The sequence below is a fragment of the Streptomyces inusitatus genome (assembly GCF_014651115.1).
Lineage (GTDB): Bacteria > Actinomycetota > Actinomycetes > Streptomycetales > Streptomycetaceae > Streptomyces > Streptomyces amakusaensis.
This window is the reverse complement of record NZ_BMWG01000017.1, coordinates 30019-145361: the sequence shown is the minus strand read 5'-3', so window position 1 is coordinate 145361 and position 115343 is coordinate 30019. Positions and strand designations below refer to the sequence as shown.

95 protein-coding genes and 2 pseudogenes (1 of these 97 running past the window's edge) are annotated in these 115343 nt (G+C 72.2%); 26 read left to right on the top strand and 71 right to left on the bottom strand.

Translation table 11 applies throughout. From position 1 onward, the window contains the following. From IE247_RS23650 to eccB, 5 genes are all read right to left on the bottom strand, one after another. A protein-coding gene (locus IE247_RS23650) for a S8 family serine peptidase (protein ID WP_190125258.1) crosses the window boundary here: on the bottom strand, window positions 1-615 show its beginning. It extends 651 nt beyond the left edge of the window; 615 of the gene's 1266 nt are visible here — the first part of the coding sequence; its start codon is at window positions 613-615; the stop codon falls past the left edge of the window. Between the two features lie 26 nt (window positions 616-641). Further along, window positions 642-2459: a hypothetical protein gene (locus tag IE247_RS23645; RefSeq protein ID WP_190125257.1), complete on the bottom strand. Its 1818-nt coding sequence runs from the start codon at window positions 2457-2459 to the stop codon at window positions 642-644. A gap of 5 nt (window positions 2460-2464) precedes the next feature. Beyond that, a complete protein-coding gene (locus IE247_RS23640; RefSeq protein WP_190125256.1) occupies window positions 2465-2956 on the bottom strand; it encodes a DUF2563 family protein in 492 nt (163 codons plus the stop codon). A 245-nt stretch (window positions 2957-3201) separates the two neighbouring features. Then, complete coding sequence (gene mycP, locus IE247_RS23635; protein WP_190125255.1) at window positions 3202-4464, bottom strand: type VII secretion-associated serine protease mycosin; 1263 nt, start codon at window positions 4462-4464, stop codon at window positions 3202-3204. After that, a complete protein-coding gene (eccB, locus tag IE247_RS23630) occupies window positions 4461-5990 on the bottom strand; it encodes a type VII secretion protein EccB (RefSeq protein ID WP_190125254.1) in 1530 nt (509 codons plus the stop codon). Before eccB ends, mycP begins: the two co-directional genes overlap by 4 nt. Window positions 5991-6170: 180 nt before the next feature. Here eccB and eccE point away from each other — a divergent pair, with 180 nt between their 5' ends. From eccE to IE247_RS23585, 9 genes are all read left to right on the top strand, one after another. Next, window positions 6171-7526 carry a type VII secretion protein EccE gene (gene eccE, locus IE247_RS23625; RefSeq protein WP_190125253.1) on the top strand — a complete coding sequence of 452 codons (1356 nt, stop codon included), beginning with the start codon at window positions 6171-6173 and terminating at the stop codon, window positions 7524-7526. Continuing rightward, on the top strand, window positions 7523-8230 hold the full coding sequence (locus tag IE247_RS23620; protein WP_190125252.1) for a hypothetical protein: 708 nt from the start codon (window positions 7523-7525) through the stop codon (window positions 8228-8230). The genes eccE and IE247_RS23620 overlap by 4 nt, the downstream gene beginning before the upstream one ends. Before the next feature lie 251 nt (window positions 8231-8481). Continuing rightward, complete coding sequence (locus IE247_RS23615; RefSeq protein WP_190125251.1) at window positions 8482-8715, top strand: DUF397 domain-containing protein; 234 nt, start codon at window positions 8482-8484, stop codon at window positions 8713-8715. A gap of 322 nt (window positions 8716-9037) precedes the next feature. Then, window positions 9038-12100, top strand: a complete 3063-nt coding sequence (locus tag IE247_RS23610; protein WP_190125250.1) for an SCO5717 family growth-regulating ATPase — start codon at window positions 9038-9040, stop codon at window positions 12098-12100. A 166-nt stretch (window positions 12101-12266) separates the two neighbouring features. Continuing rightward, window positions 12267-14084 carry an ABC transporter substrate-binding protein gene (locus IE247_RS23605; protein WP_190125249.1) on the top strand — a complete coding sequence of 606 codons (1818 nt, stop codon included), beginning with the start codon at window positions 12267-12269 and terminating at the stop codon, window positions 14082-14084. Window positions 14085-14087: 3 nt separating this feature from the next. Next, entirely contained in the window at window positions 14088-15074 is a 987-nt protein-coding gene (locus IE247_RS23600; protein ID WP_190125248.1) for an ABC transporter permease, read from the top strand. Beyond that, window positions 15071-15973 carry an ABC transporter permease gene (locus IE247_RS23595; RefSeq protein WP_190125247.1) on the top strand — a complete coding sequence of 301 codons (903 nt, stop codon included), beginning with the start codon at window positions 15071-15073 and terminating at the stop codon, window positions 15971-15973. Before IE247_RS23600 ends, IE247_RS23595 begins: the two co-directional genes overlap by 4 nt. Further along, complete coding sequence (locus IE247_RS23590; RefSeq protein ID WP_190125246.1) at window positions 15970-16962, top strand: ABC transporter ATP-binding protein; 993 nt, start codon at window positions 15970-15972, stop codon at window positions 16960-16962. Before IE247_RS23595 ends, IE247_RS23590 begins: the two co-directional genes overlap by 4 nt. Beyond that, window positions 16959-17918, top strand: coding sequence for an oligopeptide/dipeptide ABC transporter ATP-binding protein (locus IE247_RS23585; RefSeq protein ID WP_190125245.1), 960 nt, complete (start codon window positions 16959-16961; stop codon window positions 17916-17918). Before IE247_RS23590 ends, IE247_RS23585 begins: the two co-directional genes overlap by 4 nt. A gap of 79 nt (window positions 17919-17997) precedes the next feature. Here the strand turns inward: IE247_RS23585 and IE247_RS23580 are convergent, their stop codons facing one another. From IE247_RS23580 to rimP, 9 genes are all read right to left on the bottom strand, one after another. Beyond that, window positions 17998-18942, bottom strand: coding sequence for a bifunctional riboflavin kinase/FAD synthetase (locus tag IE247_RS23580; protein WP_190125244.1), 945 nt, complete (start codon window positions 18940-18942; stop codon window positions 17998-18000). Window positions 18943-18998: 56 nt separating this feature from the next. Beyond that, window positions 18999-22844 carry a serine protease gene (locus IE247_RS23575; protein ID WP_190125243.1) on the bottom strand — a complete coding sequence of 1282 codons (3846 nt, stop codon included), beginning with the start codon at window positions 22842-22844 and terminating at the stop codon, window positions 18999-19001. A gap of 242 nt (window positions 22845-23086) precedes the next feature. Next, entirely contained in the window at window positions 23087-23986 is a 900-nt protein-coding gene (gene truB / locus IE247_RS23570) for a tRNA pseudouridine(55) synthase TruB (protein ID WP_190125242.1), read from the bottom strand. Then, window positions 23983-24426, bottom strand: a complete 444-nt coding sequence (gene rbfA, locus IE247_RS23565) for a 30S ribosome-binding factor RbfA (protein ID WP_190125241.1) — start codon at window positions 24424-24426, stop codon at window positions 23983-23985. Before rbfA ends, truB begins: the two co-directional genes overlap by 4 nt. Window positions 24427-24460: 34 nt before the next feature. Then, on the bottom strand, window positions 24461-24754 hold the full coding sequence (locus tag IE247_RS23560; protein WP_190125240.1) for a DUF503 domain-containing protein: 294 nt from the start codon (window positions 24752-24754) through the stop codon (window positions 24461-24463). A gap of 93 nt (window positions 24755-24847) precedes the next feature. Beyond that, window positions 24848-27979 (bottom strand): translation initiation factor IF-2, encoded by a 3132-nt coding sequence (infB, locus tag IE247_RS23555; RefSeq protein WP_190125239.1) that lies wholly within the window; start codon window positions 27977-27979, stop codon window positions 24848-24850. Window positions 27980-28127: 148 nt separating this feature from the next. After that, entirely contained in the window at window positions 28128-28430 is a 303-nt protein-coding gene (locus IE247_RS23550) for a YlxR family protein (protein ID WP_190125238.1), read from the bottom strand. A 181-nt stretch (window positions 28431-28611) separates the two neighbouring features. Further along, window positions 28612-29622, bottom strand: a complete 1011-nt coding sequence (gene nusA, locus IE247_RS23545) for a transcription termination factor NusA (RefSeq protein ID WP_190125237.1) — start codon at window positions 29620-29622, stop codon at window positions 28612-28614. 2 nt (window positions 29623-29624) lie between these two features. Next, the gene (gene rimP / locus IE247_RS23540; protein WP_190125236.1) at window positions 29625-30122 is read right to left on the bottom strand and encodes a ribosome maturation factor RimP; all 498 of its coding nucleotides are present in this window, start codon (window positions 30120-30122) and stop codon (window positions 29625-29627) included. A gap of 175 nt (window positions 30123-30297) precedes the next feature. Here rimP and IE247_RS23535 point away from each other — a divergent pair, with 175 nt between their 5' ends. From IE247_RS23535 to IE247_RS23525, 3 genes are read left to right on the top strand one after another with little or no spacing between them, the layout of a single operon-like run. Next, on the top strand, window positions 30298-30786 hold the full coding sequence (locus IE247_RS23535) for a hypothetical protein (protein ID WP_190125235.1): 489 nt from the start codon (window positions 30298-30300) through the stop codon (window positions 30784-30786). Then, entirely contained in the window at window positions 30783-31223 is a 441-nt protein-coding gene (locus tag IE247_RS23530) for a ferritin-like domain-containing protein (protein WP_190125234.1), read from the top strand. The genes IE247_RS23535 and IE247_RS23530 overlap by 4 nt, the downstream gene beginning before the upstream one ends. A 48-nt stretch (window positions 31224-31271) precedes the next feature. Beyond that, entirely contained in the window at window positions 31272-32141 is an 870-nt protein-coding gene (locus tag IE247_RS23525) for an aminoglycoside phosphotransferase family protein (protein ID WP_190125233.1), read from the top strand. A gap of 162 nt (window positions 32142-32303) precedes the next feature. On the opposite strand, the gene IE247_RS23520 is transcribed toward IE247_RS23525, so the two are convergent. The 10 genes from IE247_RS23520 to IE247_RS23475 form a co-directional block, all read right to left on the bottom strand. Further along, a complete protein-coding gene (locus IE247_RS23520) occupies window positions 32304-34001 on the bottom strand; it encodes a proline--tRNA ligase (protein ID WP_190125232.1) in 1698 nt (565 codons plus the stop codon). A gap of 69 nt (window positions 34002-34070) precedes the next feature. After that, a complete protein-coding gene (locus IE247_RS23515) occupies window positions 34071-34619 on the bottom strand; it encodes a GNAT family N-acetyltransferase (protein ID WP_190125231.1) in 549 nt (182 codons plus the stop codon). 54 nt (window positions 34620-34673) lie between these two features. After that, window positions 34674-35516: a GNAT family N-acetyltransferase gene (locus IE247_RS23510; RefSeq protein ID WP_190125279.1), complete on the bottom strand. Its 843-nt coding sequence runs from the start codon at window positions 35514-35516 to the stop codon at window positions 34674-34676. A gap of 124 nt (window positions 35517-35640) precedes the next feature. Beyond that, window positions 35641-36795: a flavodoxin-dependent (E)-4-hydroxy-3-methylbut-2-enyl-diphosphate synthase gene (gene ispG, locus IE247_RS23505; protein WP_190125230.1), complete on the bottom strand. Its 1155-nt coding sequence runs from the start codon at window positions 36793-36795 to the stop codon at window positions 35641-35643. Between the two features lie 174 nt (window positions 36796-36969). Continuing rightward, window positions 36970-38271 carry a M50 family metallopeptidase gene (locus IE247_RS23500; RefSeq protein WP_190125229.1) on the bottom strand — a complete coding sequence of 434 codons (1302 nt, stop codon included), beginning with the start codon at window positions 38269-38271 and terminating at the stop codon, window positions 36970-36972. Beyond that, complete coding sequence (gene dxr / locus IE247_RS23495; RefSeq protein WP_190125228.1) at window positions 38268-39518, bottom strand: 1-deoxy-D-xylulose-5-phosphate reductoisomerase; 1251 nt, start codon at window positions 39516-39518, stop codon at window positions 38268-38270. The genes IE247_RS23500 and dxr overlap by 4 nt, the downstream gene beginning before the upstream one ends. A 152-nt stretch (window positions 39519-39670) precedes the next feature. Then, the gene (locus IE247_RS23490; RefSeq protein WP_190125227.1) at window positions 39671-41617 is read right to left on the bottom strand and encodes an acyl-CoA dehydrogenase family protein; all 1947 of its coding nucleotides are present in this window, start codon (window positions 41615-41617) and stop codon (window positions 39671-39673) included. Between the two features lie 256 nt (window positions 41618-41873). Further along, entirely contained in the window at window positions 41874-43319 is a 1446-nt protein-coding gene (locus IE247_RS23485) for an aldehyde dehydrogenase family protein (RefSeq protein ID WP_190125226.1), read from the bottom strand. 155 nt (window positions 43320-43474) lie between these two features. Then, window positions 43475-45031 (bottom strand): PucR family transcriptional regulator, encoded by a 1557-nt coding sequence (locus IE247_RS23480; protein WP_190125225.1) that lies wholly within the window; start codon window positions 45029-45031, stop codon window positions 43475-43477. 92 nt (window positions 45032-45123) lie between these two features. Further along, the gene (locus IE247_RS23475; RefSeq protein WP_190125224.1) at window positions 45124-47424 is read right to left on the bottom strand and encodes an ATP/GTP-binding protein; all 2301 of its coding nucleotides are present in this window, start codon (window positions 47422-47424) and stop codon (window positions 45124-45126) included. Window positions 47425-47676: 252 nt separating this feature from the next. On the opposite strand from IE247_RS23475, the gene gabT reads away from it, so the two are divergent. Both gabT and IE247_RS23465 read left to right on the top strand, forming a co-directional pair. Next, complete coding sequence (gabT, locus tag IE247_RS23470; RefSeq protein WP_190125223.1) at window positions 47677-49011, top strand: 4-aminobutyrate--2-oxoglutarate transaminase; 1335 nt, start codon at window positions 47677-47679, stop codon at window positions 49009-49011. 194 nt (window positions 49012-49205) lie between these two features. Next, window positions 49206-50057 carry a phosphatase PAP2 family protein gene (locus IE247_RS23465; RefSeq protein WP_190125222.1) on the top strand — a complete coding sequence of 284 codons (852 nt, stop codon included), beginning with the start codon at window positions 49206-49208 and terminating at the stop codon, window positions 50055-50057. Here IE247_RS23465 and IE247_RS23460 read toward each other — a convergent pair. The 7 genes from IE247_RS23460 to IE247_RS23430 form a co-directional block, all read right to left on the bottom strand. Further along, window positions 49993-51858, bottom strand: coding sequence for a chitinase (locus IE247_RS23460; protein WP_190125221.1), 1866 nt, complete (start codon window positions 51856-51858; stop codon window positions 49993-49995). The two genes, IE247_RS23465 and IE247_RS23460, sit on opposite strands and share 65 nt — an antisense overlap. A gap of 107 nt (window positions 51859-51965) precedes the next feature. After that, window positions 51966-52451 (bottom strand): bifunctional DNA primase/polymerase, encoded by a 486-nt coding sequence (locus tag IE247_RS23455; protein WP_190125220.1) that lies wholly within the window; start codon window positions 52449-52451, stop codon window positions 51966-51968. Between the two features lie 156 nt (window positions 52452-52607). Next, window positions 52608-54020 (bottom strand): NAD(P)/FAD-dependent oxidoreductase, encoded by a 1413-nt coding sequence (locus IE247_RS23450; RefSeq protein WP_190125219.1) that lies wholly within the window; start codon window positions 54018-54020, stop codon window positions 52608-52610. A gap of 77 nt (window positions 54021-54097) precedes the next feature. Further along, window positions 54098-54901: an ABC transporter permease gene (locus IE247_RS23445; protein ID WP_190125218.1), complete on the bottom strand. Its 804-nt coding sequence runs from the start codon at window positions 54899-54901 to the stop codon at window positions 54098-54100. Beyond that, window positions 54901-55848: an ABC transporter permease gene (locus IE247_RS23440; protein ID WP_190125217.1), complete on the bottom strand. Its 948-nt coding sequence runs from the start codon at window positions 55846-55848 to the stop codon at window positions 54901-54903. The genes IE247_RS23445 and IE247_RS23440 overlap by 1 nt, the downstream gene beginning before the upstream one ends. Next, window positions 55845-56999, bottom strand: coding sequence for an ABC transporter ATP-binding protein (locus IE247_RS23435; protein WP_190125216.1), 1155 nt, complete (start codon window positions 56997-56999; stop codon window positions 55845-55847). The genes IE247_RS23440 and IE247_RS23435 overlap by 4 nt, the downstream gene beginning before the upstream one ends. A gap of 59 nt (window positions 57000-57058) precedes the next feature. After that, window positions 57059-58306 (bottom strand): polyamine ABC transporter substrate-binding protein, encoded by a 1248-nt coding sequence (locus IE247_RS23430; RefSeq protein WP_190125215.1) that lies wholly within the window; start codon window positions 58304-58306, stop codon window positions 57059-57061. Window positions 58307-58576: 270 nt separating this feature from the next. Between IE247_RS23430 and ybiA the strand changes: the two genes are divergently transcribed. Then, window positions 58577-59164 carry a riboflavin biosynthesis intermediates N-glycosidase gene (ybiA, locus tag IE247_RS23425; RefSeq protein WP_190125214.1) on the top strand — a complete coding sequence of 196 codons (588 nt, stop codon included), beginning with the start codon at window positions 58577-58579 and terminating at the stop codon, window positions 59162-59164. A 29-nt stretch (window positions 59165-59193) separates the two neighbouring features. Here the strand turns inward: ybiA and IE247_RS23420 are convergent, their stop codons facing one another. Further along, the gene (locus IE247_RS23420) at window positions 59194-59934 is read right to left on the bottom strand and encodes a DUF4190 domain-containing protein (protein ID WP_190125213.1); all 741 of its coding nucleotides are present in this window, start codon (window positions 59932-59934) and stop codon (window positions 59194-59196) included. Window positions 59935-60052: 118 nt separating this feature from the next. On the opposite strand from IE247_RS23420, the gene IE247_RS23415 reads away from it, so the two are divergent. From IE247_RS23415 to IE247_RS23405, 3 genes and pseudogenes are all read left to right on the top strand, one after another. Further along, the gene (locus IE247_RS23415) at window positions 60053-61081 is read left to right on the top strand and encodes an adenosine deaminase (RefSeq protein WP_190125212.1); all 1029 of its coding nucleotides are present in this window, start codon (window positions 60053-60055) and stop codon (window positions 61079-61081) included. A gap of 86 nt (window positions 61082-61167) precedes the next feature. Then, window positions 61168-61875, top strand: a complete 708-nt coding sequence (locus IE247_RS23410; RefSeq protein ID WP_190125211.1) for a glycerophosphodiester phosphodiesterase — start codon at window positions 61168-61170, stop codon at window positions 61873-61875. Then, window positions 61872-62612: pseudogene (locus IE247_RS23405) on the top strand (SAM-dependent methyltransferase); the annotation flags it as partial. The gene IE247_RS23410 and the pseudogene IE247_RS23405, both read left to right, overlap by 4 nt. A 142-nt stretch (window positions 62613-62754) precedes the next feature. Here IE247_RS23405 and IE247_RS23400 read toward each other — a convergent pair. Beyond that, complete coding sequence (locus IE247_RS23400) at window positions 62755-64194, bottom strand: gamma-aminobutyraldehyde dehydrogenase (RefSeq protein WP_190125209.1); 1440 nt, start codon at window positions 64192-64194, stop codon at window positions 62755-62757. Window positions 64195-64416: 222 nt separating this feature from the next. Here IE247_RS23400 and IE247_RS23395 point away from each other — a divergent pair, with 222 nt between their 5' ends. The 5 genes from IE247_RS23395 to IE247_RS23375 all read left to right on the top strand — a co-directional run bounded on the left by IE247_RS23395 (window position 64417) and on the right by IE247_RS23375 (window position 68926). Then, complete coding sequence (locus tag IE247_RS23395) at window positions 64417-64908, top strand: Lrp/AsnC family transcriptional regulator (RefSeq protein WP_190125208.1); 492 nt, start codon at window positions 64417-64419, stop codon at window positions 64906-64908. Continuing rightward, complete coding sequence (locus tag IE247_RS23390) at window positions 64893-66272, top strand: aspartate aminotransferase family protein (protein WP_190125207.1); 1380 nt, start codon at window positions 64893-64895, stop codon at window positions 66270-66272. Before IE247_RS23395 ends, IE247_RS23390 begins: the two co-directional genes overlap by 16 nt. Window positions 66273-66478: 206 nt before the next feature. Beyond that, window positions 66479-67207 carry an ABC transporter ATP-binding protein gene (locus IE247_RS23385; RefSeq protein WP_190125206.1) on the top strand — a complete coding sequence of 243 codons (729 nt, stop codon included), beginning with the start codon at window positions 66479-66481 and terminating at the stop codon, window positions 67205-67207. Further along, window positions 67189-68352, top strand: coding sequence for a hypothetical protein (locus tag IE247_RS23380; protein WP_190125205.1), 1164 nt, complete (start codon window positions 67189-67191; stop codon window positions 68350-68352). The genes IE247_RS23385 and IE247_RS23380 overlap by 19 nt, the downstream gene beginning before the upstream one ends. A gap of 112 nt (window positions 68353-68464) precedes the next feature. After that, entirely contained in the window at window positions 68465-68926 is a 462-nt protein-coding gene (locus IE247_RS23375) for a nuclear transport factor 2 family protein (protein ID WP_190125204.1), read from the top strand. A gap of 27 nt (window positions 68927-68953) precedes the next feature. Here the strand turns inward: IE247_RS23375 and IE247_RS23370 are convergent, their stop codons facing one another. From IE247_RS23370 to nsdA, 32 genes and pseudogenes are all read right to left on the bottom strand, one after another. After that, window positions 68954-69979 carry an ABC transporter ATP-binding protein gene (locus IE247_RS23370; RefSeq protein ID WP_190125203.1) on the bottom strand — a complete coding sequence of 342 codons (1026 nt, stop codon included), beginning with the start codon at window positions 69977-69979 and terminating at the stop codon, window positions 68954-68956. After that, on the bottom strand, window positions 69979-71676 hold the full coding sequence (locus IE247_RS23365; protein ID WP_190125278.1) for an ABC transporter permease: 1698 nt from the start codon (window positions 71674-71676) through the stop codon (window positions 69979-69981). The genes IE247_RS23370 and IE247_RS23365 overlap by 1 nt, the downstream gene beginning before the upstream one ends. Next, on the bottom strand, window positions 71652-72752 hold the full coding sequence (locus IE247_RS23360; protein WP_190125202.1) for a thiamine ABC transporter substrate-binding protein: 1101 nt from the start codon (window positions 72750-72752) through the stop codon (window positions 71652-71654). The genes IE247_RS23365 and IE247_RS23360 overlap by 25 nt, the downstream gene beginning before the upstream one ends. A 336-nt stretch (window positions 72753-73088) precedes the next feature. Beyond that, window positions 73089-74195 carry a dual-specificity RNA methyltransferase RlmN gene (gene rlmN, locus IE247_RS23355; RefSeq protein WP_190125201.1) on the bottom strand — a complete coding sequence of 369 codons (1107 nt, stop codon included), beginning with the start codon at window positions 74193-74195 and terminating at the stop codon, window positions 73089-73091. A gap of 91 nt (window positions 74196-74286) precedes the next feature. Continuing rightward, entirely contained in the window at window positions 74287-75489 is a 1203-nt protein-coding gene (locus IE247_RS23350; RefSeq protein ID WP_190125200.1) for a phosphatidate cytidylyltransferase, read from the bottom strand. Beyond that, complete coding sequence (gene frr, locus IE247_RS23345) at window positions 75489-76046, bottom strand: ribosome recycling factor (protein WP_190125199.1); 558 nt, start codon at window positions 76044-76046, stop codon at window positions 75489-75491. The genes IE247_RS23350 and frr overlap by 1 nt, the downstream gene beginning before the upstream one ends. Window positions 76047-76218: 172 nt before the next feature. Further along, complete coding sequence (gene pyrH, locus IE247_RS23340) at window positions 76219-77019, bottom strand: UMP kinase (protein WP_190125198.1); 801 nt, start codon at window positions 77017-77019, stop codon at window positions 76219-76221. Window positions 77020-77216: 197 nt separating this feature from the next. Beyond that, entirely contained in the window at window positions 77217-78053 is an 837-nt protein-coding gene (gene tsf / locus IE247_RS23335) for a translation elongation factor Ts (RefSeq protein ID WP_190125197.1), read from the bottom strand. A 145-nt stretch (window positions 78054-78198) separates the two neighbouring features. Continuing rightward, window positions 78199-79122: a 30S ribosomal protein S2 gene (gene rpsB / locus IE247_RS23330; RefSeq protein WP_190125196.1), complete on the bottom strand. Its 924-nt coding sequence runs from the start codon at window positions 79120-79122 to the stop codon at window positions 78199-78201. 874 nt (window positions 79123-79996) lie between these two features. Further along, on the bottom strand, window positions 79997-80554 hold the full coding sequence (locus tag IE247_RS23325; protein WP_190125277.1) for a TetR/AcrR family transcriptional regulator: 558 nt from the start codon (window positions 80552-80554) through the stop codon (window positions 79997-79999). Between the two features lie 70 nt (window positions 80555-80624). After that, the gene (gene whiG / locus IE247_RS23320) at window positions 80625-81461 is read right to left on the bottom strand and encodes an RNA polymerase sigma factor WhiG (RefSeq protein ID WP_190125195.1); all 837 of its coding nucleotides are present in this window, start codon (window positions 81459-81461) and stop codon (window positions 80625-80627) included. A gap of 253 nt (window positions 81462-81714) precedes the next feature. Beyond that, window positions 81715-82887: a DNA-processing protein DprA gene (gene dprA, locus IE247_RS23315; RefSeq protein ID WP_190125194.1), complete on the bottom strand. Its 1173-nt coding sequence runs from the start codon at window positions 82885-82887 to the stop codon at window positions 81715-81717. Next, window positions 82884-84503 carry a YifB family Mg chelatase-like AAA ATPase gene (locus tag IE247_RS23310; RefSeq protein ID WP_190125193.1) on the bottom strand — a complete coding sequence of 540 codons (1620 nt, stop codon included), beginning with the start codon at window positions 84501-84503 and terminating at the stop codon, window positions 82884-82886. Before IE247_RS23310 ends, dprA begins: the two co-directional genes overlap by 4 nt. Beyond that, complete coding sequence (locus IE247_RS23305; protein WP_190125192.1) at window positions 84503-84865, bottom strand: YraN family protein; 363 nt, start codon at window positions 84863-84865, stop codon at window positions 84503-84505. Before IE247_RS23305 ends, IE247_RS23310 begins: the two co-directional genes overlap by 1 nt. 84 nt (window positions 84866-84949) lie before the next feature. After that, window positions 84950-85258 (bottom strand): DUF2469 domain-containing protein, encoded by a 309-nt coding sequence (locus tag IE247_RS23300; protein WP_003965949.1) that lies wholly within the window; start codon window positions 85256-85258, stop codon window positions 84950-84952. A gap of 55 nt (window positions 85259-85313) precedes the next feature. Then, a complete protein-coding gene (locus tag IE247_RS23295) occupies window positions 85314-85820 on the bottom strand; it encodes an NUDIX hydrolase (RefSeq protein WP_190125191.1) in 507 nt (168 codons plus the stop codon). Further along, the gene (gene lepB / locus IE247_RS23290) at window positions 85813-86604 is read right to left on the bottom strand and encodes a signal peptidase I (protein WP_190125190.1); all 792 of its coding nucleotides are present in this window, start codon (window positions 86602-86604) and stop codon (window positions 85813-85815) included. The genes IE247_RS23295 and lepB (IE247_RS23290) overlap by 8 nt, the downstream gene beginning before the upstream one ends. A 73-nt stretch (window positions 86605-86677) precedes the next feature. Further along, window positions 86678-87607 (bottom strand): signal peptidase I, encoded by a 930-nt coding sequence (lepB, locus tag IE247_RS23285; protein ID WP_373305602.1) that lies wholly within the window; start codon window positions 87605-87607, stop codon window positions 86678-86680. Further along, a pseudogene (lepB, locus tag IE247_RS23280) lies at window positions 87522-88654 on the bottom strand (signal peptidase I); the annotation flags it as partial. The pseudogene lepB (IE247_RS23280) and the gene lepB (IE247_RS23285), both read right to left, overlap by 86 nt. Then, entirely contained in the window at window positions 88647-89441 is a 795-nt protein-coding gene (gene lepB / locus IE247_RS23275; RefSeq protein WP_190125188.1) for a signal peptidase I, read from the bottom strand. The pseudogene lepB (IE247_RS23280) and the gene lepB (IE247_RS23275), both read right to left, overlap by 8 nt. A gap of 88 nt (window positions 89442-89529) precedes the next feature. Continuing rightward, entirely contained in the window at window positions 89530-89880 is a 351-nt protein-coding gene (rplS, locus tag IE247_RS23270; protein ID WP_190125187.1) for a 50S ribosomal protein L19, read from the bottom strand. A gap of 130 nt (window positions 89881-90010) precedes the next feature. After that, window positions 90011-90832: a tRNA (guanosine(37)-N1)-methyltransferase TrmD gene (gene trmD, locus IE247_RS23265; RefSeq protein ID WP_190125186.1), complete on the bottom strand. Its 822-nt coding sequence runs from the start codon at window positions 90830-90832 to the stop codon at window positions 90011-90013. After that, on the bottom strand, window positions 90832-91443 hold the full coding sequence (gene rimM, locus IE247_RS23260; protein ID WP_190125185.1) for a ribosome maturation factor RimM: 612 nt from the start codon (window positions 91441-91443) through the stop codon (window positions 90832-90834). Before rimM ends, trmD begins: the two co-directional genes overlap by 1 nt. Window positions 91444-91607: 164 nt before the next feature. Further along, window positions 91608-91847 (bottom strand): RNA-binding protein, encoded by a 240-nt coding sequence (locus IE247_RS23255; protein WP_031130168.1) that lies wholly within the window; start codon window positions 91845-91847, stop codon window positions 91608-91610. A 2-nt stretch (window positions 91848-91849) separates the two neighbouring features. Further along, window positions 91850-92296 carry a 30S ribosomal protein S16 gene (rpsP, locus tag IE247_RS23250; protein WP_190125184.1) on the bottom strand — a complete coding sequence of 149 codons (447 nt, stop codon included), beginning with the start codon at window positions 92294-92296 and terminating at the stop codon, window positions 91850-91852. A gap of 205 nt (window positions 92297-92501) precedes the next feature. Beyond that, window positions 92502-93095, bottom strand: a complete 594-nt coding sequence (locus tag IE247_RS23245) for a hypothetical protein (RefSeq protein WP_190125183.1) — start codon at window positions 93093-93095, stop codon at window positions 92502-92504. A gap of 422 nt (window positions 93096-93517) precedes the next feature. After that, window positions 93518-95353: an ATP-dependent zinc metalloprotease FtsH gene (gene ftsH, locus IE247_RS23240; RefSeq protein WP_190125182.1), complete on the bottom strand. Its 1836-nt coding sequence runs from the start codon at window positions 95351-95353 to the stop codon at window positions 93518-93520. A 222-nt stretch (window positions 95354-95575) separates the two neighbouring features. Next, window positions 95576-97123, bottom strand: coding sequence for a signal recognition particle protein (ffh, locus tag IE247_RS23235; RefSeq protein ID WP_190125181.1), 1548 nt, complete (start codon window positions 97121-97123; stop codon window positions 95576-95578). A 122-nt stretch (window positions 97124-97245) separates the two neighbouring features. After that, the gene (locus IE247_RS23230) at window positions 97246-99717 is read right to left on the bottom strand and encodes a [protein-PII] uridylyltransferase (protein WP_190125180.1); all 2472 of its coding nucleotides are present in this window, start codon (window positions 99715-99717) and stop codon (window positions 97246-97248) included. 95 nt (window positions 99718-99812) lie between these two features. Beyond that, window positions 99813-100151 carry a P-II family nitrogen regulator gene (locus IE247_RS23225; RefSeq protein WP_190125179.1) on the bottom strand — a complete coding sequence of 113 codons (339 nt, stop codon included), beginning with the start codon at window positions 100149-100151 and terminating at the stop codon, window positions 99813-99815. Beyond that, window positions 100148-101506 (bottom strand): ammonium transporter, encoded by a 1359-nt coding sequence (locus IE247_RS23220; RefSeq protein WP_190125178.1) that lies wholly within the window; start codon window positions 101504-101506, stop codon window positions 100148-100150. The genes IE247_RS23225 and IE247_RS23220 overlap by 4 nt, the downstream gene beginning before the upstream one ends. Before the next feature lie 196 nt (window positions 101507-101702). Then, window positions 101703-103166: a transcriptional repressor NsdA gene (nsdA, locus tag IE247_RS23215; RefSeq protein WP_190125177.1), complete on the bottom strand. Its 1464-nt coding sequence runs from the start codon at window positions 103164-103166 to the stop codon at window positions 101703-101705. A 469-nt stretch (window positions 103167-103635) separates the two neighbouring features. On the opposite strand from nsdA, the gene IE247_RS23210 reads away from it, so the two are divergent. Next, window positions 103636-104298: a bifunctional DNA primase/polymerase gene (locus tag IE247_RS23210; RefSeq protein ID WP_190125176.1), complete on the top strand. Its 663-nt coding sequence runs from the start codon at window positions 103636-103638 to the stop codon at window positions 104296-104298. A 77-nt stretch (window positions 104299-104375) separates the two neighbouring features. Here the strand turns inward: IE247_RS23210 and ftsY are convergent, their stop codons facing one another. Continuing rightward, window positions 104376-105602 carry a signal recognition particle-docking protein FtsY gene (ftsY, locus tag IE247_RS23205; protein ID WP_190125175.1) on the bottom strand — a complete coding sequence of 409 codons (1227 nt, stop codon included), beginning with the start codon at window positions 105600-105602 and terminating at the stop codon, window positions 104376-104378. Window positions 105603-105723: 121 nt separating this feature from the next. On the opposite strand from ftsY, the gene IE247_RS23200 reads away from it, so the two are divergent. Beyond that, window positions 105724-106962: a GNAT family N-acetyltransferase gene (locus tag IE247_RS23200; RefSeq protein ID WP_190125174.1), complete on the top strand. Its 1239-nt coding sequence runs from the start codon at window positions 105724-105726 to the stop codon at window positions 106960-106962. 53 nt (window positions 106963-107015) lie between these two features. Here IE247_RS23200 and IE247_RS23195 read toward each other — a convergent pair whose 3' ends face one another. From IE247_RS23195 to IE247_RS23180, 4 genes are all read right to left on the bottom strand, one after another. Further along, window positions 107016-108437: a sugar porter family MFS transporter gene (locus IE247_RS23195; RefSeq protein ID WP_190125173.1), complete on the bottom strand. Its 1422-nt coding sequence runs from the start codon at window positions 108435-108437 to the stop codon at window positions 107016-107018. 149 nt (window positions 108438-108586) lie between these two features. After that, the gene (gene smc / locus IE247_RS23190; protein ID WP_190125172.1) at window positions 108587-112144 is read right to left on the bottom strand and encodes a chromosome segregation protein SMC; all 3558 of its coding nucleotides are present in this window, start codon (window positions 112142-112144) and stop codon (window positions 108587-108589) included. A 160-nt stretch (window positions 112145-112304) separates the two neighbouring features. Further along, complete coding sequence (locus IE247_RS23185; protein ID WP_153486296.1) at window positions 112305-112523, bottom strand: hypothetical protein; 219 nt, start codon at window positions 112521-112523, stop codon at window positions 112305-112307. A gap of 394 nt (window positions 112524-112917) precedes the next feature. Beyond that, a complete protein-coding gene (locus IE247_RS23180) occupies window positions 112918-113199 on the bottom strand; it encodes an acylphosphatase (protein ID WP_190125171.1) in 282 nt (93 codons plus the stop codon). Window positions 113200-113399: 200 nt separating this feature from the next. Here IE247_RS23180 and IE247_RS23175 point away from each other — a divergent pair, with 200 nt between their 5' ends. After that, window positions 113400-114284 carry a CAP domain-containing protein gene (locus IE247_RS23175; protein ID WP_190125170.1) on the top strand — a complete coding sequence of 295 codons (885 nt, stop codon included), beginning with the start codon at window positions 113400-113402 and terminating at the stop codon, window positions 114282-114284. 52 nt (window positions 114285-114336) lie between these two features. On the opposite strand, the gene mutM is transcribed toward IE247_RS23175, so the two are convergent. Continuing rightward, on the bottom strand, window positions 114337-115206 hold the full coding sequence (mutM, locus tag IE247_RS23170; RefSeq protein WP_190125169.1) for a bifunctional DNA-formamidopyrimidine glycosylase/DNA-(apurinic or apyrimidinic site) lyase: 870 nt from the start codon (window positions 115204-115206) through the stop codon (window positions 114337-114339). Between the last annotated feature and the right edge of the window lie 137 nt (window positions 115207-115343).

The following is a 115343-nucleotide window of genomic DNA, read 5'->3' as shown; positions in this document are numbered from 1 at the left end:
CGCAGCAGCAAAGAGCAACTTCCCCTTGCTCTCGGCGTATTTGACCGCCTTCAGCTCTCCAGCTTCCAAGAACTCGCTACCGAAGGACATACTGATGATGTGAGCATCACTGTCCGCTGCGGCCCGAATGGCCGCAGCGCTGTCCTGTGGCTCTGTCTTGTACTTCTTCTCGAATTCCTCGAAGGCGATACGGAATGGAATGATCTTCGCCTTGGGGGCAAGTCCGTGCAGCCCGCCCCCCTGCCCAGTACCTGCGATCAGTTCAGCCATGGTCGTCCCGTGGCCGCTGTAGTCATCGGTCTCTTCACCGACCGCGCCTGTGGCGTCGAACCCCTTGAGCACCTGGCCCTTCAAGGAAGGCGTGGACGAGTTGACGCCTGAGTCAACGACGGCGATCTTGATGCCCTCGCCTGCGGCAGTCCTCCAGACCTTCTCGGCGTTCATGGCATCCAGGTACCACTGTTTCGACCGTACGTTCTCCGCCGCCGCGGCTGCTGGTGCAACACCTGCGACGCCTACTGCCCAGGCCCCAACCGCAGCCACAGCGCAGAGCACGCTACGCCGCAGGAGGTGCGCATCGCCGTACTTTCGGGCCTGGCTCATCCCTGCCGTCATCCTGGCTTCCGAACCTTCCGCCGTGCCTAGTCGATCACTGGTGGGACGGCCCGCCGCCGAACCGCCCATGTCTCTTCGTCTTCCGTCAGATAGTCCGGCCGGGCCGAGGCTGACCGCTCCTGCTCCTCCTCGGACTGCTGCCGACTCCGGCGGCCGACGAGACCGGCACCACCAGTGGTGAACCCACCACCGGCGGCCGACCGGGGTGCGGCACCACCGCTACGGGGAGTGCCGACGATTCCGTTGGCGCTCGGCGTACCACGACCGCCGGACTGGGCAGAGCCGTTCACAGGCCCCGCACCGATGACTCCCGACTGGCTCGGCCTCGCCGCAGAGGGACGACCGGCTGCCGTCGCCTCCCCGCCGATGACGGTTCCTCGGGGAATGCGCGGACCGGCGGAACCGCCGACGGCGCGCTGAGGGGTACCCCCCACAATGCCGTTCGCGCGTCCGGCTCCCATTCCGGCTGAGGGCCCCGCGCCGGCGCGTCCTGCCATGCCGGCCTGGCCCGCCGCGCCTGCCGCTCCGCCCGCCATCGGGGGCTGCGCTGCCCCTCCTGCGGCTCCGGCGCGTCCAGCAGCTGGCGAACCACCGGCGATGGGACTGGCGGCCCCTGCTCGACCGGCTGCGGTGCCTCCCCCAGCCGGTGTTGCCGTACCTGCTCCCATCACCCCGGGACGTGCGCCCTCGGCGTACCTGGCCGCTGGAGCACCTCCGACCGCTCCCGGCCGACCGCCGGCGGTGGCGCTCGGAGCGACACCCGGCTTGGGCGCTGCTGAAGCCCCCTTCGCCTGGGCGACCTTGCTCTGGACCGGGCTCGGCGCACCTGCGATCACTGGTGGCGTCTGCGTGGTGGCAGGGCCTCCGGGGACTCCCGGAGAAGTCGCAGGGGCAGTAGTGGTCGGCGCCGGGGGTGCCGTGACGCTGTCGATCTTCATCGATGTGTCCGGAGCCGGGGCGGAGGGTGACAGCGGCGAAGATGCCGAAGAAGGTGGCAGAGCTTGCGGCGACCAGGCAACGGGGTCCGCCGAAGAGACACGTGCCTCGTCAGGGGCCTGTGTTCCTCGCGCCAAGGCACGTGAGCCGGTGGCATCCGCTGCTTCGGCATTCGATGAACCGGTCGGCGGCCTCCTCCCCCCTTCGGGCCGTGGCACCGCCGCATCAAGCATCTTGGGCAGCCTCGGCGGCTCCTGCCCCGCCAGCGTCTGCTCCGAAACCGCGTAGAACGACGCCAGACGGTTCATCTGGTTGATCGCTTCCTGGCGGTCCTTCTCGGCCTTCACCGCAGCCTTGTACTCGGGGTTGTCGTCCTTGCGTTCGGACGGTGGGAAGGCGTCGGGCTTCTTCGGGTCGGCGCGGGCGTCGCGGGGGGGCTTGGAGTTGCGGACGGAGGTGAGGCCTTCGCTGGCGACCTTCATTTGGGTGCCGACGGTGTTGGCGAAGGTGCCGAGGTCGCCGGCGTAGCGGGCGAGTTCGCTGCCGAAGCGGCGGAATTCGTCGCCGGATTCGCCCTTCCAGTCGGTGGCCTTGACGAAGGAGTCGAGTTCCTTGGCGGCGCGGTTGAGGGCCTTGGTGGCGCTTTGGAGGGCGTGGCCGGCGTTTTCGAGGTCGGTGGGGTTGGCGGAGTCGAGGAGGTCGAGCATGGCGTTGAGGCGGGCGGACTCGAAGTCGGTCTTGCCGAAGAAGCCGCCGGGGCCGGAGCCGTTGCCGATGCCGAACTTTTCGAGGATGGCGGCGGCGCGCTCGGCGGCGTTGGTCGCGCCGTATCGGGTGTGGATCAGGGCGCTGTCGGCGGCCTGCTGCTGCTCGTGGGCAGGGGGCTGGTTGGTGTTGGCGTCGCTCATCGGCGTTACCCCAAGTCCGTCGGAAGGGCGGTGTCGTTGTCGCGTGCCGGTTCGCGCTCCGCGCTCTTCTCCGCAGGGGTGGTGGGCCGCTGTGCCTCGCGGACCGTGCGTTCCTGCTCCACGCTGGACTGGATCGCGTGGAAGCGGAGGCGCATGTCCTCCTCCACGTTGTCGAAGCCGACGTCGGCGGCGTGGACGCCGATGGTCAGCATCTCGATCTGGTCGCCGAGCGTTTTCGAAAGGGAGACCAGCTCCCGGTGGACGCGGTTGTACTGGGTGAAGAAGCCGTCCGCTTCGGCGAATGCCAATTGGGCGCCGCTGAAGGACCCTCGTGAGACGCGCTGTTCGGCGACCTTGGTGCTGCCGCCCTCGCCGCCCTCGAAATCCCTGAGAAGCGCGGTGACTTGACCGTGGAACTTCTTCAGCGCGTCAACACCGCGCTCCAGATCACTCCCGCCTCCGGAGCCTCCGACTCCGCCGCTCTCCGCATCGAGCACGATGCCCGTCCCTCCCCGTTTGCCACTGCTGTCCCTCGTTCGATCGCGGCGGAATTCGACCACCGGCGATCAACCGGGCCCCACTCTAGTCACTGCCTATGACAGCCCCAAGCGTCTTATCCGATGGGCGGCTTCCTTATGTGAAGAACCGTGGAGCATACGAGTCGTTGGCCGACCCGGTCGTGTGCGTTCCGTGTACGTGAGTGACGAGAACGACGTGAGTGACGAGAACGACGGCAGCGGCGTCAGCGTCCTGTGGCGCGGCCCGGACGTCTGCGGGCGTCTCTCAGGGCCACCGCGCTGCCTCCGATGGCGGCCACCAGCACGCCGCCGCCGACCACCACATAGGTGGCGAGCCGGGTGTCGCGCTCCTCGGGGGTCTCGCCGAGATGGACTTCGGGCGGGGTGGGGGGCTCGGCCCGGGTGAGGCCCTCGCGGGCGACGGGGCGCTCGATGGGTTTGTCGTCCTCGGTGAGGGCGCGTACGGGGTCGACCACTCCCCAGCCGACCAGGCGGTCGTGGTCCGAGGTGGACCGTTCGGCGGTCTGCTGGATCTGGGCGGTGATCTGCCGGGGGGTCCAGTTCTTGTGCTTGCTCTTGATGAGGGCGGCGACGGCGGCGACGTAGGGGGCGGAGAAGCTGGTGCCGTTGTCGGCGCAGTGGCCCCCGCCGGGGACCGTGGTGATGATGTCCACGCCCGGGGCGGCGACGTCGACGAAATCGCCGGACTGGGAGAACGCGGCGCGCTCGTTGTTGCGGTCGGAGGAGGCGACCGCCAGGACGCCCTCGTACGACGCGGGATAGGTCTTCTTGACGTTTCCGCCCTGACCGTCGTTGCCGGCGGAGGCGACGACGACGACGCCCTCGGCCAGCGCCCGGTCGACGGCCTGCTTCAGCAGGGGGGTGGGCTCGACGGCCTTCGCGGTGTCCTGGGAGATGTTGATGACTCCGGCGTCCCGCTCCACGGCCTCGTCGATGGCCTTGGCGAGGGAGACGGCGGTGCCGTTGCCCTCGGCGTCGTTCTGCTGGATGGGGATGATCGTGGCCTTGGGGGCGAGGCCGGAGAAGCCCGTGCCGTCCATGGGGCGGGCGGCGATGATGCCGGCGACCTTGGTGCCGTGGCCCACGGTGTCCGTGGTGCCGTTCTCCGCGCCGCGCTCGACCTTGTTCCCGTTGGCGTCCTTGAGGTTCTCGGGCATCAGATTCAGCCCGCTCTTGGCGTCCACCGCGCCTTTGAGCTGGGGGTTCTTGATGTCGACGCCCGTGTCGATGACCGCGACCCGGACGCCTTCGCCGGTGGACTGCTTCCACAGCTCGTCCAGCAGCACCCGTTGCAGCGCCCAGGGCCGCCCCTGGTACATCTCGCCGGGATAACCGCACTGGCCCGGTGTGTCGGCGACGGCGGACGGCACGGGCAGCCCGAGGCAGCCGACGGCGGTGGCGGCGGCCACCGCGAACAGCCGACGGGAGGGCGGGGCCGGGCGCAGGGGCCCGCACGGCGTCCTCATGAGCCCTGCGGCTGGCTCGCGGAGCCGGTCGAGAGCCGGGGGCCGGTCGGCAGGAACGCGGACCAGGCGGCGGGCACCGGCAGCGGGACGACGTCCTTGTAGCCGAGCTGGATCTGCGCCAGCTGGGCCTCCTGACGGCGGGCCTCCCTCTCTTCCTTCGTGCCGGAGGAGCCGATGCCGGAGGAGTCCGCGGCGCTGTCGCCGTTGGACTGCATCGCGTAGCGCAGCCCGGTGTCGGTGACCAGGAAGAGGAATCCGGTGTCCGTACGGGAGCCCGTGAACTGGCGGAACAGCTGGCCGGAGCCGGGAGTGACGTACGCGCTGCTCGACCCGACCGGCAGGGTGGCGGGGAAGTCCGCGCCCGCCCAGGTGCTGAGGGTCGTCGAGCCGCTGTCCGGGTCGACGCCGCGCAGGACGTTGCACACCGTGTTACGGCTGCCCTTGCCCTCGCTCGCGGAGTTGACGGGCTCGGGGAGCAGCTGCGGCCAGCGCTTCTCCTGGTTGAAGGGCTCGCCCGGCCGGAAGGCGCCGCCGCTGAGGCGCTCGGCCTTGCCGTCCTGGCCGAGGGGGACCAGTTTCTCGCTGTTGAGGAGGAGCTTCGCGGTGAAGTCCGAGACGGGGGCCACCCGGCCCGGGAGGACCACGTACTTCTGGTCCTTGGTCCCGGCGCTCGCCTCCAGGACCATGCCGACCTTGTTCAGGGCGGGTTCCAGGTCGCCGCTGGGGATGCCGGCGTCCGAGCCCGGGACGGCGCCGATCTCGGGGAAGTCGATGGTGTCGCCCTCGCGCAGGGTCGCCAGCCAGGCGGCGGAGACCCGCTGCGGCACCCGGCCCTGGTCGGCGATCTGGCGCAGCAGCCGTTCCCCGGGGGCCAGTGGATACGCCCTGCCCGCCGCGTCCACGACGTACCGGACCTTGTCCGGGCCCTCCACGAAGAGCAGTTCCCCGCCGCTCAGCCGGCCCGCGCCGTCGGTCTTGTCCCGCTCGCGCTCGGCGAGCACGAAGGCCGCCTTCTCGATGGACCGGCCGCCCGCTCCCGGGCGCTCGCACACGGCCCAGCGCTTGGCCGAGCCCGCCTCCTTGGCGGAGGGGAGGCGGTCGGGGGCGTAGGGAATTCCCAAGGTCGCGCCGTGCGGAATATCGCCCTTGTCGAGCACCGATTCATCTACATTGATGACTTTTCCTTTGTCGGCGTTGAGGAGGAGTTTTGCCGACGACATATTCAGAACGGGATGCAGCTGCACCTTGCCGTCCGTCTTCAACACCACATATCGCGTGGTGGATTTACTGGCGATGATGACGTTCTCACCGGGGTCGTTCCAGCCCTTGGGAGCCACCGGCTTGAACATCCCCCAGGCCGCGAACCCCGCGAGAATGACCACGCCGACGATCGCGCCGGGGACCACGGCGCGCAGGGGACGCGGCGCGCCCTCCTCCGAGCCGGTGGTGCTGGGCTGCAAGAACTGTGCGATCAGCCTCCGTTTGGCGAAGGTGTACGCGTTGAGTTCGTCCCGACGTGATGCCATCTGTCCGCTGTCCCTCTCCCCGCTGGGCTGCCAGGCTCAACCTCACCGAGAGGGGCCGGCGCTCGTACCGCCCTCCTACTATGCCTGCTGGGGCCGACGGCTTACTGCTCAGGTAGGGTGATCGCCCGGTCAACGCCCATAGGAATTTGGCAGTTACGGACACAAGGGGGCAACGCGGGGATGGGTACGGCGACGCGCGCGCGAAATGGGCGGACTTCCGATCGGCGTCGCGGCGCTCCCCGGAAACAGCGCGCGAGAGGCGGTGCGCAGGCACCGGCCGCGGAAGGGACCCCGTCGTCCGCGGGCGCGCCCGCGACCACCGCGCTGCGCCCCCTTTCCCACAGCGGCCGCATCGGCCCGCTGAGGCTGCACCAACTGGCGCTGGCGCAGATCGCGCTGGCGCTCGCCCTGGTCGGGCTGGTGCTGGAAGGTCTCTGGCTGATCCCCACGATGACGGCGGGCGGCGCGCTGCTGCTGCTCGCCTTCGTACGGCGGCGCGGGCACGCGGCCCAGGACTGGCTGTCGACCGCGCTGGCCCTGCGCTCCCGCAGGCGCGGCGCGCGGCCGTCCCCGGCGGACACCGACCCCTCACTGGCCCCGGTGGCGGAGGGCGTTCCCGGGTTCCGGCCGTTCGCCTACGTCGACCGCGACCGGCGGACCGTCGGCATGCTGGGCGACGGCGGCTTTCTGACGGCGGTGGTACGGGTCGAGGCGAGCGGCGACGCGCTGCGCCCGGCCTTCGGCGCGCGGTCGCTCCCGCTCTCCGCGCTGGGCGGCGCGCTGACGGTGGACGACATAGTGGTGGAGTCGGTGCAACTGGTGCAGCAGGTGCGGTCCGCGCCCGCCCCGCATCTGCCGCAGCAGTCGATGGCCCGGCTGTCGTACGCGCCGCTCCAGGAGCGGACGGGCGCGCCCGCGCTCAGGATGACCTGGGTGGCGGTGAAGCTGGATCCGGAGCTGTGCCGGGAGGCCGTGGAGGCGCGCGGCGGCGGTCTTGAGGGGGCGCAGCGCTGTCTGGTGCGGGTGGCGGACCATGTGGCCAGCCGGGTCACGGGGGCCGGTTTCCAGGCCGTCGTACTGGATCAGGAGGAGCTGAACTCCACGGTGGCGACGGCGGCGTGCGCGAGTCCGCGGCTGGCCGCGCGGGCGAGCCGGCCGGATGCCGCGCCGCAGCGCCGGACCTCCGAGACGGCGCGGGTGTGGCGGTGTGACGACCGCTGGCACACGACGTACGCGGTGGGCCGCTGGCCCGAGCTGGGGCGGGGGGCGGCTCCGCTGCCGAAGCTGGTGTCGCTGCTGACGGCGACGCCCGCGTACGCGACGACGTTCAGCCTCACGCTGCGGCGCGGGGCGCACCGGGGGGCGCTGGCGGTGTCGGGGCATGTGCGGGTCACCGGTGGCTCGGACACCGAGCTGATCGGGGTGCGCAGGGCGCTGGAGCAGTCGGTGCGCGCGGCGCGGATAGGGCTTGTACGGCTCGACCGGGAGCAGCTTCCCGGTGCGCTGGCGACGCTTCCGCTGGGCGGTGCCCGATGAGGGGGGCCGGGATGGCGCGCGGGCTGCGCGGTCCGAGGCATCCGGGGCACACCATGCCGATCGGCGATCTGGGCGCGCTGTCGCTGCCGGTCGGGGACGACGGTGTGGTGATCGGCGACGACGCGGAGGGGCGCCCGCTGATGGTGGGCTTCCACCGTTCCACGCCGTACGACGTGCTGTTGATCGGCGGTCTGTGGACGGCCCAGGTGGTCGCGCTCCGGGCGGCCGGGACGGGGGCGCGGGTGGCGGTGGAGACCGGGCGGGCCGGTGTGTGGTCCGGTCTGGCGCAGGCGGCGGGCGCCGGGCTCGACTGTGTGACGCTCCATGATGTGGGGCGGGTGCCGCCGATGGGCGCGACGGTGGGCAGTCCGGTCGTGGTGGTGCGCGACTGCGGTATGCGGCCGCCCCGGGGGCGGGTCGTGTCGTCGCCCTGGCAGTCGGTGCTGACGCTGCTGCCGTATCTGAGCCCGGTGGCCCCCCGGTTGCTGCGGGACTCCACGCTGGTGGGGGTGCAGCGGGTGTCGCCGCAGGAGGCGGAGCAGATCGGCCGGATCCTCGGGCTCTCGCGGGCGGAGAGCGACGCGCTGCCGACGCTGGCGGACGGGGTCACGCTGTGGTGCTCGGGGAGTGAGCGGAGCTGGGTGATGACCAGTGGTACGGACGCGGAGACCGGGCTGCTGGGCGCTGCCCGGCGGATGGACTGACGCGCGGTCGCGCCGCGCGACGGCGGGCGACGGGCGGCGGGCGACGGGCGGTCGGTCGGTCGGTAGGTAGGTAGGTAGGGGGTTCGTACGCTCGTACGTTCATACGCCCGGGGCTGTGGATTGTCTCGGATCACGGGGCGTGGTCGGCCTAGACTCCTGAGTGATGTGGACCGGCCGTCGGCCGCCCGGTGAGCACCGGCGCGTGGGGCGGGGCCGGTTGCCGAACCGTTTACCGAAAAGGAGCTTGATCCATGGGGAGCGCGCAGGAGAAGGACGAGCTGTACGCACTCGACATCTCGGGAGTCGAGTGGCTCAGTGCCCCCGGCACGAGCGAGGAGGAGGAGCGGGTCGAGATCGCTCATCTGCCGGGCGGTGCGGTCGCGATGCGGTCCTCGCTGGACCCCGACACCGTGCTGCGGTACACGGAGGCCGAGTGGCGGGCGTTCGTTCTGGGGGCGCGGGACGGGGAGTTCGATCTGAACTGATCCGTCCGCGCCGGTGGGGCGGGTGAGGAGGCCGGTGCGTCTGTCGGACCGTACCGATCGCCCGCTCGGCCCCTCACGCTCCGCCGTGCTCGGTTCACTTGGGGGCAGGGCGTGGGGCGGGGCGTGACGCACGGGACAGCGGACGTCGGGCATCGGGCCTGCCGGGCCGCCCTTGTTGACGATTAGGCTGGGACGGACAGCGGCAGAAGAACCTGCGGGGACGCCCATCGTGTTCCCGGGCGGAGAGCCGGGTCGATCGGAAGACAGAGCGGTCGCCCCCACCCACGACGCACAAGGGTGCTCGACCACACCAGGAGGCACAGTGAACAGCGATCGGGACGAGATCCGCGGGGGATGGACCCCTCCCGCCGACGAGTCCGACGCGGATCCCGCCGAGATGACGGGTGAGTTCACCATCGACTACACCCCGCCGGCCTGGTACACGCAGAACGCGTCGGGCGACGCTTCGGGGGCGGGCCGGATTCCGCCTCCGCCTCCGCCGCCGCCCGTCGGGGCTCCGGTGGCGACGCCGGGGCTGCCCGCGGGAAGCGGATTCGAGCCTCAGTGGACGCCGCCGCCCCTCGCGCCGGGGCAGTTCCAGGGACAGGAGCAGGGACAGGGACCGGGACAGGGGTTCGGCGGTGGGGCCGCCGGTGCGACTCCCTCTCTCCCGGCTCCTCATGTCCCGGCTCCTCATCTCCCTGCGCCCCCGGCGGCTGATCCAGCGGCACAGGTTCCGGTACCGCAGGCTCCGGCTCCGCGGCCGGCTGTGTCCGCGGCCGCGGATTCCGGTGAGTCCGACTCCGCGCCCGCCGCGCAGGCTTATGGGGGCGGCAGTGTGGAGAGCGGGGCGACCATGCGCTTCTCTCCCGCCGCGCTGAAGCGGGAGTTCGCCGCGCTCGACGCCGCCAAGGCGGCGGAGGCGGAGGAGCAGGCCAGGAAGGCGGCTTCGGGTGCGTCGGCCGAGAGCGCCGGAGGCCCCGGAGGCCCCGGAGGCCCCGGAGCAAGCGAGGCCCCCGCCGAGGCGCCCGGCTCCGAAGGCCGGGCCGACGGCTTCGGGGGCTCGGTGGCGGGTGGCCGCCGGGCTCGCTCGGCCACCGACGACTGGCCGGGCACCGCCTCCGGCACCGAGGCCGGGGCCGCGCCCACGGGCGAACCGGCGGGCACCGCCTCCGGCCCGGACGAGGTTCCCGGCGCGGACGCGGACGCCGCCGTGTCCGGCCCGGGCGGTGAGCGGGACGGCTCGGAGCCGGTGGCAGGCACGGAGACCGACACCGGGACAGGGCCGGACGAGGGTGCTCCGGAGGACAGCGGCGACGGTGGCGCACCGGCCGGGGCGGAGGGCCGACAGGCCCCGCCCGCACCGGCGCCCGCCTGGTCGCCGGGGCAGTCCGCGCCGGAGGCGGGGCTGCCGCCCCTGCCGCCCGCCTTCCAGCCGGCCGCCCCCGCGTCCGCCCCGCAGTGGCCCCTCCCTCCGCAGGCCCCCGGGCCGGGACAGCCCGCCATTCCCCCGGCTTCCCCGGCACAGACACCGCCGCAGGCTCCGGCGCACGGCGGTGCGCAGCCGATGCCCGCCGCCGCTCAGCCGGGGCTCTTCCCCCAGCACGGCGCGTATCCGCCCGCGCCCCCGGCCCCGCAGCCGGGTTATGGATTCCCGCACCCGAACGGGCCGCAGACCCCGCCCCCGGGCTACGGCTACCCGCAGCCGCCACAGCAGCAGCACCAGCCCGGCCCTCCGCAGCCGCCCGCGGCACCGCAGCCCGGTTACGGCCACCCCCGGCAGGGGCAGCCCGGCGGGCCCGGGCCCGGAGCCGGGGCGTCCGTGCCGCTGCCTCCGCAGCAGCAGCCTTCCGGCCAGCAGGCCGGTCCCCCCTCCGATCCGCGCGGTGGGGCCGCCTGGCCCACCCCGGTCACCCATGACCAGCGCGAGCGCTCGGTGCCGGGCGCGCCGCTGGGTTACACCGCGGCGGTGGAGCTCTCCTCCGACCGGCTGCTGCGCAACAACAAGCAGAAGGCCAGGTCCAGCCGGGGTCCGAGCAGCGCGTCCCGGTTCAAGCTGGGCGGCCGCAAGGAGGAGGCCGAGCGGCAGCGCCGGCTGGAGCTGATCCGTACGCCGGTGCTCTCCTGCTACCGGATCGCCGTGATCAGCCTCAAGGGCGGTGTCGGCAAGACCACCACGACCACCGCGCTGGGGTCGACCCTGGCGACCGAGCGGCAGGACAAGATCCTGGCGATCGATGCCAACCCCGACGCGGGCACGCTCGGCCGCCGGGTGCGCCGGGAGACCGGGGCCACCATCCGGGATCTGGTGCAGGCGATCCCGTATCTCCACTCGTACATGGACATCCGCCGCTTCACCTCGCAGGCCCCCTCCGGGCTGGAGATCATCGCCAATGACGTGGACCCGGCCGTCTCCACGTCGTTCAACGACGAGGACTACCGGCGGGCGATCGATGTACTGGGCCGTCAGTACCCGATCATCCTCACCGACTCCGGCACCGGGCTGCTCTACAGCGCGATGCGCGGGGTGCTGGATCTGGCCGACCAGCTGATCATCGTCTCGACACCGTCCGTGGACGGTGCGAGCAGCGCGTCGACGACGCTGGACTGGCTCTCCGCTCACGGGTACGCGGAGCTGGTGCAGCGTTCCGTCACGGTCATCTCCGGGGTGCGCGAGACCGGAAAGATGATCAAGGTGGATGACATCGTGGCGCACTTCCAGACGCGCTGCCGCGGTGTGGTCGTGGTGCCGTTCGACGAGCATCTCGCGGCGGGCGCGGAGGTCGATCTCGACATGATGCGGCCCAAGACCCGGGAGGCGTACTTCAGTCTGTCGGCGCTGATCGCCGAGGACTTCGTCCGGGCCCAGCAGCAGCAGGGGCTCTGGACCGCCGACGGGAATCCGCCGCCGACCATGCCTCCGCCGATGCCGGGGCAGCAGCAGGCCCAGGCCCCGATGCCGGGTCAGGTTCCCGGGCCGGGTCAGCCGCCGATGCCGGGGCCGCAGGGGTACCCGGGTCACCCCGGGCAGCAGGGTCCGCCCTCGCCGTACGGCCCGCCGCAGGTGCCCGGTCAGCAGCAGCCGCCGCAGCCGGGACAGGGGCCGGGGCAGCCTTCGCCGTACCCCCCGCAGCAGCAGTACCAGCAGCCCCCGCCGGGGCAGGGCGGGCCGTTCCCGCCTCCGCAGCAGCAGTACGGCGGCCCGTATCCGCCGCAGGGCCTTCCTCAGCAGCCGGGGCCGCCCGGGCAGCCGCCGCATCAGCAGCATCAGGGGCCTCCCCCGGCACAGGGCCGGCCGGGTGGTCCTGACCAGCCCGATCAGCAGGAGCAGCCGCCGCTCGCCGAGTGGCCGCCGAGGCAGCCGCCACAGCCGCCGAGGCAGTAGGAGGGCGGCGGGCGGCGGCCTCATGGGGTCCGTATCGCGACAGCGGTGCGGACCCCGCCGTCGTCGTGGCGGCCCACACGCCGGTCCCGCCGAGCGTTGACGCGGCCGGACCCCGCTGGTACACCTCGCATCACCGGCCCGTGAGTCACGAGGCGAGGTCGCCGCCATGGTCGCAGAACCCTCAGAGTCCCGTGCCCGGGCACGGCCCTGGATGTGCGCGGTCGCCGCGCTGCTGGTCCTCGCGCCCGCCGCGCCGTCGGCGGCACCCTCCGGCGGGGGCAGACAGGTGCTGACCGTCGCCGTCTCGCAGAGCGTGGACTCGCTCAGCCCCTTTCTGGCCAAGCGGCTGGTGTCGACGACCGTGCACCGGCTGGCCTACGAGTATCTGACGAACTACGACCCCGGGGACGGCCGGGTGATCCCGGGGCTGGCCACCGCGTGGAAGTCCTCGCCGTCCAAACTGACCTGGACCTACACCATCCGGGAGAACTCCCGGTGGTCCGACGGCAGACGGGCGACGGCCGACGACGCGGCCTGGACGTTCAACAGGATGATGTCCGACGAGAAGGCCGCCGCGGCCAACGGCAGCTTCACCGCGAACTTCCGTGAAGTCACCGCGCCCGACCCGCGAACGCTCGTCGTAGAGCTGAAGAAGCCCCAGGCCAATATGGTCGCGCTCGACATCCCGATCGTGCCCCGGCACGTATGGGAGCGGATCGGCGATCTCTCCGCCTTCAACAATGACCGCCATTTCCCCATCGTCGGCAACGGCCCGTTCGTCATCACCGGTTTCGAGGTCGACCAGTTCATCAGACTGGAACCCAACAAGGATTTCTGGCGCGGTGCTCCCGCGTTCGACGAATTGCTCCTCAAGTTCTACAAGGACGGCGACGCCGCCGTCGCCGCGCTGCGCAAGGGCGAGGTCTCCTTCGTCCAGGGCCTGGTCCCCGCCCAGGCCGCCGCCCTGCGCCGGACCGCGGACATCAGGGTCAATGACGCGCCCGGCCGCCGGTTCCTCGCCCTCGCGGTCAACCCCGGCGCGCGGGCCCGGAACGGCAGGGCGTTCGGCACCGGTCACCGGGCGCTGCGCGACCCCGCCGTACGCCGGGCCCTCTTCCACGCCGTCGACCGCCGGGAGATCGTGGAGGGGCTCTTCCAGGGCCATGCGACCGAGGGCGCGGGGTACATCCCGCCGCGCTTCGGCGCGTACTTCTGGCGGCCGGAGCCGCACCAGGAGATCGCCCACGACCCGGCGAGAGCGGCGGCACTGCTGGACGGGGCCGGCTATCGGCGAAAGGGCGACGGAGTCCGCACCGGGAAGAACGGCGAGCCCCTCGCGCTCCGGCTGCTGTGCCACGCCGCCGACCCGTACGACGCGCACATCGGCAGATATCTCCACGAGGTGTGGCGCGAGCTGGGCGTCGAGACCCGGATGGAGTGCCGTGACAATGTCTCCGACTCCTGGCTGAAGGGCGACTACGATCTCGCCTTCGACGGCTGGTCGGTCAATCCCGACCCGGATTTCGTCCTCTCGATCCACACCTGTGCCGCGCTTCCGGCGACCCCTTCGGGCAGTGGCTCCACCGACAATTTCATCTGCGACCGGCGATTCGACGAACTGTACGCACGGCAAATCGCCGAATACGACCCGGTCAAACGGGCTGAAGTGGTGAAACGCATGCAATCACGGCTGTACGACACGGGCTTGATGAATGTTCTCGCGTATCCGAACGCCGTGGAGGCGTACCGGACCGACCACATCGAGTCGATCACGACGATGCCCGAGGACGGCGGCAGCCTCTGGGGGCAGGACGGCTACTGGAGCTGGTGGTCGGCGAAGCCCGCGGACGGCCACGGCCGCTCCGGGGAGGCCGCGTCCGCGACCGAGGTGGTGGTCGGCATCGGCGCGCTGATCGCGGCGGCGGCGGTGCTCACCGGGCTGGTGGCGCTGCGCCGCCGGGCCACCGCCGACGACCGCGAGTAGCCGGTGGCCTCCCCGCGCGCCCATCTGCTCTACACGGCGGGCCGGCTGGGCGGCGCGGCGGTCTCCCTCCTCGCCGTGCTCGTCACCGGCTTCTTCCTCTTCCGGATCGTCCCCGGCGACCCGGTGCGGGCGCTGACCAGGGGCACCCCCACCACGGCGGGCCAGCTGGACGCGCTGCGCCATCAGTTCGGCCTCGACCTGCCGCTGTGGCGGCAGTTCACCGACTACTGCGCGAAGGCGCTGACGGGCGACCTCGGCGTCTCGTACCAGTTCCGGGCCCCGGTGGGCGAGCTGATCGCGCAGAAGGCCCCCGCGACCCTGCTGCTGACCGGGGTCGCCGTGGTGCTGTACTCGGCGATCGGGCTCTGGATCGGCGCACGTGCCGCCTGGCGGCACGGCGGCCCGGGCGACCGGGTGCACACCGGGGTCGCGCTGGCCCTGTGGTCGGTGCCGTCGTTCTGGCTCGGACTCCTGCTGATCACCGTCTTCGCGGTGGGCGCGGGGCCGGTGCCGGGGCTCTTCCCCACCGGGGGCATGTCGACGGGTACGGAGAGCGGCCTCGCGCACGCCGTCGATGTGACGCACCATCTGGTGCTGCCGGTCGTGACGCTCGTCGCGGTGGGATACGCGCAGACGCTGCTGGTGATGCGGTCCTCGCTGCTGGACGAGATGGGCGGCGACTATCTGACGACCGCGCGGGCGAAGGGGCTGCGGGACTCGGCCGTACGACGCCGTCACGCCGTGCCCAACGCGCTGCTGCCGACGGTGACGATGGTCTTCATCAATCTGGGGCATGTGGCGGCCGGATCGATCCTGGTGGAGACGGTGTTCTCCTGGCCGGGCCTCGGCGGGCTGTTCTACCAGGCGCTCAGCGTGCCCGATCTGCCGCTGGTCCAGGGGCTGTTCCTGGTCTTCGCCGGAGCGATGATCGTGATGAATCTCCTCGCCGACCTGCTCTGCCCCCTGCTCGACCCCCGGGTGGCCCGATGACGGAATCCGCGCTCCCCCGCTCCCCGGCCCCCGCCCGCCGCCCCGGCGCGGCCGTCCGGTTCTGGCACTCCTACCGCGCGCACCGGGCGGGCCTCCTCGGCCTCGGCGCGCTCACGCTGATCGCCGCCGTCGCGCTCCTCGCGCCGCTGCTGGCCGACGAGGACGTACGGAAGGTCACGGGCGCGCCGGGCGATCCGCTGGAGCCGCCGAGCGCCGCGTTCTGGCTGGGCACGGACCAGTTCGGCCGGCCGCTGCTCGGGCTGCTGGTGTGGGGGGCGCGGATCTCGCTCACCGTGGGGCTGCTGGCGGCGGGGATGTCGGTGGCGATCGGCGCTCTCGTGGGCATCGCCGCCGGGCACTACGGCGGCTGGTTCGCCACCGTGCTGATGCGGGTCACCGACTGGTTCCTCGTGATGCCGACGCTGGTGCTCGCGATCGTGCTGGCGACCGTGATGTCCCGGAGCGTCTGGACGGTGATCATCGCCATCGGGGTGACCAGCTGGCCGACGACCGCGCGGCTGGTGCGGGCGCAGACCGTCGCGGTCGAGTCCCGCCCGTACATCGAGCGCGCGAAGGCGCTCGGCGGCGGGCACCGGCACATCATGAGCCGTCATGTGCTGCCGAATGTGATGCCGCTGGTGCTGGCGCAGACCACGCTGGGGATCTCCGCCGCGATTCTGACCGAGGCGACGCTCGCCTTCCTCGGACTCGGCGATCCGATGGTCGTCTCCTGGGGCGGAATGCTCCAGGAGGCGCGCGAGGCGGGCGCGGTCTCCTCCGGCCACTGGTGGTGCCTCGCCCCGCCCGGGCTGGCGATCGCGGTGGTGGCGCTCGCGTTCACGCTCTGCGGGCGGACGATCGAGACGGTGCTCGACCCGAGGCGGGGGGTGGACCGGTGAGCCTGCTGGAGATCCGGGATCTGCGGGTGACGTACGGTACGGGCGCGGGCGCCGTGCCCGCCGTGCGGGGAGTCGATCTGAGCCTCGCCGCCGGGCGGACGCTGGGCCTCGCCGGAGAGTCGGGGTGCGGGAAGTCGACGCTCGCCCTCGCGCTGCTGCGGCTGCTGCCCGCCGGGACCCGGCTGAGCGGGGAGATCCTCCTCGACGGCGAGGACGTCCTCACCATGCGGTGGGGCAGACTGCGGGCGGTGCGCTGGGCGGGCGCCTCGCTGGTCTTCCAGGGGGCCATGCACGCGCTGAACCCGGTACGCCGGATCGGCGACCAGATCGCCGAGCCGATCCTGCTGCACCGGCGGGCGACGCCCCGGGCGGTCCGGCCGCGGGTGGCCGAGCTGCTCTCCCGGGTCGGTCTGCCCGAGCGGCACGCGGACGCCCGTCCGCACGAGCTGTCCGGCGGCCAGCGCCAGCGGGTGATGATCGCGATGGCGCTGGCCTGCGATCCCCGGCTGATCGTCGCCGACGAGCCGACGACCGCGCTGGATGTGATGGTCCAGGCGCAGATCCTGGGGCTGATCGGGCGGCTGGTCGCCGAGCAGGACATCGGACTGCTGATGATCAGCCACGATCTGGCGGTGCTGGCGGAGGTCTGCGACCGGCTGGCCGTGATGTACGCGGGGCGGGTGGTGGAGGAGGGACCGGCGAACGCCGTCTGGACCGCCGCGCGCCACCCCTACGGCCAGGCCCTGGCGGCGGCCTTCCCCCGGGTGGGCGACCCCGCCTCGCGCCACGCCCCGCGCGGGCTGCCGGGCGATCCGCCGGATCCGTCCGCGCTGCCGCCCGGGTGCGCCTTCCATCCGCGCTGCGCGGTGGCGCTGGCGGTCTGCGCCGAGCAGGAGCAGCGGCTGACGGGGGACGGGGAACACCGGGCCGCCTGTGTGCGGGCGTCCGCCGCCAAGGGGCCGGGCGGCCCGCTCGGGGAGCTGTCATGACCGCCGTACCGCTGCTGGCCGCCACCGGTCTTGAGGTCGTCTTCCCCGGGCGGCGCGGCGGGCCGGGCGCGCGGGCCGTGGACGGGGTGGACCTCGCGGTGGGGCGGGGCGAGATCGTGGCGCTGGTCGGCGAGTCCGGCTGCGGCAAGACCACGCTGGCGCGCGCCCTGCTGGGGCTGGTGCGGCCCACGGCCGGCCGGATCGACTTCGACGGCCGGCCCCTTCTGCACACCGCGCGCGCCCTGCGGGCGCACCGGAGGCGGGTTCAGCTGGTGCTCCAGGATCCGAGCGGCGCGCTCAACCCGCGCCATTCGGTGTACGAGGCGGTCGCGGAGGGGCTGCGGATCCACGGGTGCGCGGGGGACGGGGGCGCGGCGGTCGCGGGCGCGCTGGCCAGGGCCGGTCTGCGGCCGCCCGGGCGGTTCGTCTCCCGGTATCCGCACGAGCTGTCGGGCGGTCAGCGGCAGCGGGTGGTGATCGCGGGCGCGCTGGTCCTGGAGCCGGAGCTGATCGTCGCGGACGAGCCGGTGGCCTCGCTGGACGCCTCCGTACGCGGGGAGATCCTCGCGCTGCTGCTGCGGCTCCGCGCCGAACTGGGGCTGTCCGCGCTGGTGGTGACGCACGATCTGGGGCTGGCGTGGAACATCGCGGACCGGGTGGCGGTGATGTATCTGGGCCGGATCGTGGAGTGCGGTCCGGCCCAGGAGGTGCTGACGGCTCCCCGGCACCCCTACACCCGGGCGCTGCTGTCGGTACTGCCGGAGTCGGCGGTTCCGGCGGCTGTGCTGACCGGCGAGCCGCCCGACCCGGCCAAGATCCCCGGCGGCTGCCGCTTCCATGTCAGATGCCCGGTGCTGGCCTCGGGCGAGGCGGAGCGGGCGGGGGTGGCGGGGCGGTGCCGCTCGGAGGAGCCTGGGGTGGTGTCGGGGGCGGGTGTGGCCTGCCACTGGGCCTGACCGGGGCCGGCCCGGTGTCCGGGGCCGGTGCTCCGCCCCGGTCCTGGTCGGGCCCGGGGCGTACGGGACAGCGGCGGGATCAGCCCTCGGCCGTCAGCTCACGGCACTTCTTGACGTCCTCGGCCATCGCCACCAGCAGGGCGTCGACGGACTCGAACTTCCGCTGGCCGCGTACGTACGCCAGGAAGTCGACGGCCGCGTGCAGCCCGTACAGATCGAGGCCGACGCGGTCGATCGCGTACGCCTCCACCGTCCGCTCGACGCCCTCGAACTGCGGGTTCGTGCCCACCGAGATCGCCGCGGGCATCCGTTCGCCGGACACCGTCAGCCAGCCCGCGTACACGCCGTCCGCCGGGATCGCGGTGTGCGGCAGGGTCTCCACATTGGCGGTGGGGAAGCCGAGTTCACGGCCGCGCTGCGCGCCCCGGACGACGATCCCCTCGACGCGGTGCGGGCGGCCCAGGATCTCGCCCGCCCCCTCGACGTCGCCGTCGGCGACCAGCCGGCGGGTGAGGGTGGAGGAGAACGGCAGCCCGCCGCCCGCCTCGCCCGTCACGACGAGGTCGATGACCTCGACCTCGTAGTCGTAGGTCTCGCCCATCTCGGCGAGGAAGTCCACCTTGCCGGCCGCGCGGTGGCCGAAGCGGAAGTTCGGGCCCTCCACGACCAGCCGGGCGTGGAGCTTGTCCACCAGCACCTTGACGATGAAGTCCGCCGGGGAGAGCTGGGAGAACTCGGCGGTGAACGGCAGGATCAGCACCGCGTCGACGCCCAGTTCGGCCATCAGCTCCGCGCGCCGGTGGTGCGGCGCGAGCAGCGGCGGGTGGCTGCCGGGGCGCACCACCTCGCTGGGGTGCGGGTCGAAGGTCACGACGACCGACGGCACGGACAGCTCGCGGGCGCGCTCGACCGCGCGTCCGATGATCAGCTGGTGTCCGCGGTGCACCCCGTCGTAGGAGCCGATGGTGACGACGCTGCGTCCCCAGTCCTGGGGAATGTCCTCCAAGCCACGCCAGCGCTGCACTGTGACCGCTCCTCGCCTGAACCTGTGTACTGGTATGCCGATATAACGACAGCTGACTACGCAGGTCTAAGACTGCCATGCCCGGGGCCGTCGCTTCGCATCGGTGTCGGGGAGCCCAGTGAGCCGATCGTCCGGCGGGCCTCCGGGCCGATGGGCGCGGACCAGTCCTGAGGGGGTCCGGCCAGCCATCCGGCGAGGAGTTCCGCGAAGCCGGGGGCGGCCCGGGCCAGCCTCAGCAGCTGCCGTTCAAAGCGGACCGCACCCCCGGGGGCGGCGGTGAGCAGCAGCCCGGCGCGGCGCACCAGCTCGCGGGTGGCCGCCTCCGGCCGGGCCGCGCGGCCGAGCGCGGCGGCCTTCAGCAGGGCGGTGGCGGTCTCGTGCTCGTACGGCGGACAGGCCGCCAGCAGTACGTCGAGCAGCTCGGCCCGCAGCGGGCGCGAGAGGGCATTCCCTGGGGCGGCCAGTACGGGGGCGAGCGCCTGGCGCAGTCTGCCGGGGCCCTCCCGCAGTGCGGTGCTGACCAGCGGGAAGAGCAGGGATCGGGCCGCCGGGCCGTGATCGAGCCGGCGGTCGACGAAGACGGCGGCGTACGCCGCGCCGCCCGGGTGCAGTTCGAGGTACTCGGCCACCAGCGCGGCGGCGCGGCGGGCGAGGGCGGGCACGGTGGCCCCGGCGAGGGCCGTCAGCACCTCGCCCGCCCGGTCGTCCGCCCGCAGCCGGGAGCGGAAAGCGGCGAACACCGGTTCGGGGTGGGTGACGAGGGCGGTGGCGAGGGCGCTCGCCGAGAGCCCGGGGATCGCGGCGGCGTAGGACGCCAGCGCCCGCCGGAGCACCCGGGAGCGGGCGTGCGGATCCTGTACGAGCACGGCGAGGGCCGTTCCGTGCGACGCGGCGTCGTCGGGGCGGCCGAGGAGTTCGTGGGCGGCGTAGCGGAGCAGTCTCCGGTCCGCCTCGCTGGTGACGCGGGCGGCGACGGGCAGCGCGTACGCGGCGGCCGCGGCCCGCCGGCCGGGGCGCGGGTCGTGGGCCCAGCGGTCGACGGCCCGGCAGAGCGCGGAGGGCTCCTCGTCGGCGAGCGCGGCGAGCAGCTCGTCGGCGCGGGCGTGCCCGCTCTCGGCCAGCGCCTCCGCGAGATCGTCGAGGGCGAGCGCCCGTCGCGCGTACAGCAGCGCCTGGGCGACGGCCCCGGCGGTGGGGCGCATCCGGTCCCCGGGGTGGGTGGGGAGCGGGGTGTTGTCGGTGAACCAGCGGCAGAGCAGGGGCTGCACGGTCGCGGGGTCGGCCTCCAGCCGGGCGGCGACGGCGTCCAGATAGCGCTGGGAGGTCCCCGCCGGGGGTGGCTCCGGGTCGTAAGCGGAATCTTCCGGGGCGGCCCACGCGCGGCCCTCGGGGCCGGGGGGCTGCCCGTGGCCGGGCATCTCGGCCCAAGGGCGTACGGCCGTTGCGGGACATCGGCCGAGAGCGTCGGGCGGGCCTGCCTGCGGGAGCATGGACGCGCCCTGGGCGGTGCCGGGCGGCGAACCGGCGGGGCGGGAAGCGGAGGGGGATGCGGTGGCCGGGTCGGAGGGCGCGGGCACCGGCCCCGGCGTACCGGGAGACACGGAGGCCACGGCCGGAGGCGAGACCGGGGACGGGACCGGGACCGGCGTACCGGGAGGCACGGAGGCGGCAGGAGCCGTCGGCGGCGGGCCCAGGGGGCCGTCGGCGGGGAGGAGGAGGCGGAGGAGATCGAGGCGGGCGGGTTCGGGGAGACGGAGACGGAGCCAGAAGTCCGGGCCGAACTCCGCGGGCGGGCGGACACCGCGCCGGGCGGAACGGGCGAGACGGCGGGCGAGGAGCCGCAGCATGGGCAGCTGGGACTCGGGGGCGGGAAGCCTCAGCAGGGTCCCCGCCAGCAGCCTCGCCGCCCACCAGTACGCGTCGGCCCCGGCCTCGGGGCGGATCACCGCATCGATGAGGTCCTTGAGCCTGCGGGTCAGCGCGGCCGGGCCGTGGACGCGGTCCAGCCGCAGCAGGGAGTGGACGACCGGGCCGATCCGATGGCGCGGCACGGGCAGCGGCGGCGGGGGCCGGTGCCGGGCCGAGCCCGGCGGCGGCGGTACGTGCCCGGGGGTGAGCGTGCGGCCGGGCCGCGAGGGCAGCCGGGCCGGGGCGTGCGCGGGCGGCCGGTGGACGAGGGTGCGCAGGGCCTCGTCCGGGTCCAGCCGCGCGCCCTGGAGCCACTCCCCCACCTCCTCGTGCGCGAAGCGGTACCCCTCGCCCGCCGGTACGAGCAGCCCTTCCGTGAGGACCGCCGCCGCCCAGCCGGGCCGCCAGGGGAAGAGCTCCTCGAAGGACTCGCGGTCCAGCTCCCCGTGGCCCGGCCCCAGACAGCGCCGGGCGGCCTCGTGGACCCGCCCGGCGACCCGGGCGGCCAGCCGCCGCACGGCGGGGCCCCGGAGCGGCGGCCGGGCCGCGGCGGCCACGCGTACCGCGATCCGCAGACAGACCAGGTCCAGATGCGCGCCGAAGACCTCCTCGCGCCCGGGCCGCCCGGCGACGCCGAAGGGCAGGCCCCCCCGCACCTCCGCGAGGGCCCCCAGCGCCAGGGGATGGCCCTCGTGGGGGGGGGCGATCGGCCCGGCGGGCAGCCCGTGGCGCTCCGGGGCGGCCGCCGCCTCGGCCGGCGACAGCTCGGCGAGGCGGACCGTACGGGGCGGGGGCGGCCCGGCCGGATGGAGCGGCAGGGCGTACTCCCAGTGCTCGGGGCGGCAGCCGAGGGCCATCCGGGCCGACCGGGTGGCCAGCCAGTGGGCGGTCCCCGCCGTCCAGGACGGCAGCCTGCGGGCGAGCCCGGGCGGCATCTCCTCGGGGCCGTCCACCACCACCAGCAGGGGGCGGCCGGCCAGCCGGGCGAGGTGGGCGACGCGCTCGGGGGTGATCCCGGACAGCTCCCCGGACGCCCCGGACGCGGCCAGGACCCGCCCGGCCCGCCGCAGGGCGCGGGCCACCGCGTCGGCGACCGAGGCGTCCTCGCTGTGCAGATCGGCCCCGCGCAGCCACACCGTGGGCGCGGGCTCGGGGCCATGGGCGCGGTGGGCGGCGAGCGCGGCGAGCGCGGTCGTACGGCCCGTCCCCGGGTCGCCGACGAGCGCCAGCACCGGCGGTCCCGGGGCGGTGAGCCGCCGGAGGATCCCCGGTCCGGGAAAGGGCTGTCCGGGCCGGGCGCAAGGGCCGAGGGAGGTGGCGGTCAGCTCCAGCACGGTGGCGAGGTTGAGATCGTCGCCGTACCCGGGGACGGTGGCCGCGTTGTGCCGCAGCAGCGCGGCGAGCGGCCCTTCCGGCAGCCCGTGGACGCGCAGCGGCAGGGCGAACACGGCGGCGCGCCGCCCGGCCTGGAGCGCGGTGCCGAGCACGGCGAGGACCGCGCCGGTGGCGGCGTCGATCACCGGTCCACCGCTCGCCTCGCCGCCGAGGCGCAGGGCTTCGGCGGCCTGGGCCGGAACGGCGAGTTCCACGGCCTCGTCGATGAGATGGAAGCGGTCGGTGGCGGTATAGGTCACCTGGACCGCGCCGAGGGCCCGCGCATGGTGCCAGCCGTCGGCCGGCAGCCGCAGATCGGCGCCGGGGACGATCCGGCCGCGCGCGGTCACGGGGACGGGCCGCAGCCCGAGGCCCTCGGTGCGCACCAGGGCGAGTCCGGCCTCGGGCAGCGGGGTGATGGCCTCGGCCCCGGCGAGCCAGGTCCGCTCGCCGGGGGCGTGCAGGACCAGCCGGGTGAGCCCGTCGACACTCTCGTGGCTGGTGATGACCGTGCCCTGATGGTCGGCGGCGAATCCGACGCCGCGCGGGCGGCCCGCCAGATCGTGGACGCGCACCAGGTCGCAGCCGTGTGCGAGCGTCGCCGGGTCCGCGCGTCCCATGGTCTCGACGGTAGGCGGAGGCTGGGCGGGGGCGGAAGGACACCGGGCGAACGCGCCCCCGTACCGCTCCGGATTCGCTCCGAGCGCCGGGCCGGACGGGTGAACGGCGCTGTGTCCGTGCCCGCTGTCCGTGCCCCGGGAAACAGCGGCGCCGTGGAACCGGCGGCGGGGCCACCGGTTCCACGGCGTGCGCGTCAGTGCTCAGCGCTCAGCGCTCAGCGCTCAGCAGTCAGCGAAAGGCTTCAGCCGAAGACGGCGAGGCTCTTGGCCTTGCCGCGCTGCTCCTCGACCAGGGCGAGGAAGCGGTCCTCCGGTCCGAAGACGGCCACCGGCGACCGGTCGTGGGACGGTATGTCCAGCCGTACGCCGTTGAGCAGCAGCTTGGCGCGCCGGTCGTCCACGTCCCAGCGGGGGAACGCGGCCGCCGCGGCGTCCGCGATCGGCATCACGGTCAGCTCCTGCTGGAGCTGGTCGAGCGTCTTGGCCGCGTCCAGTCCGTAGGGGCCGACCCGGGTGCGGCGCAGGGCGGTGAGATGGCCGCCCACGCCGAGTCCGTCGCCGAGGTCACGGGCGAGGGCCCGGATGTAGGTGCCCGAGGAGCAGACGACCGAGACGACCAGGTCCATGACGGGGGTGCCGTCCTCCGCCTGCGCCTCCCGTACGTCGTAGACCACGAAGGAGGAGACGGTGACCGGACGGGCCGGGATCTCGAACTCCTCGCCGCCCCGGACCCGGGCGTAGGAGCGCTTGCCGTCGATCTTGATGGCGCTGACCTTGGACGGCACCTGCATGATCGCGCCGCTCAGGGCGGCGACACCGGCGTCGATGCCCTCCCGGGTGACCCCGGAGGCGTCCGTGGACGAGGTGATCTCGCCCTCGGCGTCGTCGGTGACGGTGCTCTGGCCGAGCCGGATCGTGCCCAGGTACTCCTTCTCGGTGAGCGCGAGGTGCCCGAGGAGTTTGGTCGCCCTCTCGACGCCCAGCACCAGTACTCCGGTGGCCATGGGGTCGAGCGTCCCCGCGTGTCCGACGCGCCGGGTCCTGGCGATCCCGCGCATCTTGGCGACGACGTCGTGCGAGGTGAAGCCCGACGGCTTGTCGACGATGACCAGGCCGTCGGGGGTGGTGGTCTGCTGTGTCATGCGGAGGCTTCGTCCTCGTCCTCCGGCTTGCGGTACGGGTCCGCCTCGCCGGCGTAGGTCGCGCCCGAGGACGCCTCCCGCACCCTGGCGTCCGAGCTCCGTGCCTTGTCCAGCAGGTTCTCGATCGACTTGGCGTTCTCGGGAAGCGCGTCCGCCACGAAGGTCAGCGTCGGCGTGAACTTGGTACCCGCCGCCGAGCCGACCGCCGAGCGGAGCACGCCCTTGGCGCTCTGGAAGCCCGCCGCGGCGCTCGCCCGGTCCTCGTCGTCCCCGTAGACCGTGTAGAAGACCGTGGCCTCCCGCAGATCGCCGGTGACACGGGTGTCCGTGATGGTCACATGAGTGCCGAGCCGCGGGTCCTTGATGCCACGCTGCAACTTCTCGGCGACCACTTCCCTGATGAGGTCCGCCAGTTTCTTCGCCCGCGCGTTGTCGGCCACTGGTCCTTCTCCTTCTTACCTGCTTGCCTTGCCATCAGTCTTCGTCGCTGTGGAGCCTGCGTCGAACCGAGAGCAGCTCCACCTCCGGCCGGCCGGCGACAAGGCGCTCACACCGGTCCAGCACTTCCGCGAGGTGCCCCGTGTCACCCGATACCACCGCCAGGCCGATTTCGGCCCTGCGGTGAAGATCCTGGTCCCCGGTCTCCGCCACGCTCACCGCGAATTTCCGCTGGAGCTCGGCGACGATCGGGCGGACCACGGAACGCTTCTCCTTCAGCGACCGTACGTCACCGAGAAGCAGATCAAAGGACAGTGTCCCCACATACATGGATGTATCCGGATGTCCCGCCGGTTCGGGGCCGATCGACGGGATTTCTCCCGCCGACCGGCCCCGGCCGACTGTTCCGCGTCAGCCGTACGGTCAGCCGCGCGGCTTCTCGCGCATCTCGTACGTCGCGATGACGTCGTCGACCTTGATGTCGTTGAAGTTTCCGAGGTTGATACCGCCCTCGAAGCCCTCGCGAATCTCGGTGACATCGTCCTTGAACCGGCGCAGACCCTCGATGTTGAGGCTCTCCGCGATGACCTTGCCATCGCGCAGCAGTCGCGCCTTGGTGTTCCGCTTGACCTCGCCCGAGCGGATGAGGACACCGGCGATGTTGCCCAGCTTGGACGAGCGGAAGACCTCGCGGATCTCCGCCGTACCCAGCTCGACCTCTTCGTACTCCGGCTTGAGGAGACCCTTCAGGGCCGCCTCGATCTCCTCGATGGCCTGGTAGATCACCGAGTAGTACCGAACGTCGACGCCTTCGCGCTCCGCCATCTGGGCGGCACGGCCGGCCGCACGGACGTTGAAGCCGATGACGATGGCGTCAGAGCCCATCGCCAGGTCGATGTCGGACTCGGTGACCGCACCCACACCACGGTGGAGGACGCGGATGTCGACCTCTTCGCCGACGTCGAGCTGGAGCAGCGAGGACTCAAGAGCCTCCACCGAACCGGACGCGTCACCCTTGATGATGATGTTGAGGTCCTGCACGAGGCCGGCCTTGAGCACCTTGTCCAGGTCCTCCAGGGAGACCCTGCGGACGCGCTTGGCGAAGGCCGCGTTGCGCTCACGGGCGGCGCGCTTCTCGGCGATCTGACGGGCCGTACGGTCCTCGTCCACCACCAGGAAGTTGTCGCCCGCGCCCGGGACGTTGGTGAGACCCAGGACGAGGACCGGGGTCGACGGACCCGCCTCTTCCAGGTTCTCGCCCTTGTCGTCGAGCATGGCGCGCACTCGGCCGTAGGCGTCGCCCGCGACCATCGTGTCGCCGACGCGCAGCGTGCCTCGCTGGACCAGGACGGTCGCGACGGCGCCGCGGCCGCGGTCGAGGTGGGCCTCGATCGCGATGCCCTGTGCGTCCTGCTCCGGGTTGGCGCGCAGGTCGAGGGAGGCGTCCGCGGTGAGGACCACGGCCTCCAGCAGGGAGTCGATGTGCAGACCCTGCTTGGCGGAGATGTCGACGAACATCGTGTCGCCGCCGTACTCCTCGGCGACCAGACCGAACTCGGTGAGCTGACCGCGCACCTTGACCGGGTCGGCGCCCTCGACGTCGATCTTGTTGACCGCGACCACGATCGGCACACCGGCCGCCTTGGCGTGGTTCAGCGCCTCGATCGTCTGCGGCATCACACCGTCGTTCGCCGCGACCACGAGGATCGCGATGTCGGTGGACTTCGCACCACGGGCACGCATGGCGGTGAACGCCTCGTGACCGGGGGTGTCGATGAAGGTGATCTTGCGGTGCTCGCCGTTGACCTCGGTGCCGACCTGGTAGGCGCCGATGTGCTGGGTGATGCCACCGGCCTCGCCCGCGACGACGTTCGTCTTGCGGATGGCGTCGAGCAGACGGGTCTTACCGTGGTCGACGTGACCCATGACGGTGACGACCGGGGGACGCGAGACGAGGAACTCCTCGCCGCCCTCGTCCTCGCCGAACTCGATGTCGAAGGACTCCAGGAGCTCGCGGTCCTCCTCCTCCGGGCTGACGATCTGAACCTGGTAGTTCATCTCCTGAGCCAGCATGACCAGCGTGTCGTCGGTCACGGACTGGGTCGCGGTGACCATCTCGCCGAGGTTCATCATCACCGCGACGAGCGACGCCGGGTTGGCGTTGATCTTCTCGGCGAAGTCGGTGAGGGACGCGCCGCGCGACAGGCGAATGGTCTCGCCGCCACCGCGGGGCAGCATCACGCCGCCGACCGACGGGGCCTGCATGGCCTCGTACTCCTGGCGCCTCTGACGCTTCGACTTGCGACCACGACGGGCGGGCCCGCCGGGACGGCCGAAGGCGCCCTGTGTGCCGCCACGGCCACCGGGGCCGCCGGGACGACCGGCGAAGCCGGGACGACCGCCGCCGAAGCCGCCGCCGCCACCGGGGCCACCGCCGCCGGGACGACCGGCGAAGCCACCGCCGCCGCCACCGGGACGACCGCCGCCGCCACCGCCGCCCGGACGGCCGGCGAAGCCGCCGCCGCCACCGGGACGACCGGCACCGGCACCGCCGCCGGGACGACCCGGACCGGCGCCGGGACCGCGACCGCCGCCACCGCCGGGACCCGGACGGGGACCGGCAGCGGGACGCTGCGGCATCATGCCCGGGTTCGGGCGGTTGCCGGCGGGGGCGCCGCCGGGACGCGGGGCCTGCGGACGAGGCATGCCACCGGGGGTCGGACGAGCGCCGCCCTGACCGCCCTGGGGACGCGGAGCGCCACCGGGGCCGCCCTGCGGACGCGGGGCGCCGGGAGCACCGCCGCCGCCGGGACGCGGAGCGCCGCCGCCGGGACGGGGCGCCTGCGGGCGCGCCATTCCGGTGGAGCCACCGGAGGTGAAGGGGTTGTTGCCCGGACGGGGACCGGCCGGACGGTTGCCGCCGGGGCGGGGGCCGCCCTGGCCGGGCGCGGAACGCGCGGGGCGCTCGGGACGGTCGCCGCCCCGGCCGCCGTCGCGCTGACCGCCGTCACGCTGACCGCCGTCACGCTGACCACCGGGAGCGGCCGGACGAGCCGGACGCGGGCCGGGGGTGGCGGCGGGACGGGAGGCCTGCGGGGCGGCGGGCTGGGCCGGGGCCGGGGCGGAGAACTCCGCCTGGGGCACCGGGGCCGCGGGGCGCGCGGGGGCGGGCTTGGGACCCGGACGCGGGCCGGACGCCGCCGGAGTGGTGGGCGCGCTGCTCACGGGAGCCTCGGCGACGGGCGGCTTGGGGGCCGGGGCGCCGGGCTTCGGGGCAGGCGGACGCGGCGCGGCCGGGGAGGGCGCGCCGGGGGTGGGACCGCCCGGACGGGGGGCGGGGGACGGCGCGGCCTTGCGGGGCGCGCCGGGCTTGGCAGCGGACTTGCCGGCGGAGCCGGGTCCCTGCAGTGCGTCAGTCAACTTGCGTACAACCGGCGCCTCGATCGTCGAGGACGCCGAACGGACGAATTCACCGAGTTCTTGGAGCTTGGCCATGACGACCTTGCTCTCTACGCCGAACTCCTTGGCGAGCTCGTATACCCGGACCTTAGCCACTTCGCTCCTTTTAGGTCCGGGTTACCGCCGGACCGTCGCTACTTCATGGGCGTACTCATCGCGTACTCATCGAGTGCTCATCGCAATCTCGACCTACTTCCAACTCGCGAGGTACCTGACCGCACGGGGCTCCGTGCCGCACTTCTTCTTACAAAACCTGCCGCTCTGCCTTCTCCATGTGCCCTCGCAGCGCGGCGGTGTCGAGCGGTCCCCCGCCCCGAAAGGCCCGGGGGAACGCGCGGCGCCGTACAGCAAGATCGAGACAGACCGTGGCGGGGTGGAGATACGCGCCCCGGCCGGGCAGCGTACCGCGATCGTCGGGGACGTATTCGTCTCCGGCGGCCACGATGCGCAGCAGATCGGTCTTGGCCGCTCGCTCCCGGCACCCCACACATGTCCGTTCAGGACATGTACGTTCAGGGCGTGGGCGGGCATGCGTCCGGCCAGACACGATTAAGTCTACCTCCCCGTAGCGACCTCACCCGCGTCGGGCAAGAATCGAACGATCGTTGTCTCGATCTCGGCGGGGCGTCGCACTCAGTGTCACCGAATGCGACGAATCCCGCGCCGGATTTATTCCCCGGGCTCCGCCGGGGGTATTCCCGGGCGTGCCCGGGGGGCCGCCGCGGCCGTCAGTCCCGGTCGTCCCTGTCGTCCCGGTCGGTCTGCTCGGTGTCGGGGCGGATGTCGATGCGCCAGCCGGTGAGACGGGCGGCGAGACGGGCGTTCTGCCCCTCCTTGCCGATCGCCAGCGAGAGCTGGTAGTCGGGGACGGTCACCCGGGCGGAGCGGGCGGCGAGGTCCACGATCTCGACCTTGCTGACCCGGGCCGGGGAGAGCGCGTTGGCGACCATGTCGGCCGGGTCGTCGGACCAGTCGACGATGTCGATCTTCTCGCCGTGCAGCTCGGCCATGACATTGCGGACACGTCCGCCCATGGGGCCGATGCACGCGCCCTTGGCGTTGAGCCCGGAGCGCATGGCGCGGACCGCGATCTTGGAGCGGTGGCCGGCCTCGCGGGCGATCGCCGCGATCTCGACGCTGCCGTCCGCGATCTCGGGGACCTCCAGCGCGAAGAGCTTCTTCACCAGGTTGGGGTGGGTGCGCGAGAGCGTGACGGACGGACCGCGCACACCCCTGGCGACCCGGACCACATAGGTGCGCAGCCGCAGACCGTGGGTGTACTCCTCGCCGGGGACCTGCTCCTGCACCGGCAGGATGGCCTCCAGCTTGTCGTCCAGCCGGACCAGGACGTTCTTCGGGTCCTTGCCCTGCTGCACCTGGCCGGAGACGACATCGCCCTCGCGGCGGGCGTACTCGCCGAAGGTGACGTCGTTCTCGGCGTCGCGCAGCCGCTGCTGGATGACCTGGCGGGCGGTGGTGGCGGCGATCCGGCCGAAGTCCGACGGGGTGTCGTCGAACTCCTTGGGCTCCTGGCCCTCCTCCAGATCGGCCGGGTCCTCCTTGGCCCACACGGTCACATGGCCGGTGTCACGGCTGAGCACCACGCGGGCGTGGCGGCTGCTGCCGTCGGTGCGGTGGTACGCGATGAGGAGGGCCGACTCGATCGCCTCGACCAGCAGGTCGAAGGGGATCTCCTTCTCTTGTGCCAAGCCCTTCAGGAGCTTTACGTCGATGTCCACGGCTACGCCTCCTCTTCCTTCTTGTCCTTGCGGTTGAACTCGATCTCCACGCGCGCCCGGTCGATCTCCCCGAAGGCGATCCGGCGGGCGGTGGGCTTGCGCCCCTTCACTCCGGGCACCTCGGTGTCGAGTCCCTCGTCGTCCACGGTGAGGATGCGGGCGACGACCTCCCCGCCCTCGTGGAGATGGAATCTGGCCAGCCGCCCGACGGCACGCGCGTAGTGGCGGTGCTCGGTCAGGGGGCGCTCGGCGCCGGGGGAACTCACTTCGAGGACGTACTCGCCGTCGCCCATGACGTCGGTCTCGTCCAGCTTGTCGGAGATGGCGCGGCTCAGCTCGGCGCAGGCGTCCAGGGTGGCTCCGTCGTCGGAGTCCACGATGATCCTCAGCTGGCTGCGGCGCCCGGCGCGGGAGACCTCGATCTCTTCCAGATCCAGGTCGGCGGCGCTGACGAGCGGTTCCAGCAACCCGCGCAGCCTCTCGCTCTGGGTGGTGCTCATCCGGGTGACTCCTCGGCCGCGTGTGCTGTTGTGGGATCGTCGCGTTTCGTCGCGTGGTGAATCAAAGGGTATCCGGTCCCGGAGGGTGTTGCCGTCCACCCGAGGGGCGCCCGCGGGTACGCTCGCCTGCGGCGATGATCACCATGAGGTCGGCACGAGGTCGAGGGAGACACGCGTGGGGCGCACCGGGACGACACGCAGACGTCTGTTCGTGGTGACGGGCGCGGTCACCGCCGGGGCGCTGACCGGCTGTTCGGGCGGCTCGTCCGGGGAATCGGCCGAGCGCCTCGCCGCCGACGCGGCGGCCGAGGAGGCCGCCGGGCGGCGGCGGCTGGCCGGCGCGAGCGGGGCGCTGCGCGACCGTTACGACGCCACGATCGCCCGCCATCCCGGGCTGGGAGCACGGCTCAGCGGGCTGCGGGCCTCCGTGTCCGAGCATGTCACCGCGCTCGGCGGGGCGACCCGGACGGCGGAGCCCGTCCGGGTGCCGTCCGACGAGCCGTCCGCGCTGGCCTCGCTGGCGGACGCGGAGCGCCGTACGTCCGACACCCACGGCGCGGCGCTCCAGAGCACCGGCGACCCGGAGTTCGCCCGGCTGCTGGCCTCGGTGGCGGCGGCCGGCGCCGCCCACGCATATCTTCTGACGAACGGGGATTCGCGATGAGCGAGGAGTCCGACCGGGCTCTCACCGCGGTACGGGCGGCGCTCGCCGCCGAGCACGCGGCGGTGTACGGGTACGGGGTCGTCGGCGCCCGTGTCGGCGAGGCCCGCGGGGCCGAGGCGGGCGCGGCGTACGGCGCGCACCGGGCCCGCCGGGACACGCTGGCGCGCACCGTGCGCGATCTGGGCGGCGAGCCGGAGCCCGCCGCCCCCGCCTACGCGCTGCCGTTCCCGGTGCCGGACGAGGAGGCCGCGGTGCGGCTCGCCGCCGTCCTGGAGGACCGGATCGCGGGCGTCTACTCCGACCTCGTACGGGCCGGGGGCGGTGCGCTGCGGCAGGAGGCCGCGGTGGCGCTGCGGGAGGCGGCGGTGCGGTCGGCGCGGTGGCGGGGCGGCGGCGTAGCCTTTCCTGGGCTCGCGGAGCGGGCCCAGGAGCAGTGAGGGCCGGCGGTGCGCCGGCCTGAATGAGGAAAAGGGAACTACGCGCGCATGGGTTTTGAAGCGCCCCAGCGTCTGGTGCGGGCGCTCGGAGAGAGCGACGCGTGGATCGGACGGCTGGCCGGGATCGCCGAGGAGGCGGTGGAGCGGCTCGGGCTCCGGGTCGAGCGGGTGCTCGCGCCCGGCGGCCGCAGCAGTCTGATCGTTCTCGTACGCCTCACCGACGACACTCCCGCAGCTCTCAAGCTCGCCCCTCCCTCGGCCTTCCCCGCGCTGGAGCGGGCGGCGCTGGAGCACTGGGACGGGTGGGGGGCGCTGCGGTCACTCCCGGTCTCGGGGGCGGGTGACGCGCTGCTGCTGGAGCGGCTGCACCCGGAGGTCTCGCTGCGGTCGCTGCCGGAGGCGAAGGCGCTGCTGGAGGCGGCCGGGATCGTACGGCGGCTGTGGGTCGAGCCCCCGCCGGGGCACGGCTTCGAGACGGTGGCGGAGCGTACGGCCCGGCAGGCGTCGGCGCTGCGGGAGATGGACGACCCGCTGGCGGCGGCGGCCCTGGAGGCCCGGGACCGGCTGGTGTCGGACTCCGCCGAGACCTTTCTGCTCCACGGCTCCTTCCGCCAGGGCAAGGTCCTCGCGGCGGACCGCACCCCCTGGCTCGCGGTGGGACCCGAGCCGGTGGTGGGCGAGCGCGCCTACGACCTCGGGCGGCTGGTCAGGGACCGGGCCGAGGATCTGATCGCCTCGGCCGCCGGGGCCTCGGCGGCCCGCCGCCGGGTGAACCGGCTCGCCAACTCGCTGGAGGTGGATCCGGAGCGGCTGCGGGGGTGGGGGCTGTTCCGGGCGGTGGAGTCGGGGATGCGGGCGATGGGGGCGGGGAGGGTGCGGGAGGGGGAGGCGACGCTGGAGTTCGCCTCTTGGCTGTGAGATGGGGGATTGACGCCCTGTGCTGTGCGGGTCGCCGTACTTGGGGGTCCGTCCTCAAACTCCCCCAGGCTCCGCCGGGGGACCCTCAGACGGGCTGACATCGACGCCCCGGGCGGGAGGGAGACACTCGGTCTCCCTCCCGCCCGGGGCGTTTTCGGGATGTCAGGCGCTCAGGCGGGCGATCGCCTCGGCGGCGGGGAGTTCTTCGCGCTCGCCGGTGCGGCGGTCCTTGAGTTCGAGGACGCCTTCGGCGGAGCGGCGGCCGGCGACGAGGATCTTGGGGACGCCGATCAGTTCGGCGTCGGTGAACTTGACGCCGGGGGAGACGCCGGGGCGCTCGTCGACGAGGACGCGGAGCCCGGCGGCGGCGAGCCGCTCGGCGACGTCGAGGGCCAGTTCGATCTGGACGGCCTTGCCGGCGGCCACGACGTGGACGTCGGCGGGGGCGATCTCGGCGGGCCAGCAGAGGCCCTTCTCGTCGGCGGTCTGCTCGGCCAGGGCGGCCACGGCGCGCGAGACGCCGACGCCGTAGGAGCCCATGGTCACCCGGGTGGGCTTGCCGTTCTGGCCGAGGACGTCGAGCTGGAAGGCGTCCGCGTACTTGCGGCCGAGCTGGAAGATGTGGCCGATCTCGATGGCGCGGTCGAGCTTCAGGCCCGTGCCGCAGCGGGGGCACGGGTCGCCGTCCTCGACGACGACGACGTCGGCGTACTCGTCGACGGTGAAGTCACGCCCGGCGACGACGTTCTTCGCGTGGACGCCGTCCTTGTTGGCGCCGGTGATCCACGCGGTGCCTGCGGCGACCCGGGGGTCGGCGAGGTAGCGGACCTTCTCCAGGCCCTGCGGGCCGACGTAGCCGCGCACCAGGTCGGGGCGGCCGGTGAAGTCCTCGGCGGTGACGAGCTCGACCTGGGCGGGCGCGAGGTGGTCGGAGAGCTTGCCGAGGTCGACCTCGCGGTGACCGGGGACGCCCACCGCGACGATCTCGCCGTCGACCTTGACCAGGAGGTTCTTCAGGGTGGCGGAGGCGGGCACGCCCAGGTGCTGGGCGAGGGTCTCGATGGTGGGCGTGTCGGGGGTGTCGATCTCCTCGGCCGCCGGGTGCTCGGCGGTCTCGGCCGCGGCGGCGGTGAAGGTCACGGCCTCCGTGTTGGCCGCGTACTCGCAGGAGGGACAGTCGGCGAAGGTGTCCTCGCCGGCCGCGGCCGGGGCCAGGAACTCCTCCGACGCGGAGCCGCCCATCGCGCCCGAGACGGCGGAGACGACACGGTGGTCGAGACCGAGCCGCTGGAAGATCTTGATGTACGCCCCGCGGTGGAGCGCGTACGACTCGGCCAGGCCCTCGTCCGTGGTGTCGAAGGAGTACGAGTCCTTCATCAGGAACTCGCGGCTGCGCAGGATGCCCGAGCGCGGGCGGGCCTCGTCGCGGTACTTCGTCTGGATCTGGTAGAGGGTGACCGGCAGGTCCTTGTAGGACGTGCACTGGTCCTTGACGAGGAGGGTGAAGATCTCTTCGTGGGTCGGGCCGAGCAGATACTCGGCGCCCTTGCGGTCCTTGAGCCGGAACAGCTCCGGGCCGTACTCCTCCCAGCGGCCGGACGCCTCGTAGGGCTCCTTCGGCAGCAGGGCGGGGAGCAGGACCTCCTGCCCGCCGATCGCGTCCATCTCCTCGCGCACCACGCGGGTGACGTTCTCCAGCACCTGCTTGCCGAGCGGCAGCCAGGACCAGATGCCGGCCGCGTTGCGCCGGACGTAGCCCGCGCGGACCAGCAGTTTGTGGCTGAGTGTCTCGGCGTCCGCGGGGTCGTCGCGCAGTGTCTTGACCATCAGACGGGACATGCGCTGGACCTGGGCTGCCATGGGGAACTCTCCTGCGTCAAGAAAGGGTGGTGTCCGAGAGGTTAGCCGGGCGGCGGGTGAGGGCGGAAATCAGTTGTCGCGCAGGAGGGGCAGCCGGGCCCCCATCACGGCGTACGGACTCGGCGCGCTGGGGAACAGGACACGGCGGGCGAGGTCCTCGTACCCCAGCCGGCGGTAGAGGCCGCGGGCCGGTGACTCGATGTCGATCGCGGAGAGGATCGAGCGGGGCTCGTCCGCCGCGTCGGTGATCGTGGTGATCAGGGTGCGGCCGATGCCGCGGGCCTGGAAGGCGGGGTGGACATGGAGTTCGGTGATCACGAAGGAGTCCGTGAGCCACTCCTCGTCGCCGGTGCGGCGCAGATAGGGCTCCACGATCGTGGACCACCAGTGCCTGCGGTCGTTCGGCATGCCGTAGACGAAGCCGACGAGCCGGCCGGTGGCGGTGAGCGCGCCGAGCGCGCGGGCCCCGGGCGTCAGGAGATGCCGGTGGACGATGTGGCGGCGCACCTCGATCTCGTCGGCGGTGAGCCCGAAGGCGAGGGCCTGCACCGCGAGGGCCTCGTCGATGCGGGCGCTGAGGTCGACCGGCTCGACCACGACATCGGGAAGGGCTGCCATGGGCGGAACCCTACTTGCCGCCGTCCCGGGCCGGGACGGCGCACTGGGGAACGGTCAGAACAGCACGCTCATGAAGGCGCCGGTCTCCTCGAAGCCGACACGGCGGTACGCGGCCCTCGCGGCGGTGTTGTAGTCGTTGACGTACAGGCTGACGACGGGTGCGACATCGGCGAGGGCGTAGCGCAGTACGGCGGCCATACCGGTCTCGGAGAGTCCGCGGCCCCGGAACTCGGGGTCCACCCAGACGCCCTGGATCTGGCAGGCCTGGGTGGTCGCGGCCCCGATCTCGGCCTTGAAGACGACCCGGCCGTCCTCGATGCGGGCGAAGGAGCGGCCCGCGCCGACCAGCTCGGCGACCCGGGCCTGGTAGAGGAGTCCGCCGTCCCCGGCCATCGGCGAGACGCCGACCTCCTCGGTGAACATGGCCACGCAGGCGGGCATGATCACGTCCATCTCGTCCTTGCGGATCCGGCGGACGTAGGGGTCGGGCCGGATGTCGGCGGGGAGCCGGTCGGTGACCATCAGGGGCTGTCTCGGGCGTACGTCCCTGGCGGGGCCCCAGCTGGGTTCGAGGAGCCGCCACAGGAGGGCGGTGGGTTCGGCGGGGCCGACGATGGAGGAGCAGCGGCGGCCGGCCCTGCGGGCTCGGTCGGCGAAGGCGCGGACGGCCTCGGGGGTGGCGCAGATGGGGACGAGGTTGGCGCCGGAGTAGCACAGGGAGCGGAGCCGTCCGTCGGCGTACCAGCCCCACATCTCACCGCCGAGCCGCCAGGGGTCGAGCCCGGCGACCTGGACGCGCGAGGTCACAAAGGCGTTCGCGACGGGCTCGCTCTCCAGGACGGCGAGCGCTGCGCCGAGGTCGCTGGGTTCGAGGACCCGGGTGGTGGTCTGCGTCAACACGAGGGGGCCTCACCTGCTGTCTGCCGATCTCCGCACTGTACCCGCCAGGTGGGCCGGGTGCCGAGCGCACAGCGGGGCCCCGCTCGCGCGACGGCGCGGGCGGGGCCCCGGTGGAAGGGTGTCAGCTGATGGAGACGGTGGGCTCCCCGGAGGGGATGCCGTCCTTCTCCATCTGCTCGGCGAGCTTCATCGCCTCTTCGATCAGGGTTTCGACGATCTTGGACTCGGGCACGGTCTTGATGACCTCGCCCTTCACGAAGATCTGTCCCTTGCCATTGCCGGAGGCCACTCCGAGGTCGGCCTCGCGGGCCTCGCCGGGCCCATTGACGACACAGCCCATGACGGCGACGCGGAGCGGCACCTCCATGCCCTCCAGGCCCGCGGTGACCTCGTCGGCGAGCTTGTAGACATCGACCTGGGCGCGGCCGCAGGACGGACAGGAGACGATCTCCAGCCGGCGCTGGCGGAGGTTGAGCGACTCCAGGATCTGGATGCCGACCTTGACCTCTTCGGCCGGGGGCGCGGAGAGGGAGACGCGGATGGTGTCGCCGATGCCCTCGCTGAGCAGCGCGCCGAAGGCGACGGCGGACTTGATGGTGCCCTGGAAGGCGGGGCCGGCCTCGGTGACGCCGAGGTGCAGCGGGTAGTCGCACTGGGCGGCGAGCTGGCGGTAGGCGTTGACCATCACGACCGGGTCGTTGTGCTTGACCGAGATCTTGATGTCCTGGAAGCCGTGCTCCTCGAAGAGGGAGGCCTCCCAGAGGGCGGACTCGACGAGCGCCTCGGGGGTGGCCTTGCCGTACTTCGCCAGCAGCCGCGCGTCGAGCGAGCCGGCGTTGACGCCGATGCGGATCGGGGTGCGGGAGGCGGAGGCCGCCGCGGCGATCTCCTTGACCTTGTCGTCGAACTGCTTGATGTTGCCGGGGTTCACCCGGACCGCGGCGCAGCCGGCGTCGATGGCGGCGAAGACGTACTTCGGCTGGAAGTGGATGTCGGCGATGACCGGGATCTGCGACTTGCGGGCGATCACGGAGAGCGCGTCGGCGTCGTCCTGGGTGGGGCAGGCGACCCGGACGATCTGGCAGCCGGAGGCGGTCAGCTCGGCGATCTGCTGGAGGGTGGCGCCGATGTCGGAGGTCCGTGTGGTCGTCATCGACTGCACGGAGACGGGGGCGTCGCCGCCGACGGCGACCGAGCCGACCTGAATCTTCCGGGTGACCCGCCGGTCGGCGAGTTTGGTCGGAACGGAAGGCATACCGAGAGAAATCGCGGTCATGTGCTGTGCAACCCCAAGGTGTGGATCGAGGTCCCGAATCGGCGGGCTCCAGGGTTCGAGATTACGGCACCTCGGTTACGACAAGCACATCGCGCGCGGAGAATCCGCCGGATTGATGAGCGGCCGGGCACCGGGAGCGCCGTGTGCCCGGCCGGGTGGGGACCCGTCGGCGGATCAGCTGATCTTGACCGGGTTGACGATGTCCGCGACGAGCACCAGCAGGGTGAAGCAGATGAAGATCCCCGCGACCACATAGGCGACCGGCATCAGCTTGGCGACGTCGAAGGGGCCGGGGTCGGGCCGCTTGAAGAGGCGGGCGACCTTGCGGCGGGCGGACTCCCAGAGGGCTCCCGCGATGTGTCCGCCGTCCAGCGGCAGCAGCGGCAGCATGTTGAAGAGGAAGAGCGAGAGGTTGAAGCCCGCGAGCAGCAGCATGAAGCTGGCCACGATGTTCTGGGTGGGGACGTCGAGGTTCATCACCTCGCCGCTGATGCGGGCCGCGCCGACGACGCCGACCGGGGAGTCGTCCTTGCGTTCGCCGTCGCCGAAGGCCGCGTTCCACAGGTCGGGGACCTTGGCGGGGAGCGCGATGATCGACTCCACCCCGTTCTCCAGCATGCCGCCCATGCGGTCGACGGAGTCGGGGAAGGAGAGCGGCATGATCTCGGTCCTGGCGGCGAAGCCGAGGTAGCCGGCCTCCACGAACTTGCCGGGGACGACCTCGCCGTCGGAGTCCTTCGCGACGACCTTGTTGGTGATCAGGTCGGCGCGCAGGGTCTGCCGCTCGCCGTCGCGCTCGATGGTGACTTCGGCGCTGCCGGTGGTGTCGCGGATCAGGCCGGAGAGTCCTGCCCAGTCGTTCACCGGCTTGCCGTCGAAGGCGACGATCTTGTCGCCGACCTTGAGTCCGGCCGCCTCGGCGGGGGACGCGGGGTCGCCGGGGGCGCACTTCGTACGGTCCTCGCTCTGCGCGATGACGCACTGGGGGACGCCCGCGACCTCGGTGGTCTGGGTGGCGAAGCCGAAGCCCATGGCGACGCCGAGGAAGATCGCGACGGCGAGGATCAGATTCATGAACGGCCCGGCGAACATGACGATCACGCGCTTCCACGGCTTGCGCGTGTAGAAGAGCCGCTTCTCGTCGCCCGGCTGGAGTTCCTCGTACGCGGCGGTCCTGGCGTCCTCGATCATGCCGCGCCAGGGCGAGGTGGAGCGGGCCTCGACCCGGCCGTCCGCGCCGGGCGGGAACATCCCGATCATGCGGATGTAGCCGCCCATGGGGATGGCCTTGACGCCGTACTCCGTCTCGCCCTTGGTGCGGGACCACAGGGTCGGGCCGAAGCCGACCATGTACTGGGGGACCCGGATGCCGAAGAGCTTGGCCGTCGAGAGATGGCCCAGCTCGTGGAAGGCGATGGAGAACAGCAGCCCCACGGCGAACAGCGCTATGCCGAGGACCGTCAACAGCAACGTCATGCGCGCGCCTCCGCTGTGGCTTTGCCTGCCAGTTCCCGGGCCCTGGCCCGGGCCCAGCTCTCCGCTTCCAGGACGTCCGACACCGTCAGCGGAGTTCCCCCGGTGGGCGCTCCGTGTTCGGCGACGACTTCGGTGACCGTATCCATGATTCCGTTGAACGGCAGCCGTCCGGCGAGAAACGCGTCCACGCACTCCTCGTTCGCGGCATTGAACACCGCCGGGGCGGTGCCGCCCAGCTCCCCCACCCGGCGGGCGAGTCCCACGGAGGGGAAGGCCTCGGTGTCGAGGGGGAGGAATTCCCAGGAGGAGGCCTTGGTCCAGTCGAAGGACGGGGCCGCGTCGGGGACCCGCTCGGGCCAGCCGATGCCGACCGCGATCGAGCCGGTCATGTCGGGCGGGGTGGCCTGGGCGATGGTGGAGCCGTCGGTGAACTCCACCATCGAGTGGACGTACGACTGGGGGTGGACGACGACCTCGATGCGGTCGAAGGGCACGTCGTAGAGGAGGTGCGCCTCGATGACCTCCAGGCCCTTGTTGACCAGGGTCGCGCTGTTGACCGTGATCACCGGGCCCATGGCCCAGGTGGGGTGGGCGAGGGCGGCGGCGGGGGTGACGTCGGCCAGCTCGGCCCGGGTGCGGCCGCGGAAGGGGCCGCCGGAGGCGGTGACGATCAGCTTGCGGACGTCGGCGCGGGTGCCGGCGGCCAGCGACTGGAAGATGGCGGTGTGCTCGGAGTCCACCGGGATGATCTGGCCGGGCGCCGCGACGGCCTTCACCAGCGGCCCGCCGACGATGAGCGACTCCTTGTTGGCGAGGGCCAGGGTGCGGCCCGCCGTGAGCGCGGCGAGGGTGGGCGCGAGGCCGATGGAGCCGGTGATGCCGTTGAGCACGGTGTGGCACTCGGAGGCCGCGAGTTCGGCGGCCGCCGTCGGCCCGGCGAGGATCTCGGGCAGCGGCTCGGAGCCGTACTCGGCCGCCAGCGCCTCGCGCAGCGCGGGGACGGCCTCCTCGCGGGCGACCGCGACCGTCTCGACCCGCAGCCGCCTGGCCTGCTCCGCGAGCAGCCCGACCCGTCCGCCGGCGGCGGAGAGCGCGGTGACGCGGAAGCGGTCGGGGTTGCGCAGGACGAGGTCGATGGCCTGGGTTCCGATGGAGCCGGTGGAGCCGAGGACGACGATGTCCCGGCGCCCTTCGGTCGGATCGAAGGCGAGGTGCGGGTCGGCGAGGGGAGATGGGCTGTCGCTCATCCCCCCATTGTGGCCGTAAAGACACCGCTCCAGGACAGCGGTGCCGGTACGGGGTGCCTTCGGGGGCCGGAGACGGTTCGGGGACGGGTCGGAGGCGGCCAGGGGACGGCCCGGGGACAGGGCGGAGACGGGGCGGGGACGGGTCGGGGCGGTCAGGGGATCGGGCGGTGGACGTTCTCCTCGGCGGAGGGGCCCGGGGTGGCGTCCGCGATCCAGGGGCCCTCGCCGCTGGGGTCGACGATGCCCTCCTCCAGCCAGGTGTACCGGCCCGAGAGCACCCCTTCCACGACCCGGTGGTCGATGTCGTCGGTGTTCGACCACAGCCGGGTGAACAGCTCCTCCACCCGGATCCGGGCCTGCCGGCAGAACACGTCGGCCAGCTGGTACGCCTCCCGTCCCGGCCCGTCCCCGCTCCGCAGCAGCTCCGCCCGCACACAGGCGGCGCTCATCGCGAAGAGTTCGGCCCCGATGTCGACGATCCTGCCGAGGAAGCCCTGTTTGGTCTCCATCCGGCCCTGCCAGCGGGACATCCCGTAGAACGTGGAGCGGGCGAGCTTGCGGGCCGAGCGTTCAACGTACCGCAGATGGACGGCGAGGTCCGGGTGGCCCTTCGGGTGGAATTCGCGGTACGAGCCCGGCAGCCCGCCGGGGCCCGCGACCAGCTGGGGGAGCCAGCGGGCGTAGAAGGCGGTGGCCCGGCCGCCCGCTCTGGCCCTGTCGCCGAGCGGGACATCGGGGTCGATGAGGTCGCCGGCCACCGAGAGATGGGCGTCGACCGCCTCGCGGGCGATCAGCAGATGCATGATCTCGGTGGAGCCCTCGAAGATCCGGTTGATGCGCAGATCGCGGAGCAGCTGCTCGGCCGGGACCGGGCGCTCGCCGCGGGCCGCGAGCGAGTCGGCGGTCTCGAAGCCCCGGCCGCCGCGGATCTGGACCAGTTCGTCGGCCATCAGCCAGGCCATCTCGGAGCCGTACAGCTTGGCGAGGGCCGCCTCGATCCGGATGTCGTTGCGGTCCTCGTCGGCCAGCTGGGAGGAGAGGTCGAGCACGGCTTCGAGGGCGAAGGTGGTGGCGGCGATGAAGGAGATCTTCGCGCCGACGGCCTCGTGCCGGGCGACCGGTCTCCCCCACTGCTCACGCTCCGCCGACCATTCACGGGCGATTTTCAGACACCACTTCCCCGCGCCCACACACATCGCGGGGAGGGAGAGACGCCCGGTGTTGAGGGTGGTGAGGGCGATCTTGAGACCCGCGCCCTCGGGGCCGATGCGCTGGGCGGCCGGGACCCGGACCCGGTGGAAGCGGGTGACGCCGTTCTCCAGGCCGCGCAGTCCCATGAAGGCGTTGCGGTGCTCGACGGTGATGCCCTCGGAGGCCGCCTCGACCACGAAGGCGGTGATGCCGCCCCGGTGGCCCTCGGACTCCGGGACCCGGGCCATCACCACCAGGAGGTCGGCGACGACCCCGTTGGTGGTCCACAGCTTCACGCCGTCCAGGACGTAGTCGTCGCCGTCGGGCACGGCCGTGGTGGCCAGCCGGGCGGGGTCGGAGCCCACATCGGGCTCGGTGAGGAGGAAGGCCGAGATGTCGTGACGGGCGAGGCGGGGCAGGAAGGCGGCCTTCTGCTCCTCGGTGCCGAAGGTCTTCAGCGGCTGTGGCACACCGATCGACTGATGGGCAGAGAGCAGCGCGCCGACGGCCGGGCTGGCCGAGCCGATCAGGGCGAGGGCCTTGTTGTAGTACACCTGGGTGAGACCGAGACCGCCGTACTTGATGTCGATCTTCATACCGAGCGCGCCCAGCTCCCTGAGCCCGTTGATCACCTCGTCGGGGATACGGGCCTCGCGCTCGATGAGCGCCCCGTCGATCCGGGTCTCGCAGAACTCCCGCAGCCGGGCGAGGAACTCCTCGCCGCGCCGGACGTCCTCGGCGGCCGGGAGGGGGTGCGGATGGATCAGATCGAGCCGGAAACGGCCGAGGAACAGCTCCTTGGCGAAGCTCGGTCTGCGCCAGTCCCGCTCCCGGGCGGCCTCGGCGACCTGCCGCGCCTCCTGCTCGGTGACCTTGGGGGGCCGGTTCTTCTCCAGTGGGGCGGTCATGGGGTTCACCTCGCCGCGAGTCGGGATTCCGGGCGTCGGCGGGCGGGGCCACAGGGCCTCCATCGGCCGGGTGCTACCCATCCGTACTATCCGATTCCGGGCGGGTCCACCAGCCCCCGGGGGCAGTCGGGCGAACGGGCGGGGAGTCCGGGGTACGGAACTGCGGAACGGAACAGGCCGGAGCCCCCGCACAGCGGGCTCCGGCCTGTTCCGTGACTCTCGTACCTCTTCGTGCCGCTCGTACCTCTTCGTACCGCTACAGCGCGAGGCCGGTGAGGACGAGCACCCGCTCGTACGTGTAGTCGGCCATCGCGGAGGCGACGCCCTCACGGCCGGTGCCGGACTGCTTGACCCCGCCGTAGGGCATCTGGTCGGCGCGGTAGGAGGGAACGTCGCCGATGATCACGCCGCCGACCTCCAGCGCCCGGTGGGCGCGGAACGCGGTCTGGAGGTCATGGGTGAAGACGCCCGCCTGGAGGCCGTACGGGGAGTCGTTGACCGCGGCGAACGCCTCGGCCTCGCCGTCCACCCGGGTGACCGTGAGGACCGGGCCGAAGATCTCCTCGTCGGCGATGGTGACGCCGGCCGGGACCTCGGCGAGGACGGTGGGCGCGTAGCTCGCCCGGTCGCGGACGCCGCCGGTGAGCAGCTTGGCGCCGGCCGAGACCGCCTCGTCCACCCAGGACTCGACGCGCCGGGCGGCGTCCTCGCTGACCAGCGGGCCGACATCGGTGGCGGAGTCGGACGGGTCGCCGGTGACCTGGGCCTCGACGGCCGCGACGATCTTCGGCAGCAGCCGGTCGTGGACGGCGGTGTCGACGATCACCCGCTGGACCGAGACACAGGACTGGCCGCCCTGGTAGTTGGAGAAGGTGGCGATGCGGCCGGCCGCCCAGTCGAGGTCGGCCTCGGACGCCCAGTCGCCGAGGACGACGGCCGCGCCGTTGCCGCCCAGCTCCAGGGTGCAGTGCTTGCGGGGCACCGAGTCCATGATCGAGTAGCCGACCGGTCCCGAGCCGGTGAAGGAGATCACCGGCAGGCGCTCGTCCTGGACCAGGGCGGGCATCCGCTCGTTGGGGACCGGCAGCACCGACCAGGAGCCCGCCGGCAGCTCGGTCTCGGCCAGCAGCTCGCCCAGGAGCAGCCCGGAGAGCGGGGTGGCCGGGGCGGGCTTCAGGATGATCGGCGCGCCCGCCGCGATGGCCGGGGCGACCTTGTGGGCGCTCAGGTTCAGCGGGAAGTTGAAGGGCGAGATGCCGAGGACGACACCCCGGGGGATACGGCGGGTGAGGGCGAGCCTGCCGACGCCGCCCGGGTCGGTGTCCAGGCGCTGGGCCTCGCCGCCGTTGAAGCGGCGCGCCTCCTCGGCGGCGAACCGGAAGACGGAGACGGCGCGGCCGACCTCGCCCCGGGCCCACTTGACGGGCTTGCCGTTCTCGGCGGAGATCAGCAGGGCGATCTCCTCGGTGCGCTCCGCGAGCCGCCGGGAGACATGGTCGAGCGCGGCGGCGCGGACATGGGCCGGGGTGGCGGCGAACTCGTCGCGGACGGCGTACGCGGCGGCGACGGCCTCCTCGACCTGCGCCTCGGTCGGGATGGAGACCTTGCCGACGAGACGTCCGTCCCACGAGTTGGTGACGTCGAAGGAGGTCTCGCCGGTGGCCTGGCGGCCGGCGAGCCAGAAGGCGTGGGTGGAGGTCATGTCCCGGCCCTTCCGAAGTAGATGGGGTGAGCGGATGCGGTGCGTCCGACCACGGTAGGACCGGAAGGGCGTTCCCGCGTTTGTCCGGGGTGGAGTGGTCGGCGGGCGCTTCCCTACGCTTTGGCGCGGACCGGGTACGAGGAGTCCGGGTCGGCCTACTCGCCCGGCCGCTCGGCGGCCGGGGCCGACGCGGTCTTCAGCGCCAGCCACAGTTCCATCCGTACGTCCGGGTCGTCCAGCGAGCGGCCGAGGATCTCCTCGACCCGGCGCATCCGGTGGCGCAGCGTGTGGCGGTGGACCCCCAGGTCGGCGGCTGCGGCGTCCCACTGCCCGTGGCGGGAGAGCCAGGCCCGCAGCGAGGCCGTCAGATCGCCCCGGCCCTTGGCGTCGTGCGCGCGCAGGGCGCTCAGCGTCCCGTCCGCGAAGGCGCGCACCGCCTCGTCGGCGAGGAGGGGCAGGAGCGGGCCCGACGCCAGCTCCTCGTGCGCGACCAGCGCCCGGCCGCGCCGGCGGGCGACCGCGAGGGCCGCTTCGGCCTGCCGGTACGCGGCGGCGGCCCCTTCCGGCCCGGCGGGGGCCGAGAGCCCGAGGACGGCGGCCCCCGCCGGACCGCCCGTCTCCCCCGCCCCGTACGCGGCGAGGCAGGCGGCGAGCACCGCGCCGCCGTCGGCGGCGAGCGCCACGAGGCGCTCCTCGCCCTCGGGGACGGTGAGGACGGTCTCGCCCGCGCGGGAGGCCGCCGAGTCGAGGAGCTCGGCGAGCGCGGGCGCGGGTGCGCCTTCGGCGATCAGCAGCCGGAAGGGGTGGTCCAGCAGGGTGCCGTACAGGTCCCCGGCGACGGCGCGGGCGTGCTCCGTGCCCTCCGAGAGCAGCATGCGCAGCACCGCCGCGCCGAGGCGCTGTTCGGCCCGCTGGAGGGAGCGGGAGCGTTCGGTGGCGAGGGTGAGCAGGGCGACGGCGGAGTGCACCGCGTACCGCTCGGCGGTGCCCAGCGGCGCTCCGGTGCCGACCGCGAGGGCCCCGCGCACCCGCCGGCCGGTGCCCAGGGACTGGAGTTCCACCCGGTCGTCGCCGGTGTCCGCGACGACCGCGCTGGCGGGCGCGGGGCGCTCGCGCAGCCGTGCCACGTCGTCGGTGAGCCGGGCGGCGCGGCGGCCGGCCCAGTCGGGGGCGGCGGCGAGGACGGCTCCGGAGGCGTCGTAGAGCGCGGCCCAGCCGTCGACATGGGCGGCGAGCCGGGCGACGACCGCGCCGGGGCCGTCGGCGAGGGCCGCCCGGGTCAGCTCGCGCTGGGCCTCGAACCCGGCGGTCACCGCGCGGTAGGTGTCGGCCGCGATCGCCGCCGAGACGGCTTTGCTGATGGCGAGGAAGGGGGTGCGGCGGGGGACGGCGAGGAGCGGGAAGCCCTCCTCCCGGGCGGCGGTCAGGAGCGCGTCCGGGATGTCCTCGTAGAAGACGCCGACGGCGAAGCCGAGCCCGACGACGCCCGCGCGGTCCAGTCGGCGGACGTAGCGGCGCATGGCGTCGGCGTCCTCGGCGTCCAGGGTCATCGCGGTGACGAGGAGGAGTTCGCCGCCCTCCAGATAAGGGACGGGGTCGGCCAGCTCGCTGACGTGCGCCCAGCGCACCGGGGTCGCCAGCCGGCTCTCCCCGGCGCGCGCGGTGAGCTTCAGCGACGGGTGCTGGAGCAGGGAGGCGAGGGTGGGCGGCATGGGACCTTCAGTGACCTGGGGGGTTTCCGGCGGGGCCGCCGTCCCGTATGAACGGCTTGCTTCGATTCTGCCAGCTCATAGGCGTCCGCCGGTTATGTCCTCAGGTCCACGAGCAGGGGCGGTGTGTGCTCTCCGCGTACGGTCGTCAGGGAGAGCACCGCGTGTCCCGCGGGCACCTGGTGCGCGAGGTCCGAGGCGGACCAGCGGGCGCGCTCGACCTCGCGGACGGTGACCGCCTCGGCGGTGACCGCCCGGCCGGTGACCAGGCGGCGCATCAGGTGCATCGCCTTGGTGAGGGGCTCGTCGGAGACGATCTGCCGGTTGGTGACGTCGCGGGTCTGCACCCACTCGGTGCCCCAGGCCTCGGCGAAGCGGTTGCCGTCCCAGGGGGCGAGCCCGGCGAACGCCATCCGGCAGCCGACCGCGCCGAGCAGCGGGCCGCGCAGCTGCTCGGGCACGTCCTCCAGGGTGCGCAGGGCGAGGAGGACTCCGGCGTTGGCGGAGCGGAGCCGCTGGATGGCGCGTACGGAGTCGGCGGTGACGGTGTGCGTGGCGTCGTCGAGGATCAGCGCGGCGAACAGCGAGCGGTCGGCGCGGCCCAGCACCGCCTCGGTGAACTGGGCGAGCACCAGCCGGGCGACGATCCGGGAGGCCTCGGCGTGGCCGCGCTCGGGGAGGTCGATCCGGACCCGCAGGGGGTGCTCGATGGCGCGCAGCGAGAACTGGCGGCCGCCGCCGTCGGTGCGGAAGGAGTGGGCGAAGGCCGGGCGGTCGAGGAAGGCGATCCGCTCGGCGAGCAGTACGCCGATGTCGTCGGCCCGGGCCGACTGGCGCTCCCTGGCGTCCAGTTCCCTCAGCTGCGCGGCGGCCGCCGGGCCGCCCTTCTCCTCCAGCGCGGCCCTGAGCCCCGCCGTCGCGGCGGGCGCGCCGCCGAGGAGTTCCCGCAGCTCGGGTACGGCGGGGAAGCGTCCGTGGACATACCGGTACGGCCCGATCAGCTGGGCCAGCGCGGTGGCGGCCCGTCCGCTGTCCCCCCCGGGCAGCGTGGCGGCGAGATCACCGACCAGCGCCTCTGCGATCGTCCGGGCCGCCTCGTCCGGGTCGTCGGCCCCCCCGTACAGATCGAGGTCGTGCGTTGACTCCGGCCGCCCCACCGAGATCACCAGATCGAACGCCCCGTCCCCCGCCGGCCCCCCGCCCCCCTGCCCGGCCACCATCACCACCGCCGCCCGGTTCGCCAGCGCCAGCAGACACATCGACTCCACCACCGGCCTCACCAACCTCACACTCTTCCCCGCCCCCGACGGCCCGACAGCCACCAGCGAGGTACCGAGCAACGAGGGGTCGAGGGCGAGGCCGGTGGTGCGGCGGGGGTAGGGGTTGCGGGGGTCGTCGGCGGCGGTGCCGATGCGGACCTGTCCGGAGGCGAGGTCGTGGACGGCGGTGCGGACGGGCAGATCGCGCAGGCCCGAGGGGTGGGCGCAGGCGCCCGCGCCGTGCCGGCGCACCGTCTCGGCGAAGGAGGCGAGCAGGTCCGGCCGTGCCTGGACGCCCTGCCAGGCTCGCCGGATCCGGGCGTAGTCGACATCGCCGAGCGCTCCGGCGCGGGTGGCTTCGGTGAGCTGGTGCGCGATGTCGGAGAGTCCTGCGGAGCGCAGCTCGGGCCACTCGCCGGGGTCCGCCTCCGGGGGCGGCGGAGCCTGCTCGGGGCCGCCGCGCGGGCGCTGGAGAACGGGCCAGGTGCCGACACGCCCCACGACCGCGACGATGGCGAGGGCGAACAGGACGTAGTAGACGCCCGAGGCCCACTGGAGCCACTCGGTGGTTCTCGGCTGGTCCCGCCAGACGCCTTGGATCAGGATGAAGAGGGGCCACAGCGGTACGCCGTAGCGTTTCCAGACGTCGGCCCAGTTCCCGGCCCGTCCCATGCCGACCGAGATGAGGCCGAGGAGAAGGCCGTAGTAAAGGTAGGTGAAGGCGGTGAAGAGTTCGAGACCTTCGGGGTTGTCCTGGTTCCTCCAGGAGTCGGGAAGGGCCCATCGGAGGGGCAGTGTCCACCAGTTGTCGATGAAGATCCACCACCCTTCGAGATAGCGGTGGGTCAGCAGCGACCAGAGCAGCCAGCCGGCGAGGAAGGCGATGAGAGCGCCGCTGAGCAGTTGGCGTCCGGGTACCTGGTCGGACTCTTCCTCGGGGCGGTCCCGGTGGCCCAGTCGCCAGATGCCGGGGGCGGCGGCGGGCCGGGGCATGCGGAGCCAGTCGGCGACGGACGGCCGGGCGGTGGGTGCGTGGCCGGGGACGGGCGGCGCTCCCGGAAGGTTCGGCGGCCCGGCGGGCCGTGGTACCGAACCGGGATGTGTGCCGCGTACGTCGAATGCGCCTTCGGATTCCATCTACTGCTGCCCCCTGACCAGCCAGGCCCGCTCTGTGCACCGTCAATCTAGTGCCCTGGCACGGGCGGTTCACCGATTCTCCCGGTGCGGGAGGGCCCGGGTTCCGGTGCGGGGGCCCGCCGGGGCCCTGTCCGGTGCGGACAAGGGGCCCGGTGGAACACTCCCGAACGGCGCGTGCCGGGGGTTGGGTCGCGGACCTAGCCTGCGGGGGAAGAGTCACAGTCGCGTCCCGAAGACACTCAGGAGCCCGTTATGACCGCGATCCCGCAGGAGCGCCGTGTGGTCACCGCCATTCCCGGACCGAAGTCGGTCGAGCTGCAGGCTCGGCGTGCCGCGGTGGTCGCGGCGGGGGTGGGGTCGGTGCTGCCCGTGTTCACGGCGCGGGCGGGGGGCGGGATCATTGAGGACGTGGATGGGAACCGGTTGATCGACTTCGGTTCCGGTATCGCGGTGACCAGTGTCGGCGCGAGTGCGGAGGCGGTGGTGCGCCGGGCGTCGGCGCAGCTGGCGGAGTTCACTCACACCTGTTTCATGGTGACGCCGTACGAGGGGTATGTGGAGGTCGCGGAGGCGCTGGCCGAGCTGACCCCGGGTGATCACGCGAAGAAGTCGGCGCTGTTCAACTCGGGCGCCGAGGCGGTCGAGAACGCGGTGAAGATCGCTCGTGCGCACACGAAGCGGCAGGCGGTCGTGGTCTTCGACCACGGTTACCACGGGCGTACGAATCTGACGATGGCGCTGACCGCCAAGAACATGCCGTACAAGCAGGGCTTCGGGCCGTTCGCGCCGGAGGTCTACCGGGTGCCGGTGGCGTACGGCTACCGCTGGCCGACGGGTGCCGAGAACGCCGGGGCGGAGGCGTCGGCGCAGGCCATCGATCAGATCAGCAAGCAGATCGGGGCGGAGAACGTCGCCGCGATCATCATTGAGCCGGTGCTCGGCGAGGGTGGTTTCATCGAGCCGGCGAAGGGCTTCCTGCCCGCGATCGCGCAGTTCGCCAAGGACAACGGGATCGTGTTCGTGGCGGACGAGATCCAGTCGGGCTTCTGCCGCACCGGCCAGTGGTTCGCCTGTGAGGACGAGGGCGTCGTCCCGGATCTGATCACCACCGCGAAGGGCATCGCGGGCGGTCTGCCGCTCGCCGCCGTCACCGGCCGCGCCGAGATCATGGACGCCGCGCACGCGGGCGGTCTGGGCGGTACGTACGGCGGCAACCCGGTGGCCTGCGCGGGTGCGCTGGGCGCGATCGAGACGATGCGGGAGCTGGACCTGAACGCGCGGGCCAGGCGTATCGAGGAGGTCATGAAGGGCCGGCTGACCGCGATGGCGGAGAAGTTCGACCTCATCGGCGACATCCGCGGCCGGGGTGCGATGATCGCGATCGAGCTGGTGGAGGACCGGGAGACGAAGAAGCCGGCCGCGGCGGCGACCGCCGCGCTGGCGAAGGCGTGCCATGCGGAGGGGCTGCTGGTCCTGACCTGTGGCACCTACGGCAATGTGCTGCGTTTCCTGCCGCCGCTGGTGATCGGCGAGGATCTCCTCAATGAGGGCCTGGACATCATCGAGCGGGCGTTCGAAGGTCTCTGACCGGCGACGGGACCGGCGACGGGACCGGCGACGGAACCAGCCCGGCCGGTTTCCGTACCCATATCCGAAAGGTCCGAACGTATGAACCGTGAACAGGCGGAACGGTCGCGACCTGTGAAGAAGGTGTGGGGGGCCGATGGCGGGATGGGAATCCGCCTGTCGGTCCTCCCACCCCTGCCGTACGGTTTCTGCAGATGAGAGAAACACCCCGCCCGCAGGAAACCGCGGGCGATTCCGGGTCGGGGCTTCCCCAGCACCGTCCCGGCCGTGCCTTCGCGCACACCACCGGAGCCTCAGGCTCCGGAACTCCTCACCGATCGGACGGCCGCTCGTCCCAAACCCCCCGGGGCGCGCGGCAGCCCGATCAGGCCGGCCGTCTCGGAACCACCCCCCCTGTTCCGAGGCCGCCGGCCTTCTTCACTGCCCTGTTCGGACCGGGTGGCCTGCTGCCGATCATGCTGTGCGCGGCGCTCTTCGCCCTGGTCACCCAGCAGGTCGCGACCGGCGGACCGCTCCGCTCCCTGGACGAGCGAGTCGGCCGGGCCCTCTTCGGCCGCGGCCCGGAGCCGCTCACCGAACTCCTCGCCGACCTCGGCTCCCTCCCGGTCGCGCTGCCGGTGCTCGCCGCGGCCCTCGCGTACACCCTGTGGCGGGACGGCGCGCGCGGACGGTACGAGGCGCTGGCGGCCGTGCTGGCGATGGCCGCCGTCCCCGCGCTCGTCGTACCGCTGAAGGCGCTGATCGCCCGCCCGGGCCCGCTGACCGACGCGACCGGCTATTACCCCTCCGGCCACACCGCGACCGCGATGGTGGCCTACGGCGGCGCGGCCCTGCTGCTCCTCGCGTACCCCCGGCTGGGATGGACGGCGCCCGCCGCCGGGGTGCTGACCCTGGCGACGGGCGTCGGACTGGTGCTGCGCGGCTATCACTGGCCGCTGGACGTGCTCGGAAGCTGGCTGCTGGGCGCGGTGATCCTGCTGGTCAGCTCCAGGTGTACGCGTCGAAGTTCCGCGAGAACTGCCACTGGTTGTAACGGTCCCAGTTGATCGACCAGGTCATCAGCCCGCGCAGCGCGGGCCAGGTGCCATGGGTCTGGTAGGAGCCGCAGTTGGTCTTCTTCGTCAGACAGTCGAGCGCCTTGTTGACCTCGGCCGGCGAGGTGTGACCGCCCGCCGCCTGGGTGGAGGCCGGCAGACCGATGGCGACCTGGTCGGCGCGGAGCGGCGGGAAGATCCGTGACTGGTTGCCCGCGACGGGGAAGCCGGTGAGCATCATGTCGGCCATCGCGATGTGGAAGTCCGCGCTGCCCATGGTGTGGTACTGGTTGTCCAGACCCATGATCGGGCCGGAGTTGTAGTGCTGGACATGGAGCATGGTCAGGTCGTCCCGCAGGGCGTGGATGACCGGGAGATACGATCCGGCGCGCGGGTCCTGGCCGCCCCAGGGCCCGGAGCCGTAGAACTGGTAGCCAAGCTGGACGAAGAAGGTCTCCGGGGCCATGGTGAGGATGAAGTCCTTGCCGTACTTCGCCTTGAGGGACTTGACCGCCGAGATCAGATTGACGACGACCGGGGTGGTCGGCGAGCGGAAGTCCGTGTCACCGGTGTTCAGCGACAGGGAGTGGCCCTCGAAGTCGATGTCCAGCCCGTCGAGCCCGTACTCGTCGATGATCTTCGAGACGGAGGAGACGAAGAGGTCGCGCGCGCCCGTGGAGGCGAGCTGGACCTGGCCGTTCTGACCGCCGATGGAGATCAGCACCTTCTTGCCCGCCGCCTGCTTGGCCTTGACGGCGGCCTTGAACTCGGCGGCGGACTCGACGTTCGGGCACTCGGCGACCGGGCAGAGGCCGAAGCGGATGTCCCCGGAGGTGACCGAGGTCGGTTCGCCGAAGGCCAGATTGATGACGTCCCAGGACTCGGGGACGTCGGCGAGCCGCGTGTAGCCGGAGCCGTTGGCGAAGCTGGTGTGGAGATAGCCGACGAGGGCGTGGGCCGGGAGGCCGCCGCCCGGGGTGCCGCCGGAGGTGGTGGTGACGCTCACCGCGGCCGATTTGGCCGACTCGCCGGCGCTGTTGGAGGCGGTGACCTGGAAGCTGTACGAGGTCAGCGGGGTGAGCCCGGTGACGGTGGCCGAGGCTCCGGTGACCGAGGCGACCTTGGCCGTGCCCTGGTAGACGTGGTAGTCGGTGGCTCCCGCGACCGGGGTCCAGCTGAGCGGTACGGAGGTGGAGCCGGGCGATCCGGCGGTCAGGCCGGTGGGGGCGGCCGGGACCCGGACCGGTTCGCCGCCGGGGCCGAAGAGGGAGATGTCGTCGGCGTGGTAGGCGGCGGTGCCGTACCAGCCGTGGGTGTAGAGGGTCACGGAGGTGGTCGTCGCGCCCGTGCGGAAGGTGGTGGAGAGCTTCTGCCAGCTGGGCGCGGAGGGCGTCCAGGCGTAGACATCACTGGTGCCGGTGCCGGTGACGCCGAGGTAGGAGTAGCCGCCCTGGACCCAGCCGCTCAGGCTGTAGGACGAGTTGGGCTGGACATTGACCGTCTGGGAGCACTTGGCGTTGTCGCCCCCGGCGGGGGTGGCCTTCAGGGCCGAGGCGCCGCCGTGGACGGGTGAGGTGACGGCCGCGCCGCTGCCCGCCGAGCAGCTCCAGCCGGTGAGCCCGGCCTCGAAGCCCCCGTTGACGGCGAGTTCGCTGTCGGCGGCCCGCGCGGTGCCCGCGGTGGCGACGATCCCGCCGAGGGTGAGGAGGAGGGCCGAGAGAACGGCCGTCCATCTGCCCCGGCGGCCCGGGGAGCGGCGGCCCCGGGCGCTTCCTCTGAACCGGTCCGTCCTGCGATCTCTGGTGCGTTCCACGACTGCCTCCGTGCATGGGGGGTGGGAAGTGGGAGCGCGGACAATTTGGTCCAGACCAATGGGGTTGTCAAGGCTTTGGACAGACTCGGCGGACAAACATCGCACGTTCACTCACCCCCGCTGCCGTTCCCGCTCGCGCCCTCGCCCCGGGCCAGGTCCGCCGCGGCCTCGTGCATCGCCAGCTCCAGCAGCGCCGGATCGTTGAGGGCGCCGGAGCCGTCCGGCGCGATCAGCCAGTGGATCCCGCCGCCGGCCGGGCGGCCGGGATGCGGGACCACGATCCAGGTGCCCTCGCCCGCGCCGCGCACACCGGTCCCGATCCAGCGGTCGGCGGTGCCCGGCGGTACGAAGAAGCCCAGCCGGGCGTCCTTGACGTCGGCGAGCACCGGCCCCGGCCGGTGGACCAGCCGGCTCAGCACCTCCAGCGCCCGGTGCCCGAGCCGGCCGGGCAGGATCAGCACGTCCCAGCGCCGGCCGGCGGGCAGCAGGGCGATCCCCAGCGGGTCGCGCTCCCACCGCCACCGGCAGGCACCGGGGTCCGGCGCCGCCGATACCAGCCACTCCACCGCTGCCTTGGCCCCCGAACCGGTCATCTCCCGGCCTCCGTCCCTGATTCCGTGTGGTGTCCGTCGGCGCTGTGCGCGCCGTCGCACTCAGAGAGCGGGCCGGGCCCGGGGTATGACGCGGGTTTCTGCTACTCGTTGGTAGAAAACTTGGCGGGAAGCAGGAAGCGGGGCGCGAGGCGCGGGTCAGCTGTCGAAGCCCAGCCCCAGCCGGTCCAGGGTCCGCAGCCAGGCGTTGCGCCGCCCGCCGTTCGCGTCCGCCCTGGCCAGCGACCACTGGGTGATCCCGATCCCGGCCCAGGCGAGAGGCTCGGGCGGGAACGGCAGCGGCTTGGTGCGCACCATCTCCAGCTCGGTGCGCTCGGTGCGCTCCCCGGCCAGCAGATCGAGCATCACCTCCGCGCCGAAGCGGGAGGCCCCGACGCCCAGCCCCGTATAACCGGCGGCGTAGGCGACCCGGCCCCGGTGGGCGGTGCCGAAGAAGGCGGAGAAGCGGGAGCAGGTGTCGATCGCGCCGCCCCAGGCATGGGTGAAGCGGACCCCCTCCAGTTGGGGGAAGCAGCGGAAGAAGTGCCGGGCGAGCCGGAGATGGGTCTCGGGCCGGTGGTCGAGATCGGGGCGGAGCCGGCCGCCGTAGGGATAGACCGCGTCGTAACCGCCCCACAGGACGCGCCGGTCGGCGGTGAGCCGGAAGTAGTGGAACCGGTTGGCCGCGTCGGCCAGCCCCTGACGGCCGTGCCAGCCGATCTCCGCGAGCTGCCCGGCGGTGAGCGGCTCGGTCGTCAGGGCGTAGTCGTAGACCGGGACGGTGTACAGGCGCACCCGTCTGACCAGCGAGGGGAAGATATTGGTGCCGAGCGCGACCCGGCGGGCGAAGACCCGGCCGCGGGGAGTGCGGACGGCCGTCCGGGCACCGGCCGAGGCGAGTTCCAGGGCTCGGGTGTTCTCGTGGATCCGTACGCCGAGACCGAGGCAGGCGGATTTGAGGCCCCAGACGAGCCGGGCGGGATTCAGCATCGCGGTGCCGCGCCGGTCCCAGAGCCCGCCGAGGAAGGTCGGGGAGTTCACCTCGGCGCGGAGGGCTTCCTGGTCGAGCGGCCGGAGGCCGTCGAGTCCGAGCGATCGGGACATCTCGTACAGCTCGGCCAGCTCCGCCAGCTGGTGCGGCTCGGTCGCGATGTCGATGGCGCCGGTGCGCTCGAAGTCGCAGTCGATGGAGTACGCGGCGACCGCCGCCTCGATGGCGTCGAGATTCCGCTCGCCCAGCCGCTCCAGGGCGCCGATCTCCCCGGGCCAGCGGGCGAGACCGTTGCCCAGCCCATGGGTGAGAGAGGCGGAGCAGAAGCCTCCGTTGCGGCCGGAGGCGGCCCAGCCCGTCTCCCGGCCCTCGATCAGCACCACCTCCCGGGCGGGGTCGCGCTCCTTGGCGAGCAGCGCGGTCCACAGTCCGCTGTAGCCGCCGCCGACGACCAGGAGGTCGCAGTGCGCGTCGCCGGTGAGCGCGGGTTCGGGCGCGGGTCTCGCGGGGTCGTCCAGCCAGAAGGCGAGGGGCCGGGCGTCGGAGAGGGACGAGGCGAAGGTCATGGCGGCTGGGGCCATGGTTTCCACTCCTTGGCGTACGAGGTGCACCGGGGTGTGCCGGGCGTACGGGGTGCACGGGGCACGGGGCACGGGTGTCAGGACGGCGTGTGGTTCCTCCGCCGTCCCGCGACGAGCTGTCCGAGGACCACTGTCAGCACGGCGAGGACGAACATGGCCGTGCCGATGACATTGATCTGTACGGGGGTTCCGCGCTGGGCCGAGCCCCAGACGAACATGGGGAAGGTGACGGCGGTTCCCGAGGTGAAATTGGTGATGATGAAATCGTCGAAGGAGAGCGAGAAGGCGAGCAGCGCGCCCGCCGCGATTCCGGGTGCGGCGATCGGCAGGGTGACCCGTAGAAAGGTCTGTACGGGACCGGCGTAGAGATCCCGGGCGGCCTCCTCAAGACGGGGGTCCATCGACAGCACCCGGGCTTTGACCGCCACCACCACGAAGCTGAGGCAGAACATGGTGTGGGCGATGAGGACGGTGGGGAATCCCAGTTCCGCGCCGAGGTTGAGGAAGAGGGTGAGCAGTGACGCGGCCATCACGACCTCGGGCATCGCCATCGGCAGGAAGATGAGCGAGTTGACCGCGCCGCGCCCTCGGAAGCGGTATCTGACCAGCGCGAAGGCGATCATCACCCCGAGCACGGTGGCCCCGGCCGTCGCCCAGAAGGCGATCTGGAGGGAGAGCGCGAGCGAGCCGCAGAGGTCGGGAACTCCGCAGGGGTCCCGCCAGGCTGCGGTGGAGAACTCGCGCCAGGAGTAGTTGAATTTTCCGGCCGGCGCGTTGAAGGAGAACACCAGCACGACGAGGTTGGGCAGCAGCAGATAGGCGAGCGTCAGCAGCCCGGCGACGACCACCGTATGGCGGCGCAGCCACGCGATCGGAGCCATCAGAGAAGGTCCTCCGTTCCGGCCCGCCGAATGTAGACGGTGACCATGATGAGCACGATCGCCATGAGAAGGAATGACAGCGCGGCGGCGGTCGGATAATCAAGCACCCGCAGGAATTGCGACTGAATGACATTGCCGACCATTTTGGTGTCGGTGGAGCCGAGGAGTTCGGCGTTGACGTAGTCGCCGCTGGCCGGGATGAAGGTCAGCAGGGTGCCGGAGACGACCCCGGGCATGGAGAGCGGGAGGGTCACCTGGCGGAAGGCGGTGAACGGCCTGGCGTAGAGGTCCCCCGCCGCCTCGTGGAGCCGGGGGTCGATGCGCTCCAGCGAGGTGTAGAGCGGCAGGATCATGAAGGGAAGGAAGTTGTACGTCAGTCCCGTGACCACCGCCAGCGGAGTGGCGAGCACCCGGTCGCCCTCGGTCATGCCGAGCAGGGCGGTGACCTCCAGGAGTCCGACCGTCCGGAGGATCTCCACCAGCGGGCCGCCGTCCGCGAGGATCGTCTTCCAGGCGAGGGTGCGGATCAGAAAGCTGGTGAAGAACGGGGCGATCACCAGGACCAGCAGCAGTGCGCGCCAGCGGCCGGCCCGGAAGGCGATCAGATACGCGAGCGGATAGCCCAGCAGCAGACAGAGCGCGGTCGCGGTGCCCGCGTAGAGCACCGAGCGGACGAAGTGCGGCCAGTACTCGGCGAGGGCGTCCCCGTAGACGGCGAAGTGCCAGGTGACCGTGTAGCCCTCTTCCAGCGATCCGGTCTGCACCGAGGTCGAGGCCTGGTAGACCATCGGCAGCGCGAAGAAGACCAGCAGCCAGAGCACACCGGGCAGCAGCAGCCAGTACGGCGTGAGCCTGCGGCGGGCGGGCGCGGTGCGGACCGGGGGGACGGCCGGGGCGGAGGGGACGGGCGGCGGAGCGTCGGCGGGCGGGGCCTTCGCGGCGGTCATGAGGGGTCTCCCGCCGTCTCCACCCCGGAGTTGATGTCCTGGGCCGCGTCGAGCCCGAAGCTGTGCTCCGGATTCCAGTGGACGACGACCTCCGCGCCGGGCGTCAGCCGGGGGTCGCGCTCGATGTTCTGGACGTACACCTCCACCCCGGGGCCGAGGGGGCTGTCGATGAGGTACTGGGTGGAGACGCCGATGAACCCGGCGGCGGCGATCGTCCCGGTGAAACGATTCCGCCCGGCCGGGACGGAGTCCGCCTCGTCCCGGTGGACCAGCGACATCTTCTCCGGCCGTATCCCCACCAGCAGTCTTCCGTCGGCCCCCGGTGCGGTGGCGCACCGCCCGGCGGGCAGTCGCAGCCGGACTCCGGACGCCGTCACGACGACCTCGCCGCCGCCCGCGGACACCACATCGGCCCCGATGAGGTTGGAGGTGCCGAGGAAGTTGGCGACGAACGTCGTCCGGGGGTTCTCGTACAGCTCGGCGGGCGCGCCGAGCTGCTCCACCCGTCCGCCGTTCATCACCGCGACGGTGTCGGCCAGGGACATGGCCTCCTCCTGGTCGTGGGTGACATGGACGAAGGTGATGCCGACCTCGGTCTGGATGCGTTTGAGCTCCAGCTGCATCTGACGGCGGAGTTTCAGATCGAGCGCGCCGAGCGGTTCGTCGAGCAGCAGCACCCGCGGGTGGTTGATGAGCGCGCGGGCGACGGCCACGCGCTGTTGCTGGCCGCCGGAGAGCTGGTGCGGTCTGCGGGCCGCGAGGTCGCCGAGCTGGACGAGGTCGAGCATGTCGCCGACCCGCTCGCGCACCCGGGCGGCCCCGCGCCGGCGCAGGCCGAAGGCGACGTTCTCGTACACGCTGAGATGGGGGAAGAGCGCGTAGCTCTGGAAGACCGTGTTGACGGGACGCTTGTACGGCGGCAGCCGGGTGACGTCGCGGTCGCCGAGGAGGACGGAGCCGGTGGTGGGGTCCTCCAGGCCGGCGATCATCCGCAGGGTGGTGGTCTTGCCGCAGCCCGACGCGCCGAGCAGGGCGAAGAACGCGCCGTGCGGCACGGTCAGATCCAGGGGATGGACGGCGGTGAAGGAGCCGCCGTAGGTCTTGCTGATCCCGGTGAGGCGGAGATCGCCGCTCTCGGTGCTGTCGGTCATGGGTCGCGGTCCCGGTGGTAGCGGTGGTGAACGGGGAAGGGCCGGGCGGGGGGGCGGGTTCAGGCGCCGATGAGTTTGGCGAACTTCTCTTCGTACGCCTTCTCCTCCTCGCCGCTCAGCGAGCGGAAGGCATGGGACTTGGCGGCCGTCGCGCGGTCCGGAATGATCAAAGTGTTGGCGGCCAGGGCCGGATCGATCTTCGCGAGTTCCGCGCCGACTCCGCCGACCGGGCAGACGTAGTTGATGTACGCGGCGAGCCGGGCGGCGACGGGCGGCTCGTAGTAGTGGTCGATGAGCCGGGTGGCGTTCCGCTGTCGCCGGGCCCCGGCCGGGATCAGCAGATTGTCGCTGGAGGTGATGTATCCGGCGGCCGGGATCGTGAAGCGGACGTCCGGGTTGTCGGACTGGAGCTGGACGACGTCACCGGCCCAGGCGATACAGGCCGCCAGATCCCCCTTGTCGAGGTCCGCGGTGTAGTCGTTGCCGGTGAAGCGCCGGATCTGCTTCTTGTCGACGCCCCCCTGGAGCCGGGCGAGCGCCTCGTCGTAGTCGGCGTCGGTGAAGTCCGCGGGGTTCTTGCCCAGGTCGAGCAGGGCCATTCCGACGGTGTCGCGCATCTCGGTGAGAAAGCCGACGCGGCCCTTGAGCGCCGGATCGTCGAGCAGTTGGGAGACGGAGTCGACCTTTCTGCCGCCGGTCGCCCTGATGTTGTAGGCGATGACGGCGGGTATCCCGGTCCAGGGGTAGGAGTGGGCGCGGCCCGGGTCCCAGTCGGGGTCGCGGAACTGCTCGGTGAGATTGGTGTACGCGTGGGGCAGCAGCGAGGCGTCGAGTTTCTGGGCCCAGCCGAGGCGGATCATCCGGGCGGCGAGCCAGTCGGTGACGCAGATCAGATCGCGGCCGGTCTCCTGCCCTGCCGCGAGCTGCGGCTTGATCTTGCCGAAGAACTCGACGTTGTCGTTGATGTCCTCGGTGTACTTGACCCGGATACCGGTGCGGCGGGTGAACGCGGTCAGGGTGGGGCGGCTCTTCTTGTCCTCTCCGACGTCCATGTACTCGGTCCAGTTGGAGAAGTTGACCGTCTTCTCCCGGTCCGAGTGGTCGTCGAAGGCCGCGGCCCCGCTCTCGCGCCGTGCGGGCGGGATGCCGCAGGCGCTCAGGGCGGCCGTGCCGGCCAGCGCGAGCGCGCCACCGCCCCCGGCGCGCAGCAGCGAGCGGCGGGTGAGCGCGCCCCGGCCGCCGGTCAGGCTGCGCCGTGCCGCCGCGAGAAGAGCGGCGCCGGGGCCGTCGGGCTCGTACGGATCCATGAGCTGTGCCCTTTCGGGGAAGCGCCCTCGCGGGACGGGCCGGGACGCAACCGCCGGGGATGCGACCGTCTGGTGGTACGGGTGGGGCCGGGCGGGCTGGAGGGCCGGGCGGGCCGGTCTGTGGCACCTGTCCGAATTGAGTGCCGATCCTGGCAGAGCGTCTCTTCGTCAACAAGGGATCCCGCCATTGCCTTTTGGTCTCGCGGCGGAATGGCCCGGCCGGGTGCCGGGACGGGCCGGGTGTCAGTGGCGGGTGCGAGACTTCAGGACATGGCGAACCACAGGGTGAACAGCGCCGGGACGACGCGGACGGACGAGCTGATCCGCCGGGCGGGCGCGGGTGAGCGGATCGAGTATCTGCGTTTCTGGGGGCACAGACCCAGGAGGGACGGGCGGATCGGCACCGGCTGTCTGAGCCAGTGGTGGCCGTCGCCCTTCACGGTGGACGGCGTTCGGTACGCCACGGCCGAGCACTGGATGATGGCGGCCAAGGCGCGGCTGTTCGGCGACCTCGACGCGGAGCGGCTGGCGCTCGATGCCCGCACCCCCGCCGAGGCGAAGAAGGCCGGGCGGCTGGTGCGCGATTTCGACGAGGCGGTCTGGGCCCGCGAGCGGTTCGCCGTCGTGCGCTGGGGCTCCGTCCATAAATTCTCGGCCCGCCCGGAGCTGGCGCACTTCCTGCTCGCCACCGGTGACCGGGTGCTCGTCGAGGCCAGCCCGATGGACCGGGTGTGGGGCATCGGGCTGGCCGCGGACGACGAGCGGGCGCTGGACCCCGCGCGCTGGCGCGGGCTGAATCTGCTCGGCTTCGCGCTGATGGAGGCCAGGGAGGAGCTGAAGACACTCCCTGGGAGCTAGGGAGCTAGGGGGCCGGGGGACCAGGGGTGCTAGCGGAGTCCGGGGAGTGCCGGGGCGGTGGCCCGCTCGACTTCGAGCACCGTCGCGTTGGAGTAGTCGTACTCGTTGACCTGGTCGGTCTCGTCCCACTCCGAGGCCACGGCCCAGACCATCAGCGCGACGACCACGGCGCCGAGGACGATGCCGATCGTGCCGAGGATGACGCCGGTGAGCGCCATGCCGTCGTTGTTGGCCTCACCCCGGCGGGCGCGCTTCCGGCCGAGGACGCCGAAGACCACGGCGGGGATGCCGAGGACGATCCCGGGGATCCCCCAGACACAGAGCAGACAAATGGCGAGGATGCCGAGCACCATCGCCGCGATGCCCATGCCGTTCGACGGGGCGGCGGGCGGCTGCCAGCCGGTGGGCGGGTAGCCCTGGTAGCCGGGGTACGGGGGATGTCCGCCGCCGTATGGGTCGGGGCCCCCGGGGTAGGGGGCCACGGAGTGGCCGAAGGGCTGCGCGGCGGCCGGGTGGGGGCCGCCGGGAGCGGGCGGCGGGGGCGGTACCGCGCCCGTGCCGGCCGCCGGGAAGGAGGTGACGGTGGGCTGGTCGTGCACCTGCGGGGAGGCGTCGGGGGCGGCCGGGGCGCTGTCGGGCGCTGCCGGGGGCGTCCCCGGCTTGCCCATGTCGACCGGGCCCGGTCCGGTCTCGCTCTGCCGCGGCGGGGCCCAGGGGTCCTGGTCCTGCGGCTCGGGGGCGCCTGGGGTCTTGGGTGGGTGCTCTGACATGGTTCTCCCCCGTATTTCGTGGTCCAGCCATGCTAAAGCCTGTGGTTCCCCGGAAACCGTCGGCCTACGATGTCCCCGACTCGATCGACCGATCCGATCCGCACCCGGAGGACCCGAGATGACCGACCTGCACCCCTTCATCGCGGGCCTGCCCAAGGCCGAGCTGCATGTGCACCACGTCGGGTCCGCCTCCCCCCGCATCGTCGCCGAGCTGGCCGCCAACCACCCCGACTCCAAGGTGCCCACCGACCCCGAGGCCCTCGCGGACTACTTCAGCTTCACCGACTTCGCCCACTTCATCGAGGTCTATCTCTCGGTGGTGGATCTGATCCGCACCCCGGAGGACGTCCGGCTGCTCACCTTCGAGGTGGCGCGGGACATGGCCCGGCAGAACGTCCGCTACGCCGAGCTGACGATCACCCCCTTCAGCTCGACCCGCCGGGGCATCGACGAGAAGGCCTTCATGGCGGCGATCGAGGACGCCCGCAAGGCGGCCGAGGCGGAGTTCGGGACCGTGCTGCGCTGGTGCTTCGACATCCCCGGCGAGGCCGGGCTCGAAGCCGCCGAGGAGACCACCCGGCTCGCGCTGGACCTGCGCCCCGAGGGGCTGGTCTCCTTCGGTCTGGGCGGCCCGGAGATCGGGGTGCCCCGGCCGCAGTTCAAGCCGTACTTCGACCGGGCGATCGCGGCCGGGCTGCGCTCCGTGCCGCACGCCGGCGAGACCACCGGGCCGCAGACCGTCTGGGACGCGCTGAACGAGCTGGGGGCCGAGCGCATCGGCCACGGCACCAGCGCCGTACAGGACCCCGCGCTGCTGGCCCATCTCGCCGAGCGGCGCATCCCGCTGGAGGTCTGCCCCACCTCCAATCTGGCCACCCGCGCCGTCGCCGACATCGAGCAGCACCCGGTCCGGGAGATGGTGGCCGCCGGTGTGCTGGTGACCATCAACAGCGACGACCCGCCCATGTTCGGCACCGACCTCAACAACGAGTACGGGGTCGCGGCCCGGCTGCTCGGCCTCGACGAGCGCGGAGTGGCGGACCTCGCCAAGAACGCGGTGGAGGCGTCCTTCCTGGACCCGGCGGGCAAGGCGAGGATCGCCGGGGAGATCGACGCGTACACCGACGCCTGGGTGGCGAGCCACTGACCGGCCGCCGCCCCCGTCTCCCCCGGCCCCTCCCGGCCGCCCCCGCCGCCCCCGCCGCCCCCGGCCTCACGGTGAACAATGGGCCCATGCGTACCGTCACCGCCGTAGGCCACCGAGGCGATCCGTACCTCGTCCGTGAGAACACCCTCCCCTCGCTGCGCTCCGCCGTCGCGAGCGGCGCGGACGCGGTGGAGATCGACGTACGGATCACCAAGGACGAAGTGCCCGTCCTGCTGCACGACTCCACGCTGAAGCGGCTCTGGGGGCAGGACCGCCCGCTGGCGGAGCTGACCCGGGCCGAGACGGCGGAGCTGACCCGGGGCGGGGTGCCGACCCTGGGCGAGGCGCTGGAGACGCTGAAGGCGCTCGGCGAGCACCGGGTGATGATCGATCTGCCCGGTGCGAGCCCCGCGACCGTGCGGGCCGTGGTCGGCGCGGTGCGTGAGCACGGCGCGGACGAGCGGGTGTACTACTGCGCGGGCCCGTCCACCATGCTCGCGGTGCGCGCCGCCGACCCCGCCGCGGAGACCGCCCTGACCTGGACCTCGCTCGCCCCGCCCCGCCCGGTGCTGCTGGAGGCGCTCCGGCCGCGTACCCTCAACTACCGCTTCGGCCTGGTCAGCAGGCCCCTCGCGGACCGGATCCACCGGGACGGCATGCTGGTCTCCGCGTGGACCGCCGACACCCGGCGCACCATGCGCGCACTGATCGGGGCGGGCGTCGACTCGATCACCACCAACCGCGTCGGCACGCTGCGCACCGTGCTCGGCGCCCCGCCCCAGGAGCAGCGATGACCGACAGAATCCGTACCGATGTGGCCCACAACGCGCGGGTCTGGAACCACTGGCTGCACGGCAAGGACAACTATCCGGTCGACCGCACGGTCGGCGACCACATCACCGGTCTGTACCCGAGCATCGGCGAGGTCGCCCGCGCCGACCGGGCCTTTCTGGGCCGGGCGGTGACCCATCTGACCGCCGGTCTCGGGATGCGGCAGTTCCTGGACATCGGCACCGGGCTGCCGACCGCCGAGAACACCCACGAGGTCGCGCAGCGGATCGCGCCCGACTCGCGGATCGTCTACGTCGACAACGACCCGATCGTGCTGGCGCACGCGCGCGCCCTGCTCACCAGCGCCCCCGAGGGGCTGACTGAGTATCTGGACGCGAACGCCCACGACCCGGAGGGGATTCTGCGGGCCGTCGCCCCGACGCTCGACACGGACCGGCCGGTGGCCGTCATCATGCTCGGCATCCTCAACTTCATCATGGACACCGACGAGGCCCGCTCGATCGTGCGCACCCTGATGGACGCGGTCCCCTCCGGCAGCGCTCTTGTGCTGACCCACCCCACGCTGGAGCTGGGCGGCGAGGGCAACAAGCGGGCGATGGAGTTCTGGAACGAGAACGCGACCCCGCCGATCACCGCCCGTACCGGCGCGGAGATCACCTCGTTCCTGGACGGTCTGGAGATCCTCTCCCCCGGTGTCGTCTCCTGCTCCCAGTGGCGTCCCGACCCCTCGGACGGCGAGCCCCCCGGGGGGCGCCGGACCGGCGGGGGGGGCCAAAGGCCCGGGGGCCGCAACCCTGAGCCCCCGCGGCCCCCGACCGGGCCGGTCGGGCCCCGCGGCGCTTCAAGCTTCAAGCTTCGCGCTTCGTGCCTCGTGCTCCGGATCAGCCTTCGAGCGAGGTCATCACGTGCTTGATGCGCGTGTAGTCGTCGAAGCCGTAGGCCGACAGGTCCTTGCCGTAGCCGGACTTCTTGAAGCCGCCGTGGGGCATCTCGGCCACCAGCGGGATGTGGGTGTTGATCCAGACACAGCCGAAGTCCAGCGCCTTCGACATCCGCATGGCCCGGGCGTGGTCCTTCGTCCACACCGAGGAGGCGAGGGCGAACTCCACGCCGTTCGCCCACTTCAGCGCCTGCGCCTCGTCGGCGAAGGACTGGACGGTGATGACAGGGCCGAAGACCTCGTTCTGGATGATCTCGTCGTCCTGCTGGAGGCCGGAGACCACGGTCGGGGCGTAGAAGTACCCCTTGTCGCCGACCCGGTGGCCGCCCGCCTCCACCTTGGCGTGGGCCGGGAGCCGGTCGACGAAGCCGGCGACCTGGGCGAGCTGGTTCGCGTTGTTGAGCGGGCCGTAGAGGACGTCCTCGTCGTCGGGGGCGCCGGTGCGGGTCTCGGCGGCGGCCTTGGCCAGCGCCTCGACGAAGGCGTCGTGGATCGACTCGTGGACCAGCACCCGGGTCGCGGCCGTACAGTCCTGGCCCGCGTTGAAGTACCCGGCGACGGCGATCTCCGCGGCGGACTTCTCGATGTCGGCGTCCTCGAAGACGACGACCGGGGCCTTGCCGCCCAGCTCCAGATGGACGCGCTTGACGTCCTTGGCGGCGGAGGCGGCGACCTGCATGCCGGCGCGTACGGAACCGGTGATGGAGGCCATCGCCGGGGTCGGGTGCTCGACCATCGCGCGGCCCGTCTCACGGTCGCCGCAGACGACGTTGAAGACGCCCTTGGGGACGATCGAGCCGATGATCTCGGCGATCAGCACGGTGGACGCCGGGGTGGTGTCGGACGGCTTCAGCACCACGGTGTTGCCCGCGGCGAGCGCCGGGGCGAACTTCCACACGGCCATCATCATCGGGTAGTTCCACGGCGCGACCTGGGCGCAGACGCCGACCGGCTCCCGGCGGATCATGGAGGTGAAGCCCTCCATGTACTCACCGGCGGAGCGGCCCTCCAGCATCCGGGCGGCGCCCGCGAAGAAGCGGATCTGGTCCACCATCGGCGGAACCTCTTCGGTGCGGACCAGCTCCAGCGGCTTGCCGGTGTTCTCCGACTCGGTGGCGACCAGGTCCTCGGCGCGCTCCTCGAAGGCGTCCGCGATCTTCAGCAGCACCCGCTGGCGCTCGGCCGGGGTGGTGTCCCGCCAGGCGGGGAAGGCGGCCTCGGCGGCGTCCATGGCCGCGTCCACATCGGCCTGGCCGGAGAGCGGGGAAGCCGCGTACGCCTCGCCGGTGGCCGGGTTGACGATGTCGATCGTCCGCCCGTCGGCGGAGTCCCGGAACTCCCCGTTGATGTAGTTGCGCAGACGACGCAGCTCGGTGGTCACTGTGGCCACCCTCCTGTTCTGTTTCTCCGACGGTCGGCGGTCGGCGGTCGGTCCAATGGGTGAGACAACCCGCCCCGAAAAGCCCACCCTAGCCGCAGAAGCGACGCTTTCGACAGGCCCGCCCCATGCCATCTGCGGATTCAGCAGTCTCAGCACCCTCAGACAACGAATTTCATCACTCTGGGCTTGCGAGACAGACGAGTCCCGGTGCATGGTGGATCCGTGGCCAGTCGAAGCGCAGACACCAGGAGCGGAAGCGGATCGTCCCCGACGATCGACGCCGTCTCCCTCGCGATCATCGAGCAGCTCCAGGAGGACGGTCGCCGTCCCTACGCGGCGATCGGCAAGGCCGTGGGCCTGTCCGAGGCCGCCGTACGGCAGCGCGTCCAGAAACTGCTCGACCAGGGCGTGATGCAGATCGTCGCCGTCACGGACCCGCTCACCGTGGGCTTCCGGCGGCAGGCGATGGTCGGCGTCCGGGTCGAGGGCGACCTCGACCCGGTGGCGGACGCGCTGACGGCCATGGCCGAATGCGAGTACGTGGTGATGACCGCGGGCTCCTTCGACCTGATGGTGGAGGTCGTCTGCGAGGACGACGACCACCTGCTCGAAGTGATCAACAAACGGATTCGCGCGCTCCCCGGTGTGCGGTCCACCGAGAGCTTCGTCTACCTCAAGCTCAAGAAGCAGACCTACATGTGGGGAACCCGATAGCCGTGAGCAAGGACCTCTCCAAGACCGCCTACGACCACCTGTGGATGCACTTCACCCGCATGTCGTCGTACGAGAACTCGCCGGTGCCGACCATCGTCCGCGGCGAGGGCACCTACATCTTCGACGACAAGGGCAAGCGCTACATCGACGGCCTGGCCGGGCTCTTCGTGGTCAACGCGGGCCACGGCCGCACCGAGCTGGCCGAGACCGCCTTCAAGCAGGCCCAGGAGCTGGCCTTCTTCCCGGTGTGGTCCTACGCCCACCCCAAGGCCGTCGAGCTGGCCGAACGGCTGGCCCACGAGGCCCCCGGCGACCTCAACAAGGTCTTCTTCACCACCGGCGGCGGCGAGGCGGTGGAGACCGCCTGGAAGCTCGCCAAGCAGTACTGGAAGCTGAAGGGCCACCACACCAAGTACAAGGTCATCTCGCGCGCGGTCGCCTACCACGGCACCCCGCAGGGCGCCCTGTCCATCACCGGCCTGCCCGCCCTCAAGGCCCCCTTCGAGCCGCTGGTCCCCGGCGCGCACAAGGTGCCCAACACCAACATCTACCGCGCCCCGATCCACGGCGACGACCCCGAGGCCTTCGGCCGCTGGGCCGCCGACCAGATCGAGCAGGAGATCCTCTTCGAGGGCGCGGACACCGTCGCGGCCGTCTTCCTGGAGCCCGTGCAGAACGCCGGCGGCTGCTTCCCGCCGCCGCCCGGCTACTTCCAGCGCGTCCGCGAGATCTGCGACCAGTACGACGTGCTGCTCGTCTCCGACGAGGTCATCTGCGCCTTCGGCCGGCTGGGCACCACCTTCGCCTGCGACAAGTTCGGCTACATACCGGACATGATCACCTGCGCCAAGGGCATGACCTCGGGCTACTCCCCCATCGGCGCGTGCATCATCTCCGACAAGCTCGCCGAGCCGTTCTACCAGGGCGACAACACCTTCCTGCACGGCTACACCTTCGGCGGCCACCCGGTCTCCGCCGCCGTGGGCCTCGCCAACCTCGACATCTTCGACCGCGAGGGCCTCAACCAGCACGTCCTGGACAACGAGGGCGCGTTCAAGGCCACCCTGGAGAAGCTCCACGACCTGCCGATCGTCGGCGACGTCCGGGGCAACGGCTTCTTCTACGGCATCGAGCTGGTGAAGGACAAGACCACCAAGGAGAGCTTCACCGACGAGGAGACGGAGCGCGTGCTCTACGGCTTCCTCTCCAAGGCGCTCTACGACAACGGCCTGTACTGCCGGGCCGACGACCGCGGCGACCCGGTCATCCAGCTCGCGCCGCCGCTGATCGCCGACCAGACCACCTTCGACGAGATCGAGCAGGTGCTGCGGACCGTCCTCACGGAGGCCTGGACCAAGCTCTGACCCCGGCCCCGATCCGTGGCACACACGGCCCGGGTACGCCCATCCGAGTGGATGGCGCGTACCCGGGCCGTGTGTATGCCCGGAGCGGGCCTCCGAGGAGCCTTACGGTTCCTCGGACAGGCCCCAGCGTGCGAGTGACCGATCGGCCCTGACGTCGTTCCCCCGTACGGGGAAGCCGAAATCCGATCAGAACCGAGGTGTACGCCATGGTGGCCCCGCCGGACGACGACGCGCTCCGGGCGCTCTCGCTCCATCACTCCCACACCGGCTCACCCGCGCTCGCGGGCGTCTCGCTCGGGGTCGGGGAGGGCGAGATCCTCGCCGTGTGCGGACCGCGCGGCAGCGGGAAGACCACCCTGCTGCGGTGCCTCTCCGGCCAGACCGTCCCGGACGAGGGCGAGGTCTGGTTCAACGGCTCCCCCGTGCACACCCTCACCGCGCTCCGGCGCGAGCGGCTGCGCCGGGAGCGCTTCGGCTGGATCGGCCCCGAACCCTCGCTCGTGCCGGAGCTGACCGTGTGGGAGAACGCCGCCCTGCCGCTGCTGCTGCGCGGCACCCCGCACCGGCAGGCCAGAGCCGCCGCGCTGGAGTGGCTGGAGCATCTGGACATCAGCGCGCACGCCAACCGCCGGCCGCACGCCCTCACCCAGCCGCAGCGCCAGCGGACCGCCACCGCGCGGGCCCTGATCGCGGTGCCCTCGGTGGTCTTCGCCGACGAGCCGACGGCGACGCTGCACCGCGCCGACCGGGCCCTGGTGCTGCGCACCCTGCTCGCCGCCGCCCGCTCGCACCGGATCACCGTCGTACTCGCCAGCCACGACCCGGAGGTCACCGCGCTCGCCGACCGCACCGTCACACTCCTCGACGGCAGACGCACCGACACGCCGGAAGCCGCCGACGCGGAAGGCCAGGCCGAGTGCTCGCTCTCCGTCTGACCCGAGGCTCCCACCCCCTGGTGCTGCTGCGCAGGCTGCTGGTCGCGGCGGCATCGGCCGGGGTCGGTTTTCTGCTGCTCAGCTCGCTGACCCACGCGCTCGCCCACCCCGGCGACTCCGCCGCTTCCCTGCAACGGCTGCTCTGGTGCGCGCTGCCGCTGGCCGCCACGGTGCATCTGGCGGTGGTGGTGGCGCGTACGGATCCGGCCACCCGCCCCCGTACCGGGCTCTCCGCGGTCGGGCTCGGGCCCGGTCGGCTGGCCGTGCTCGCCGCGGTCTCCACCGCGGTGGCCGGCACTCTCGGCAGCGCCCTCGCCCTGCTGTTCTTCCTCCATCTGCGCGGCGATCTGACCGGGCTGCCGTTCGACGGCGCGGCGGCGGAGCCGCTCGCCTCGGGGCGTCCGCTGCCCACCGGCGCGGCCCTCATCCTGCTGGCGCTGGTGCCGTTCAGCACCACCCTCGCGGCGGCGCTGGCACTGCGCCCGCGCGGCGCCCCGGCACCGGCCGAAGCCGAAGCACCGGAGGCAACCGCTCCGCCGCGGCCGCCGGGCGGGCTGCCCTGGGGCTGCGCGCTGACCACGGCGGGCCTGGCGGTCGGCACCTACGCGGCCCACGCCGACCGGGGCGTCTCCCTGCCGCTGCCCGGCCAGTTCGACGGGCATCCGGCCGGCTCGCTGCTCGGCTGGGCGCTCACCGCCGTCGGGCTCGCGCTCGCGGGGCCCGCCCTCACCCACTTCTGCGGCCGTCTCCTCCAGGCGCGCCGCCCGGGCGCGGCCCGGCTGCTGGCCGGCCGGATCCTGATGGAGGAGTCACGCAGGATCGGCCGCCCGCTGGGGGTGGTGTGCGCGGTCGCGTCGGCGGTGATCACGGTCTGGACGCTGCACGACACCGGCCCGCACCCCTTCGGTCCGCTGACCGGTCTGGGCGCGACCCTCGTGATCGCCTGCACGGCGGCCACCCTGATCACCTCGGCGGTCGAGGCCCGTCAGTCCCGCTCGGCCGCCACGGAGAATCTGCGCCGGCTGGGAGCCTCGGCGGGCGCCCTGCGGCTGGCCGCGCTGCTGCGAGTGCTGGCACTGCTGCTCGTCCTCACCCCCGTGACCTGGGCGGTGGCGACGCTGGCGGCGGTGCCGCTGGCCCGCTGAGCGCCCTCCCTTACCTCCGGGGTCATCGACCCCTCCGGCGGGGCGCGGCAGGATCGGTACCCAGCCGGGCGGCGGAGCCCCGGCGGCCGACGGCCCGAGGGAGACAGCGCGCATGAGCACAGCCGTACGACGCACCACGACCGGCGACACGAACCGGGTGAGCGACGCCGGAGAGCCGACGAGGACGACCGTGCTGGCGTTTCTGGCCCGGGTCCAGGAGGGCGATCCCGGCAGGATCGCGGAGCTGTTCGCGGAGCGGGTCGACTGGGTGATCGCCGAGAATCCGGCGGTCCCCTGGATCAAGCCGCGCCGCACCAGGGCCGATGTCGCCGACCACTTCCGTGAGCTGGCCGCCGGGCAGCGGGCCGACCCGGCCGGCACCTCCGTCGACGCGATCTCCGTGGACGGCGATCAGGCCCTGCTCGGCGGACGGCTCGCGGGGACGGTCCGGGCCACGGGCAAATCGTTCAGCTCGCCGTTCACCATGCGGCTGACGGTCCGGGACGGCCTGATCGTCCGCTACCGGGTGGTCGAGGACGCCGCGGCGATCGCGGCGGCGTGCACCCCGGGCTGAGCCGGTCGACCGGCCCGGCGGCCGGGCTCAGCCGAGCACGACCACCTCGTCGGCGGCGAAGGCCACCGTGACCTCGGCGCCCGCCTCGGGCGCGTCCCGCAGCGGAACCTCCGCCTCCAGGAGTGGTCCGCCGGGCGGCCTCAGCCGTACCGCCACATGGTTGCCCCGGAACGTACAGGACTCCACGGCATACACCGGCCCGTCGCCCCCGGCGGCCGTGATCCGTACGCCCGCCGGGCGCACCAGGAGGTCGCGCGCGCCCTCGGGGGAGCCCGCGGGCACCGGGATCCGCCCCCACACGGTGTCGGCGACGCCGTCGGCGATCCTCGCGGCGACCACATTGTCGAAGCCGAGGAAGCGGGCCACGAACTCGTCGGCAGGCCGCCGCCACACCTCCAGCGGGGTGCCCGCCTGGGCGATACGGCCGTCGCGCATGACCACCACCCGGTCGGCGAGCGCGAAGGCCTCGCCCTGGTCGTGGGTGACGGCGAGGACGGTGGTGCCGAGCCTGCCGAAGAGTTCGCGCAGCTCGATCACGAGCCGCTCGCGCAGCCCCCGGTCGAGCTGGCCGAGCGGCTCGTCCAGCATCAGCAGCCGGGGTTCGGGGGCCAGCGCGCGGGCCAGCGCGACCCGCTGCTGCTCGCCGCCGGAGAGGGAGGCGATGGCGCGGCCCTGCGCGCCGGGGAGGCCGACGAGTTCCAGCAGCTCGGCGACCCTGCGGCGCTGTTCGGCGCGGTCCGCGCCGCGCATCCGCGGCCCGAAGGAGACATTGCCGCCGACATCGCGCTGGGGGAAGAGCTGATGGTCCTGGAACATCAGCCCGACGCCGCGCCGGTGCACCGGCGTCCCCGACAGGTCCGTGCCCGCGAGCAGCACCCGGCCGGTGTCGGCGGGCTGGAGTCCGGCGACCACTCTCAGCAGGGTGGACTTGCCGCTGCCGCTCGGGCCGAGTACGCAGACGATCTCGTGCTCGGCGACCGCCAGGTCCACCGAGTCGAGGGCCGCCCGGGCCCCGAACCGTACGGTCACACCGTCGAGCTTGAGCAGTGCCATCAGAACTCTCCAGCGGAGGAACCGCGGACCCGGGTCCGCTCCAGCAACAGCAGCGCCGCCGCGCAGACGGCCATCAGGATCGTGCTCAGGGCCATCGCCTGTCCGTAGTTGAGTTCGCCGGGGCGGCCGAGGAGGCGGGCCACCGCCACCGGAAGGGTCGGGTGGTCGGGTCTGGCGATGAAGACGGTGGCCCCGAATTCGCCGAGGGAGACGGCGAAGGCGAATCCGGCGGCGATCAGCAGCGCCCTGCGGACCATCGGGAAGTCAACCTCCCGCCAGACCCGCGCGGGGGAGGCTCCGAGTACCGCCGCCGCCTCGCGCAGCCGTCCGTCCACCGCGCGCAGCACGGGCAGCATGGTCCGTACGACGAAGGGGACGCCGACCAGGGCCTGTGCGAGCGGCACCAGGATCCAGGAGGCCCGCAGGTCCAGCGGCGGCTTGTCCAGGGTGATCAGGAAGCCGAAGCCGACGGTGACGGCGGAGACGCCGAGCGGCAGCATCAGCAGCGCGTCGAAGCCGCGCACCAGCCGGCCGGCCCGCCGGGTGAGCGCGGCCGCGGCGAGCCCGCCGACGGTGACCGCGATCAGGGTGGCGGCCAGCGCGTACCGCAGGGAGTTCCAGACCGCTTCGATCGGCGGTACGAGGAAGGCCGCGCCGCGTTCGTCGAGGGTGCCGAGGGCCCGGTAGTAGTCGAGGCCGTAGCCGCCGGGGGTGTCGAAGGACCGCTCGACCAGTACGGCGAGCGGGGTCAGCAGGAGCAGCGCGATGGTGGCGATCACCGCGCCGAGCAGGGCGCGCTGGCCGAGGCCGCGCGGGGGCCGGGAGGTCTGCGCGGGGGAGACCAGTCTCAGCGCGGTCTCCCGGCGGCGTACGGCCTTGGCGTGGACGGCGAGCACGGCCCCGACCGCCGCGAACTGGACCAGGGTGAGCACGGCGGCGGTGCGCAGATCCAGCAGTTGGGCGGTCTGCCGGTAGATCTCCACCTCCAGGGTGGCGAAGGTCGGTCCGCCGAGGATCTGGACGACGCCGAAGGAGGTGAAGGTGAAGAGGAAGACCATGAGGGCGGCGGCGGCCACGGCGGGGGTGAGCGCGGGGAGCGTCACCCGCCGCCAGGCCGTGAACCGTCCCGCGCCCAGGACCCGGGCGGCCTCCTCCTGGCGCGGGTCGAGCTGGGACCAGAGTCCGCCCACGGTTCTGACGACGACCGCGTAGTTGAAGAAGACATGGGCGAGGAGGATGGCCCAGACGCTGGTGTCGAGCCGGATTCCCCAGAGCTCGTCCAGGAGTCCGCCGCGGCCCAGCAGCGCCAGGAAGGCGCTGCCGACGACGACGGTCGGCAGGACGAAGGGCACGGTGACGGCGGCCCTCAGCAGCCTTTTGCCGGGGAAGTCGTAGCGGGCGAAGACATACGCGCCGGGCAGCGCGATCAGCAGGGTGAGCGCGGTGGAGGCGAGCGCCTGCCAGGTGGTGAACCAGAGCACCCGCTGGAGGTCGGCGCGGCCGAGCACCTCGCCGGCCTTGGCGAACTGCCACACTCCGCCGTCCCTGAGGCCGCGTCCGACGATGGCGGCGACGGGATGGGCGAAGAAGACGGCGAAGAACGCGACGGGCACGGCCATCAGGCCGAGCCGCGTCGCGTTTCCCCGCACCCTGGCCCTGCGGGCGGCGCGGGTTACTTCAGTACGAGCGAGGACCACGACTGAACCCACTGCTCACGGTTCTTGGCGATCTTGTCGGGGGCCACGGTGTACGGCTTGTCGATCACCACGCCGAACTCGGTGAACAGCTCGGGCAGCTTCGCCCCCTTCACGACCGGGTTGACGAACATGTTGAGCGGCATGTCCTCCTGGAAGGTCTTGGAGACCAGGAAGTCCAGCAGCGCCTTGCCGCCCGCCTCGTTCTTCGCGCCGGTCAGCAGTCCGGCGAACTCGATCTGCCGGAAGCAGGTCTCGGTGGCGACCCCGGTGGGGGCCTTCTTGGGCCGGGGCTCCGCGTAGAGGACCTCCACAGGCGGGCTGGAGGCGTAGGAGACGACCAGCGGCCGGTCGCCCTTGGCCTTCTTGCCGCCGGCCGAGCCGGAGAACTCCTCGTTGTAGGCCTGGTCCCAGCCGTCGACGACGGCGACGCCGTTGTCCTTGAGCTTCTTCCAGTAGTCCTGCCAGCCCGAGTCCCCGTAGCGGGCGACGGTGCCGAGGACGAAGCCGAGGCCGGGCGAGGAGGTGGCGGCGTTCTCCACAACCAGGAGGTTCTTGTACTCGGGCTTGATCAGGTCGTCGAAGGTGCGCGGGGGCGCCAGCTTCTTGTCGGCGAAGTACTTCTTGTCGTAGTTGACGCAGACGTCGCCGGTGTCCACGGGGGTGACCCGGTGCTTCTCGGCGTCCAGCTGGACGCCGGCCTCGACCTGGTCCAGGCCCTTGGCCTGGTACGGGGTGAAGAGTCCGTTGTCGAGGGCGCGGGAGAGCAGGGTGTTGTCGACGCCGAAGAAGACATCGCCCTGCGGGGAGCCCTTGGTGAGGATCTCCTTGTTGAGGGCGGCGCCGGCGTCGTCGCTCTTGAGCACCTTGACCTGGTAGCCGGTCTCCTTGGTGAACTGCTTGAGAACGGCCTCGGAGGCGGCGAAGGAGGAGTGGCTGACGAGGGTCACGGTCTTGGACTTGGCGCCGGTGGAGCCGGACGCGCCGCCCTCGGCGGGCTCGCCGCCGCCGCAGGCCGCGAGCGCGGTGACGCCCAGCGCCGCGGCGATCGCGGTGACGGTGATCTTCTTGGTTCTCACTGAGATTCCTCCTGGAGGGACCAGGAAGAGACGCGGCCCCGCCCGGTTCTCCGAGGAGAATCCGGGCAGGGCGCAACAGCTTGAGTAACGACCGAACTTCCTACCCAGAATGACCTGGGCGAGGTTCAGAGGGTCTGCGGTCTGTCGGGTACCGCACTCTCAGCGCTGTGGCGCTCCCCTGTCGGAAAAATATGAAGATGTCATCCATGGGGATGTTCGAGCCCAGAGTACAAGGTCAGGGGCGCGCGGCGGCAGGGCCGGGGGGCGGCCGTCGGAGCGGACCGGGTCAGCGGACCGGTCCGACGGCCTTCACACGGATACGGAGACGGAGACGGCTCAGCGCTCGGCGGCGGCGAGCTGTCCGCACGCGCCGTCGATCTCCTGGCCCCGGGTGTCGCGGACGGTCACCGGCACTCCGTGGGCGGCGATCGCCTCGACGAACGCCTTCTCGTCCTCCGGGCGGGAGGCGGTCCACTTGGAACCGGGGGTCGGGTTGAGCGGGATCAGGTTGACATGGACCCGCTTGCCCTTGAGCAGCCGGCCGAGGAGGTCGCCGCGCCAGGCCTGGTCGTTGATGTCGCGGATCAGGGCGTACTCGATGGAGACGCGGCGGCCGGACTTCTCCGCGTACTCCCAGGCGGCGTCCAGGACCTCGCGGACCTTCCAGCGGGTGTTGACCGGGACGAGGGTGTCGCGCAGCTCGTCGTCCGGGGCGTGCAGCGAGACGGCGAGACGGCATTTGAAGCCCTCGTCGGCGAAGCGCAGCATGGCGGGGACCAGGCCGACGGTGGAGACGGTGATCCCGCGCTGGGAGAGGCCGAGCCCGTCGGGCTCGGGGTCGGTGAGCCGGCGGATCGCGCCGACGACCCGCTTGTAGTTGGCCAGCGGCTCGCCCATCCCCATGAAGACGATGTTGGAGAGCCGGGCGGGTCCGCCGGGGACCTCGCCGTCGCGCAGGGCGCGCATGCCGTCGACGATCTGGTGGACGATCTCGGCGGTGGACAGATTGCGGTCGAGACCCGCCTGCCCGGTGGCGCAGAAGGGGCAGTTCATCCCGCAGCCGGCCTGCGAGGAGATGCACATCGTCACCCGGTCCGGGTAGCGCATCAGCACGGACTCCACGAGGGTCCCGTCGTGCAGCCGCCACAGTGTCTTGCGGGTGGTGTCGTCGTCGCACGAGACATGCCGCAGGACGGACATCAGATCGGGAAGCAGCTCGGAGGCGAGCTTCTCCCGCGCGGCGGCCGGGATGTCGGTCCACTGGGCCGGGTCGTGGGCGTACCGCGCGAAGTAGTGCTGCGAGAGCTGCTTGGCGCGGAACGGCTTCTCGCCGATCGCGGCGACGGCGTCCTTGCGCTCGGCGGGCGTGAGGTCGGCGAGGTGCCGCGGGGGCTTCTTGGCTCCGCGGGGCGCGACAAAGGTCAATTCTCCGGGCTTGGGCATGGTCTCTCCAGTGTCGCAGAAGTACGACTAGGGGCTCGCCACCCTGTGGATAGCGAGCCCCTTGATGCGGACACTGATGCGAACAGGCAGGTCAGCCGCCGCCTACGAAGATCACCAGCAGCAGCCAGACCACCGGGGCGGTCGGCAGCAGCGAGTCGAGGCGGTCCATGATGCCCCCGTGGCCGGGGAGCAGGGTGCCCATGTCCTTGATCCCGAGATCACGCTTGATCATGGATTCGCCGAGATCGCCGAGGGTGGCGCTGACCGCGACCGCGAGGCCCAGCAGCAGCCCCTGCCACCAGGTACCGCCGTCGACCAGGAACTCCATGCAGAGCACCCCGGCCGCCATCGCGAAGGCCACCGCCCCGAACAGGCCCTCGCGGGTCTTGCCGGGGCTGATGCGCGGGGCCAGCCTGTGCTTGCCGAAGCGCCAGCCCACCGCGTACGCGCCGGTGTCGCTGACCACGGTGAGCAGCAGGAAGGTGAGCACCCGTTCCGCGCCGTCGTCCGCCGCCAGCATCAGCGCCACGAACGTGGCCAGGAACGGCACGTAGAACGCGGCGAAGACACCGGCGGTGACATCCCTGAGGTATCCCTCGGGGGGCTCGGTCATCCGCCAGACGAGCACCGCGAGAGCGGTGAGCGCCATGACGATCCAGGCGCCCTCCGCGCCCCGCAGATATCCGGCGACGACCATCGCCGCGCCGCCGAGCGCCAGCGGCACCAGGGGCGCCTTGATCTGCTTGCGCTCCTGAAGGCGGGAGGTCAGCTCCCACAGTCCGACGACGACGGCGACCACGATCACGCCGACGAACACCGCTCTGACGACGAAGAGCGAGGCCACGATCACCGCGCCGAGCCCGACGCCGACCCCTATGGCGGCCTTCAGATCACGCCCGGCGCGCTTCTTCTCGCGCCCGGCGCTCGCCGGACCGTCGGACTTGGCGGATCCGCCCGGCTGTCCTCTGCCCCGCCTGCGGTTCGGCGGACCGGACGCCGGCGGGGGCGGCTCGTCCATGGGCTCCTGCGGGGACGGGGACTGGTCGTGGAACGGGGGGCCGCCGCGCGGAGCAGCCCCCCGGTCGCGACGGCCGTGGCCGTGGCCGTGGTGGTCGTCGCTGTCTTCGGCGCCTCTACCTGCGTCGGGAAAGTCCGGGACGATGGGCATGGGCCGAGTCTGCTGTGCGACATGCTCATCGTATGCGGGACCCGCCGAGACAGGACCCTGGTCGGACGGTCGCGGGCCTCCGACGAAGCCGGCCCTCGGCGGGGCCCCCCAGGAAGAGTCGTTCATCAGACTTCGAGCAGCTCGGCTTCCTTGTGCTTCAGCAGCTCGTCGACCTGCGCCACATACTTCGACGTGGTGTCGTCGAGCTCCTTCTCGGCACGGCGGCCGTCGTCCTCGCCGACCTCGCCGTCCTTGACGAGCTTGTCGATGCTCTCCTTGGCCTTGCGGCGCACGGAGCGGATCGAGATCTTCGAGTCCTCGGCCTTGGTCTTGGCGACCTTGATGTACTCGCGGCGGCGCTCTCCGGTCAGCTCCGGGAACGTCACTCGGATGATGTTGCCGTCGTTGCTCGGGTTGACGCCGAGGTCCGAGTCGCGGATCGCCTGCTCGATATTGCGCAGCGCGGTCTTGTCGAACGGGGTCACCACGGCCATCCGGGGCTCCGGCACCGAGAACGAGGCGAGCTGGTTGATCGGGGTCAGCGCGCCGTAGTAGTCGGCCACGATCTTGTTGAACATCGCCGGGTGCGCACGGCCGGTGCGGATCGCGGCGAAGTCCTCCTTGGCGACCACGACGGCCTTCTCCATCTTCTCCTCGGCCTCGAGGAGGGTCTCTTCGATCACCACTTGCTCCTGCGTGTCTTGAGTAGGCTGCCGTTCCCCCGTGCCAGTGGCCACGGGAAAAATGCCTGGGCCGGGCGGAACTCTGTCGCGTCTTCCCCTGCACGGTGTCCGACCGGCAGGAGTTTGTCTATCCCCGGACGGCCGTACCCGGCCGTCACTGGAGTACCGGAAGTCAGGTCCGGGTGCCCTGGTCGCTCACGAGCGTGCCGATCTTCTCACCCTTGACGGCCCGCGCGATATTGCCCTCGGTGAGAAGCTCGAAGACGAGGATCGGCAGGGCGTTGTCACGGCAGAGGGTGATGGCGGTGGCGTCCGCGACCCGCAGGTCCCGGGCGATCACCTCGCCGTACTCCAGCGCGTCGAACTTGACCGCGTCCGGGTTGGCCTTGGGGTCGGAGTCATAGACCCCGTCGACGCCGTTCTTGCCCATCAGCAGGGCCTCGGCGTCGATCTCCAGCGCGCGCTGGGCGGCCGTGGTGTCGGTGGAGAAGTAGGGCATGCCCATGCCGGCGCCGAAGATGACGACCCGGCCCTTCTCCAGATGGCGCACGGCGCGCAGCGGGATGTACGGCTCCGCGACCTGGCCCATGGTGATGGCGGTCTGGACCCGGGAGTCGATGCCCTCCTTCTCCAGGAAGTCCTGGAGGGCGAGGCAGTTCATCACGGTGCCGAGCATGCCCATGTAGTCGGAGCGGGCCCGGTCCATGCCCCGCACCTGAAGCTCCGCGCCCCGGAAGAAGTTGCCGCCGCCGATGACGATCGCGATCTGAGCGCCGTCGCGGACCACCGCGGCGATCTCGCGAGCGATGGCGTGCACCACATCTGGGTCTACGCCGAGTCCTCCGCCGCCGGAGAACGCCTCGCCGGAGAGCTTCAGCATGAAGCGTCCGGCGGCCGCCTTCTTCACGTCATGGTTCCCGTCGTGGTCGCTGTTGTCGCCGGCTGCCTGGTTGGCGTCCGAGCCGTTGTTCATGGGGATCTCCTCGTACACATACGAAGAAGGCCACTGCCGCCGGGGTGCTGGTGTCCCTGTCGGCAATGGCCTCCTCGTCAGAACTGCGCTCGTCCGGCATCGCGACGCCGCTCGCCCGCGGGGGACCCGCGGCCGTCGGCGGCGTGAGAAACCCTAGCGGGCTCCCGGACCGATCGCGTACTCGCCGTAATACTCGCTCAGGAGCCGACGCGGATGCGCGCGAAGCGCTTCAGCTCGACACCGGCCTCGTCAAGAATCTTCTTGACGGACTTCTTGTTGTCCTTCGCGAACGGCTGGTCGAGGAGGGTGACCTCCTTGAAGAAGCCGTTGACGCGACCCTCGACGATCTTCGGGAGGGCGGCCTCGGGCTTGCCCTCCTCACGCGAGGTGGCCTCGGCGACGCGGCGCTCGTTCTCGACGACGTCGGCGGGCACCTCGTCACGGGTGAGGTACTTCGGCGAGAACGCGGTGATGTGCTGCGCCACGTCCTTGGCGATCTCCGCGTTCTCCTTGGAGAGCTCGACCAGGACGCCGACCTGCGGCGGGAGGTCGGGCATGGTGCGGTGCAGGTAGACACCCACGTACGCACCGGAGAACTGCGCGAAGCGGTCCAGGACGATCTTCTCGCCGAGGTTGGCGTTGGCCTCGTCCACGTACGCCTGGACGGTCTTGCCGGGCTCGATCTCGGAGGCCAGCAGGGCCTCCAGGTCGGCCGGGGAGGTGGCCGCGACGTGCTGGGCGAGCGTGTTGGCGACGGCCTGGAACTTGTCGCCCTTGGCGACGAAGTCGGTCTCGCACTTCAGCTCAAGCAGAACGCCGGAGGTCTTGTCCTCGGAGATGAGGGAGACGACGGCGCCGTTCTCGGCACTGCGGCTCTCGCGCTTGGCCACGCCCTTCTGGCCCTTGACGCGGAGCACCTCAACGGCCTTGTCGACGTCGCCGTCGGCCTCGACCAGCGCCTTCTTGCAGTCCATCATGCCGGCGCCGGTCAGCTCGCGGAGCTTCTTGACGTCAGCGGCGGTGTAGTTCGCCATGTCCTTGAGTCTCTTCTCGAAAAAGTCGAAATTCGAAGATCAGTCGCAGTTCGGAGAGTCTGACGACGATCTACGGGTGAGCGGCGGGGGCCGGTGCATACATCACCGCCCCCCGCCGTTCACCTACCGAAGCTGTGCGAGGCGGTCAGGCCTGCTCGGCGTCCGCGGCCGGCTCGACCTCGGCAGCGGCCTCGGCGGCGGGCGCCTCGGCAGCGGTGGGGGTCTCCTCGACGGCGGCGTCGGCGGCGGCCTCGGCCGGCTTCTCGTCAGCGGTCTCGGAGTCGGCCTTCTTCTCGCCTTCGAGCAGGTCGCGCTCCCACTCGGCGAGGGGCTCGCCGGCGGCCTTCTCGCCCGGCTTCGAGTCACCGGTGGCCACGCCGGAGCGGGCGATGAGGCCCTCGGCGACGGCGTCGGCGATCACGCGGGTGAGCAGGGTGACGGAGCGGATCGCGTCGTCGTTGCCCGGGATCTTGTAGTCGACCTCGTCGGGGTCGCAGTTGGTGTCGAGGATCGCGACGACCGGGATGTGGAGCTTGCGCGCCTCACCGACGGCGATGTGCTCCTTCTTGGTGTCCACGATCCAGACGGCGCTGGGCACCTTCTGCATCTCGCGGATACCGCCGAGGGTCTTCTCCAGCTTGGCCTTCTCGCGGGAGAGGACGAGCAGCTCCTTCTTGGTGAGGCCGGACGCGGCCACATCCTCGAAGTCGATCTGCTCAAGCTCCTTGAGGCGCTGCAGACGCTTGTAGACGGTGGAGAAGTTGGTCAGCATGCCACCCAGCCAGCGCTGGTTGACGTACGGCATGCCCACGCGGGTCGCCTGCTCGGCGATCGCCTCCTGGGCCTGCTTCTTGGTGCCGACGAACATGATGGAGCCGCCGTGGGCGACGGTCTCCTTGACGAACTCGTAGGCGCGGTCGATGTACGACAGCGACTGGAGCAGGTCGATGATGTAGATGCCGTTGCGCTCGGTGAAGATGAAGCGCTTCATCTTCGGGTTCCAGCGACGGGTCTGGTGACCGAAGTGGACGCCGCTTTCCAGCAGCTCCCGCATCGTGACGACGGCCATGGCCGTATCTCCTTGGATTCTCGGTTGTGTCCTGACGCCCCGACGCGCCGTGCCACAGGGGACCGAGGAGCGCGGCCACCAACCGCGAGAAGCTGAATGGTGGCGGGGCGTGCGAAGTCGACCCGGTGACCCGGATCGCCATGAGAAGTGTACGGGACCGGCGCGGCGCCGGGTGACGGCACTGTCCACAACCTGCCGGTAACCCACAGATCGCGAGCATGATCCACCCGATTGCGGCCGGGCGCGGGAAGGTCTGCGCATGTGTCGCCGACGAATTCTTCTTCTGTTGCCGCTGGTGGCCCTGCTGGTGCCGCTGGCACTACTGGCGCTGGCGTCGCCGCGCGCCGCGGGCCTTCCCTGGGCCGGTACGGACGGCGGCGCGGCCACCGCCCCTGCCGTCACCCCTGCCGTCGCCCGGGGGGTCTGGCCGGTGGGTCCGCCGCGCCCCGCGGTCGTACGGGGGTGGGCCCCGCCCTCGTCGCCCTACGGCCCCGGGCATCGCGGGGTGGATCTGGCCGCCCCGCCGGGCGCCGAGGTGCGCGCGGCGGCGGCCGGGCGGATCGCCTTCGCGGGCCGGGTCGCGGGTCGCGATGTGCTCACGATCACTCTCACCGTGTCACCCGGCACCCGGGACCGGCCGCTGCGGATCACCTACGAACCGGTTCTGGCGCTGCTCCCGGTGGGGGCCGAGGCGGCCGCGGGCGAGCCGGTGGGGCGGATCGCGCCGGGTCCCTCGCACTGTGAGACCGGCTGTCTGCACTGGGGGCTGCTGAGCGGGCGGGAGTATCTGAACCCGCTCTCACTGCTCCCTCCGGAGCTGCTGCGCCGGGCTCCGTCCAGGCTGCTGCCGACGGCGGGCGGGACGCCCCGGGCGTCAGGCCAGTACGCCGCGGAGAGCCATGGACACCGCCGCGTCGGCGATGACTCCGGGCTCCTCGGCCACGCCCAGCTCGATACGGCGGACCGCCGCGTCCACCACGCCCTGGAGGAGCATCGCGGCGAGCCGGGGCTGTTCGTGTCCCAGCTCCCCGAGGGCCTCGCCGATCATCGCGATCAGTCCGCCGTGGGCGGCGCGGATCTTCTCCCGCGCCCCGGCGTCCAGCTCGCTCGCGGAGATGGCGACCACCGCGCGGTGCCGCCGGTCCCCCACGAGGTCCAGCTGTCGGCGCACATACGCCTCGATCTTGCCGGCGGCGGTGTCCGCCCCCCGCATCGCGGTCTCGACCTCGGCCGCCCAGACGGGGAAGTCGACGGCGCACAGCTCCTCGACCACCGCCGCCCGTGACCGGAAGTACTCGTACACCGACGACCGGGCCAGACCGGTGCGCTCGGCGAGGGCGGGGAAGGTCAGCGCCTCCGTACCTCCCTCGGACAGCAGGGATCGCGCGGCGTCGAGCAGGGCGTCGCGCTGCATGGTCCGGTGCTCGGCCACGGAGGCCGCTCGAATCCTGGGCACGTCTCCACTTTACGGATCCCACGCAAGACCCGGCCACGGTTGGGCGTCAACGCCCCACGTCGGCGAGTTTCGCGCGGAGCTGGAGCACCGATTTTGTGTGGATCTGACTGACCCTGCTCTCGGTGACTCCGAGCACATTCCCGATCTCGGCGAGGGTGAGGCCCTCGTAGTAGTACAGGGTCACCACGGTCTTCTCGCGGTCGGGCAGTGTGTTGATGGCGCGGGCGAGCAGCCGCCGCAGCTCCCGGTCCTCGGCCACCTCGACCGGGTTGTCCGCGGCGGTGTCCTCCAGGGTGTCCATCAGGCTGAGCCGGTCGCCGCCCTCGCCGCCGACATGCAGCAGCTCCTCCAGCGCGACAACGTTGGCCAGTGACAACTGGCTGAAGACGGCGTGGAGTTCCTCCACGGCGATGCCCATCTCCGAGGCCACCTCGCCCTCCGAGGGCGTCCGTCTGAGCTGGGCCTCCAGGGTGGCGTAGGCGCGCTCCACCGCGCGGGCCTTCTGGCGGACGGAGCGCGGGATCCAGTCGAGCGCGCGGAGTTCGTCGATCATCGCGCCGCGGATCCGGGTGATCGCGTAGGTCTCGAACTTGATGGACCGCTCGATGTCGAACTTCTCGATGGCGTCGATGAGTCCGAAGACCCCGGAGGAGACGAAGTCCGCCTGCTCCACATTGGGCGGCAGTCCGACGCTGACCCGGCCCGCGACATATTTCACCAGCGGCGAGTAGTGCAGGATCAACTGCTCGCGCAGCCGCTCGTCCCCGGTGGTCTTGTACGACCGCCACAACTCCTCGACCGAGGTGGGAGCGGGGAGACGCACGGCGCCGCGGGCGGCGGGGGGCACCGCCGCGCGGTCAGACCCGGAGGTGTGCTGGGGCATGCGTTGCCTTGAGCCGTTCTGCCGTGAGGGGACTCGGAAGGGGGAGCGGGCGAGCTTCTGGCCGGGAATGATGAGCGTAGCGTGACTGCGCGGTCGCTGTGGGCGAAGGTCAGGGGAACACCCCTCCTCGGGGGTATCTCTCCGTGGTCGTGGAGCGGGCTCGGCGGGGCCTGCCGAGCTCCGCTCTCGCGAGGACGACAAAGGCTCTCCCCCCGGCTCCGCCGCCCCCGTCATTTCACTCGAATGCCGCAGGTCAGCAGCCGGATCGCGGTGCGTTCGGGCGCTGGATCGCCCGTCGCGTCAACTGCCAGCCCTCGCCATGGCGTTCGACGAACCCGAGCGCGTGCAGTTCGTACAGTGCGGCGAGGGTCTCGTCGGGGGCCGTCCCGGCGGCGCGGGCGAGTTGCGCGCCGCCGGCCGCGCCCCGGGCCGGGAGCGCCTCCAGGATCCGCGCGCTCACGGGGTCGAGCAGATCCCTGGGGAGCACCGGGCCCCGGCGGCTCGGGGCCAGTTCCCCCATGTCCCCCACCTGTTCGACGATTTCATCGGCGTCGGTGACCAGCACCGCCTCTCCCCGCAGCAGTTCGTGCACTCCGGCGGAGAGGCCGCTGGTGGCCGCGCCGGGGACGCCCATGGTGTGGCGGGACAGCCGCTGTGCGCAGCGGGCGGTGACGAGGGAGCCGCTGCGGTGCTCGGCCTCTACCACCACCGTGCCCCGGGTGAGCGCGGCGATCACCCGGTTGCGGAGGATGAATCTGCTGGGGGTGGGGTGGTCGCCGGGCGGCAGTTCCCCGACGATCAGGCCCTGTTCGGCGATGCGCCGGATCAGCTCGGCGTGGCCCCGGGGGTAGGGGACGTCCACGCCGCAGGCGAGGACCGCGACGGTGGCTCCGCCCGCGGCGAGCGCGCCGCGGTGCGCCGCGCCGTCGATGCCGAAGGCGGCTCCCGAGACCACGACCCAGCCGCGCTCGGCGAGGCCCGCGCCGAGCGTGGTGGCCATGTGCGCGCCGTACGGTGTGCAGGCCCGGGCTCCGACGACGGCGACGGAGCGCACGGCCCAGGTGCGCAGATCGGGCCGGCCCCTGGTCCAGAGGCCGATGGGCCGGGCGTCGCCGAGGTCGTCGAGCTGGGTCGGCCACCGGGTGTCGCCGGGGTGGATGAACCGGCCCCCGGCCGCGGCGACGGCGGCCAGATCGCGGTGGGGGTCGGCGGTGGCGGCCCTGGCCCGCCAGCTCGCGAGGCGGCGGGCGGTGGCCCCGGGCAGTGCGGCCGCCGCGCCCCGGGGCGCGGTGAGACGGGCCATCAGTTCCTGTGCTCCCAGCTCGCGCAGCCATTGGCCGCCGCGTTCGTCGCCGGGCTCGATCACCCGGGTCAGCGCCGCTCTGGCGAGCCGCTCGGGATCCTCCCGGCCGGGGTGTTCGGTCATGCTCCGCCTCCTGTGGCGGCCGGGACCGGCGCGCCCCGGGCCACTCCCGTGCGCAGTTCGAGGGCGAGTGCGATGTCGGCGGCGTCGGGGCGGTCCCGGGCGGAGAGGTCCGCGAGGGTCCAGGCGATTCTGAGGACGCGGTCGAGGCCGCGCGCGGTGAGCAGTCCGCGCTCCATGTCCCGCTCGGCCGCGGCGAGCGCTCCGGGGGCGGCGGTCCAGCGGGTGCGCAGCTCATGGCCGGGCACCTCGCTGTTGACGGTCCAGGCGGTGTCGCGCAGCCGGGCGGCGGCGCGGTCGCGGGCGGCGCTCACCCGGGCGGCGACGGCCGCCGTGGGCTCGCCCCCGCCGCCGGGCCCCAGCAGGTCGGCGCGGTTGACGGGCTCGACCCGCACCCGGAGGTCGACCCGGTCGAGCAGCGGTCCGGAGAGCCGGGCCTGATAGCGGCGGATGACGGCGGGCGGGCACTCGCAGCCGCCGCCGTGCAGGCCGAACCGTCCGCAGGGGCAGGGGTTGGCGGCGAGGACGAGCAGAAAGCGGGCGGGCAGCCGGACCACTCCCCCGCTGCGGGCCACCACCACATGTCCCGACTCCAGCGGCTGCCGCAGGGCGTCCAGCGCTTTTCCGGCGAATTCTGGACTTTCATCGAGGAAAAGCACTCCCCGGTGGGCCAGGGAGACCGCGCCCGGTCTGGGCAGTCCGTTTCCGCCGCCGACCAGCGCGGGCATGGTGGCGGAGTGGTGGGGCGCGCAGTAGGGCGGCGTACGGACCAGGGGCTGGCCGGGCGGCAGGATCCCGGCCACCGAGTGCACGGCGGTGACCTCCAGGGACTCCTGCCGGGTCAGCGGGGGCAGCACTCCGGGAAGCCGCTCGGCGAGCATGGTCTTGCCCGCGCCCGGCGGCCCGTGGAGCATCAGATGGTGGCCGCCCGCCGCGGCGACCTCCAGCGCCTTGCGGGCCAGGTGCTGGCCCGCGACATCGGCGAGGTCGGGGCCGTCGGCGGGGGCCGGGGCCAGCCCGGTGCCGACCCCGGCGCCGGGGACCATCAGCCCGGCCAGCATCGGGTCGGGGCTGCCCTCGGGCACCGGGGTCTCCTCCGGTACGGGTTCGTCGTTGAGCACGGCGATGAGCTGGCGCAGGCTCCGCACGCCCAGCACGGAGACTCCGGGCACCAGCGCGGCCTCCGCCGCGGTCTGCTCCGGGACGACGACCTGCCGGTATCCGGCCTCGGCGGCGGCGAGCACGGCGGGCAGCACCCCGCGCACCGGCCGCACCCTGCCGTCCAGCCCCAGCTCGCCGATCAGGACCAGATCGGCGATGGCGGCGGCGTCGAGGCGCTCGGAAGCGGCGAGGACCGCGGCGGCCACGGCGAGGTCGAAGCCGCTGCCGCTCTTGGGCACGGACGCCGGGCTGAGCCCCACGGTGAGCTTCATCTGGGGCCACTCGGCCCCGGAGTTGACCAGGGCGGCCCGCACCCGGTCACGGCTCTCCACCAGGCTCTTGTCCGGGAGTCCGACCAGGGTGAACGCGGCGACCCCGCGCTCCAGATCGGCCTGGACCTCCACCACCACGCCCTCGACGCCCACCAGCGCCACCGAGCAGGTACGGGCGAACCCCATCACGCCACCCCCCGGGCGTGCTCCAGCCGGGGCGCGCCGTGCCGGGGCAGCACGACGCCGACGAGGTCGATCCGCGCGCCGCCGGGCGGTGCTCCGCCGTGCCGGTGGAGCCAGCACTCGGCGAGCCGTCTCAGCCGCTCGGCCTTGGCCGGGGTGATCGCCGCCATCGGCTGTCCGAACGGGCCGGGTCTGCGGGTCTTGACCTCGCAGACGACCACCGCGTCGCCGTCGCGAGCCACGATGTCGATCTCACCGGCCCGTCCGCAGCGCCAGTTCCTCGCCAGAACCGTCATACCGGCCTCGGTCAGCAGCCGCGCCGCCAACTCCTCGCCGTACCGCCCCAGTGCCCCCGTCGCGTTCATGTCGGCACCACCTCCGGCACCGACTGTGACGTCTGGAACTCTCAGTTGTGGATCTCGGTGGACAACTCTCCGTCTGTGGACAACTCAGCCACCCGGAAGTTCGAGATCGCTCTTGTTGAGCTCCTCGATGTTCACATCCTTGAAGGTGAGCACGCGTACCTGCTTAACGAATCTGGCCGGGCGATACATGTCCCAGACCCAGGCGTCCGCCATCGAGACCTCGAAGAAGACCTCACCCTGCACGGAGTGGACCTGCATCTCGTAGTCATTGGTGAGATAGAAGCGGCGCTCGGTCTCGATCACGTATTTGAACAGCCCGACGACGTCTCGGTACTCCCGGTAGAGCTTCAGCTCCATCTCGGTCTCGTACTTTTCGAGGTCCTCGGCGCTCATGGCATGTTCCCCTTCAGCCGTGCGTCCCTCGTCGCACGGCCCGGCACGCCCGCCCCTATGCGACTTCCGGGGCGAGGACGACGGGTGTACTCGGAGGGCCCTCGTCGAGCAGCGTTCGCAGCAGCTCGGCGAGCTTGGTCGGGTACACCGTCTCACGCGTCGAGGAGAGTTCGGCGGAAGTCCACCACCTCAGCCCCGTGACACTGCGCCGCTCCAGCTCGGTGAGCCCGCGCGGGGCTGTGGCGGTCTGTACGGTACGCGCCAGGAAGTACCACTCGTCCTGTTCCCAGCGGTGTCCGTCGAAGGGGAAGGAGCAGCGCCGCCGCCACAGGACCGGCCCGAGTTCGACCTCGGTGATCCCGGTCTCCTCCGCCAGCTCGCGCAGCGCGGCCTGAGCCCGGGTCTCGTCCCCCTCCAGGCCACCGCCGGGGGTGAACCACCAGTTGTCGGCGGGGTCGGCGGGCTCGAAGCCGTGCATCAGCAGCACACGGTCCCGGGGGTCCAGCAGCACGACCCGGGCGACCCGGCGCGGCCGGTCCTCGGCGCCTCGCGGTTCAGACATGTGAGGCCGGCCTTCCGGCGCTCTCACGGGCCGAGCCCCTGGCGGATCCCCGGGCGGCTCGGCGGGCGGCTCCGCGGGCGATCGGGCCGTACCCGGCCCCGCCGACGATCAGGATCGCGCCGGCCGCCGCCGCGGCGGCGAGCGGCACCACCGGGCCGGGGGAGGAGATCCCGCCCGGCAGCCCGGCGAAGCCCTCCGGGCGTTCGACCACTCCGCCGTCCACCGGCCAGACCACGGCGTCCAGCCGGCCTGTCACCGCGGATCTCGACACCGATCCCCGCTGGGGGTCGCTCAGGTGCGAGCGGGAGTCCAGCGAGCCCAGCCTGTTGTCCCCGAGCAGAAAGAGCCGGCCCTCGGGCACGGTGACCGTGAAGGCCGGCGGGACGGATCCGGGTTCCGACGGGTCCCCGGCGAGATACGGCTCGTCGACCGGCTTGTCGTTGACCGTCAGCCGACCGCCTCCGCCGCAGCAGGCGATCCGGTCGCCGCCGACGCCGACCACGCGCTTGACCATCGGGCCGCCGCCCCAGGAGGGGTCCCGGAAGACCACCACATCGCCCCGCCGCACCTGATCGCCGTCCACCCGCTGGGCCAGCACCCGGTCGCCCGCGCTCAAGGTCGGGTGCATCGATTCGGTCGGGATGGTGTACGGCTGGTAGATCACCGCGCCCCAGCCGAAGCCGCCGAGGAAGAGCAACGAACCGACGGCCACGGCCAGCCCCGACAGCGTGCTGCCGAGGCGGCCGCGGCCGCCGTGTTCATGTTCCGATCGTTCCGGTCCCATCCCGCTCCCCCGCTCAGGGCGATTCGATCGCCGGAGGGGCTGCCCCCGGCGATCCGCGATCTGGGACGGCACCCTACCGGGCGGTGTCCCCGGCGGTCAGCCGCTTCCGCCGCCACAGGACGATGGGCAGCGCGCCCAGGGCCCCCATCGCCAGCGGCGCGCCCCCGGCCACGACGGAGGCCGCGGTGTTGAGGCCGGGCTGGTCGAAGGTGTCGGGGACGGAGAGGGTCGACCAGCGGTTGATCGGCCAGGCGACGACGATGGCGCGCCCGACGACCTTGTCGACCGGGACGAAGCCGTCGTTCACGTCTTCCATGTGGTAGCGGGAGTCCCGGGAGTTCTGGCGGTGGTCGCCCATCACCCAGATCCGGTCCTCGGGCACCTTGAACGGGCCGAAGGGCTGGTCGTCGCAGGCGCTGTCGCCGGGGAAGACATACGTCTCGTCGAGCGGCTTGCCGTTGACCTTGACCGGGCCGCCCTTGCGGCACTCGATCGTGTCGCCGGCGACTCCGATCGTCCGCTTGATCAGGTCCTTCTCCTCGGCCGAAGGCATCAGGCCGATGAAGCTCAGAAACTTCTGGAGCGCGTTGGGGTCGGGGGTGGGCTCGCCCTCCAGCCAGCCGCCCGGGTCGTGGAAGACGACGACCTCGCCGCGCTCGGGCTCGGAGCCGAACCAGGGGGTGAGCTTGTCCACCAGCACCCGGTCACCGCGCTGGAGGGTGTTCTGCATCGAGTCCGAGGGAATCGAGAACGCCTGCACCAGAAATGTCTTGATCAGCAGTGCCAGAACGAGCGCGATGCCGATCAGCAGCGGCAGCTCCTTCCAGAACGACCGCTGGTTCTTGCTCCGGGAACGACCGCCGTCGGCCCCCTCGTCACCCGCGCCCTCGTCTGCCGGGGTACGCCCCGACGGATCGTCGCCCGCCACGGGTCCGGTGGACCGGTCGGGCTCCCCCGGCCTGTCCTCCGGCTGATCGTGTCCGGACCGTGCGCCGACCGCCACGTCCCCCACATCCACTCCTCACTCCGTGCGAACTGCGAACCGCCTGCCCCGCAGAAGAAGCAGACCCACTACTCCCATAACGAGCGGGAGTTCCGCAGGGGTCGGGAGCAGGACCATTCCGTTTCTGTCCTGGGAGGACACACTATTCGACACACGATCCGGCGTGCTCGCCCCGGAGGCCCGGTTCGAACGGGGATCCGGGACCGATGCGTAGGTCTCCGGCTCCTCCAGCCTGCGCCAATGGCCCACCGGCCAGGCGATCACCACCGCGCGGCCCACCACCTCGTCCTCGGAGACGGTGCCCCGGTGCTCCCCGTCGAGATGGAAGCGGGAGTCGGCCGAGTTGGAGCGATGGTCGCCCATCACGAAGAGCCGGCCGGGCGGGACCTCGACGTCGAAGGTCAGCGTCGACGGGGCGTTCCCGGGGTTCAGATAGGGCTCGGTCAGCGCCTCGCCGTTGACGGTGACCCGGCCGTCGGCGTCGCAGCAGACGACGGTGTCCCCGCCGACCGCGATCACCCGTTTGATCAGATCCTGCTGGTCGGCCGAGGGGAGCAGTCCGATGTGGGTGAGTCCCCGCTTGATCTGCTGGACGAGGAACGGTCCCTCGTCCCCGGACGCGCCGTCCTCCGGCTGGAGCCAGCCGCCGGGGTCCTTGAAGACCACCACGTCACCGCGGTCGGGACGGCTGCCGAACCAGGGGGTGAGCTTGTCCACCAGCACCCGGTCCTGGATGCGGATCGTCTGCTCCATGGAACCGGAGGGGATGACGAACGCCTGCACGAAGAAGGTCTTGAGCGCCAGCGCGATGACCAGCGCCGAGAGGATCAGCAGGGGGATCTCTCTGAACAGGGAGGACCGGCGTCTGCGCCGTACCCGCGCCGCGAGTCTGCGGCGCTCGGCGCGGCCGGGCAGGGCCCTCGCGCCATCGGCCCCGGCAGTCCCGGCCCCGACCCCGGGCCCGGTCCCCGTAGCCGTCCCGTTCCTGGTCCCGGCGGACCGTCGTGGGCCGGCCCGGTGGCCGCCGGGGCGTCCCCGGCTACCCATGGCCCCCGCCGTGGCCCCCCGGGGGCGCGTCCGGCACCTTGGAGAACGCCTCGGCGCGCTCCAGGGAGGCCCAGCGGCCCAGCGGCCAGCCGATCCAGTCCACCCGCCCGACGACCTTCTCCACCGGCACCATGCCCCCGCCGGGCGATCCGAGCCGGTCACGGGAGTCGCTGGAGTCACTGCGGTGGTCCCCCAGCACCCAGAGCCTGCCCGGCGGCACGACGATGTCGAAGTCGACCTCGGAGGGGACGTCACCGGGGTGGAGATACTCCTCGTCCAGCGGTACGCCGTTCACCTGGAGCCTGCCCCTGTCGTCGCAGCAGACGACCCGGTCGCCGCCGACGCCCACGACCCGCTTCACGAAGTCGGTCTCGTCGGGCTCGGCCAGACCGAGCGTGGCCAGGACTCCCCTGGCCGCCTCGGCGGCCGGATTCTCCTCCGTACCCGCCGCGACGAAGGAGCCCTCGCCGTCGAAGACGATCAGATCGCCGCGGCGGGGCGGCTCGTCGGAGCCGTACGCCAGCTTGTTGACGAGCACCCGGTCCCCCACCTGAAGGGTGGGTTCCATGGAGCCGCTGGGGATCTGGAAGGGCTGCACCACAAAGCGGCTGAACAGCAGCACGCCGGCCGTCACGGCCACGGCCTGGAGCAGCACCGTGCGCCAGGACCCCGGGGAGCCCAGGACGGCTCGTGGCCGAAAACGCGAGAAGCGCGACCGCTCGCTCCCGTCCCCGGCTTCGGGGAGGGAGGAGTGGTCGCGCTCCGTGTTCTTCGCTGCGGTGTCCATACAGGGACGAAGCCTATCCGGCCGCGCCCTGGACTCCCGCGCGGTGCGGGCCGGGGCCCGGCACCGTGCGCCCGGTGTGAACCGAGGTTCAGCGGTCGCGCTTCTCCTTGATCTTCGCGGCCTTGCCGCGCAGCTCACGGAGGTAGTACAGCTTGGCGCGACGGACGTCACCGCGGCTGACCAGCTCGATCTTCTCGAAGATCGGGCTGTGCACCGGGAAGGTGCGCTCGACGCCGACGGAGAACGAGACCTTGCGGACCGTGAAGGTCTCGCTGACGCCCGAACCCTGGCGGCGGATGACGACACCCTTGAACTGCTGGATACGCGAGCGGTTGCCCTCGATGACGCGAACGTGGACGTTCACGGTGTCACCGGGGCGGAACGCGGGGAGGTCGGACCGCAGCGAGGCGGTGTTGACAGCGTCGAGCACGTGCGACATGTTCGTCTGCTTTCTTCGCGATGCCACAGGTCATCAGCGGGAGAGAGGGGTGAGATTCAGGGGCCGTCACGTCGGAGCGGGCGTCGTGTCCCCCTGCGGCAGGGGCGCACGCCGGACGTACGGCAGCGGCCTATTGTTCCACGGCCGGGGGCCTGCGCCAAAATCGGCCACCCGGTTCCGGGGCCCAGCCGAGGATGGAGAGGGTCTCCCGGTCCTTCTTGTCGAAGGCGGCGGGATCGCAGCGCTCGATCAGGTCCGGCCGGTTCTCGGCCGTGCGCCGGAACGCCTCGTCGCGCCGCCAGCGCGCGATCTTGCCGTGGTGCCCGCTGGTGAGCACGTCGGGGATGCCGCGCCCCCGCCAGGCGGGCGGCTTGGTGTAGACGGGCCCCTCCAGCAGATTGGCCATCGCGCCGGGGGCGAAGGAGTCGTCCCGGTGGGATTCGGCGTTGCCGAGCACCCCGGGGAGCAGCCGGGCCACGGCCTCGGTGATCACCAGGACCGCGGCCTCGCCGCCGGCCAGCACATAGTCCCCGATGGAGACCTCGTACACCGGCATCCGGGTGGCGTACTCGTCCATCACCCGGCGGTCGATGCCCTCGTAACGGGCGGGGGTGAAGATCAGCCAGGGCCGCTCGGCGAGTTCCACCGCGAGCTCCTGGGTGAAGGGGCGGCCGCTGGGCGTGGGGACGACCAGGACCGGGCCGTGGGCCCCGGTCTCGTATCCGTCGGCCAGGGCGTCGTCGAGCGCCTCGCCCCAGGGCTCCGTCTTCATGACCATGCCGGGGCCGCCGCCGTACGGGGTGTCGTCCACGGTGTTGTGACGGTCGTGGGTCCAGTGGCGCAGATCGCTCACCCGTACGTCCAGCTGCCCGCGGGCGCGGGCCTTGCCGACGAGGGAGACGTTCAGCGGTTCCAGATACTCGGGGAAGATCGTGACGACGTCGATGCGCATCAGGAGTCGCCCTTGGCGCCGGCCTCGGCACCGGCCGCCGTGTCCGTGCCCGTGCCCGTGCCCGTCTCGGTCTCCGCGTCCCGGGCGGACGCGATCTCGGCGCGGTCGTCGATCAGCCCCGGCGGCGGGTCGATCACGGCCCGCTGCTCCTCCAGATCGATCCCGGTGACGATCTCCTCCACGAACGGGATCATCACCTCGCTGCCGTCCGGACGCTCCACGATGAAGAGATCCTGCGAGGGCAGATGGCTGATCTCGGTGATCCGGCCCACCTCGGTTCCGTCCACGGTCACCACATCGAGGTCGATGAGCTGGTGGTCGTAGAACTCCTCGGGGTCCTCGGGCACCTCTTCCGGGTCCACCTCGGCGATCAGGAGGGTGTTGCGCAGGGCCTCGGCCCCATTGCGCTCCCGTACGCCCGCGAAGCGCAGCAGCAGCCTGCCGCTGTGCACCCGGCCGGTCTCGATCGTCAGCGGGCCCACCGAGGCCGGCTCGGTGGCCAGCACGGCCCCGGGCGCGAGCCTCAGCTCGGGCTCGTCCGTGCGGACCTCGACGGTGACCTCGCCCTTGATGCCGTGGGCACGGCCGATCCGGGCCACTACCAACTGCACTTCGCACTCTCTTCTGTCATACGGCTGTCATACGGCTCTGCGATACGGCTCTACGACTGACGCGGCTGTGCCGTTCGGGTGACGGCGGCCCGCGATCCGCTCATACGACTACGGGCCGGGGACGGCCGACTGGCCCTCCCCGGCCCGAGCCGGTGTTCAACTGTTCAGCGGACCTGGTCCACGTCGACGAGGTCGACACGGATGCCACGGCCGCCGATGGCGCCCACAACGGTGCGCAGAGCGCGTGCGGTGCGGCCATTGCGGCCGATCACCTTACCGAGGTCGTCGGGGTGGACCCGGACCTCCAGCACACGCCCGCGACGCAGATCGCGCGAGGCGACCCGCACATCGTCGGGGTTGTCGACGATGCCCTTCACGAGGTGCTCGAGAGCCTCCTCGAGCATGCTCAGGCCTCGGTCGACTCGGTGGACTCGGCGGCGTCAGCCGCGTCGTCCGCCTTCTTGTCGGCCTTCTTCGCCTTGGGGGTGATGGCCTCACCCTTCGACTCGCCGCCCTCAAGGGCCTTGGCGAACTCGTCGAACGCGGCGCGCTTGTCGGCCTTGGGCTCGGCCACCAGCAGCGGCGCCGGGGCCGGGAGGCCCTTGTGCTTCTGCCAGTCGCCGGTGAGCTTCAGGATCGCGAGAACCGGCTCGGTCGGCTGGGCGCCGACGGACAGCCAGTACTGCGCCCGCTCCGAGTCGACCTCGATGCGGGACGGGTTCTGCACCGGGTGGTACAGGCCGATCTCCTCGATGGCCCGGCCGTCACGGCGGGTACGGGAGTCGGCGATGACGATGCGGTAGTGAGGCGAACGGATCTTGCCCAGACGCTTCAGCTTGATCTTGACTGCCACGGAAGTGGTGTCTCCTGGTCTTGACGTGGTTGGGCACAACAAGATGCCACGTGGGGTTGCGGTACTCGGGGTGCCCGATGGACGCGTCAGCCGGAGGAGAGAGGGGTCCTATGCGGCCGTCGAGTACAGCTGTCCATTGTGCCACACGCCGACGGCGCGCTTCCCCCTGACCCAGAGCCGCCCCCGTCGGGCGGCCGGGCGGGGGTCAGCTCGCCGCGGCGGCCGGCTCGGGGATACGGAAGGGCTTGCCGCAGCCGCCGCACACGATCGGGGCCTGGGCGAGGACCGAGGGAACCACCCGGACGTTGCGACCGCAGTCGCAGACGGCCTTGACCCGCACACCGCCGCCCGAGGAGCCGTGCCGGGCGGCAGGTCCGCGGAAGGAGCGCTTGGTGTCGGAGGCGGTGGCGACCGTGTGCGCCTTGAGGGCGCGCTGGAGTCTCTCGATGGTGGGACGGTAGCGGCGCTTGGCCTCGGGGCTGAGGACGACCAGGGAGAAGCCGCTGCTGGGGTGCGGCTCCTCGGCGTGGTCGAGACCCATCTCCTCGGCGATCGCCAGGAATCTGCGGTTGTGGTAGCGGCCGGCGCGGGAGGTGTCGCGGACACCTCGCGCGGCGGCGATGCCGTGGACTGCTTCGTGGAGCAGTCGCTCGAAGGAGAGCTCGGCGCCGCAGGCGGACGACGATTCTCCGATCAGGGACTCGGGGGCGGCAAGGTCTGGCAGCTCGGCGTGGTGCCGCTGAATGTCGGCCCACGCCTGTGCCAGCTCTGCGGCGAGAACAGGTGGTGTCGTGCTCACGTCGTGATAACGAGCCGGACCTTCCCCGGGTTCCATTCCGGGGCATCCCAAATAATTTGCACGTACCCGTCAGTTGGCATTGATGCGTGCCGAGGTGGGCGGGGGGCAGGATCTGCGGAGAAGGCTCACAGCTCACACCAAGGTGGTACGTAACACCGCCCCGCGCTCCGGGCGCGCGCCCCGCGTGTCCCGGGGGTCCCACCGGGCCGCCGGACCGCCCGGCGCACCCGCCGCGGTCCTCGTTCCGCGACCCTACCCCCAGCGGGTGGTCCCGGGTCCGCCGTTTGGATCAGCAGGCCGATCCCGCCGGGCCGGGAGGCCGATCCTGATCCGAACGGCGATCCCGGTCCCGGTCCCGGTCCCGGTCCCGGGCGCGGGCGCGGGCGCGGGCGTGCGGGCGGGCGTGCGGGCGTGCGGGTGCGCTACGGAGCGTCCTTCGAGAGCCGGGGGATCCCGGCCGCGCGGTAGGCCGCGTCCTCCTCCAGGGTCTCGCTCTCCAGCAGCGCGGCGGCGAGCGCGTCGAGGCGGGCGCGGTTCTCCCTCAGCAGCCGGCAGGCGGTGTCGTAGCACTCGTCCACGATCCGCCGCATCTCGTGGTCGACCACGTCCAGGGTCGCGGGCGCGGCGGAGAGCCCGTACGCCACCTGGGCGTCGGCGGGGATCGCGGTCAGCCGGCCGACGCGCACGCTCATCCCCCAGCGGGCGACCATGCCCCGGGCCAGGGCGGTCACCTGTTCGAGATCGCTCTCCGCGCCCGTGGTGATCAGACCGAAGACCACCTGTTCGGCCGCCATGCCGCCGAGCGCCCCGATGATCCGGCCGCGCAGATACTCCTCGGTGTACGCGTATTTGTCGGCGTCCGGGGTGGAGAGCGTGACGCCGAGGGCGCGCCCCCGGGGCACGATGGTGATCTTGCGTACCGGATCGGCTCCGGGCTGGACCATGCCGAGCAGGGCGTGGCCGCTCTCGTGGTACGCGGTGCGCCGCCGGTCCTCCTCCGTCATGACCAGCGGGCGCTCCGCCCCGAGCTGGATCTTCTCCAGCGCGGTCGACAGATCGGCCTGGGTCACCGAGGACTGCTGCCGTCGCACGGCGACCAGCGCGGCCTCGTTGGCGAGGTTGGCGAGGTCCGCGCCGGTCATTCCCGGGGTCGTACGGGCGATCCGGGCCAGGTCCACATCCGCGGCGAGCGGGATTTCCCGGGTGTGGATCCGCAGGATGGCCTCCCGGCCGCTCCGGTCGGGCGGGGAGACCTGGACGATCCGGTCGAAGCGGCCGGGGCGGGTCAGGGCGGGGTCGAGGACGTCGGCGCGGTTGGTGGCGGCGAGCACGATGACACCCTCGGATCCGCTGAAACCATCCATTTCGGTCAGAATCTGGTTGAGGGTCTGTTCCCGCTCATCATGGCCGCCGAGTCCTCCCCCGCCGCCCCTCGCCCGGCCGATGGTGTCGATCTCGTCGATGAAGACGATGGCCGGGGCGACCTTGCGGGCCTCGGCGAACAACTCCCGGACCCGGCCCGCGCCGACGCCGACGATCATCTCGATGAACTCGGACGCCGAGGCCGAGAAGAACGGCACCCCCGCCTCCCCGGCCACCGCGCGGGCCAGCAGGGTCTTCCCGGTGCCGGGCGGTCCCGCGAGCAGTACGCCGCCGGGCATTCTGGCGCCCATCCTGCGGTAGGGCCGCGGGTTCTTCAGGAAGTCGACGACATCGTCGAGTTCGCCCTCGACCTCGTCGATCCCGGCGACGTCGGCGAAGGTGGTCCGTCTGCCGTCGGCGACCTCGACGGGCTTGGGCGGGGGCTTGCGGCCGAACGCCCCGCCGCCGCCCCCCATCGCCGCGCCCATCCGGCGGGCGACGAGGATCCACAGCAGTACGAGGAGGAGCATCGGCGCGAGGGCGATCAGCAGATTGGCGAGGAAGCCGCGCTGCTGGACGACGGGCTCGGCCGTGACGGTGACCTTCTTGGCGGTCAGCTCGCGCCAGAGGTCGTCGTCGGCGAAGGCGGGCCGCTGGGTGGTGAACTTGGTGTAGTCGCCCTTGCCGCCGGGGAGCGGGGCCTTCTTGGTGAGCTGGCCCTGGATGGCGTCGCCCTTGGAGTAGATCTTCGCGACATTGCCCGCGTCGACCTGCGCGCTGAACTCGGTGTACGAGACGGTGGGCTCGTCGCCCTCGCCGAACAGCGAGAGCACCAGATTGGCGATCAGATAGACGATGAGCGCGGTGAGGATCAGCCCGCCCCAGCCGCCGGGCATCTTTCTGCGGGGCGGCGGCGGGGGCGGCGCGGGGGGGGGGGGGGGGGGGCCGCCGGGCCCCCGGAGCGCCGGGGCTGAGCGGGGGGGCGGCGCGGGGGCGCGGCATTGCCCATATCCGGACGTTAAGCCAGAAAAACGGTGTCGGCACCCGCGTGGGCGGGTGCCGACACCGTCGTACGGCGGCCGTGGGAACGAGCCGGCGGCCGAGCCGGCGACCGAGCCTCAGCCCATGAACTTCTTGAACTCGTCCGGCAGCTCGAAGTCCTTGTCCTGCCCGCCGGCCGGGAGACCGAAGGCGCTGCCCGCCGTCTGCTCGCGCTTGGCGGCGGCGGCCTGCTCCTCGGCCTTGCGCTTCATCGGGTTGCCGCTCTTGCGCTTGCCCTTGGCCTGCTTGATCTGCTTCTTCTGACGGCCGGGGCCACCGCCCATGCCGGGCATCCCCGGCATCCCGGGCATGCCGCCGCCCTGGGCCATCCGCGACATCATCTTGCGGGCCTCGAAGAACCGCTCCACCAGGCTCTTGACCGCGCTGACCTCGACGCCGGAACCCTTGGCGATCCGGGCCCGGCGCGAGCCGTTGATGATCGTCGGCTCATGGCGCTCGGCCGGGGTCATTGACTTGATGATCGCCGCGGTGCGGTCCACATCGCGCTCGTCGATGCTGTTGATCTGGTCCTTCATCTGGGCCATGCCGGGCAGCATGCCGAGCAGCTTGGAGATGGAGCCCATCTTCCGGACCTGCTCCATCTGGGCCAGGAAGTCGTCGAGGGTGAAGTCCTTGCCCTTGCTGCTCGCCAGCTTGGAGGCCATTTTGGCGGCCTCTTCCTGGCTGAAGGTCTGCTCGGCCTTCTCGATCAGCGAGAGCACATCGCCCATGCCGAGGATGCGGGACGCCATGCGGTCCGGGTGGAACGCGTCGAAGTCGTCCAGCTTCTCGCCGTTGGAGGCGAACATGATCTGACGGCCGGTGACATGCGCGATGGAGAGCGCGGCACCGCCCCGGGCGTCGCCGTCGAGCTTGGAGAGGACCACGCCGTCGAAGCCGACGCCGTCGCGGAAGGCCTCGGCGGTGTTGACCGCGTCCTGGCCGATCATGGCGTCCACGACGAAGAGGATCTCGTCGGGGCTCACCGCGTCGCGGATGTCCGCGGCCTGCCGCATCAGCTCCTGGTCGATGCCCAGGCGGCCGGCGGTGTCCACGATGACCACGTCGTGGACCTTGGTCTTCGCGTACTCGATGGAGTCCTTGGCGACCTGGACCGGGTCGCCGACGCCATTGCCGGGCTGCGGCGCGTACACCGCCACCTCGGCGCGCTCGGCGACGACGGAGAGCTGGTTGACGGCGTTGGGGCGCTGGAGGTCGCAGGCGACGAGCAGCGGGGAGTGGCCCTGGTTCTTGAGCCAGCGGCCCAGCTTTCCGGCCAGGGTGGTCTTACCGGCGCCCTGGAGACCGGCGAGCATGATCACGGTCGGGGGCTGCTTGGCGAGGCGCAGCCGGCGGGTCTCGCCGCCGAGGATGCCCACCAGCTCCTCGTTGACGATCTTGATGACCTGCTGGGAGGGGTTGAGGGCCTTGGAGACCTCGGCCCCCCGGGCGCGCTCCTTGACGTTCGCGATGAAGGAGCGGACGACGGGGAGGGCGACATCCGCTTCGAGCAGGGCGATACGGATCTCGCGAGCCGCGCCGTCGATGTCCGCCTCGCTGAGGCGACCCTTGCCCCGCAAGGTCTTGAAGGTATTCGCCAAGCGGTCGGAGAGAGTATCGAACACGGCGCTCGTCGGTCCTCAGAGTCGGGGGCAGGGGGAATCGCCCTCCAGGGTATCCGGCCGCGCGCGGTGCGTGTCCTCGCCGGGGGGATCGGCCGGAGGACCGGGGGGATCGGCGACCGGGATCAGCCGGGGGGATCGCCGAGGGCGGCCTCCAGCGAGCGGGCCAGCGCGGCGGCGGCCGGGTCCGCCAGGGGGCGGCCGTCGGGGGCGGTCACATAGAAGGCGTCGACCGCGTCGCCCCCGAGGGTGGAGACATGGGCGCTGCGCACGCGTACGCCCGCGCCCTCCAGCGCGCGGCCGATGCGGTGCAGCAGTCCGGGGGCGTCCTGGGCGCGGATCTCGATCACGGTGGCCTGGTGGGAGGCGGCGGGGGCGACGGTGACCCGGGGCGGCTGGGGCGGGGTGCCGCGCCGGGGCGGGCGGGCCGCGTCTCGCTCGGCGAGCCGGGCGGCGATGTCCAGGGAGCCGTCCAGGGCGCGCAGCAGATCGGTGCGGAGTGTGGCCGCCTGGGGCAGGGCGCCGAAGGCGGCGGCCACGCGCCAGTTCAGTACGAGGACGGCTCCGGGGGCGGCGCCTTCCGGCGGTGCCACGGTCCGCAGTTCGGCGGCGCGGACGGTGAGCCGGTGCAGGGCGAGGACTCCGGCGGCGGCGGGCAGCACCCCGGGCCGGTCGGGCAGGGCGATGAGCAGCTCCGCGCCGGTCTGTTCGCACCGGCCGCCCCCGGCCTGCTCCGCCTCGGGCCGGGTGCGCAGGGAGAGGACCGGGCCGCCGGTGCGCAGCGCCTCGGCCGCGAGGCGTTCCTGTTCGGCGCTGGGCCCGGCGGGCCCGGGGTCCTCGGGGGCCCGGCCGCCCGCCAGTTCGGCGGCGGTCCTGCGGACGAGTTCCGCGACGAGCGAGCCGCGCCAGGCGGACCAGGCGGCGGGGCCGGTGGCGAGGGCGTCGGCCTCGGTGAGGGCGTGCAGGAGTTCCAGGGTCGCGGCGGAGCCGACGGCGGCGGCGACCGCGCGGACGGTGGCGGGGTCGTCGAGGTCGCGCCGGGTCGCGGTGTCGGCGAGCAGCAGATGGTGGCGTACGAGGGTGGCGACGACGGCCGTGTCGGCGGGGTCGAAGCCGATCCGGGCGGCGGTGTCCCTGGCGATGATCTCGCCGGTGACACTGTGGTCGCCGGGCCATCCCTTGCCCAGGTCGTGCAGGAGGGCGGCGGTCAGCAGCAGATCGGGGCGGCCGACCCGGCGGGTGAGGGCGGCGGCCCGGACGGCGGTCTCGACGAGGTGGCGGTCGACGGTCCAGGTGTGGACCGCGTTGCGCTGCGGCCGGCAGCGGACCCGTTCCCAGTCCGGGAGGAGGCGGGTGATCAGCCCTTCGGCCTCCAGCGCCTCCCAGACGGCGACGGCGGGCTCGCCCGCGCCGAGCAGGGTGACGAACTCCTCGCGCGCCTCGGCGGGCCAGGGGACCGGCAGCGGTGCCGCGTCCCGGGCGAGCCGCCGTACCGCGTGCGGGGAGAGCGGCAGTCCGGCTCTGGCGGCGGCCGAGGCGGCGCGCAGCGGGAGGACGGGGTCGCGTTCGGGTCTGGCGGTACGGGCGAGCACGGCCTCGCCGTCCTGTTCGACGACTCCTTCGGCGAGCGGGGTGCGCTCGGGTTCGCGGCGGCGGGCGCCGCCGCCGAGCGCGGTACGGAGCCGGTGGCGGGCGGAGCGGGCCCGCAGCACCCGGTTGACCTCGCGCCAGGTGATGTCGGTGGCGTACGCGATGGTCCGGGCGGCCTCGTACACCTGCCGCAGCAGGGCGTCCGCGTCGGGCAGGCCGAGGTCGGCGGCGATCTGGTCCTGTTCCTGGAGGGCGAGCCGGTCGGTGGCCCGGCCAGTGGCCAGATGGAGGGCGTCGCGGGTGTCGAGGAGGGTGCGGCGGGCGGTGTCGAGGCCGGCGCGGGGGGCGTCGGCGAGCCAGGAGGCGGCGACCGCGCGCAGGGCGGTGGCGTCCCGGAGTCCGCCGCGCGCCTCTTTGAGGTCGGGTTCCAGGAGGAAGCGGAGTTCGCCCTGGCGTTCGGCGCGGTCGCGGCAGAGCGCGTCGAGTTCGGGGAGCCGTCGGGCCGCCTGTCCGCGCCAGTCGGCGAGTACGGCGGTGCGCAGCGCGGCGACGAGGCCGAGGTCGCCCGCGACGGGGCGGGCGTCGAGCAGTCCGAGCTGGACCTTGAGGTCCTCGGCCGCGGTGCGGCGGGCCTCGGCGGGGGTGCGCACGGAGTGGTCGAGGGCGAGGCCGAGGTCCCAGACGGGGTACCAGAGGCGGTCGGCGAGTGCGGCGATCTCGCGGGGGCCCGCGGTGCCGTCGTGGAGGAGGACCAGATCGAGGTCGCTGCGCGGGGAGAGTTCGCCGCGTCCGTAGCCGCCGACGGCGACCAGGGCCGCGCCGCGGATCCCGGCCGCCGCGCGGGCGGTGTCGAAGAGCGCGGCGAGCCACTGGTCGGTGAGGTGGGCGAGGGCGGCCCGGCGGGGCGGCCCCGGCCGCTCCTTCTCGTTGAGGAGGAGCAGCCGGGCCGCCGCGTATCCGCTGGGGTCCGGGTCCTCGTCCCCGGTCTTCGGCTGGGTCCTGAGCACCGGGCGGCCTCTCTCACTGCTGTGCTGTGCGGGTGGTGACGACGTTCTTCTCGGAGCGATCCGAGCGATCGGAGCGATCGGAGCGGTCGGAGCGCTCAGAGCGCGTCGGGGCCGCGTTCGCCGGTGCGGACGCGCACGGCGGTGTCGACGGGGACGCTCCACACCTTTCCGTCGCCGATCTTTCCGGTGCGGGCGGCCTTGACGACGACTTCGATGAGCTGTTCGGCGTCCTCGTCCTCGACCAGCACCTCGATACGGATCTTGGGCACCAGGTCGACGGTGTACTCGGCACCCCGGTAGACCTCGGTGTGGCCGCGCTGGCGGCCGTATCCGCTGGCCTCGGTGACGGTCAGGCCCTGGACCCCGAAGGACTGGAGGGCTTCCTTGATCTCGTCCAGCCGGTGGGGCTTGACGACGGCGGTGATGAGTTTCATGCGTCCACCTTCTTGTTCTTCGGCGCGGCGGAGGCGGCCAGGAGCTCGCTCGCCGGCGGCAGGGGCTTGCGGGAGCCGCCGCCCGCGCCGCTGAAGTCGTAGGCGGTCTCGGCGTGCTCGTGCTGGTCGATGCCGGAGACCTCGGCGTCCTCGTCCACCCGCATGCCCATCGTCCGGTCGAGGAGGAGGGCGAGGAGGGCCGAGACCACCAGAGAGTAGGCCAGTACCGCGAAGACTCCGACGGCCTGCTTGCCGAGCTGTTCGAGACCGCCGCCGTAGAGGAGGCCGCGGGCCTCGGACTGGACGCCGCCGGTGGCGAAGAGGCCGACCAGCAGGGAGCCGGCGATGCCGCCGACGAGGTGGACGCCGACGACGTCGAGGGAGTCGTCGAAGCCGAGGCGGAACTTGAGTCCGACGGCCATGGCGCAGAGCACTCCGGAGATCGCGCCGATGGCGATCGCGCCGAGCGGGGAGCAGGAGCCGCCGGCGGGGGTGATGGCGACGAGGCCCGCGACGGCGCCGGAGGCCGCGCCGAGGGTGGTGCAGGCTCCGTGGCGGATCTTCTCGTACGCCAGCCAGGCGAGCATCGCGGCGGCTGCGGCGACCTGGGTGTTGACGAACATCACCGCGCCGACGCCGTCGTCGTTGCCGAGCCAGGATCCGGCGTTGAAGCCGAACCAGCCGAACCAGAGCAGGGCCGCGCCGAGCATGACGAGGGGGAGGCTGTGGGGGCGCATCGGGTCCTTGGCGAAGCCGACGCGCTTTCCGATGACGAGGATGACGCCCAGGGCCGCCGCACCGGCGTTGATGTGGACGGCGGTGCCGCCCGCGAAGTCGATGACGCCCATCTCGAAGAGCCAGCCGCCCTCGCCCCAGACCCAGTGGGCGACCGGGAAGTAGACGACGGTGGCCCACAGGGTGATGAACAGCGCCCAGGCCGAGAACTTGACCCGGTCCGCGAGCGCGCCGCTGATCAGGGCGGGGGTGATGACCGCGAACATCAGCTGGAAGACGGCGAAGACATGGACCGGGACGGTGTAGCCGTCCCACAGCTCGGCCAGTCCGATGCCGCTGAGTCCCAGGTAGTCGGCGTTCCATCCGATGACGGAGCCGAAGTCGTCGCCGAAGGAGAGGCTGAAGCCGAACAGGACCCACAGGACGGTGACGATCCCGAGGCTGATGAAGCTCATCATGAGCATGTTGAGGGTGGACTTGACCCGGACCATGCCTCCGTAGAAGAAGGCGAGGCCGGGGGTCATCAGCATGACCAGCGCGGAGCAGATGAGCATGAAGCCGGTGTTGGCGGCGGAGAGCGCGGGGGTCTCTGCGGCCAGGGTCGAGATGCCTGGGGGCATCGGCGTCTCCTCGTCGTCGTGCGGCCTCGTGCGGGGGGAGCCTGAGCGGGATTCGGGCGGCGGGCCGACTGTGCGCCATGAGGCTCGCGGAGCGCGGTTTCGGACAGTGCCGCACGGTGTTTCACGACGATGACGAAGAGGTGCCGGGTGTTACACGGCCATGAACGGCCGGGAAAACGGAGGGGGAGGAGGGGGCTCAGACGGCCTCGGCGGCCCCGGGGAGCTGGGCGGTGAGGAGGTCGGTGAAGCGCACCACCTCGGCCACGTCCCGGAAGTCCCGGGCGGCGGTGTCGACGGTCTTGCGCAGCCGGGTGTTGACCCGCTCGGAGCGGACCCGCTTGGCCACGGTGAGCGCCTGCGAGGCCAGCTCGGTGGCGTGCTCGGGCTCGCGCTTGAGGAGGTGGACCGTGGCCATGCCGATCAGATTGAGCGCGTAGGACCGCTGGTGCACCTCGTCCCGCTCGAACAGCTCCACGGCGCGCGCCATGACCGGCTCGGCGAGGGAGGCGTAGGTGGGGCTGCGCCCGGCGACATAGGCGAGATCGCGGTAGGAGTGGGCGTTCTCCCCGTTCAGCTCGGCCTCGGAGAAGAAGCGGATCCAGTCGGGCTCCGCCTCCCCGTCGGCCCCGGCGTCGGAGAAGGAGTCCTCGGCCATCCGGACGGCCCTCTTGCACTTGCTGGGGTGGCCCATATTGGCGTAGGCGCGGGCCTCCATCGCGTACAGCATCGCCTGGGTGCGGGCGGTGGCGCAGTCCCGGCTGCCGTACTGGGCGAGATGGATCAGCTCCAGGGCGTCCTCGGGGCGGCCCAGATGGATCATCTGGCGGCTCATCGCGGAGAGGATGTACGAGCCGAGGGGCTTGTCGCCCGCTTCCTTCGCCGCGTGGAGCGCGAGGACGAAGTACTTCTGCGCGGTCGGCTGGAGTCCGACGTCGTAGCTCATCCAGCCGGCGAGCTGGGCCAGCTCGGCGGCGCAGACGAAGAGACGGCGGCGGGTGGCTTCGGGGTGCGGCTCCTGGAGCAGGTCGGTCACCTCGTGGAGCTGGCCGACGACCGCCTTGCGCCGCAGCCCGCCGCCGCACTGGGCGTCCCACTCCCGGAACATCACGGTGGTGGACTCCAGCAGCTCCAGCTCGATCCCGGAGAGCCGGGAGGCGAGGGGCACGACCGGGGCGGTGGCCGGGGCCGCGCCGGGGGTGGGCACCAGCCAGCGCTGCATGGGCTCGACCAGGGCGGGGCCGGCGGCCAGCGCCAGCGAGGCGCCGAGGAAGCCGCGCCGGGCCAGCATCAGATCGCTGCGGGAGAACTCGCTGAGCAGGGCGACGGTCTGGGGGCCCGCCCAGGGGAGGTCGACCCCGGAGACCGAGGGCGACTGATGGGCGGTGCGCAGCCCCAGCTCCTCGATGGCGACGACGGTGCCGAAGCGCTCCGAGAACAGCTCGGAGAGGATCCTCGGGATCGGCTCGCGCGGCTGCTCCCCGTCCAGCCAGCGCCTGACCCGTGAGGTGTCGGTGCTGATGTGGTGCGCGCCCAGCTCGCGGGCCCGGCGGTTCACCTGGCGCGCCAGCTCGCCCTTGGACCAACCGCTGCGCACGAACCACGAGCCCAGCTGCTCGTTCGGGCGCTTGCCGGTATTCGCACCGGCGCCGCTGCCGTCCACTGAGAAGCCCCCATCCGTCAGACCCTGAATGCTCGAACCCCTGTCAGAATGCCGTGCTCTCGGGCCGTCTGTCCGCAGGACGCACTCTCCCTGCCAGAAGCCTGCACATACCGTCTGCAAAGCCCGCGCGGGACCAGGAGCCGCCTCGGGGTCGTGCCCGGGTGCGCGCGCGTACTCACCGGGCTCGCACACCGAAAGTAATCCTACGATCACCCGGCCGCGAGAGGGTTCCGCCAAACGCCACCATTCGCCACCCCTTCGAATGAACTCCCCCGCCGCCAGGCACGATTCACTTGACACACGACGACCGGAAGCCGGCGGACCAGTGCGTCCACCGGAGCGCGGCACCTCCCGCACTCCCCCTCGCGCCACTGTGCGCCGCCCCAGCTACACCTGTCGCGACACTGTGTTACGAGGAGACTTCGGGTCGTAACCACCGGCGACACGACCCGTTGGAGGGGGCATGGGCATGGGCTTCACAATCGGCAGCAGCCGGGGCATCAGGGACATCCGGTCCGGCTCGCGACGCCGTGGCCGCACGGCGGAGTGCACCGTGGTGGCCGAGTACACAGGGCTCTGGGGGTGGTCGGTCGTCCCCGGAGCGCGCGCGGTGTCCGGCGGATGCTCCTGCGACAGCCCGGACTGCGCCTCCCCGGGGGCGCATCCGCTGCCGTACGCGGCCGAGATCCCGGCGGGCGCGACGCTGGACGAGGTGGCCGCCGCCTGGTCGCGGTTCCCGGGGGCGACGCTGCTGCTCCCCGTGGGCCGCTCCTTCGACATCCTGGACGTCGCCGCCCCGGCCGGACGGCGGGCGCTGGTGCGGCTGGAGCGGATGGGGCTGCCGCCCGGTCCGGTGTCCCAGACGCCGGACGGCCGCTGTCAGTTCTTCGTCGCGCCGGGCGCGGCGGCCGATCTCCCCGCGCTGCTGTACCGGATGGGCTGGGACGACGCGGATCTCGATCTGCACTGTCTGGGGCCCGGCGACCACATCACCGCCCCGCCGTCGGACCACGCGGGCCTGGGCCCGGTCGACTGGCTGAGGCCGCCGTCCCTGGACACGGCGGCGGCCCCACCCGCGGCCAGGCTGCTGCTCGGGACCCTGGCGTACATCTGCCACCGCTCGGCGGCCTAGGGCCGGGGTACGGAAGCGCCCGCCGGGCCGGGGATCCGGTCCGACGGGCGCTTCGGGGCAGGCCTCTTTCCGCCCGGTCAGTCGCCGATGAGGGCGTCGACGAACGCCTCCGGCTCGAAGGGCGCGAGGTCGTCCGGGCCCTCGCCCAGGCCGACCAGCTTCACCGGCACGCCCAGCTCGCGCTGGACCGCGACGACGATGCCGCCCTTGGCGGTGCCGTCGAGCTTGGTCAGGACGATGCCGGTGATGTTGACGACCTCGGCGAAGACCCGCGCCTGCACCAGGCCGTTCTGGCCGGTGGTGGCGTCGAGGACGAGCAGGATCTCGTCCAGCGGGCCGTGCTTCTCCACGACGCGCTTGACCTTGCCCAGCTCGTCCATCAGGCCGGTCTTGGTGTGCAGCCGGCCCGCCGTGTCGATCAGCACCACGTCGGCGGCCTCGGCGATGCCCTCCTTGACCGCGTCGAAGGCGATCGACGCCGGGTCGCCGCCCTCCGGCCCGCGCACGGTGCGCGCGCCGACCCGCTCGCCCCAGGTCTGGAGCTGGTCGGCGGCGGCGGCGCGGAAGGTGTCCGCGGCCCCCAGGACGACCGAGCGGCCGTCCGCGACCAGGACCCGGGCGAGCTTGCCGGTGGTGGTGGTCTTGCCGGTGCCGTTGACGCCGACGACCATGACGACGGCCGGGGTCTCCAGGCCGCTCTCGGTCCTCACCGTGCGGTCGGCGTCGGTGCCGATGAGGTTCAGCAGCTCCTCACGGAGCAGGGTGCGCAGCTCGTCGGGGGTACGGGTGCCGAGTACCCGGACCCGCTCGCGCAGCCGCTCGACGAGTTCCTGGGTGGGCGCGACGCCGACGTCGGCGATGAGGAGGGTCTCCTCGATCTCCTCCCAGGTGTCCTCGTCGAGGTGCTCGCGGGAGAGCAGGGTGAGGAGTCCCTTGCCGAGCGAGTTCTGCGAGCGGGCGAGCCGGGCGCGCAGCCGGACCAGCCGGCCGGCGGTCGGCTCGGGGACCTCGATCTCGGGGGCCGGGGGCGCGGCGACGACCGGGTCCTCGACGGCCGCGGGGGCTCCGGCGGCCTCGTCGGCCGGCGGAAGCTCGACCTCTTCGACGGTGCGGCGTGGCTCTTCCCGCGGTGTCTCCGCCTCGTCGCCGACATGCGGCTCGGCGGGTGGAGCGGTGATGGTCGGCGCGGACGACGGGGCCGATGGCGGCAGCTGCTTCTTCTTGCGGCTGCTGATCACAAGCCCGCTGATCGTGACGCCGACGGCGACCAGGGCGATGACTACGGCAAGGATGACGAATTCCATAACCCACCCAGTATCGGTCACACCCCGCCGGGGCAAGTCGGCCACACCCCGGGGGGGGTCCGCCCGGCCCGGCGGAAAATCCGGATGACTCGCGCGAGCCGGTCGGGCTAGCGTCCTGTGCATGACCGCCCTGGAGTATCGGACCATCCCGGAGGCGCACCTCGAACGCGCCCTTGACCTGCACTATCTCGTCTTCCTTCAGAAGGATGTGGAGGACGAGCCCCGCAAACTCCACCACGAGATCCTGGCGCACTGCGAGCGGATCGGGGCCTACGACGGGGACGAGCTGGTCGGGCTGCTGGCCGCCCATCCGCTGAAGCTCTCGGTGCCCGGCTCGGAGCTGCCGTGCGCGGGGGTGACCTTCGTTTCGGTGGCTCCCACCCATCGCCGCCGGGGCGTCCTGAGCGGAATGATCGACGAGCTGTGGCGGCGCTGCGCGGCGGCCGGGCAGCCGCTGGCCGCGCTGTGGGTGTCGGAGACGGGGATCTACGGCCGGTTCGGCTTCGAGCCCGCGACCCGCTCGTACACGGTGGAGATCGACACGGACCGTCCGCTGGAGCTGCGGATCGAGCCCGACGCCCGTCCGCTGCGACTGGTCTCCGCCGAGGACGCCCCCGCCGTGATCGGCTCCCTGCACTCCGCCGCCCGCTCCGAGCGCGCGGGCCGGGTGGCGCGGGACGACTTCTGGTGGCGTACGCACATCCTCCGGAAGGACGACGAGGGGAACGACGAGCTGAGCCCCCCTCGGGTGGTGGTCCTCGGGGAGAAGGGCGCGGAGCCCGCGGGCTATGTCTACTACCGGACCCTGAGCGACGACGAGGGCCGGGGCACCGTCCATCTCCAGGAGCTGGAGGCCGACTCCCCCGCCGCGGCGGCCGCGCTGTGGCGGTATGTGGCCTCGATCGACCTGGTCGACAAGGTGCGCGCGTGGGGCAGGCCGCTGGACGATCCGCTGCTGCGGCTCTCCGCCGACCGCGACCAGGTGCGGATCACCCAGGAATTCCCGGCGCTGTGGCTGCGGGTGGTCGATGTGCCCGCCGCGCTGGCGGGGCGGAGCTGGTCGGCCCCGGCGGATCTGGTGCTGGAGGTGACCGACGCGGGGCTGCCCGCCAACGCCGGGCGGTACCGGGTCGCCGTCGAGCGCGCCGGGGACGGTTTCGCGGCCCGGGTCTCCCGTACCGGGGACGCGGCCGATCTCACCCTCGGCGTACGGGAACTCGCCGCCGTCTACCTCGGTGACATCGAACCGGCGGAGCTGGTCCGCGCCGGGCTGGTCACCGAGCACACACCGGGGGCGGCGGAGCTGCTGGGCCGGGCCTCGCGCACCGGTCTGCTGCCGCACACCACGGACGAGTTCTAGAAGGGCCGCCCTCCCTGCCCCGGGACTCCCGGGAGCGGGGAGGGCTTCTTCGCTCAGCCCATCTCCTCCAGCGCCTTGCCCTTGGTCTCCTTGACGAAGAGCAGGATGAAGGGGATGGAGAGCACCGCGAAGGAGGCGTAGATGACGTATGTCGCCGAGAGATTCCACTCGGAGAGGCTCGGGAAGCTCACGGTGATGGCCCAGTTGGCGATCCACTGCGCGGACGCGGCGACGCCGAGCGCGGCGGCGCGGATGCGGTTGGGGAACATCTCGCCGAGGAGAACCCAGACCACCACGCCCCAGGAGAGCGCGAAGAACAGCACGAAGACATGGGCGGCGACCAGGGCCACGGTGCCCTGGAGGCTGGGCAGTTTGCCGTCCACCAGATCGGCGGAGAAGGCCCAGGCCTCGAAGGCCAGGGCGATCGCCATGCCGGTCGAGCCGATGAGGGCGAGCGGTTTGCGGCCGATCCGGTCGACCAGGACCATCGCGATCACGGTGCCGATGATGTTCACGATCGAGGTGGTGAACGAGTAGAAGAAGGAGCTGGTCGGGTCGATGCCCACGGACTGCCAGAGCGTGGACGAGTAGTAGAACGCCACATTGATGCCGACGAGCTGCTGGAAGACCGAGAGCCCGATGCCCACCCAGACGATGGGCAGGAAGCCGAGGCGCGAGCCGAGGAGATCCTTGAAGGTCGACTTGTGCTCGCTGCGCATCGCGTGGTCGATCTCCGCGACCCGGGCGTCCAGGTCGGCATGCTCGCCCTCGACCTCCGCGAGGACCTTCTTGGCCCGGTGGACCTTGCCGACGGAGATCAGATAGCGGGGCGACTCGGGGATCGCGAAGGAGAGCAGCCCGTACAGCATGGCCGGCACCACCATGACGCCGAGCATCCACTGCCAGGCCTCCAGGCCGAGGAGTTCGCCGCGCTGGTCCCCGTCGGCGAGCTGGAGGATGCCGAAGTTCACCAGCTGGGAGACGGCGATGCCGATGACGATCGCGGCCTGCTGGAAGGAGGCGAGCCGGCCCCGGTAGGCGGGCGGGGAGACCTCGGCGATGTAGGCGGGGCCGATGACCGAGGCCATGCCGATGGCGAAGCCGCCGACGACGCGCCACATCGCCAGGTCCCACAGGGCGAACGGCAGGGCCGAGCCGACCGCGCTGACGGTGAAGAGCAGGGCCGCGATCCGCATGCAGGCGATGCGCCCGATCCGGTCCGCGATCCGGCCGGCGGTGGCCGCGCCGATCGCGCAGCCGATCAGCGCGATGGCGATGACCTGCGCGAGTTCCCCGGAACCGATGGCGTAGCGGTCGCGGATGGCCTCGACCGCGCCATTGATGACCGAGCTGTCGTATCCGAAGAGGAAGCCGCCCATCGCGGCGGACGCCGTGATGAAGATTACATGACCGAGATGTTCGGGATGTTCGGTACGGGCCCCGGGGGCCGGGGGCGGCTGCGCACTGCTGGTCACATGTACTCCTGGGGCCGGTTGCTCGTGGACCGACGACGGCGCGGCCGGGAAGGGGCGCGGCCGGAGAGGGCGAGCCCTTCCAGTGGCGCACGGCCCGGGTCGCGTCACCACCGGGGTGGGCTGTAGGCGTGAGAGCGGCCGGGGGGAGATCAGCGCAGGCGCTGGCCGATGACCTTGGAGACGCCGTCGCCCTGCATGGAGACGCCGTACAGCGCGTCCGCGACCTCCATCGTCCGCTTCTGGTGGGTGATCACGATCAGCTGGGAGGACTCCTGGAGCTCCCGCATGATCCCGATGAGCCGCTGAAGGTTGGTGTCGTCGAGTGCCGCCTCGACCTCGTCCATGACATAGAACGGGCTCGGCCTGGCCTTGAAGATCGCCACCAGGATCGCCACGGCGGTCAGGGAGCGCTCACCCCCGGAGAGCAGGGAGAGCCGCTTGACCTTCTTGCCGGGCGGCCGGGCCTCGACCTCCACACCCGTGGTGAGCATGTCGGAGGGGTCGGTGAGCACAAGGCGGCCCTCGCCGCCGGGGAAGAGCCGTGCGAAGACTCCTTCGAACTCGCGGGCCGTGTCCCGGTACGCCTCGGTGAAGACCTGTTCGACGCGCTCGTCCACCTCCTTCACCACCTGAAGAAGGTCGGCCCTGGTCTTCTTCAGGTCTTCGAGCTGCTCGGAGAGGAACCGATGGCGCGCCTCCAGCGCCGCGAACTCCTCCAGGGCCAGCGGATTCACCTTTCCCAGCTGCTGGTGGGCCCGTTCCGCCGACCTCAGCCGTCTTTCCTGATCGCCGCGTTCGAAACGCCCGGGCCGGTTGCGGGGGTGCTCCGGGTCCTTCGGAAGCTCCTCCCCCTCGGCCGGCGGGGCGGGCGGTACGGGCTGGTCGGGGCCGTACTCGGCGAGCAGCGCGGCCGGTTCCACGCCCAGTTCCTCCAGGGCCCTGCTCTCCAGCTGTTCGATCCGCAGCCGCTTCTCCGCGCCGAGGACCTCGCCCCGGTGCACGGAGTCGGTGAGCTTGTCCAGCTCGCCCTTGAGCTCGCGGCCCCGGGCGCGGGCCGCCGTCAGCTCGCCCTCCCGCGCGGCCTTCGCCGTCTCGGCGGCGGTACGCCCGGTCCCGGCCCGTACGAGGGAGACCTCGGCGTGCGCGAGCAGCAGCCGGGCTCCGGCGGCCACGGCGGTGGCGACGGCGGCCTCGTGGCGGAGCCGGGCGCGCCGCAGCCCGGCGCGGTGCCGGGCGTCGCGTTCGGCGCGGGCCGCCCGGTCGAGCGCGTCGGCGCGGCCCGCGAGGCCCTTCACCCGCTCCTCGTGGGTGCGGACCTGGAGCCGGGCCTCCATCTCGGTCTGGCGGGCGTTGGCGCCGTCGGCGGCGAGCCGGTCGCGCGCCTGGGTGTCGGGCTCCGCGTCGGCGGGGGCCTCCTCGGCGACGAGGAGGCGTTCGGCCAGTTCGTCCGCCTCCCGGCGGGCCTCCTCCAGCGCCCGGCCGGCCCTGGCGACGGCGGCCCGGGTGCGCTCGGACTCCTCCCCGGCCGCGCGCGCCTGTCCGGCGAGCCGTCCCAGCCGTCCGGAGACGGCGGACTTCTCCCGGTCGGCGGTGCGCCGCAGCTCGCCCAGCTCCTCGACGAGCGCGGCGCACCCGGCGCGGCGCGTCCTCGCCCGCTCCTCGGCCAGGGCGGACTCCTCGCACCGCGCGGCGAGTTCCGCCAGTTCGGCGGCGGCCTCGTCGACGGCGGCCCGCACCTCCAGGAGGCTGGGCGCGCCGGCCGAGCCGCCCCGCGCGAAGTGCCCGGCGAGCACATCGCCCTCGGCGGTCACGGCGGTGAGCCAGGGCCGCGCGTAGACGAGTTCCTCGGCGTCCTCCAGGGTGCGTACGACGACGAATCCGCCGAGCAGCCGTCGTACGGAGGCCATCAGCTCCTCGGGTCCGCGCACCAGCTCCACGGCGTACGGCCAGCCGATCCCCGCGGCGGGTTCGGTTTCGGCGGGTCCGGGCGCGCCCGCGAGGAGTATCGAGGCGCGGCCCGCGTCGGTCTTGCGGAGCAGGCGCAGTGCCTCGGCGGCCGTCGCGGGGTTGGCGACGGCGACCGCGTCGGCGGCGGCGCCCAGGGCGGCGGCGACCGGGATCTCCTGGCCGGGGGTGACCGTCAGCAGTTCGGAGGCCGGTCCGAGCAGTCCGCCGATACGGTCCTTCGCGGCCAGCAGCGCGCCGGTGCCGTCCTTGCGGCGCAGGCCCAGGGCGAGGGCGTCGCGGCGGGCGGCGACGGCGGCGTGTTCGCGCTCGGCGGCGGTACGGGCCTCGCGTGCCGCGTTCAGTCCGCTCTCCGCCGCGGCGGACTCCCGGCGGGCGGTGTCATGGCGTTGGCCCAGCTCGGCGTCTTCGGCGTCGAGTCCGTCGACCTCGGCGCGGAGCGCCTCGTGCTCCTCGCGGGCGGCGGCGGCCCGCTCCCCGGCCTCCTGGTGGGCGGCGGAGAGCCGGTCGATCTCGGCCTGGGCGGAGGCGGCCCGGCCCCGGGCGGCGGCGACCCGGCCGCCGAGGCGGGCGAGGCCCTCGCGCCGGTCGGCGATGGCCCGGGCGGCGTCCCTCAGCCTGCGCTCCTCGTCGGCGAGGTTCCGCTCCAGGCCGGCGCGGTGGGCGACGGTGTCCTCCAGCGCGCCCCGGGCGGCCTCCAGCGCGGCGAGCAGTTCGGCCTCCCGCTCCCGGATCCGGGCGGCCTCCTGCTCCATGTCCTGCGGATCCCGGCCGGGGCGTTCCTCCGCCGGGGGCGCGGTGGCGCTGCGGACCCGGGCGTCGGCGAGGGAGATCGTGCCGCGCACCCGCTCGGTCAGCCGGGAGAGTTCGTGCCAGTCGCGCTCGGCGTCGCGCAGCCGGGGTGTGAGCCGCCGTACGGTCTCCTCCAGCTCCGCCTCGCGGGCGAGTGCCCGGCTCAGCTCGGCCTCCGCGCTCTCCTTGCGCTCCTTGAGGGCCGCCTCGTCGGCGATCTCGGCGGCGAGGGCGGTGCGCAGCCGCAGCAGGTCGTCGGCGAGCAGCCGGAGCCGGGCGTCGCGCAGCTCCGCCTGGATGACGGCGGCCCGGCGGGCGACGGCGGCCTGTCGTCCGAGGGGTTTGAGCTGTCGGCGCAGTTCGTCGGTGAGGTCCTGCACCCGTGCGAGGTTGGCCCGCATCGCGTCCATCTTCCGCAGCGCCTTCTCTTTGCGCTTGCGGTGCTTGAGCACTCCGGCGGCCTCCTCGATGAAGGCGCGCCGCCCCATGGGGTCGGCGTGGAGCACGGAGTCGAGGCGGCCCTGTCCGACGATGACATGCATTTCCCGGCCGATGCCGGAGTCGGAAAGGAGTTCCTGGATATCGAGGAGGCGGCAGGTGTCGCCGTTGATCTGGTATTCGCTGCCGCCATTGCGGAACATGATCCGCGTGATGGTGACCTCGGTGTAGTCGATGGGGAGCGCGCCGTCGGAGTTGTCGATCGTGAGGGATACCTCGGCCCTGCCCAGCGGCGGCCGTCCGGTCGTTCCGGCGAAGATGACGTCTTCCATCTTTCCGCCGCGCAAAGATTTCGCGCCCTGCTCTCCCATGACCCAGGAGAGGGCGTCCACGACATTCGACTTGCCGGAGCCATTGGGGCCCACGACGCAGGTGATGCCCGGTTCGAACCGAAGTGTGGTGGCGGACGCGAAGGATTTGAAACCGCGCAGGGTCATGGCCTTGAGGTGCACGCAGCCGGACTCTACCTTCAGCGGGCGGTTTCACCCGTGAAGGCGGGGGGCACATCAGACGTAGGCGTGGGGTGACGATGGCGTGGGGGGAAAAGAAAGAAGGGACGCCGAGGCGTCCCTTGCATATCTCGCGCGATGGATCTCAAGCGGACCGCCGTGCTCAGGTGAGCGCGGGCTCCGCCTGCGGTACGTCGATGTCGATGCCGTCAAGCAGCGACTCTCCGGGGTGCTGAGCGACGGCAGCGCTCAGCGCGTCATTCTCGGACTGGATCCGTACGAGTTCGGATTCAAGGTCCTGGACGCGCTGCTGGAGCCGTCGCATCTCGGCGAGGAGTCGCGGGTCAGAACCGCCGACGTAACCGAGAAGCGCCTTTGCCATGATGGATGGTCCTCCACACTGAGTGACCGACCGATGCGGTGTGGGTCGTGAGGGATTCGCACCCGCGGTGCTCGACAGTGCTCTGGTACTGCTCTATCGCTGCGGTTCTTACTGCCAAACAGCTAAGGTGCGCGGGGATTCCAGAGTCTCACCAAAAAGTTTGACGGTCAACACGATCACGCCCCGTACGGGTGGGTCGACCGGGTGGCTCTCATCCGCCCGACATACGGCGGAGGGCTCTGCTCCGGGGCCCTGGGGGCGTGCGGATCTTCCTTACCGCCGCATCCTGGCACGGTTGGCCTTTAACGGCAACCACCTGCTTGTTTCCGCGTTCGGCGGGGGCTCGCGGACCGTGCCCCGGCGGCCTCGGGGACGCCGGGGGCAGGGGGGTCGATCAGCGGATCGCGAAGCCTTCGTAACCACCGCGGGGCGTGTCCCATATCTCAGTCACACCGTCGACACGGCCGGGTGTGTCGTCGGAGCGCAACCACTCCAGCAGACGGTGGCAATTCTCACGTGGCCCCTCCGCGACAATCTGCACCCTGCCGTCGTCGAGATTGAGGGCGAATCCGGTGAGCCCCCCGATCTCCAGAGCGTTTGCCCTGGTAAACCATCGAAAGCCCACTCCCTGTACTCGACCGCGTACCCAAGCGGTGAGCCGTGCCGCATCGTTCATGGGTGCACGTTAGCCGCTCGGCCGCCCATTCGATTTCCTCATGGTCCCCTTCCGCCCCACACGTCATGGCGTACAGTCCGGTCGCAATGAACCTCACCCGTTCGGGTGATCCGGTCTTCTCGTTCAACCGATGCGGGGCCGGAGTGCGACCGGCATACGACGGAGCGGTGCGCCCGTCGAGTACGAGGAAGGCACAGCAGATGGGACGCCATCGTCGTCGCTCCACCAAGCGTGCGGTCAGGCCCGTGCGCACAGGACTGCTCGGCGCGTCGGCCGCCATGGCGGTGGGGGCGGTGGCCGTGGCCTCCGGTCTGCTGCCGGGCGGCGACACCTATACGACGGGCGGCGACAGCGTCCCCGGCACCCAGGTGCGCAGCGGTGGTTCCGCGACGCTCCAGACTCAGGGCGACGCCTCCGGCGAGCCCTCCCGCACCACCACCGGCGCCGTCCCGGCCCCCGCGCACGCGCCTTCCAAGACCCCCTCCCCCAAAACCTCGGCGCCGCCGTCGGCGAAGCCCTCGGAGCGGAGCAGCGCTCCCGAGCGCGAGAGCGCCGTACCGAAACAGAGAACCGGGAGCCCGACGGAGAAGGTTCCGGACCGCGCCGAGGAGCGCGCCTCCGACCGCTCGGCGGAGCGCAGCGCTCCGCCCCGGCGGTCGTCCGCGCCCGCGAAGAAGCCCTCCTCGCCCGCGCCTTCGGCGCCCTCCGGCACGGCGATCGAGGCCGAGGTGCTCGCGCTGGTGAACGAGGAGCGCGCCAAGGTGGGGTGCTCCCCGGTCGGCTTCGACTCCTCGCTGGCACGGCTCGCGGGCGACTTCAGCTCCGACATGGCCGCCCGGGGCTTCTTTTCGCACACCGACCCCGACGGCGACACCCCCTGGGACCGGGCCGAGCGCGCGGGCGTGACCAATCTCGGCGGCGAGAACATAGCCCGGGGGCAGGCGGACGCCGGCGCGGTGATGAACTCGTGGATGAACAGCGAGGGGCATCGCGCGAACATCCTCAACTGCGACTACAAGACGCTGGGCGTCGGTGTCCACCTGGGCGACGGCGGCCCGTGGTGGACCCAGAACTTCGGCTTCTGAGCCCTTCCGAACCGAGCCGGGCCGGGCCCTTCCGAGCCGGGCCGAGCGCCAGCTACGCCGAGGAGCGCGTGGGCCTCGGCGGGCGCTGACAGCGCGGGCAGAAATAGCTGGACCGGTTCATCCAGGGCCGCCGCCGGATCGGAGTGCCGCAGCGGTGGCACGGCTCCTCCTCCCGGCCGTAGGCGTCCAGCGAGCGGTCGAAGTATCCGGACTCGCCGTTCACATTGACGTACAGACTGTCGAAGCTGGTGCCGCCGGCCGCCAGCGCCGCGTTCATCACATCCCGTACATGACAGAGCAGCTCGGTGGAGCGGGCCCGGCCGATGCCCGCCGTCGGGCGCTCGTAGTGGAGCCTGGCGCGCCAGAGCGCCTCGTCCGCGTAGATATTGCCCACACCGCTGATCAGCGACTGGTCGAGCAGGGCCCGCTTCACCGTGGTGCGCCGCAGCCGCAGCGCGGCGTGGAAGGCGTCGTCGTCGAAGGCCGGGTCGAGCGGGTCGCGGGCGATGTGCGCGATGACGTCGGGCAGCCCGTCGGGGGTGTTGTCGTGGAGCGAGAGCCCGCCGAAGGTGCGCTGGTCGACGAAGCGCAGCTCGGTGCCGAGCGAGTCGTCGAAGCTGATCCTGACCCGCAGATGCTTCTCGTCGGCGGCGTCCTCCGGCTGGACCAGGAGCTGACCGCTCATGCCCAGATGGCCGAGGATGGAGGAGTCGGTGTCGGCGAGCGGCAGCCAGAGGTACTTGCCCCGGCGGCGGGCGATGCCGACGCTGTGTCCTTTGAGCCGGGCGGCGAAGTCCTCGGCTCCGGCCGGATGACGGCGGACGGCTCGCGGATGCAGCACACGCACCTCCGCGATGGTCCGGCCGCTGACCCAGCGCTGGAGTCCTCGGCGTACGACCTCGACCTCGGGCAGCTCGGGCACGGGGCTCCTTGGGGAAACGCTCACGGTGACGCCCGCAGCGTACCGCCCTGTGTACGGACACCGGTCATCGGGGACCGGACATCGGGCGGGAACGACCGGGCCCCCGCGCTCCCGGAGATCTCCGGGGGCGCGGGGGC

Excerpts from the sequence above, each read along its gene's own strand:
- IE247_RS23490 (WP_190125227.1), bottom strand. The coding sequence starts at position 41,617 with ATGACCGCCCCACTGGAGAAGAACCGGCCCCCCAAGGTCACCGAGCAG.
- IE247_RS23375 (WP_190125204.1), top strand. The coding sequence starts at position 68,465 with ATGAGCACAGCCGTACGACGCACCACGACCGGCGACACGAACCGGGTG.
- IE247_RS23515 (WP_190125231.1), bottom strand. The coding sequence starts at position 34,619 with ATGGCAGCCCTTCCCGATGTCGTGGTCGAGCCGGTCGACCTCAGCGCC.
- IE247_RS23295 (WP_190125191.1), bottom strand. The coding sequence starts at position 85,820 with ATGTCTGAACCGCGAGGCGCCGAGGACCGGCCGCGCCGGGTCGCCCGG.
- IE247_RS23255 (WP_031130168.1), bottom strand. The coding sequence starts at position 91,847 with ATGCTCGAGGAGGCTCTCGAGCACCTCGTGAAGGGCATCGTCGACAAC.
- IE247_RS23410 (WP_190125211.1), top strand. The coding sequence starts at position 61,168 with ATGCGTACCGTCACCGCCGTAGGCCACCGAGGCGATCCGTACCTCGTC.
- gabT (WP_190125223.1), top strand. The coding sequence starts at position 47,677 with ATGACCGCGATCCCGCAGGAGCGCCGTGTGGTCACCGCCATTCCCGGA.
- IE247_RS23560 (WP_190125240.1), bottom strand. The coding sequence starts at position 24,754 with ATGTATGTGGGGACACTGTCCTTTGATCTGCTTCTCGGTGACGTACGG.
- IE247_RS23585 (WP_190125245.1), top strand. The coding sequence starts at position 16,959 with ATGACCGCCGTACCGCTGCTGGCCGCCACCGGTCTTGAGGTCGTCTTC.
- whiG (WP_190125195.1), bottom strand. The coding sequence starts at position 81,461 with ATGCCCCAGCACACCTCCGGGTCTGACCGCGCGGCGGTGCCCCCCGCC.
- IE247_RS23575 (WP_190125243.1), bottom strand. The coding sequence starts at position 22,844 with ATGGGACGCGCGGACCCGGCGACGCTCGCACACGGCTGCGACCTGGTG.
- IE247_RS23210 (WP_190125176.1), top strand. The coding sequence starts at position 103,636 with ATGGGCTTCACAATCGGCAGCAGCCGGGGCATCAGGGACATCCGGTCC.
- IE247_RS23605 (WP_190125249.1), top strand. The coding sequence starts at position 12,267 with ATGGTCGCAGAACCCTCAGAGTCCCGTGCCCGGGCACGGCCCTGGATG.
- IE247_RS23225 (WP_190125179.1), bottom strand. The coding sequence starts at position 100,151 with ATGAAACTCATCACCGCCGTCGTCAAGCCCCACCGGCTGGACGAGATC.
- IE247_RS23475 (WP_190125224.1), bottom strand. The coding sequence starts at position 47,424 with ATGGAATCCGAAGGCGCATTCGACGTACGCGGCACACATCCCGGTTCG.
- IE247_RS23420 (WP_190125213.1), bottom strand. The coding sequence starts at position 59,934 with ATGTCAGAGCACCCACCCAAGACCCCAGGCGCCCCCGAGCCGCAGGAC.
- rpsB (WP_190125196.1), bottom strand. The coding sequence starts at position 79,122 with ATGGCCGTCGTCACGATGCGGGAGCTGCTGGAAAGCGGCGTCCACTTC.
- IE247_RS23450 (WP_190125219.1), bottom strand. The coding sequence starts at position 54,020 with ATGGCCCCAGCCGCCATGACCTTCGCCTCGTCCCTCTCCGACGCCCGG.
- IE247_RS23465 (WP_190125222.1), top strand. The coding sequence starts at position 49,206 with ATGAGAGAAACACCCCGCCCGCAGGAAACCGCGGGCGATTCCGGGTCG.
- mycP (WP_190125255.1), bottom strand. The coding sequence starts at position 4,464 with ATGAGGACGCCGTGCGGGCCCCTGCGCCCGGCCCCGCCCTCCCGTCGG.
- IE247_RS23370 (WP_190125203.1), bottom strand. The coding sequence starts at position 69,979 with ATGGCACTGCTCAAGCTCGACGGTGTGACCGTACGGTTCGGGGCCCGG.
- IE247_RS23180 (WP_190125171.1), bottom strand. The coding sequence starts at position 113,199 with ATGAACGATGCGGCACGGCTCACCGCTTGGGTACGCGGTCGAGTACAG.
- rlmN (WP_190125201.1), bottom strand. The coding sequence starts at position 74,195 with ATGCCCAAGCCCGGAGAATTGACCTTTGTCGCGCCCCGCGGAGCCAAG.
- IE247_RS23440 (WP_190125217.1), bottom strand. The coding sequence starts at position 55,848 with ATGACCGCCGCGAAGGCCCCGCCCGCCGACGCTCCGCCGCCCGTCCCC.
- trmD (WP_190125186.1), bottom strand. The coding sequence starts at position 90,832 with ATGCGCATCGACGTCGTCACGATCTTCCCCGAGTATCTGGAACCGCTG.
- lepB (WP_190125188.1), bottom strand. The coding sequence starts at position 89,441 with ATGGACACCGCAGCGAAGAACACGGAGCGCGACCACTCCTCCCTCCCC.
- ftsH (WP_190125182.1), bottom strand. The coding sequence starts at position 95,353 with ATGCCCGGCGGCTGGGGCGGGCTGATCCTCACCGCGCTCATCGTCTAT.
- IE247_RS23175 (WP_190125170.1), top strand. The coding sequence starts at position 113,400 with ATGGGACGCCATCGTCGTCGCTCCACCAAGCGTGCGGTCAGGCCCGTG.
- IE247_RS23310 (WP_190125193.1), bottom strand. The coding sequence starts at position 84,503 with ATGGGGTTCGCCCGTACCTGCTCGGTGGCGCTGGTGGGCGTCGAGGGC.
- rimP (WP_190125236.1), bottom strand. The coding sequence starts at position 30,122 with ATGAGCACCACCCAGAGCGAGAGGCTGCGCGGGTTGCTGGAACCGCTC.
- IE247_RS23595 (WP_190125247.1), top strand. The coding sequence starts at position 15,071 with ATGACGGAATCCGCGCTCCCCCGCTCCCCGGCCCCCGCCCGCCGCCCC.
- tsf (WP_190125197.1), bottom strand. The coding sequence starts at position 78,053 with ATGGCGAACTACACCGCCGCTGACGTCAAGAAGCTCCGCGAGCTGACC.
- IE247_RS23385 (WP_190125206.1), top strand. The coding sequence starts at position 66,479 with ATGGTGGCCCCGCCGGACGACGACGCGCTCCGGGCGCTCTCGCTCCAT.
- eccB (WP_190125254.1), bottom strand. The coding sequence starts at position 5,990 with ATGGCATCACGTCGGGACGAACTCAACGCGTACACCTTCGCCAAACGG.
- IE247_RS23200 (WP_190125174.1), top strand. The coding sequence starts at position 105,724 with ATGACCGCCCTGGAGTATCGGACCATCCCGGAGGCGCACCTCGAACGC.
- IE247_RS23185 (WP_153486296.1), bottom strand. The coding sequence starts at position 112,523 with ATGGCAAAGGCGCTTCTCGGTTACGTCGGCGGTTCTGACCCGCGACTC.
- IE247_RS23350 (WP_190125200.1), bottom strand. The coding sequence starts at position 75,489 with ATGAACGACTCTTCCTGGGGGGCCCCGCCGAGGGCCGGCTTCGTCGGA.
- IE247_RS23305 (WP_190125192.1), bottom strand. The coding sequence starts at position 84,865 with ATGAACGCGACGGGGGCACTGGGGCGGTACGGCGAGGAGTTGGCGGCG.
- IE247_RS23645 (WP_190125257.1), bottom strand. The coding sequence starts at position 2,459 with ATGAGCGACGCCAACACCAACCAGCCCCCTGCCCACGAGCAGCAGCAG.
- IE247_RS23430 (WP_190125215.1), bottom strand. The coding sequence starts at position 58,306 with ATGGATCCGTACGAGCCCGACGGCCCCGGCGCCGCTCTTCTCGCGGCG.
- IE247_RS23485 (WP_190125226.1), bottom strand. The coding sequence starts at position 43,319 with ATGACCTCCACCCACGCCTTCTGGCTCGCCGGCCGCCAGGCCACCGGC.
- ftsY (WP_190125175.1), bottom strand. The coding sequence starts at position 105,602 with ATGGAATTCGTCATCCTTGCCGTAGTCATCGCCCTGGTCGCCGTCGGC.
- IE247_RS23615 (WP_190125251.1), top strand. The coding sequence starts at position 8,482 with ATGGGGAGCGCGCAGGAGAAGGACGAGCTGTACGCACTCGACATCTCG.
- IE247_RS23525 (WP_190125233.1), top strand. The coding sequence starts at position 31,272 with ATGGGTTTTGAAGCGCCCCAGCGTCTGGTGCGGGCGCTCGGAGAGAGC.
- ispG (WP_190125230.1), bottom strand. The coding sequence starts at position 36,795 with ATGACCGCGATTTCTCTCGGTATGCCTTCCGTTCCGACCAAACTCGCC.
- IE247_RS23300 (WP_003965949.1), bottom strand. The coding sequence starts at position 85,258 with ATGAGCGCCGAGGACCTCGAAAAGTACGAGACCGAGATGGAGCTGAAG.
- IE247_RS23620 (WP_190125252.1), top strand. The coding sequence starts at position 7,523 with ATGAGGGGGGCCGGGATGGCGCGCGGGCTGCGCGGTCCGAGGCATCCG.
- IE247_RS23520 (WP_190125232.1), bottom strand. The coding sequence starts at position 34,001 with ATGGCAGCCCAGGTCCAGCGCATGTCCCGTCTGATGGTCAAGACACTG.
- IE247_RS23500 (WP_190125229.1), bottom strand. The coding sequence starts at position 38,271 with ATGACGTTGCTGTTGACGGTCCTCGGCATAGCGCTGTTCGCCGTGGGG.
- IE247_RS23480 (WP_190125225.1), bottom strand. The coding sequence starts at position 45,031 with ATGCCGCCCACCCTCGCCTCCCTGCTCCAGCACCCGTCGCTGAAGCTC.
- dprA (WP_190125194.1), bottom strand. The coding sequence starts at position 82,887 with ATGACCGAACACCCCGGCCGGGAGGATCCCGAGCGGCTCGCCAGAGCG.
- pyrH (WP_190125198.1), bottom strand. The coding sequence starts at position 77,019 with ATGAACAACGGCTCGGACGCCAACCAGGCAGCCGGCGACAACAGCGAC.
- rplS (WP_190125187.1), bottom strand. The coding sequence starts at position 89,880 with ATGTCGCACGTGCTCGACGCTGTCAACACCGCCTCGCTGCGGTCCGAC.
- truB (WP_190125242.1), bottom strand. The coding sequence starts at position 23,986 with ATGACACAGCAGACCACCACCCCCGACGGCCTGGTCATCGTCGACAAG.
- ybiA (WP_190125214.1), top strand. The coding sequence starts at position 58,577 with ATGGCGAACCACAGGGTGAACAGCGCCGGGACGACGCGGACGGACGAG.
- IE247_RS23530 (WP_190125234.1), top strand. The coding sequence starts at position 30,783 with ATGAGCGAGGAGTCCGACCGGGCTCTCACCGCGGTACGGGCGGCGCTC.
- IE247_RS23435 (WP_190125216.1), bottom strand. The coding sequence starts at position 56,999 with ATGACCGACAGCACCGAGAGCGGCGATCTCCGCCTCACCGGGATCAGC.
- IE247_RS23445 (WP_190125218.1), bottom strand. The coding sequence starts at position 54,901 with ATGGCTCCGATCGCGTGGCTGCGCCGCCATACGGTGGTCGTCGCCGGG.
- IE247_RS23220 (WP_190125178.1), bottom strand. The coding sequence starts at position 101,506 with ATGCCCCCAGGCATCTCGACCCTGGCCGCAGAGACCCCCGCGCTCTCC.
- IE247_RS23415 (WP_190125212.1), top strand. The coding sequence starts at position 60,053 with ATGACCGACCTGCACCCCTTCATCGCGGGCCTGCCCAAGGCCGAGCTG.
- dxr (WP_190125228.1), bottom strand. The coding sequence starts at position 39,518 with ATGAGCGACAGCCCATCTCCCCTCGCCGACCCGCACCTCGCCTTCGAT.
- IE247_RS23455 (WP_190125220.1), bottom strand. The coding sequence starts at position 52,451 with ATGACCGGTTCGGGGGCCAAGGCAGCGGTGGAGTGGCTGGTATCGGCG.
- eccE (WP_190125253.1), top strand. The coding sequence starts at position 6,171 with ATGGGTACGGCGACGCGCGCGCGAAATGGGCGGACTTCCGATCGGCGT.
- lepB (WP_190125190.1), bottom strand. The coding sequence starts at position 86,604 with ATGGGACCGGAACGATCGGAACATGAACACGGCGGCCGCGGCCGCCTC.